General features: G+C 72.9%; 103 protein-coding genes and 1 pseudogene (1 of these 104 running past the window's edge). 40 read left to right on the top strand and 64 right to left on the bottom strand.

Annotated elements, in window-relative coordinates:
* The 13 genes from K7787_RS08980 to K7787_RS08920 all read right to left on the bottom strand — a co-directional run.
* Positions 1–1,408, bottom strand: partial view of a thiamine pyrophosphate-binding protein gene (locus tag K7787_RS08980; RefSeq protein WP_223001047.1) — the 5' portion only. The gene continues 251 nt to the left of window position 1, outside the view; 1,408 of the gene's 1,659 nt are visible here — the first part of the coding sequence; it begins with the start codon at positions 1,406–1,408; its stop codon lies off the left edge, out of view.
* Positions 1,405–2,460, bottom strand: a complete 1,056-nt coding sequence (locus K7787_RS08975) for an amidohydrolase family protein (RefSeq protein ID WP_223001046.1) — start codon at positions 2,458–2,460, stop codon at positions 1,405–1,407. The genes K7787_RS08980 and K7787_RS08975 overlap by 4 nt, the downstream gene beginning before the upstream one ends.
* Before the next feature lie 301 nt (positions 2,461–2,761).
* Positions 2,762–3,619, bottom strand: coding sequence for an HpcH/HpaI aldolase family protein (locus tag K7787_RS08970; RefSeq protein WP_308036314.1), 858 nt, complete (start codon positions 3,617–3,619; stop codon positions 2,762–2,764).
* Positions 3,616–4,398 carry an SRPBCC domain-containing protein gene (locus K7787_RS08965; RefSeq protein WP_223001045.1) on the bottom strand — a complete coding sequence of 261 codons (783 nt, stop codon included), beginning with the start codon at positions 4,396–4,398 and terminating at the stop codon, positions 3,616–3,618. The genes K7787_RS08970 and K7787_RS08965 overlap by 4 nt, the downstream gene beginning before the upstream one ends.
* A 24-nt stretch (positions 4,399–4,422) precedes the next feature.
* The gene (locus K7787_RS08960) at positions 4,423–5,268 is read right to left on the bottom strand and encodes an ABC transporter ATP-binding protein (protein ID WP_247720692.1); all 846 of its coding nucleotides are present in this window, start codon (positions 5,266–5,268) and stop codon (positions 4,423–4,425) included.
* A 572-nt stretch (positions 5,269–5,840) separates the two neighbouring features.
* Positions 5,841–7,484 (bottom strand): MFS transporter, encoded by a 1,644-nt coding sequence (locus tag K7787_RS08955; RefSeq protein WP_223001044.1) that lies wholly within the window; start codon positions 7,482–7,484, stop codon positions 5,841–5,843.
* A gap of 577 nt (positions 7,485–8,061) precedes the next feature.
* Positions 8,062–8,772, bottom strand: a complete 711-nt coding sequence (locus tag K7787_RS32250) for a GntR family transcriptional regulator (RefSeq protein WP_043262473.1) — start codon at positions 8,770–8,772, stop codon at positions 8,062–8,064.
* Between the two features lie 194 nt (positions 8,773–8,966).
* On the bottom strand, positions 8,967–9,986 hold the full coding sequence (locus K7787_RS08945; RefSeq protein ID WP_050790944.1) for an ABC transporter substrate-binding protein: 1,020 nt from the start codon (positions 9,984–9,986) through the stop codon (positions 8,967–8,969).
* A gap of 593 nt (positions 9,987–10,579) precedes the next feature.
* Positions 10,580–11,653 carry an Ldh family oxidoreductase gene (locus K7787_RS08940; protein ID WP_164388960.1) on the bottom strand — a complete coding sequence of 358 codons (1,074 nt, stop codon included), beginning with the start codon at positions 11,651–11,653 and terminating at the stop codon, positions 10,580–10,582.
* 20 nt (positions 11,654–11,673) lie between these two features.
* Positions 11,674–13,386 (bottom strand): thiamine pyrophosphate-dependent enzyme, encoded by a 1,713-nt coding sequence (locus tag K7787_RS08935; RefSeq protein WP_223001043.1) that lies wholly within the window; start codon positions 13,384–13,386, stop codon positions 11,674–11,676.
* A gap of 13 nt (positions 13,387–13,399) precedes the next feature.
* Complete coding sequence (locus K7787_RS08930; protein ID WP_009193133.1) at positions 13,400–14,260, bottom strand: amidohydrolase family protein; 861 nt, start codon at positions 14,258–14,260, stop codon at positions 13,400–13,402.
* Positions 14,261–14,400: 140 nt separating this feature from the next.
* Positions 14,401–15,600: an L-2-hydroxyglutarate dehydrogenase gene (lhgD, locus tag K7787_RS08925; protein WP_009193132.1), complete on the bottom strand. Its 1,200-nt coding sequence runs from the start codon at positions 15,598–15,600 to the stop codon at positions 14,401–14,403.
* Between the two features lie 36 nt (positions 15,601–15,636).
* Positions 15,637–17,085, bottom strand: a complete 1,449-nt coding sequence (locus K7787_RS08920) for an aldehyde dehydrogenase family protein (protein ID WP_223001042.1) — start codon at positions 17,083–17,085, stop codon at positions 15,637–15,639.
* A 297-nt stretch (positions 17,086–17,382) separates the two neighbouring features.
* Here K7787_RS08920 and K7787_RS08915 point away from each other — a divergent pair, with 297 nt between their 5' ends.
* Complete coding sequence (locus K7787_RS08915) at positions 17,383–17,670, top strand: putative quinol monooxygenase (RefSeq protein WP_043262472.1); 288 nt, start codon at positions 17,383–17,385, stop codon at positions 17,668–17,670.
* A gap of 148 nt (positions 17,671–17,818) precedes the next feature.
* Here the strand turns inward: K7787_RS08915 and K7787_RS08910 are convergent, their stop codons facing one another.
* The 12 genes from K7787_RS08910 to K7787_RS08855 all read right to left on the bottom strand — a co-directional run bounded on the left by K7787_RS08910 (position 17,819) and on the right by K7787_RS08855 (position 29,347).
* The gene (locus K7787_RS08910; protein ID WP_223001041.1) at positions 17,819–18,859 is read right to left on the bottom strand and encodes a uroporphyrinogen decarboxylase/cobalamine-independent methonine synthase family protein; all 1,041 of its coding nucleotides are present in this window, start codon (positions 18,857–18,859) and stop codon (positions 17,819–17,821) included.
* Positions 18,860–18,862: 3 nt separating this feature from the next.
* Entirely contained in the window at positions 18,863–19,342 is a 480-nt protein-coding gene (locus K7787_RS08905; protein ID WP_223001040.1) for a GlcG/HbpS family heme-binding protein, read from the bottom strand.
* A gap of 9 nt (positions 19,343–19,351) precedes the next feature.
* Entirely contained in the window at positions 19,352–20,143 is a 792-nt protein-coding gene (locus K7787_RS08900) for an alpha/beta fold hydrolase (protein ID WP_009193129.1), read from the bottom strand.
* A gap of 25 nt (positions 20,144–20,168) precedes the next feature.
* Positions 20,169–20,540, bottom strand: coding sequence for a VOC family protein (locus tag K7787_RS08895; protein ID WP_043262470.1), 372 nt, complete (start codon positions 20,538–20,540; stop codon positions 20,169–20,171).
* Entirely contained in the window at positions 20,537–21,325 is a 789-nt protein-coding gene (locus K7787_RS08890) for a fumarylacetoacetate hydrolase family protein (protein ID WP_009193127.1), read from the bottom strand. The genes K7787_RS08895 and K7787_RS08890 overlap by 4 nt, the downstream gene beginning before the upstream one ends.
* An 8-nt stretch (positions 21,326–21,333) precedes the next feature.
* Complete coding sequence (locus K7787_RS08885; RefSeq protein WP_223001039.1) at positions 21,334–22,782, bottom strand: NAD-dependent succinate-semialdehyde dehydrogenase; 1,449 nt, start codon at positions 22,780–22,782, stop codon at positions 21,334–21,336.
* A gap of 151 nt (positions 22,783–22,933) precedes the next feature.
* A complete protein-coding gene (locus K7787_RS08880; protein ID WP_223001038.1) occupies positions 22,934–23,851 on the bottom strand; it encodes a VOC family protein in 918 nt (305 codons plus the stop codon).
* A 135-nt stretch (positions 23,852–23,986) separates the two neighbouring features.
* Positions 23,987–24,898, bottom strand: coding sequence for a LysR family transcriptional regulator (locus tag K7787_RS08875; RefSeq protein WP_223001037.1), 912 nt, complete (start codon positions 24,896–24,898; stop codon positions 23,987–23,989).
* A 199-nt stretch (positions 24,899–25,097) separates the two neighbouring features.
* The gene (locus tag K7787_RS08870) at positions 25,098–26,048 is read right to left on the bottom strand and encodes a sugar ABC transporter substrate-binding protein (protein WP_164388952.1); all 951 of its coding nucleotides are present in this window, start codon (positions 26,046–26,048) and stop codon (positions 25,098–25,100) included.
* 157 nt (positions 26,049–26,205) lie between these two features.
* Positions 26,206–27,228, bottom strand: a complete 1,023-nt coding sequence (locus tag K7787_RS08865; protein WP_223001036.1) for an ABC transporter permease — start codon at positions 27,226–27,228, stop codon at positions 26,206–26,208.
* Positions 27,225–28,694 (bottom strand): sugar ABC transporter ATP-binding protein, encoded by a 1,470-nt coding sequence (locus K7787_RS32245; RefSeq protein WP_308036313.1) that lies wholly within the window; start codon positions 28,692–28,694, stop codon positions 27,225–27,227. The genes K7787_RS08865 and K7787_RS32245 overlap by 4 nt, the downstream gene beginning before the upstream one ends.
* Before the next feature lie 83 nt (positions 28,695–28,777).
* Positions 28,778–29,347: a carboxymuconolactone decarboxylase family protein gene (locus K7787_RS08855; RefSeq protein WP_009193120.1), complete on the bottom strand. Its 570-nt coding sequence runs from the start codon at positions 29,345–29,347 to the stop codon at positions 28,778–28,780.
* A 256-nt stretch (positions 29,348–29,603) separates the two neighbouring features.
* Between K7787_RS08855 and K7787_RS08850 the strand changes: the two genes are divergently transcribed.
* A complete protein-coding gene (locus K7787_RS08850) occupies positions 29,604–30,008 on the top strand; it encodes a cupin domain-containing protein (protein WP_164388950.1) in 405 nt (134 codons plus the stop codon).
* A gap of 168 nt (positions 30,009–30,176) precedes the next feature.
* Positions 30,177–30,659: a MarR family winged helix-turn-helix transcriptional regulator gene (locus tag K7787_RS08845; protein WP_009193118.1), complete on the top strand. Its 483-nt coding sequence runs from the start codon at positions 30,177–30,179 to the stop codon at positions 30,657–30,659.
* 51 nt (positions 30,660–30,710) lie between these two features.
* Here the strand turns inward: K7787_RS08845 and K7787_RS08840 are convergent, their stop codons facing one another.
* The 7 genes from K7787_RS08840 to K7787_RS08810 all read right to left on the bottom strand — a co-directional run bounded on the left by K7787_RS08840 (position 30,711) and on the right by K7787_RS08810 (position 38,726).
* On the bottom strand, positions 30,711–31,538 hold the full coding sequence (locus tag K7787_RS08840; RefSeq protein WP_231574265.1) for a sugar ABC transporter substrate-binding protein: 828 nt from the start codon (positions 31,536–31,538) through the stop codon (positions 30,711–30,713).
* Between the two features lie 406 nt (positions 31,539–31,944).
* Positions 31,945–33,696 (bottom strand): CocE/NonD family hydrolase, encoded by a 1,752-nt coding sequence (locus K7787_RS08835; protein WP_223001035.1) that lies wholly within the window; start codon positions 33,694–33,696, stop codon positions 31,945–31,947.
* Positions 33,693–34,652, bottom strand: a complete 960-nt coding sequence (locus K7787_RS08830) for an MBL fold metallo-hydrolase (protein WP_223001034.1) — start codon at positions 34,650–34,652, stop codon at positions 33,693–33,695. The genes K7787_RS08835 and K7787_RS08830 overlap by 4 nt, the downstream gene beginning before the upstream one ends.
* A 37-nt stretch (positions 34,653–34,689) precedes the next feature.
* A complete protein-coding gene (locus K7787_RS08825; RefSeq protein ID WP_223001033.1) occupies positions 34,690–35,613 on the bottom strand; it encodes an alpha/beta hydrolase in 924 nt (307 codons plus the stop codon).
* A 5-nt stretch (positions 35,614–35,618) separates the two neighbouring features.
* Positions 35,619–36,734 carry an FAD-dependent oxidoreductase gene (locus K7787_RS08820; RefSeq protein WP_009193113.1) on the bottom strand — a complete coding sequence of 372 codons (1,116 nt, stop codon included), beginning with the start codon at positions 36,732–36,734 and terminating at the stop codon, positions 35,619–35,621.
* 12 nt (positions 36,735–36,746) lie between these two features.
* A complete protein-coding gene (locus K7787_RS08815; RefSeq protein WP_223001032.1) occupies positions 36,747–37,703 on the bottom strand; it encodes a phosphotriesterase family protein in 957 nt (318 codons plus the stop codon).
* A gap of 48 nt (positions 37,704–37,751) precedes the next feature.
* The gene (locus K7787_RS08810; protein ID WP_223001031.1) at positions 37,752–38,726 is read right to left on the bottom strand and encodes a phosphotriesterase family protein; all 975 of its coding nucleotides are present in this window, start codon (positions 38,724–38,726) and stop codon (positions 37,752–37,754) included.
* A gap of 281 nt (positions 38,727–39,007) precedes the next feature.
* On the opposite strand from K7787_RS08810, the gene K7787_RS08805 reads away from it, so the two are divergent.
* Together K7787_RS08805 and K7787_RS08800 are read left to right on the top strand one after the other, a co-directional pair.
* A complete protein-coding gene (locus tag K7787_RS08805; RefSeq protein WP_223001070.1) occupies positions 39,008–39,169 on the top strand; it encodes a hypothetical protein in 162 nt (53 codons plus the stop codon).
* Between the two features lie 55 nt (positions 39,170–39,224).
* A complete protein-coding gene (locus tag K7787_RS08800; RefSeq protein ID WP_247720691.1) occupies positions 39,225–39,596 on the top strand; it encodes a type 2 periplasmic-binding domain-containing protein in 372 nt (123 codons plus the stop codon).
* A gap of 24 nt (positions 39,597–39,620) precedes the next feature.
* Here the strand turns inward: K7787_RS08800 and K7787_RS08795 are convergent, their stop codons facing one another.
* From K7787_RS08795 to K7787_RS08760, 8 genes are all read right to left on the bottom strand, one after another.
* Positions 39,621–40,229, bottom strand: a complete 609-nt coding sequence (locus tag K7787_RS08795; protein ID WP_009193109.1) for a TetR/AcrR family transcriptional regulator — start codon at positions 40,227–40,229, stop codon at positions 39,621–39,623.
* Between the two features lie 114 nt (positions 40,230–40,343).
* Positions 40,344–41,006, bottom strand: coding sequence for a 3-oxoacid CoA-transferase subunit B (locus K7787_RS08790; RefSeq protein WP_223001030.1), 663 nt, complete (start codon positions 41,004–41,006; stop codon positions 40,344–40,346).
* Complete coding sequence (locus tag K7787_RS08785) at positions 41,006–41,701, bottom strand: 3-oxoacid CoA-transferase subunit A (RefSeq protein ID WP_043262463.1); 696 nt, start codon at positions 41,699–41,701, stop codon at positions 41,006–41,008. The genes K7787_RS08790 and K7787_RS08785 overlap by 1 nt, the downstream gene beginning before the upstream one ends.
* A complete protein-coding gene (locus tag K7787_RS08780; protein WP_223001029.1) occupies positions 41,698–42,891 on the bottom strand; it encodes a thiolase family protein in 1,194 nt (397 codons plus the stop codon). Before K7787_RS08780 ends, K7787_RS08785 begins: the two co-directional genes overlap by 4 nt.
* Entirely contained in the window at positions 42,888–44,141 is a 1,254-nt protein-coding gene (locus tag K7787_RS08775) for an FAD-dependent oxidoreductase (protein ID WP_223001066.1), read from the bottom strand. The genes K7787_RS08780 and K7787_RS08775 overlap by 4 nt, the downstream gene beginning before the upstream one ends.
* Positions 44,142–44,180: 39 nt before the next feature.
* Positions 44,181–44,816: a maleylpyruvate isomerase N-terminal domain-containing protein gene (locus tag K7787_RS08770; protein WP_223001028.1), complete on the bottom strand. Its 636-nt coding sequence runs from the start codon at positions 44,814–44,816 to the stop codon at positions 44,181–44,183.
* On the bottom strand, positions 44,813–45,640 hold the full coding sequence (locus K7787_RS08765; RefSeq protein WP_043262462.1) for a fumarylacetoacetate hydrolase family protein: 828 nt from the start codon (positions 45,638–45,640) through the stop codon (positions 44,813–44,815). The genes K7787_RS08770 and K7787_RS08765 overlap by 4 nt, the downstream gene beginning before the upstream one ends.
* A gap of 2 nt (positions 45,641–45,642) precedes the next feature.
* Complete coding sequence (locus K7787_RS08760; protein WP_223001027.1) at positions 45,643–46,803, bottom strand: cupin domain-containing protein; 1,161 nt, start codon at positions 46,801–46,803, stop codon at positions 45,643–45,645.
* Positions 46,804–46,873: 70 nt separating this feature from the next.
* Between K7787_RS08760 and K7787_RS08755 the strand changes: the two genes are divergently transcribed.
* From K7787_RS08755 to K7787_RS08740, 4 genes are all read left to right on the top strand, one after another.
* The gene (locus tag K7787_RS08755) at positions 46,874–47,650 is read left to right on the top strand and encodes an IclR family transcriptional regulator (protein ID WP_164387727.1); all 777 of its coding nucleotides are present in this window, start codon (positions 46,874–46,876) and stop codon (positions 47,648–47,650) included.
* A 206-nt stretch (positions 47,651–47,856) separates the two neighbouring features.
* Positions 47,857–49,503, top strand: coding sequence for an MFS transporter (locus tag K7787_RS08750; RefSeq protein WP_223001026.1), 1,647 nt, complete (start codon positions 47,857–47,859; stop codon positions 49,501–49,503).
* Positions 49,504–49,633: 130 nt separating this feature from the next.
* Positions 49,634–50,179: a GNAT family N-acetyltransferase gene (locus K7787_RS08745; RefSeq protein WP_223001025.1), complete on the top strand. Its 546-nt coding sequence runs from the start codon at positions 49,634–49,636 to the stop codon at positions 50,177–50,179.
* Between the two features lie 167 nt (positions 50,180–50,346).
* Positions 50,347–50,955, top strand: coding sequence for a hypothetical protein (locus K7787_RS08740; protein WP_223001024.1), 609 nt, complete (start codon positions 50,347–50,349; stop codon positions 50,953–50,955).
* A gap of 137 nt (positions 50,956–51,092) precedes the next feature.
* On the opposite strand, the gene K7787_RS08735 is transcribed toward K7787_RS08740, so the two are convergent.
* A complete protein-coding gene (locus tag K7787_RS08735; protein WP_223001023.1) occupies positions 51,093–52,010 on the bottom strand; it encodes an NAD-dependent epimerase/dehydratase family protein in 918 nt (305 codons plus the stop codon).
* Between the two features lie 243 nt (positions 52,011–52,253).
* On the bottom strand, positions 52,254–52,589 hold the full coding sequence (locus K7787_RS08730; RefSeq protein WP_223001022.1) for a hypothetical protein: 336 nt from the start codon (positions 52,587–52,589) through the stop codon (positions 52,254–52,256).
* A gap of 421 nt (positions 52,590–53,010) precedes the next feature.
* Between K7787_RS08730 and K7787_RS08725 the strand changes: the two genes are divergently transcribed.
* Positions 53,011–53,769, top strand: coding sequence for a PIG-L family deacetylase (locus K7787_RS08725; protein WP_223001065.1), 759 nt, complete (start codon positions 53,011–53,013; stop codon positions 53,767–53,769).
* Between the two features lie 68 nt (positions 53,770–53,837).
* On the opposite strand, the gene K7787_RS08720 is transcribed toward K7787_RS08725, so the two are convergent.
* The 4 genes from K7787_RS08720 to K7787_RS08705 form a co-directional block, all read right to left on the bottom strand.
* Entirely contained in the window at positions 53,838–54,374 is a 537-nt protein-coding gene (locus tag K7787_RS08720; protein ID WP_223001021.1) for a hypothetical protein, read from the bottom strand.
* A 153-nt stretch (positions 54,375–54,527) separates the two neighbouring features.
* A complete protein-coding gene (locus K7787_RS08715) occupies positions 54,528–55,784 on the bottom strand; it encodes an MFS transporter (RefSeq protein WP_223001020.1) in 1,257 nt (418 codons plus the stop codon).
* A gap of 43 nt (positions 55,785–55,827) precedes the next feature.
* Positions 55,828–57,147, bottom strand: coding sequence for a globin domain-containing protein (locus K7787_RS08710; RefSeq protein WP_223001019.1), 1,320 nt, complete (start codon positions 57,145–57,147; stop codon positions 55,828–55,830).
* A gap of 195 nt (positions 57,148–57,342) precedes the next feature.
* Positions 57,343–57,726, bottom strand: coding sequence for a VOC family protein (locus tag K7787_RS08705; protein WP_223001018.1), 384 nt, complete (start codon positions 57,724–57,726; stop codon positions 57,343–57,345).
* 897 nt (positions 57,727–58,623) lie between these two features.
* Here K7787_RS08705 and K7787_RS08700 point away from each other — a divergent pair.
* The 3 genes from K7787_RS08700 (at position 58,624) to K7787_RS08690 (ending at position 60,359) form a co-directional block, all read left to right on the top strand.
* Complete coding sequence (locus tag K7787_RS08700) at positions 58,624–59,265, top strand: hypothetical protein (protein ID WP_223001017.1); 642 nt, start codon at positions 58,624–58,626, stop codon at positions 59,263–59,265.
* Positions 59,266–59,418: 153 nt separating this feature from the next.
* Entirely contained in the window at positions 59,419–60,117 is a 699-nt protein-coding gene (locus K7787_RS08695; protein WP_169438697.1) for a class F sortase, read from the top strand.
* A 26-nt stretch (positions 60,118–60,143) separates the two neighbouring features.
* Entirely contained in the window at positions 60,144–60,359 is a 216-nt protein-coding gene (locus K7787_RS08690; protein ID WP_027758369.1) for a hypothetical protein, read from the top strand.
* Positions 60,360–60,456: 97 nt separating this feature from the next.
* On the opposite strand, the gene K7787_RS08685 is transcribed toward K7787_RS08690, so the two are convergent.
* Entirely contained in the window at positions 60,457–61,455 is a 999-nt protein-coding gene (locus K7787_RS08685; RefSeq protein ID WP_223001016.1) for an Lrp/AsnC family transcriptional regulator, read from the bottom strand.
* A 127-nt stretch (positions 61,456–61,582) separates the two neighbouring features.
* On the opposite strand from K7787_RS08685, the gene K7787_RS08680 reads away from it, so the two are divergent.
* From K7787_RS08680 to K7787_RS08655, 7 genes are all read left to right on the top strand, one after another.
* A complete protein-coding gene (locus tag K7787_RS08680; RefSeq protein WP_223001015.1) occupies positions 61,583–63,130 on the top strand; it encodes an MFS transporter in 1,548 nt (515 codons plus the stop codon).
* A gap of 230 nt (positions 63,131–63,360) precedes the next feature.
* Positions 63,361–64,281: an LLM class F420-dependent oxidoreductase gene (locus K7787_RS08675; RefSeq protein ID WP_223001014.1), complete on the top strand. Its 921-nt coding sequence runs from the start codon at positions 63,361–63,363 to the stop codon at positions 64,279–64,281.
* Between the two features lie 97 nt (positions 64,282–64,378).
* Entirely contained in the window at positions 64,379–66,223 is a 1,845-nt protein-coding gene (locus K7787_RS08670; RefSeq protein WP_223001064.1) for a helix-turn-helix domain-containing protein, read from the top strand.
* 189 nt (positions 66,224–66,412) lie between these two features.
* The gene (locus K7787_RS08665; RefSeq protein ID WP_223001013.1) at positions 66,413–67,864 is read left to right on the top strand and encodes a type III PLP-dependent enzyme domain-containing protein; all 1,452 of its coding nucleotides are present in this window, start codon (positions 66,413–66,415) and stop codon (positions 67,862–67,864) included.
* 122 nt (positions 67,865–67,986) lie between these two features.
* Positions 67,987–68,115: a hypothetical protein gene (locus K7787_RS32065; RefSeq protein ID WP_282107236.1), complete on the top strand. Its 129-nt coding sequence runs from the start codon at positions 67,987–67,989 to the stop codon at positions 68,113–68,115.
* Between the two features lie 109 nt (positions 68,116–68,224).
* Positions 68,225–69,559 (top strand): dicarboxylate/amino acid:cation symporter, encoded by a 1,335-nt coding sequence (locus tag K7787_RS08660; RefSeq protein WP_019983666.1) that lies wholly within the window; start codon positions 68,225–68,227, stop codon positions 69,557–69,559.
* Positions 69,560–69,757: 198 nt separating this feature from the next.
* Positions 69,758–70,609 carry an NAD-dependent protein deacetylase gene (locus K7787_RS08655; RefSeq protein WP_372456630.1) on the top strand — a complete coding sequence of 284 codons (852 nt, stop codon included), beginning with the start codon at positions 69,758–69,760 and terminating at the stop codon, positions 70,607–70,609.
* A 66-nt stretch (positions 70,610–70,675) separates the two neighbouring features.
* Here the strand turns inward: K7787_RS08655 and K7787_RS08650 are convergent, their stop codons facing one another.
* The 5 genes from K7787_RS08650 to K7787_RS08630 all read right to left on the bottom strand — a co-directional run bounded on the left by K7787_RS08650 (position 70,676) and on the right by K7787_RS08630 (position 77,083).
* The gene (locus tag K7787_RS08650; protein WP_372456626.1) at positions 70,676–72,208 is read right to left on the bottom strand and encodes an MFS transporter; all 1,533 of its coding nucleotides are present in this window, start codon (positions 72,206–72,208) and stop codon (positions 70,676–70,678) included.
* Between the two features lie 54 nt (positions 72,209–72,262).
* The gene (locus tag K7787_RS08645; protein WP_037725458.1) at positions 72,263–72,889 is read right to left on the bottom strand and encodes a TetR/AcrR family transcriptional regulator; all 627 of its coding nucleotides are present in this window, start codon (positions 72,887–72,889) and stop codon (positions 72,263–72,265) included.
* Positions 72,890–73,002: 113 nt separating this feature from the next.
* Positions 73,003–74,205, bottom strand: a complete 1,203-nt coding sequence (locus tag K7787_RS08640) for a cytochrome P450 (RefSeq protein WP_223001010.1) — start codon at positions 74,203–74,205, stop codon at positions 73,003–73,005.
* Between the two features lie 300 nt (positions 74,206–74,505).
* On the bottom strand, positions 74,506–75,645 hold the full coding sequence (locus tag K7787_RS08635) for a lytic polysaccharide monooxygenase auxiliary activity family 9 protein (RefSeq protein ID WP_223001009.1): 1,140 nt from the start codon (positions 75,643–75,645) through the stop codon (positions 74,506–74,508).
* 415 nt (positions 75,646–76,060) lie between these two features.
* A complete protein-coding gene (locus K7787_RS08630; protein WP_223001008.1) occupies positions 76,061–77,083 on the bottom strand; it encodes a LacI family DNA-binding transcriptional regulator in 1,023 nt (340 codons plus the stop codon).
* Between the two features lie 208 nt (positions 77,084–77,291).
* On the opposite strand from K7787_RS08630, the gene K7787_RS08625 reads away from it, so the two are divergent.
* Entirely contained in the window at positions 77,292–77,648 is a 357-nt protein-coding gene (locus tag K7787_RS08625) for a PRC-barrel domain-containing protein (RefSeq protein WP_043262453.1), read from the top strand.
* Positions 77,649–77,750: 102 nt separating this feature from the next.
* Positions 77,751–77,924, top strand: coding sequence for a hypothetical protein (locus tag K7787_RS08620; RefSeq protein WP_019983658.1), 174 nt, complete (start codon positions 77,751–77,753; stop codon positions 77,922–77,924).
* A gap of 62 nt (positions 77,925–77,986) precedes the next feature.
* Here the strand turns inward: K7787_RS08620 and proP are convergent, their stop codons facing one another.
* Positions 77,987–79,495 (bottom strand): glycine betaine/L-proline transporter ProP, encoded by a 1,509-nt coding sequence (gene proP / locus K7787_RS08615; RefSeq protein ID WP_223001007.1) that lies wholly within the window; start codon positions 79,493–79,495, stop codon positions 77,987–77,989.
* A 214-nt stretch (positions 79,496–79,709) separates the two neighbouring features.
* On the opposite strand from proP, the gene K7787_RS08610 reads away from it, so the two are divergent.
* Positions 79,710–82,109 (top strand): GH92 family glycosyl hydrolase, encoded by a 2,400-nt coding sequence (locus K7787_RS08610; RefSeq protein WP_372456625.1) that lies wholly within the window; start codon positions 79,710–79,712, stop codon positions 82,107–82,109.
* Between the two features lie 51 nt (positions 82,110–82,160).
* On the opposite strand, the gene K7787_RS08605 is transcribed toward K7787_RS08610, so the two are convergent.
* Complete coding sequence (locus K7787_RS08605; RefSeq protein WP_223001006.1) at positions 82,161–82,862, bottom strand: class I SAM-dependent DNA methyltransferase; 702 nt, start codon at positions 82,860–82,862, stop codon at positions 82,161–82,163.
* A 191-nt stretch (positions 82,863–83,053) separates the two neighbouring features.
* Here K7787_RS08605 and K7787_RS08600 point away from each other — a divergent pair, with 191 nt between their 5' ends.
* On the top strand, positions 83,054–83,638 hold the full coding sequence (locus K7787_RS08600) for a TerD family protein (protein ID WP_019983654.1): 585 nt from the start codon (positions 83,054–83,056) through the stop codon (positions 83,636–83,638).
* 195 nt (positions 83,639–83,833) lie between these two features.
* Here K7787_RS08600 and snpA read toward each other — a convergent pair whose 3' ends face one another.
* Positions 83,834–84,532: a snapalysin gene (snpA, locus tag K7787_RS08595; protein ID WP_164387379.1), complete on the bottom strand. Its 699-nt coding sequence runs from the start codon at positions 84,530–84,532 to the stop codon at positions 83,834–83,836.
* Positions 84,533–84,717: 185 nt separating this feature from the next.
* On the opposite strand from snpA, the pseudogene K7787_RS08590 reads away from it, so the two are divergent.
* A pseudogene (locus K7787_RS08590) lies at positions 84,718–85,650 on the top strand (LysR family transcriptional regulator); the annotation flags it as partial.
* A 490-nt stretch (positions 85,651–86,140) separates the two neighbouring features.
* A complete protein-coding gene (locus tag K7787_RS08585; RefSeq protein WP_223001004.1) occupies positions 86,141–87,838 on the top strand; it encodes an eCIS core domain-containing protein in 1,698 nt (565 codons plus the stop codon).
* A gap of 46 nt (positions 87,839–87,884) precedes the next feature.
* Here the strand turns inward: K7787_RS08585 and K7787_RS08580 are convergent, their stop codons facing one another.
* Entirely contained in the window at positions 87,885–88,232 is a 348-nt protein-coding gene (locus tag K7787_RS08580; protein ID WP_223001003.1) for a DUF1330 domain-containing protein, read from the bottom strand.
* 197 nt (positions 88,233–88,429) lie between these two features.
* The gene (locus K7787_RS08575; RefSeq protein ID WP_197073974.1) at positions 88,430–89,491 is read right to left on the bottom strand and encodes an ABC transporter permease; all 1,062 of its coding nucleotides are present in this window, start codon (positions 89,489–89,491) and stop codon (positions 88,430–88,432) included.
* Between the two features lie 367 nt (positions 89,492–89,858).
* Between K7787_RS08575 and K7787_RS08570 the strand changes: the two genes are divergently transcribed.
* Positions 89,859–91,295, top strand: coding sequence for an amino acid permease (locus K7787_RS08570; RefSeq protein WP_223001002.1), 1,437 nt, complete (start codon positions 89,859–89,861; stop codon positions 91,293–91,295).
* 158 nt (positions 91,296–91,453) lie between these two features.
* The gene (locus tag K7787_RS08565; protein WP_223001001.1) at positions 91,454–92,719 is read left to right on the top strand and encodes an amidohydrolase; all 1,266 of its coding nucleotides are present in this window, start codon (positions 91,454–91,456) and stop codon (positions 92,717–92,719) included.
* A 16-nt stretch (positions 92,720–92,735) separates the two neighbouring features.
* On the opposite strand, the gene K7787_RS08560 is transcribed toward K7787_RS08565, so the two are convergent.
* Entirely contained in the window at positions 92,736–94,160 is a 1,425-nt protein-coding gene (locus K7787_RS08560) for an FAD-dependent monooxygenase (protein WP_223001061.1), read from the bottom strand.
* 82 nt (positions 94,161–94,242) lie between these two features.
* Here K7787_RS08560 and K7787_RS08555 point away from each other — a divergent pair, with 82 nt between their 5' ends.
* The gene (locus K7787_RS08555; RefSeq protein ID WP_223001000.1) at positions 94,243–94,830 is read left to right on the top strand and encodes a TetR/AcrR family transcriptional regulator; all 588 of its coding nucleotides are present in this window, start codon (positions 94,243–94,245) and stop codon (positions 94,828–94,830) included.
* Between the two features lie 196 nt (positions 94,831–95,026).
* On the opposite strand, the gene K7787_RS08550 is transcribed toward K7787_RS08555, so the two are convergent.
* The gene (locus K7787_RS08550; protein WP_223000999.1) at positions 95,027–98,401 is read right to left on the bottom strand and encodes a pyruvate carboxylase; all 3,375 of its coding nucleotides are present in this window, start codon (positions 98,399–98,401) and stop codon (positions 95,027–95,029) included.
* 323 nt (positions 98,402–98,724) lie between these two features.
* Here K7787_RS08550 and K7787_RS08545 point away from each other — a divergent pair, with 323 nt between their 5' ends.
* Positions 98,725–99,525: a polysaccharide deacetylase family protein gene (locus tag K7787_RS08545; RefSeq protein ID WP_223000998.1), complete on the top strand. Its 801-nt coding sequence runs from the start codon at positions 98,725–98,727 to the stop codon at positions 99,523–99,525.
* Between the two features lie 64 nt (positions 99,526–99,589).
* Here the strand turns inward: K7787_RS08545 and K7787_RS08540 are convergent, their stop codons facing one another.
* Entirely contained in the window at positions 99,590–99,988 is a 399-nt protein-coding gene (locus tag K7787_RS08540; RefSeq protein ID WP_223000997.1) for a hypothetical protein, read from the bottom strand.
* 201 nt (positions 99,989–100,189) lie between these two features.
* Here K7787_RS08540 and K7787_RS08535 point away from each other — a divergent pair, with 201 nt between their 5' ends.
* Positions 100,190–100,345 carry a DUF6131 family protein gene (locus tag K7787_RS08535; protein WP_019983642.1) on the top strand — a complete coding sequence of 52 codons (156 nt, stop codon included), beginning with the start codon at positions 100,190–100,192 and terminating at the stop codon, positions 100,343–100,345.
* A gap of 218 nt (positions 100,346–100,563) precedes the next feature.
* Positions 100,564–101,043 carry an ATP-binding protein gene (locus K7787_RS08530; protein ID WP_223000996.1) on the top strand — a complete coding sequence of 160 codons (480 nt, stop codon included), beginning with the start codon at positions 100,564–100,566 and terminating at the stop codon, positions 101,041–101,043.
* A gap of 258 nt (positions 101,044–101,301) precedes the next feature.
* Here K7787_RS08530 and K7787_RS08525 read toward each other — a convergent pair whose 3' ends face one another.
* Positions 101,302–101,730: a hypothetical protein gene (locus tag K7787_RS08525; protein ID WP_223000995.1), complete on the bottom strand. Its 429-nt coding sequence runs from the start codon at positions 101,728–101,730 to the stop codon at positions 101,302–101,304.
* Positions 101,731–101,959: 229 nt separating this feature from the next.
* Here K7787_RS08525 and K7787_RS08520 point away from each other — a divergent pair, with 229 nt between their 5' ends.
* Positions 101,960–102,154, top strand: coding sequence for an antitoxin (locus tag K7787_RS08520; RefSeq protein ID WP_223000994.1), 195 nt, complete (start codon positions 101,960–101,962; stop codon positions 102,152–102,154).
* Between the two features lie 166 nt (positions 102,155–102,320).
* Here the strand turns inward: K7787_RS08520 and K7787_RS08515 are convergent, their stop codons facing one another.
* The gene (locus tag K7787_RS08515) at positions 102,321–102,536 is read right to left on the bottom strand and encodes a BBE domain-containing protein (RefSeq protein WP_223000993.1); all 216 of its coding nucleotides are present in this window, start codon (positions 102,534–102,536) and stop codon (positions 102,321–102,323) included.
* 314 nt (positions 102,537–102,850) lie between these two features.
* The gene (locus K7787_RS08510) at positions 102,851–103,987 is read right to left on the bottom strand and encodes an enolase C-terminal domain-like protein (RefSeq protein WP_223000992.1); all 1,137 of its coding nucleotides are present in this window, start codon (positions 103,985–103,987) and stop codon (positions 102,851–102,853) included.
* Positions 103,988–104,230: 243 nt separating this feature from the next.
* Between K7787_RS08510 and hpnR the strand changes: the two genes are divergently transcribed.
* From hpnR to K7787_RS08490, 4 genes are all read left to right on the top strand, one after another.
* Entirely contained in the window at positions 104,231–105,751 is a 1,521-nt protein-coding gene (gene hpnR, locus K7787_RS08505) for a hopanoid C-3 methylase HpnR (RefSeq protein ID WP_043262449.1), read from the top strand.
* A 52-nt stretch (positions 105,752–105,803) separates the two neighbouring features.
* Complete coding sequence (gene ctaD, locus K7787_RS08500; RefSeq protein ID WP_164388787.1) at positions 105,804–107,522, top strand: aa3-type cytochrome oxidase subunit I; 1,719 nt, start codon at positions 105,804–105,806, stop codon at positions 107,520–107,522.
* On the top strand, positions 107,519–107,911 hold the full coding sequence (gene ctaF, locus K7787_RS08495) for an aa3-type cytochrome oxidase subunit IV (protein WP_009193055.1): 393 nt from the start codon (positions 107,519–107,521) through the stop codon (positions 107,909–107,911). The genes ctaD and ctaF overlap by 4 nt, the downstream gene beginning before the upstream one ends.
* A gap of 141 nt (positions 107,912–108,052) precedes the next feature.
* Complete coding sequence (locus K7787_RS08490) at positions 108,053–108,541, top strand: SPW repeat protein (RefSeq protein ID WP_197073972.1); 489 nt, start codon at positions 108,053–108,055, stop codon at positions 108,539–108,541.
* A gap of 108 nt (positions 108,542–108,649) precedes the next feature.
* On the opposite strand, the gene qcrB is transcribed toward K7787_RS08490, so the two are convergent.
* The gene (gene qcrB / locus K7787_RS08485) at positions 108,650–110,293 is read right to left on the bottom strand and encodes a cytochrome bc1 complex cytochrome b subunit (protein ID WP_223000991.1); all 1,644 of its coding nucleotides are present in this window, start codon (positions 110,291–110,293) and stop codon (positions 108,650–108,652) included.
* Between the two features lie 148 nt (positions 110,294–110,441).
* Here qcrB and K7787_RS08480 point away from each other — a divergent pair, with 148 nt between their 5' ends.
* The 3 genes from K7787_RS08480 (at position 110,442) to K7787_RS08470 (ending at position 112,536) form a co-directional block, all read left to right on the top strand.
* Positions 110,442–111,002 (top strand): hemerythrin domain-containing protein, encoded by a 561-nt coding sequence (locus K7787_RS08480; protein ID WP_223000990.1) that lies wholly within the window; start codon positions 110,442–110,444, stop codon positions 111,000–111,002.
* 262 nt (positions 111,003–111,264) lie between these two features.
* Entirely contained in the window at positions 111,265–111,522 is a 258-nt protein-coding gene (locus K7787_RS32060) for a DUF3040 domain-containing protein (RefSeq protein ID WP_019983631.1), read from the top strand.
* 144 nt (positions 111,523–111,666) lie between these two features.
* Positions 111,667–112,536, top strand: a complete 870-nt coding sequence (locus K7787_RS08470; protein WP_247720686.1) for a YhjD/YihY/BrkB family envelope integrity protein — start codon at positions 111,667–111,669, stop codon at positions 112,534–112,536.
* Positions 112,537–112,613 lie beyond the last annotated feature (77 nt).

The raw sequence follows: 112,613 nt of genomic DNA, 5'->3' as shown, positions 1-112,613 counted from the left end.
GTCCCTCGTCGTTCATGACGACGGCGAGCAGCGGCAGTCCGTACCGGCAGGCGGTCTCGAACTCCGGGAGGTGCATGAGGAAGCTGGCGTCGCCCTCGACCACGAACGAGGGGCGTCCCCCGTCGGCGACGATCTTGCCGATGGTCAGCATGGGCGCCTGCCCGATCGCGCCGAACATGCCGTAGTTGGAGACGATCTCGCGGGAGCGCTGGAAGAGCATGGTCCCGAAGTCGGTCTGGTGGCCGCTGCCGAGCACGAGGTCGATCTCGCCGGGGAGTTCCTCGTCCAGCACGGTGATCGCCTCGCGCGGGTCGATCCGGCCCGGTTCCCGTACGAAGTCGGCGGGGTCGACCAGCGGGGCGGACAGCCGGCGGCGGACCTCCGCGGTGTGGAAGCCCTCGTTGCGCACGTTGCGGCGGGCGAGTTCGCGCTCCAGCGCGTCCAGTGCGGTGACCGCGTCGGCGCGGACGTAGACGTCGGCGGCGGCGCCGTTGCCCATGACGAGGTGCTCGGCGGTGTCGATCTGGACGTACTTGGCCTCGGGGAAGAGGTAACCGGCCTCGGTGGTGTAGTGGTTGAGGCTGGCGCCGACCGCGATGACGCAGTCGGCCTCCTGCAGCAGCTCCATCGCCACGCGGTTGCCGAACAGGCCGGAGATGCCCACATGGTGCTCGGTGCGCCCGCGCAGCCAGTTCTTCGCCTGGAGTGTGGTGGCGAGCAGGGCGCCGGTACGTTCCTGGAGCCGCAGGACGCCCTCGCCGGCGTCGGCCTGGCGGGCGCCGCGCCCCGCGATGATCACCACCCGCTTGCCGGCCCCGACGATGTCGGCGGCGCGCGTGATCCGCTCGGGGTCGGGCAACGGCCGCTGCCGGTCGATCAGTTGGGTCGAGGGCACGTACGGCATGTCGAGGGCGTCGTCGAACTCGTGCGTCTGGATGTCCATGGGCGCGCTGATCATGACCGGCCGGGACTCGGTCCTCGCCAGGTGGAAGGCGCGCTGTACGACCTCCTGCGCCTGGTCGGCCCGGTCGAGGTGCAGGTAGGCGCACTCGATGGCGGCGGCGAAGCGCCCCTGGTCGAGGTACTGGGCGGCGGCCTTGTCGCCCCAGGCGGTCTCGCCGCAGAAGGCGACGAGCGGGGTGCGGGCCCGGGCCGCGACGATCATCGAGGTGGCGAGCTGGGAGACGCCGGGGCCGCTGGTCGTGGTGATGACGCCGGGCTGTCCGGCCGCCCGGGCCCAGCCGTCGGCCATGCCGAGACCGGAGCCCTCGTGGCGTACCTCGAACAGCCGCACGCCGCGCTGGGCGAGGGCGTTCATCCAGTGCATGTTGGCGTCGCCCATCATGCCGAAGACGTCTCGGGTGCCTTCCCGGACGAACGCCTCGGCCATCGCTTCGTAGACCTTCATCGGTTCGTGGCCTCCGGGTTCGCGAGGTTCTTGTGGTTCTTCAGGCGGGGGAACACCCGCAGCGCGTTGCCGTGCTCGATGAGCCGGCGGTCCTCGTCGGTCAGGCCGGTGACGGAGTCGAGGATGCTCTTGGTGTCGTCGAAGGGACTTCCGGTCTCCGGGTCGATGCCGCGGACGGCGCCGATCATCTCGGAGGCGAACAGGATGTTCCGGGCCGGGATGACGTCCGTCAGCAGCTGCATGCCGCGCCGGTGGTACACGCAGGTGTCGAAGTGGACGTTGTTCAGGACGAGTTCCTCCAGCGGCGGGCGTCCCTGGTCCTGCATGACGCCCCGGTAGCGGCCCCAGTGGTAGGGGACGGCGCCGCCGCCGTGCGGGATGACGACCCGCAGCCCGGGGAAGTCGCGGAACAGGTCCGACTGGCACAGCTGCATGAACACGGCGGTGTCGCCGGCCAGGTAGTGGGCGCAGGTGCCCTGGAGGGCGGGGTTGCGGGACATCGCCACGTGCAGCATGGCGGGGACGTCCAGCTCCACCATCTTCTCGTACAGCGGGTAGTACACCTTGTCGGTGACCGGCGGGGCCTGCCAGTTGCCGTCGGAGGGGTCCGGGTTCAGCAGCGCGCCGACGAAGCCGAACTCCGTGACGCAGCGCTCCAGTTCGGCGACGCTGTGCCGCACGGACGTCTCCAGGTCCGCGCCGGGCGACTGGGGGAGCTGGCAGACGCCGACGAACCTGCCGGGGAACAGGGCGCACACCCGGGCGATCAGGTCGTTGGCGACGTGGGACCAGTCCAGGCTGGTCCGGGCGTCGCCGTAGTGGTGGGCCATCTTCCCGGCGCCGGGCGAGAACAGCGTGACGTCGGTGCCGCGTTCGTTCTGGAGCCTCAGCTGGCCCTGTTCGACGGCGGTCCTGATCTCGTCGTCGCCGATGGTCAGCTCGTCGGGCGACACACGTGTGCCCGAGTCCTCGAAGGCGCGTATCTGTTTCTCCCGCCATCGGCCGAGTGCGGGAGGGGCGGTGGTGAAGTGACCGTGACAGTCGATGAGCATGGGGGCTCCTTGCTGGGAGGGTGCGGGCGGCGGCGGTCCGGGGCGCACGCTCGGCGGGGCGGGGCCGGGTCCGCGGCGGGGGCGCTGGGGGGCGCTCGGCGGGGTGGGGCCGGCGGTCGTGCGGGCGGGTCGGGGCCGTGACGGGGGCGGCGTGAGGCGCGCGGCCGGTGGTGGGCGGCCGATGGTCAGGCGCGTCGCCGGTGGTCGGGCGGCCGGTCGGGCGTGAGGCGCGCGGTGGGCGGCCGGTGGGGCGCCGGTCGTGCGGACGGGGACCCGGTCCGGAAGGCCGCGCGGCCGGCGGTCAGGCGCGGGCGGTGAGGGAGCGGCCCAGGTCCAGGCCGGGGTAGGTGCGCACGGGAGCGGTCATCAGGAAGCGGTAGCCGTCGTCGAGGACCTGCTTGACGTTGTCGGCGGTGACGTGCGGGTGCCCCACGGGGACCGCGCGCTCGGCGCAGACGTCCAGCACGCGTCGCTTGCACTCCAGCATCCGCGGATGGTCGTACTGACGCGGGATGCCCAGTTCCTGGCTCATGTCGCCCTCGCCGACGATGACGAGCCCGATGCCGGGCACCTCGTCGAGCATGCGCGGCAGGTTCTCGATGCCCTGCTGGTCCTCGATCATGAGGGCCACGAGGATCTCTCCGTCGGGGTCGAGCGGCCAGACGCCGGCGCGCCGGTAGTACTCCTGGTTGGAGACGCCCCAGAAGCGGGCGGCGGCGCCCGGGCTGTCGCCGCGCAGACCGGCCGGCTCGTGGCGGGGCTCCCCCGGCAGCGTCGGGTAGCGGCAGGCGGCGACGGCGTTGCGGGCCTCGTCGACGGTGGAGATGTGCGGCCAGACGACGCCGAACGCGCCGAGGTCGAGGGCCTGCTTGGCGTGCCACTGCGCCTTCTCCGCCCCGTTGACGGGGATCCGCACGAGGGGGGTGAGGGCGGGTCCGGGCTCGTCCGAGGTCCGGATCTGGCGGCGGTCGAGCAGGTACTGGAAGCTGTCGCGCAGCGCGACGGCGTCCCACGGCTTGTGCTCCGTCTCGAACACGAGGGCGTCGTAGGAGGTGGTGGCGAAGTCGAGGGCGGCAGCCGGGTCGGCCGGGGAGAAGGACGCGAACACGTGGCGGCCTGCGGCGAGATGGGCGATGACCTTGTTGAGCCGGGCTGTCACGGACGGTCTCCTCGGGAAGAGGTGGATAGGGGGTTGTCCACGGTGGTGTCCGCGGACGGGGTGCCGGCCGACGGGACGGGGCCTTCGCCGCGCCCGGCGGGGTCTCCGCCGCGCCGGGCCGGGTCCTCGCCGCGCCGGGCCGGGTCCTCGCCGCGCCGGCCACGGCCGAACAGGCGGGCCAGCCGGGCGCGGACGCGCTGCCACAGGCCGGGACGCGGTGCCGGGGCGGTGGCGCCGGCGGGCTCGGCGGTGGCGTCGGCGGTCCGGTGGGCGGTGGCCGGGGACGTCGAGGGGGCCGACGTGGCGGACCCGGACGCGTCGGCGGCCGGAAGGGCGCAGCGTTCGACGAGGGCCGCGGAGAACTCCCGCGTCATCCTGGACACGACGACGCCGGCGCCCGACTCGATGAGCGGGGCGAGCTTGCCGGAGAGGTTCATCTCGCCGGTCATCGCCACCTGGGTGCCGCCGGCGGCCCGGTCCTCGGTCACCTGGAAGACGGCCTCGCCGCTGAACCGGGTGGCGCCCTGGCCGTCCCTGCCGCGTGCGGTGAGGCGGCCTTCGCGCTGGTCCTGGTCCAGTTCGAGGGTGATGCGGGCGGCGAACCTGACCCGGATGCCGCCGAACCTGACGACGAGGAGACCGTCGAAGGAGCCGTCGGGGTGTGACTCGCCCAGTTCGGCGCCGCCGATGCAGGACACGACGGCGGCGGGGTCGGAGATGATCTCCCAGACCCGTGCCGGCGGGCTCGGCACGTCTATCTTCTCAGCGATGGATATCAAGGGGTGGACCTCGCTTCGTGAACCCTAGGCTGCGTCGGCCGTCTTCGTGTCGGACTTGAACAGGCTCCACAGGTCGTTGTAGAGCTCGGAGAACTCGTGCGACTCGATGAGGGAGCCGATGGTGCGGGGGCGCCCGAAGGGGACGGGGAGGATGCGGCGGACGGTGCCCGGGCCCTCGGACATCACGACCACCTCGTCGGCGAGGTAGAGGGCCTCGCTGAGGTCGTGGGTGACGAAGACGAGGGTGCCCTCCTGCTCCTGCCACAGGTTGAGCAGTTCCTGCTGGAGCTTGAGCCGGGTGATGGCGTCCAGCGGCCCGAAGGGCTCGTCCATGAGCACGATGGACGGCTCGTAGATCAGTGCCCTGGCGATCGCGCAGCGTTTGCGCATGCCGCCGGACAGCTCACGGGGGTAGTGGTTCTCGAATCCCCTGAGCCCGACGACGTCGATCCAGTGCGCGATGCGTTCCTCGCGTTCCGCCTTCGGGACCTTGCGGAACTTCAGGGCGAGGCCGATGTTGGCCTTCACGCTGAGCCAGGGAAGCAGGTCCGTCTGCTGCGTCACGTACGCGGCTTCCGAGTTGACGGCCTTGACCTCCTCGCCCCCGAAGCGCACCGTGCCCCGGGTCGGTGAGAGAAGGCCGGCGGCCAGATTGAGCAGGGTGCTCTTCCCGCAGCCGCTGGGGCCGATCACGGCGACGCACTTGCCGCGGCCGATCCGGAACGACACGTCCGTGATGGCCGGTCGGTGGCTGCCCGGGAACTCCAGGGTCACGTTCTCGAAGCGGAGGGCTTCGGGGTGCGGGGCGCGCTGTTTGGTCGACATCTTCGTCTCCTCGGCCTGCCCCGTGAGCAGGGCGGCCTGACCCATCGTTCGTGCGGTGGATGGATGTACCGGCGCGGTGTCCCCCGCTGTCCCACAGGGGTGAGGCGGCGCGCACGGATGAGACCGCCTGCCGGCGGCTCAGTTCAGCAAGTTCCGGATCTGGATTGTCCGACAAGAACTGCAGGGAACATAACGCGAACGAATCACCCCGGCAAGGAGTCCGTACGAAAAACCTGACGCGCGGAAGCTTTGTCCGTTCGGCGCTCCGCAGCGCGGGACGCTCCCCGGCGGCCGAGGGGCGACTCGTCCGGCGGGGGCGCAAGCCCCTGTAATAAGGCCACACGGCCTGCGATCGGCCGGTCAGACAGCCCCTGCCGGCCGGAGCGCGCGGCCACCCCCGGGACCCGACTCACCCTGACGCCGCCCCCGGCCGGCACACCGCGGGCAGCGCGACGCCCCGCTCTCCTCAAGGCGGTCGGATGGCGCGATGGACACAGATCGTCTGACAAAGTGAGTCCGAGTTCTGGGCGGCCACAAGAGCGGCGAGTGACCTCCTCGGCGGCGCGAAGGCCTCGGCGGCGCCGCCCCACAGGGGGTGGCGCCGCCGAGGGTCCCGGTCAGCCCGCGCGGCCGGACAGCGGCGTGGCCGCGCCGGTGGAAGCGGTGGCCTCGGTCGGGCGCCGGCTCTCCTGGGTCCGCTTGACGCCGATGGTGAGGAGCGAGATCATCGCGGCGATCAGCATGCCGATGCCGCCGATCCAGGCGCACTCGTGCAGGGCGTCGGTGAAACTCGCGGCGAACGCCCCGAGGGCCTGTTCGGTCGACTGCTCGCCGGACAGCCGCAGGAACGCCCCCGCCTGGATGCCCGCGCCGTGGACCATGCCGTCGACCTGGCCCTGGTCGGCCTGGCCCAGCCCCGACGCGCTGAGGTGGCCCGCGAGGGACGACAGGGTCCTGTGGGTGAGGACGACACCGAAGACCGCCGGAGCGAGCGCGCTGCCGATCTGCCGGAGGGCGCTGTTGGACGAGCCGGCCACCGGGGCCAGGTGCCGCGGCAGGCTGTTCATGGCCACCGTGGTGATCGGAGCCACGGCCAGCGCCAGGCCGACGCCCATGACCGCGATGAGCAGGACGGTCTCGCCCGTGCCGGTGTCGGCCTCGACGAGGGTCACCAGGAGAGCGCCGACGCCCGAGACGACCAGGCCGGCCAGCATCACCAGGCTCGGGGTGAACCGGTTCATCAGCCGGCCGACCACGGGAGCCAGGACGACGGTCAGCCCGTTGACGGCGATGAGCCGCACACCGATGTTCCAGGCGGAGGCGTGGTGGACCAGCGAGAAGTACTCGCTGAGCGCGAAGACCAGGCCGACCTGGGCGAACAGCGTGATGGTCATGACCAGCGCGGCGCCGGAGAACGCGGAGGAACGGAACAGGCGCAGGTCCAGCATCGGGCTGCTGGAACGCAGTTCGGCCAGGACGAAGCCGACCAGCCCCAGCCCCGCGAGCACGAAGGCGACGACCACCTCGGCGTCGCCCCAGCCGGCCGTGCCGCCGCCCTCGATCACGCCGTAGACCACGCCGGTGATGCCGACGATCGCGAGGATCTGGCCGGGGACGTCCAGATGCCTGATGTGCTCGGACCTCGAGTCGCGCAGCAGGAAGAAGCCCGCGACGGCGACCACGGCCCCCAGGATCGCCGAGGGCAGGAAGATCCAGCGCCAGGCGGCATGGTTCAGGATCAGGCCGTTGACCAGCGGGCCGAGGGTCAGTCCCAGGCCCAGGAAGGCCGTCCAGACCGCGATGGCCCTGGCCCGCCGGGCACGGTCGGGGTGGACGTGCGCGACCAGCCCCAGCGTCGAGGGCAGCAGGGCCGCCGAGCCCGCGCCGGTGACGGCCTGGCCGACGCAGACCTGCACGGCGCCCGAGGCGGTCAGGGCGATCAGACAGCCGGCAACGGTCAGCAGGAGGCCGGTGAGGAAGACCTTCTTGCGCCCGAACCGGTCGCCGATGACGCCGAAGGACAGCAGCAGCGCCGCCGTCGGTAGGACGAAGGCGTCCAGGATCCACTGGAGTTGGGCCGTGGACGCGTCCAGCGCCTGCTGTATCACCCCGATGGAGGTCGACACACCGACCACCGGCAGATACGAGATGAAGACACCGGCACAGGCGAGAACCAGCGTCGCCGTCCGGTGCGAAACGCCGCTCTCGCCACTGGAATCGACCGGAACCGGCCCGGATGAAGCTTTCGACAACGAAGACATGACACCTCAATGCGGGGAACGGGGCGGGGTGACGTGCTGGACGGCAGGGCCGGAGACGTCCTGCGCTCGGCGGCGGCCGGAACGGCCCGGCTGCCCTGATCGCGTGCCCGCGGCTCGCTCGCTCACCTCCGGCCCCTCTCACGGAGTGTCTGGTCCGTGTCGTCCACGCGGCTGCCGGGCGCAGGGTCCGTCGGACGGGGCGTCGGGGGCGCAGGACGCGGCTGATCACTGTCGGTACGAGCCGGCCCGGCGAACCGCTGGGGGGAACGTATACCCGCGGCTCGCGCGGCCGGGTTTCCCCGGCGTGCATGCTTAGCTGAACCCCGCGGAGGGACGAAGTGCCGCAGGAGTATTGATCGGACTCCCCCGCCGCCGGTATGGGGCCGCGCCACGGGACCGGCGGCGTCGGCCCCGCCCGCGCGCGGATCGCACCGCAGTGCGCGTCGGCGGGCGGAGCCCCGGGGTGTCGCCCTGCCGGGGCCGGCCTCGGCTCCTTCGCTCCCCCGGCCGGGCGGCGGAGCCGGTGCGGAGCCGTCCGGTCACCGTGGTCGCCTCCGCGGCGCGGCCCCTGGCGAGGTCACCGTCCGCCGTGCTGCGCGGACTCGTCCTTCCCGCCCGATCGCAGCAGCAGGTTCCTGCGCGCGGAGCCGACATGGTGGCGCATCGCGGCGGCGGCCGCATCGGGGTTGCGCGTCAGGATGGCGAAGAAGACGGCCTGGTGCTCCTCGAGGGACCCGGTCCGCGGATGCGGGGCGGACAGGTCGCGGTACTGCCGCATCACGAGCGGGTAGAGCAGCGCCTCGTGGGCGCGCGCCAGTGTCCGCTGGTGCGCGGCGCGTCTCACCTGCTCGTGGAAGGCACGGTTGCCCTGCGAGTAGCCCTGTTCGTCGCCCCGCGCCTGGCAGTCCGCCATGCGCTCCAGCGTGCGGCGCAGTTCGCCGATCTCCGCCTCGGACGCCCGCTCGGCGGCCTTGCCGGCCAGGGCGGACTCCAGCGTTTCCCGCGCCTCCAGGATGTCCAGCGCTTCCTCGACCGAGAAGTCCCGGGTGCGGACGCCCCGGTTGACCTCACTGGTGACGTACCCCTCGTGGGCCAGCTGGACCAGGACGGCCCGCATGGTGCTCCGCGAGACGCCGAACCGCTGCGTCAGCTCCGCCTCGGTCAGCCGGGTGCCCGGCCGGAAGCTCCCCGACAGCAGCAGCGCGCGCAGGCCTTCGTACGCCTGGTGGTGCCGGGTCGACGCCGCCCTGTCCGGGTCGACCGTCTTGTCGTGGGGCTCGGTGTTCACTTGATCACCCGTGGTCTTCTGGAGGTAGGGAACCGACTTCCGAGCAGTATCTACGGTCCCGGGGGATTCCGTGGAGCGAGCAGTTCCCGTCGTGCCTGGCCGCGAGTGTTTTGGTGATCAGCGCGGGAACGGCCTGCGCCCGCCCGGCCCGATCGCCGGGCGGGCGGACGGGAGGACGGATCGCGCGTGCCGTGTCATCGCACGTACTCGTTGGTCCAGTCGTCCGTGGTGATCGTGGCCCCTGCGGGGAGGACGCCCAGTTCGCTGACGAAGTCGGAGGTCTTCCTCCAGGCCTCCACGTTCATGTCGGCGAACCACGGCCACTCGACCTCCTCGACGCCGGCCCGCACCGCCGCGTCGGGGACGCCGGGCAGCGCCTTCTTCGCCGCCGGCACCACGGACGGGTCGTTCACGTGCTTGTACAGGTAGGCCGTTCCCTCCCGCACCGCGGCCATGAACTTCCGCACCGTGGCGGCGTGCTGTGCGGCATAGCGCTTGCGGGTCACGACGACCTGGCCGTACCCGGCGTATCCGCCGGCCCACTGCGAGACCGTCCTGGAGTCGGCGACCACGACGCCCTTCCCGGACTGCTGGATCTGCAACGGGAGCGGTTCCGAGGTGATGAACCAGTCGATCCGGCCGTCGTCGAGAGCGGCCTGGTCCGCGCTCGGGCTGGGCAGGGACACCCACTCGACCTTCCCGGGGTCGACTCCGTTGCTCTTGAGAAAGATTCCCGCCTCGGCCTTCGTGTTGGCCGAACTGGTGCCGCCCGTCGAGCCCGCCAGGGCCTTGGCGACCTCCCTGGCCGGGGACTTGGCGGTCAGTCCGTTGCGCCGGGCGAACTCCTTGCTCACGACGAGACCGAGCGGGTTGCCGAGCCCGTCCACCCCGATGGCGGTCTCCGGAAGTCCCCTGGCCAGGGCGCTCAGGAACGCGGTGGGGCTGGAGTTGAGGAACTGCAGGGAACCCGATTCGAGAGCCGGCGTACCCGTGGCGGCGGTCACCGTCACGAATCTGACCCTCAGGCCGCGCTGGGTGAAGTAGCCCTCGGCGTCGGCCAGCCGGAGGGGGACGTCGAAGATGTTGCCCGCGACGCCGACCGTCACCGTCTCCGGAGTGCTCGCTCCTGCGGCGGACTTCCCGCACGCCGTCAGCACGGCCGAGCCGAGCACGAGGGCCGTCGCGGCGGCCGCCGCCCGCCGGCCGCCGCTCATCGGCACGGAGCCACCCGCGCGCGCTCGGGGTCGTCCGAGGTGAAACCTCATTGTCTCTCCTGTCTCCCTGTGCCGGAGATCGCGCGCTCGCGCCCCGGGGCAGCGCGATGAACAAGCGTGAACTGCGGGTCGGGAAGCGGTCGTCGCGGAGCCCGGTCGGTCCGACGACTCCACGCCCAGGGACCGGCGACGGTCCAGGTGGAGACGGAAGGGGTTCTCCGGGGCCACGGACGATCGGCCCTCATGAGGCCATCCGCGAGGAAGATTGTCGGACAACTAATGAGGCTGGAACGTATCAGCCTCCATCACGGCCGACAAGGTACGCGCACAGAACGATTCCGTCTCGCGCCGAACCGTGATCACGGTCGACACCTCCGCAGTTCGTCGGACAATCACAGCCGTTGGTGAGGACGCCCCCCGTGGTCGTCCGCCCGATCCGGCGAGCCGCGACGGGCACGGGGCGCCGACGGCGGGGACGGTGGCGGCGACGGTGACGCCCAGCCGGGTCCGCGGTGTCCGGACACACGAACACCGGGTGCCGGGGCGGCGCATACCCGCCCCAACACCCGGTGGCCGTGGAGAAGACCCGTCGGCTACCTCGCGGCGGCCGGTGGTGTGACGCCGAGCTGCTCGGCTCGCTCGTTCAGTTCCCGCCACACCTTCGGTGCCACCGGGACACCCTTGGCGCCACGCTCCCGGGCGACCGAGGCGCTGCGTTCACCGGGGTAGTACACGCCGTCCGCGCCGTCGGCGACCGGCAGCCCCTTCAGGGTGTCCAGGGTGTCGCCGACGGCGGCGGTGAAGGCGTCGCCGTCTCCGAACGCGGCCGGGTCGACGGCGATCAGCAGGGCGTTCTGGCGGTGCTTGCGGCCGGCCGGGTCGTCCGAGTGGAACGCGGAGAGGATCGGCGCCCCGACGAGGACGCTGGTGAGCAGTTCGAAGGCCAGGGACATCCCGGAGCCTTTGGCGCCGCCGAGCGGCAGCGGCATGACCGCCTTCTCCGGGTCGGTGGTCGGGGTGCCGTCCTCGGTGGCGGCGGCCCCCTCCGGCAGCGGGGTGCCGGAGGCCTTCGCCTGGCGGATCCTGCCGAGCGCGATCGTGGCCGTCGCCATGTCGAGCAGCAGCGGCGCGTGGTCGCCGGCGGGTACCGCGACGGCGAGCGGGCTGGTGGCCACGGCGGCGCCCCTGACGCCGGTGTAGCCCATGTTCGGCATGCCGGCGACGAAGCCGAGGCCGACCAGGCCCTGTTCGGCGATCTTGGAGACGTAGTAGCCGATGGCGCCGGTGTGCACGGTGCGGCGGACGCCCACCGCGGCGATGCCGGTCTGCCGGGCCCGCCGCACGGCCTCGTCGGCGGCGGCGCTCAGCGCGACCGGGCCGGGCGCGCGGTCGGCGTCGAGGACGGCGGCGGCCGGCGTGGTCGACTCGATGGTGATTGCGGGGTCGGCGTTGGCGACGCCCTTGGCGAGCAGGTCGAGATAGGCGGGGACGCGGGCGGTGCCGTGCGAGTCGACGCCGCGCAGCGCGGCCCACACGAACACGTCTGCGGTGGTGCGCGCGTGCTCGGCGGTCAGGCCGCCCTTCTCCAGGAGGGCCGCGGCGAAGGCGCGCAGTTCCTCGGCGGGGACCAGGACCTTGCCCGGCTGGGGCGTCGGTGTGTCGTTCATGGTGGCGGGTGCCTCCTGGGTCAGCGGGTGACGAGGACGTCGACGACGGCGGTGGTGCCCTCCGCCACGGACTTCAGCGCGCGCTCCAGCGCGGGCGCGAGCGCGTCCGGGGTGTCGACGGTCTCGGTGTGCATGCCGAACGGTTCGGCGAACCGGGCGAGTCGGGGCAGCCGGTGCAGGTCGGTGCCCAGCCATTGCCCGGTCTCGGCGGCCGCGCCGTCGGGGTAGAACCTGCGGTGGTTCAGGTTCATCGACTTGTAGACACGGTTGTTGAAGACCACGACCAGCAGCGGCAGGTCGTACGCCTTCGAGGCGTCGTACGACGGGATCACCGGGTTGTAGACGAAGGCGCCGTCGCCGACGGTGAGGACCACGGGGCGGTCGCCGGCGGCGAGTTTGACGCCGAGCGCGACCGCCATGCCCTGGCCGAGCCCGCCCTGCACGTAGAAGTACGAGTCGGGCGCGGCGGTCTTCAGATGCCGTCTAACCGTCCGGCTGTGGGTGATGGTCTCGTCGACGACGATCCCGTCCCGGCCCTCCAGCAGGGTGCGCAGGGTGGCGGCGACGAGCACCGGGTCGATGCCCCGCGCCTTTGCCGCCCCGCGCTCGGCGGCGGCGATCGCCTCCTGCTCGGCGGCGTGCCGCTCCTCCTGGGCGGCGCGGCGCGCGGCGACGGCGGCCGCGTCGAGGTCCTTCGCCCGCTTGGCCAGCTGGCGCAGGGTGTTGGCGACGTCGCCCTCCAGGTACACGTCGGCGTAGAGCACTTGGTAGACGATGTGCGGGCGCTGCGGGACCTGGTCGATGACGACGATCTTCGCCTTCGAGGGCCGGCGGCTCGGCGGGTAGAACGGGGCGCGGCAGTTGACGAGCAGGATCAGGTCCGCCTCGTCCATCCACGGGCCGATGTCGCTGCCGGCGTGGAGGGGGTGGGTGCGCGGGAAGTTGCCGCACACCGTCGCCGAGTCGGACTCGACGACCGGGATGCTCCAGGCCTCGGCGAAGGCCACGAGCGCTTCAAAGCCGCCCGCCTCGCGGCCGGCCGACTCGGTGACGATCACGGGGTTGTTCGCCTCGCGGATCATCCGGGCGACGGGATCGACCTCTTCGGGCGAGCTGTGCGTGGATCCCGGTCGCACGACGGGCTTGGCCTCGCGGCCGTCCCACTCCGCCAGCAGGGTCTCCACCGGGATGTTCAGGTAGGCGGGGCCCGCCGGCGCCCGCCACGCCAGCTCGGCGGCCCGTGTGATCATCGTGGGCAGGGTGTGCACCCCGGCGGCCTCGTTGGCCCACTTGGTGAACGGTTGCGCCACCTGGTGCGGGCCGCCCACGACGGACAGGTTGCGGTACCACTGGCCGCCCGGGTCGTGTCCCGGGGCGTCGCCGTACGTGGTCGACTCGGAGGAAGCGACCACCATGGGCACGCCGGCCAGCAGTGCGCCGTGCACCGCCATGGAGCCCTGGAGCAGGCCGGGGGCGGCGTGCAGCAGGACGCCCTGCGGGCGGCGTTCGAGAAGCCCGTAGCCGGTGGCCATGCCGACGGCGACGGTCTCGTGGGTCAGGTCCAGGTACTTGGGCGCGGGCTCGCCGTCGCGGTGGCGCCGGGCCAGCGACTCCCACACCGGGGCCCATTCGGACCCCGATGAGCAGAAGAGGTAGTCGGCGCCGACGGCGTTGAAGGCGGAGACGACGGCGTCACCGCCGTCGGCGCCCGGCTTGTTCCGGTTGTCCGTCATCTCTGGTGTTCCCTCAGCCCTCGATCGGCCAGTCCAGGACCTCGGAGATCCCGCGGCCCATGATCCATTCGAGTTCCTCGGGCGTGAAGTCCCAGTGCTTGGTGAACTGCTCGATCGTGTCGGTGTAGGTGATGCCGTGCCCGAGCAGGCGGGTGATGTCGGTGCCGTAGAAGCAGCGCTGCGGCCCCATCTTGTCGACCATCTCGCGCACGTACTTCTGGATGTTGTCGTTCGGGAAGGGCTGCGTGGAGTAGCCGGGCAGCGCCGAGACCTTCACGTAGATGTTCGGGTGGACGTGCAGGTCGGCGGTCTCCTGGACCCAGTAGCCGATGGCGTCGTCGACGCAGCGGGCCATGATGCCCATGTGGTCGATGATGATCTTCAGCTCGGGGTGCCGGGCGGCGATCTCGCCCAGCTCGCGCTTCCAGATCGGGGCGTGCACCATCGTGGGGATGCGCAGCTCCTCGGCGAGCGGCCAGTACCAGTCGTTGGTGCCGTCGATCATCCAGTTGCGGTCGATCGGGCGGTGGAAGGTGAGCCGGGTGCCCTTCACATGCGGGTTCTGGGCGAAGTCCGTCAGCATGGCCTTGCCCTCTTCGGGCTTGTTCTGCGGGATGCGGGCCATGATGCCGAACCGGTCGGGGTGCGCCTCGCAGGCCTCCAGGGCGTAGTCGATGCGGTCGCCCTCCCAGGACGGGGGCAGGATCAGCGCGCGGTTGACGCCGGCCTCGTCCATCAGCTCCAGGGCCTCCTCGTAGGAGAAGGGGTCCTCGCGGTGGCCGTTGAGGCGGATCCGCTCGCGAGCGCCCGGGACCCAGGGGCGGTCCGGGGTCTCTTCCTTCCAGATGTGGATCTGCGTGTCGACGACGAACATGACGTGAACTCTTTCTCGAAGAGGGGCGGTGAGGCGGTGCGAGAGGAACGCTAGGCGGGGAAGAGGCCGTTGCTAAGGCTCTGGGGCGCAAGCACTTGTTGCGCGTGAAGGTGCTGTTCGCGGGGCATTTTCAGGTTGCGTCAGGCGTCGTCGAAGACGGCGGCGACGATGTGTTCGGCGATGGCCATGGAGGCGGTGGCGGCCGGTGAGGGCGCGTTGCGCACCGCGGTGATCCGGCCGACCCGGTGGATGCGGAAGTCGTCCACCAGGGTGCCGTCGGGGTCGAGCGCCTGGGCTCGTACGCCGGCTCCGCCGCGCACCACGTCCGCGGCGCTCACACCCGGCACATAGGCGTCGGCGTCCTTCATGAAGGCCTTCACGGACAGCGAGCTGCGGTACTCCTTGATCCCGGTCCGCCAGTGCTGTGCGGCCATCCGCCAGGCGCCGGGGTAGACCGCGAGCCGCGCCAGGTCCGGCAGGGAGATCCGGGAGAGGCTGTAGCCCTCTCTGGCGAGGGCGAGGACCGCGTTCGGGCCGACCTCGACCGAGCCGTCCACCCGGGGTGTGAAGTGCACTCCGAGGAAGGGGTAGCGGGGGTCGGGCACCGGGTAGACGAGGCCGTTCACCAGGTGTGCCCGCTCGGGCCTGAGGAGCATGTACTCGCCCCGGAACGGGATGATCCGCGGCTCCTTACCGTCCTCGGCGAGCTTCGCCACCGAGTCGGAGTGGAGACCGGCGCACAGCACGAGCCGGTCGACCCTGACGCGGTCCTGTCCGGCGGCGACCTCGACGCCGCCGGGCACGTCCGCGATCCCGGTGACCCGGCAGCCGAGCCTGACCTCGCCGCCGGATGCCTCGATGTCCCGGGCGAACTCCCGGGCGATCGCCGGGTAGTCGGTGATCGCGGTGCGCGGCGAGTGCAGTGCGGCGATACCGCCCGCGTGGGGCTCGATCTCCTTGATCTCCTCCTTGGAGACCTTGCGCAGATCGGGCACGTGGTTGTTCCTCGCCCGTTCGTACAGGTTCTCCATCCGGCCCAGTTCGTCCGCGCGCACGGCCATGACGAGCTTGCCGATCTCCCGGTAGGGCAGGCCGCGGTCCTGGCAGTACTCGCGCAGCAGAGCCACGCCCCGCACGGTCAGCTCGGCCTTCAGGCTGCCCGGCGCGTAGTAGATGCCGGCGTGCACCACGCCCGAGTTGTGCCCGGTCTGGTGGGCGGCGACCCGGTCCTCCTTCTCCAGGACGACGACGCGGGTGCCGGGGCGGTTCAGGGCGATCTCCCGGCCCGTGGCCAGGCCCACGATGCCGGCGCCGACGATGCCGATCGTCTCGTCTGCCATCGGCGGCCTCCTTTCTGTCGTGCTGTTCCGTGCCGGTCAGGAGCCGAAGTGGACGGCCACCGTCTTGACCCGGGTGGAGAACCGCAGGACTTCCTCGCCCTGCTCCTTGTAGCCGGTGCCGGAGTCGTGGAATCCGCCGAAGGGCAGGTGGACGTCCCAGCCGGGGGTGGTCGCGTTGACGGCGACCTGTCCGCACTCGACCTCGTCGGCGAAGCGGTGGGCGGCGCCGAGGTCGCGGGTGAAGACGGCGGCGGCGAGGCCGTACGCGGAGTCGTTGGCCGCCTCGACCGCCTCGGTGAAGCCCTCCACGGCGCGTACGGCGAGCACCGGGCCGAAGACCTCGTCCCGCCAGATCGCCATGTCCGGGGTGACGCCGTCGAGGACGGTCGGCCGGACGTAGCAGCCGTGCGCGCGCTCCCCCTCGGTGTCGGCCCGGCCGCCGGTGAGCACGGTGGCCCCCTCCTGGACCGCCCTGTCCACATCGGCCAGCACGCTGTCGCGCCGGCGGGGGCTGGACAGCGGGCACAGGGTGGTGGCCGGGTCGCCGCCCGGGCCGACCCTGAGCTTCTCGGCCTCGGCGACCAGCAGCCGTACGAACTCCTCGTGCACGGGCGCCTCGACGATCACCCGGCTGGTGGCGGTGCAGCGCTGGCCGGCCTGGCCGAAGGCGGCGGCGGCGACCGTGCGGGCGGCGAACGGGAGATCGGCGTCGCGCAGCACGACGGAGGCGTTCTTGCCGCCCAGTTCGCCCTGGAAGCGGATGTTGCGGTCGCCGAGGCGGCGGCGGATGCGGCCGGCGACCTCGTTGGAGCCGGTGAAGGTGACGGCGACGATCCTGCGGTCGTCGAGCAGCGCCTCCTCCAGTTCGGCGGTGCGGCCGGTGACCACGTTGAGCACGCCGGCGGGCAGGCCCGCGTCGTGCAGGGCGCGGGCCAGGTGCAGTCCGGACAGCGGGGTCTCGGTGGCCGGCTTGAAGACGGCCGCGTTGCCGGCGGCCAGCAGCGGGGCGAGCTTGCGGGCCGGGGTGATCAGCGGGTCGTTCCAGGGGGCGATCACGAGGATCACCCCGATCGGCTCGCGCCGGGTGTGGGTCTGGGTGTCCGGCCGGGCGTCGTGCAGCAGGGTGCCGTAGCCCTGGCGGGCGAGCCCGGAGTAGTACTCCAGGAAGTCGGCCGCCTTGAGGGTCTCGCCGCGGGCCTCGGCCAGCGTCTTGCCGTTCTCGGCGGTGACGTCGGCGGCGATCTCGTCCGCCCGCTCGCGGATCAGCCGGGCCGCCCCGGTCATGATCCGGGCCCGCTCGAAGGGGCTCGTGCGCTTCCACACGGCGAAGCCGCGCTCGGCGTGGTCGTAGGCGCGGGTGACGTCCTTCGGGGCCAGTGCCGGAATGCGCGCGATCGGCGTCCGGACGTCGGCCGGGTCGTGGACGTCGATCCACTCACCGGTCGTCACCCACTCCCCGCCGGAGAGGGTTTCCTGCATGCGCATGAGATCACTTCCTTCGTCCGCCGCGGCGCGGCGTCCGCGGGCTGTGCAAGGGGGCGGCCGGCCGGCTTCGCGCCGGTGGGCCGATGTGACGACACACCATGCCGGGGCAGGTTCACCAGCCCCGTCGCGGCAGGCATTGGTTGCGCCGCGCGCAGGTCGGCGGCCGGGTGGTCCGTGGTGGAATCGGCGGGCCGGGCGGTGCGCGGGCGCCGGTTCGTCGGCGGCGAGGCGCCCCGGCCCGGCCGACGAGACGGCCGCGGACACCCGCGGCCCGGGCAAGCCGTAAGGAGTACTCCCATGGCCTACGCAGTGGTCGCCCACTACCGGTGCGCCGCCGAGGACGAGGCGACGGTGCGCGCCGCGCTGCTGGAGATGCGCGAGCACACCCTGAAGGAGCCGGCGAATCTCGGCTACGAGGTGCACGCCGAGGCGGACCGGCCGGGCGGGTTCCTGCTGTACGAGCGGTACACGGACCGGGCCGGTTTCGACGCGCACACGGCGACGGCGCACTTCGCCGAGCTGATCGCCGGCACGGTGCGGCCGCTGCTCACCGAGCGCACGGTGACCTTCGCCGAGGTGCTGTGACGCCGAGGGCTCCGCGAGGGCGGACGCGGGGGTGCCGGGAAGCGGCTGAGCCGCTTCCCGGCACCTCGCTTCCCGGCACCTCGCTTCCCGGCACCTCGCTTCCCGGCGCCCCGCTTCCCGGCGCCCCGGCTTTCTCCGGTGGTCCGGATCAGAACTCGTTGCCCCAGACGTAGCGGGCCAGGGTCTCCACTAGAACGATCTTCTTACGCTGGGTCTCCGCGTCGGTCAGCGGCCGGTCGGCCACGTCGGCGAAGCCGCGGGACGGCGCGAGCGCCGCGTCCTCCAGGTCCTTGACCTCGCCGGCCGCGTCGAGGCGGTCCAGCACGGTGTCGATGTCCTCCAGTTCGGCCGCGGCCGGATCGACCACCCCCAGGCACACGTCCCGGTCCTCGGGCAGCGCCCGCACCAGGTCCAGCTCGGCGTCCGTGCCCCGGTCGAAGGGCAGGACCCAGCGGTCGGCGGCCACCGTGCCGTACAGCCGTTCGGCGCGGGCCCGGTCCACCGCGGCCGGGGCGGCGTGGCCGGGGGCGACGGCGATCCGCACCCCCTCCGGGCGCTCGTCCAGCCGTACCGCGAGGGCCTCGACGGCGAGCGTGTCCTCGAAGGAGAGCGCGCCGCCCCCGGCCGGCTCGGTGGCGAGCCGGGCGAGCAGCAGCGGGTTGTTCAGCTGGATCAGCCGGACGCCCGCGGCGACGAGCCGCCCGATCTCCGCCTGGACGATCTCGGCGAGGGCCTCGCCCAGTTCGCGGGCGGAGGCCGGGCCGCCGTTCCCGGCGAGCGACGGGTCGAAGGTGGTGGCGGCCAGGTAGGCGGGCGAGGGCAGGGCGACCTTGGGCGCGATCACCGTCAGCTCGGCGAGCCGGGCGCCCCGGTCCGCGGCCAGCGGGCCGTCTGCCTTGGGCAGGGACTCCGCGACCCAGCGGACGAGGCCGTCGGCGTCGCGCTCGCCGGTGCGGCGAAAGCCCGAGACGCCGTCCAGGACGGCGCTGCGGAAGTCCTCGCGCGGGAAGTCGCCGTCGGTGACGACGGTGGAGCGCAGTCTGCGCTGGAGGACGACCGCCTCCTCGACCGCCCGGACCTCGGCCGCGTTCAGGGCCTCCGGATCGCCGGCGGCGCGGGCGGCGAGCAGTTCGGCGGGCCGTACCAGGCTGCCCTGGTGGTCGATGCGGTAGTTGAACGTGTCCGCCATGGCTCAGGCGTCCTTTCCGGATTCCGCGGCGGGCTCGCCCGCGACGCCCCAGGCGGCGAACTCCAGCTCGTAACCGAGCTGGGCGAGGACCTCCTCGGCGATCTGCTGGTCCTCGTCGGCGGTGCCGCCGGCGATGCCGAGGCCGCCGATGATCTCGCCGTCCTTCTTGATGGTGACGCTGCCGTCGGCGGCCATGATCGGCAGGGCGGCGCCGGGCAGCTGGGAGAGCTGGGAGAAGAAGACGGGCTGGCTCTCCTGCCACTTCTTCAGCATCCTGCCGGGGCGCTGCATCACGGCGGCGGTGTAGGCCTTGGCGCGGGCGATGTCGGGGGTGAGAGGGCGGGCGCCGTCCGGGCGGCGGATGGCGATCGGGAAGCCGCCCGCGTCCACGACGGCGACGCTGACGGCCTTGCCGATGGCCTGGGCCCGCTTGTGGGCGGCCGCGATGATCTCCTCGGCGGCGTCGAGGGTGAGGTTGCTCATGCTGCTTCCTTACTTGGCGGTGAGGGTGCGGCGCAGCTCGGCGACGGCCGCGTTGTACTGCTCGGGCGTCTCCCAGTACATGGAGTGCGGGGCGCCGGGGACGATCTCCAGGTGTGAGCCGGCCAGCAGTTCGTGGGCGCGGGTGACGGTCTTGACGCTGAGCACGGCGTCCTTCTCGCCCGCGAGGAAGGCGACCTTGAGGCCCGAGGCCTGGATGTCCTCGATGCCGGGGCCGTCGGTGTCGAGGTTGCGCAGGTCCTGCATCCTGGCGACGTTGAACGTGCCCATCTGCTGGAACAGGAAGGTGAGGTCGGCGCGCTCCCGCTGGAACGCCTTGGTGAGCAGGCGGTCGACGACCGGAAGTTTGACGGCCTCGGCGCGGTCGGCGGCGGCCAGTTCCCTCAGCTCGGGATGGCTGATGCCGCCCAGGGAGTGGCCGAGGACCACCGAGGAGACGCGTTCGGGGCGCAGCAGGCCGGCGCGCAGGGCGGCGACGGAGCCGATGGACTGACCGACCAGCATGACGTCGGTCAGGTCCTCGGCGTCCAGGACGGCGGCGACGTCGCCGGGGAAGTCCTGGCCGTCGAACTCGGGCTTCGACGCGTGCGCAGGGATGGGAGCCTCGGACTTCCCGAAGCCGCGCAGGTCGACCGTGACGACGGTGAACTCGTCGCGCAGTGCGGCCACTTGCTGCCACCAGGCGGCGTGGTGGCCGCCGCTGCCGTGCACGAACAGGATCGCCGGTCCGCTGCCGTGGCGCTCGTAGTAGATCTCGGTGCCGTCGGAGTCGGCAATGGGCATGGGGTGAACTCCCGTATGTGCGTGCTCAGTTGGGGCGCTTGGCGTGGTGGACCAGCTCGATCATGGTGTGGTCGGGGTCGTGGATGTAGCAGAACTTCGACTGGTTCTCGGGGCGCTGGATCGGGCGGGTGTGCCGGATTCCCAGTTCCTTGAGGTGCTCCAGGAAGTCGTCCCAGTCGTCGACCTCGACGGCGAAGTGGTAGGGCGCCATGCGCTCCATCTCCTCGACCGGGGTGAAGTGGAGGTCGAAGTTGCCCCGGGTCATCAGCACCACGCGGGTGTTGGACTTGGGCTGGATGCGCTTCATCCCGAAGACCTTGGCGTACCAGGCCGCGGTGCGGTCGGGGTCGGTGGTGGGGAAGTTGACGTGGTGGATGTAGCGGGGTTCCCTGCTCATGCCGGTGTTCCTTCCAGGTGTACGGGGTTGGAGAGCACGCCGATGCCGCTGATCTCGACGTCCACGGTGTCGCCCGGCTCCAGCCGGCACGTGGACTCGGCGCCCATCCACAGCACGTCACCCGGCTGGAGGGTGTTGTGCCGGGTGATCTCGACGATGTAGTCGTACGGGTCGAAGACCATGTCGCCGGTGGCGAACGAGGCGCGGACCTCGCCGTTCACCCGGAGCGTGGTGGTCTGGGCGAGCGCGTCGACGTCGGTCTCGATCCAGGGGCCCATGGGTTTGAAGGTGTCGGCGTTCTTGCTGCGCCAGAATGTGCGGTCCTGGTGCTGCCAGGTGCGGGCGCTGACGTCGTTGCCGATGGTCCAGCCGAACACCGCCTCGCGGGCCTGGTCGTGGGTGGCGTGCCGGAGGGTGCGGCCGATGACGGCGACGAGTTCGGGTTCCGCCTCGAAACGGCCTTCGACCTCGGCGGGTCTGACGATGGGCGAACGGTGGCCGGTGAGGGCGTTGTTGGCGCGGTAGCCGACCTCGGGCCGCTCGGGCACGACGGCCGCGGGGTTGCCGAGTTTCGCGGCGTGCTCGATGTGCCGCGGGTAGTTCATGCCGACCGCGTAGAACACGGGCGGCACGACGGGCGGCAGCCACCGCGCGGTGGCGACGGGCACGGTGCCGATGACGGTGGGGTCGCCCTCCAGCGGTGAGCCGGACAGCAGTTCGACGTCCGTCTCCCCCACGCGGCCCCACACCGCCCGTCCGCCGACGGAGACACGTGTGTATCGCATGAGGCGCCTCAGCCCGCCAGCAGGTGTGAGACGCGCTTGGTGATCAGATACGCGTCCAGGGCCTCGGGGCCGCCCTCGCGGCCGTAGCCGCTGTCCTTGACGCCGCCGGAGGGCGCCTCGTGGACGGAGCCGCCGCAGTGGTTGATCGACAGGATGCCGGCCTCCAGGGCGGCCGAGAGCTTCTCGGCGGTGGCGGCGGACCTGGTGAAGCCGTAGGCGGCGAGGCCGTACGGCAGGGCGTTGGCGACGCGCAGGGCCTCGTCCAGGTCGGTGAACGGCATGATCGGGGCGAGCGGTCCGAACGGCTCCTCCTGCAGCAGCTCGGCGTCGTCCGGTACGTCGGTGAGCACGGTGGGCTCGAAGAAGTACCCGGGGCGGTCGAGGCGCTCGCCGCCGGTGAGGATCTTGGCGCCGCGGGCGACGGCGTCCTCGGTGAGCCGCTGGATTGACCGGAGGCGGCGTTCGTTGGCGAGCGGCCCCATCCGGGTGCCCTGGTCCAGGCCGTCGCCGACGGTGATCGCCTCGGCGGCCCTGACGAACTCGGCGGTGAACTCCTCGATCACGCTCTCGTGGACGAGGAAGCGGCTGGGCGAGGTGCAGACCTGGCCGGCGTTGAAGAACTTGGCCTGGGCGGCGCGGCGGGCGGCCTGCGCGGGGTCGGCGTCCTCGCACACGACGACGGGGGCGTGACCGCCGAGTTCCATCAGGGAGGGCTTCATGACCCGGCCGGCCTCGGCGGCCAGCAGCTTGCCGACGGGCACCGAGCCGGTGAAGGCGATCAGCCGGGTGACCGGGGAGGCGATGAGATGGGCGGAGACCTCGGCGGGCTCGCCGAAGACCAGGTTCAGCACACCGGCGGGCAGGCCCGCGTCGGCGTAGCAGGCGACGAGGGCGGCGGCGGTGGCCGGGGTCTCCTCGGAGGCCTTGATGATCAGCGAGCAGCCGGCCGCCAGCGCGGAGGAGATCTTGCGGTTGGGGCCGCCGACCGGGAAGTTCCACGGGGTGAAGGCGGCGACCGGGCCGATGGGTTCGCGGCGGACGGTGAGGACGGTGCCGGGGGCGGAGGGGATGATCCGGCCGTAGGCGCGGCGGGCGTCGTCGGCGTGCCAGCGCAGGGTGTCGGCGGTGCGGCGGGCCTCGCCGGTGGACTCGGCGAGCGGCTTGCCCTGTTCGAGGGTCATGACGCGGCCGATCTCGGCGGCGCGCTCCTCGATGAGGTCGGCGGCGGCGTGCAGGATCGCGGTGCGCTCGGCGATCGACGTCTCGCGCCAGACCTCGGCGCCCTTCTCGGCGGCGGCGAGCGCCCGGTCCAGGTCGTCGGCGGTGGCGAGGGCCACGGTGCCGATGGTCTCCTGGGTGGCCGGGTTCTCCACGGGGGCGGTCTCTGCGCTGCCGCCCTGGCACCACTCGCCCGCGATGTGCATGCGGACGGCGGGGTAGCCGTGGTCGATGGTCATGGCTGGGGTGCCTTTCCAGGCTGCGGGTGGCCGGCGGTGCGGGCCGGCCTGCGGGTGGGTGGTGTCCAGACGGACGCGTGGGTCGGGCGGACGCGTGGGTCGGGCGGACGTGTGGGTCGGGCGAACGCGTGGGTCGGGCGGACGCGTGGGGTCAGGCCGGCGCGTCGGCGGCGTCGCGGTGGGTGCGCAGCGTCCAGATGTGGTGCGGCGGGGTGGTCTCGTGCACCCGGGTCTCGTAGGCGTCGTCGACGCGGTCCATGTCGGCGGCGTACTCGACCCGGCCGCCGCAGGGGGCGTGCAGGAACCGGAAGACGTTGGAGCCGATGGTGTGGCGGCCGAGCTTGCGGGCTTCGCGCCAGCCCCGTTCGATCATGTGGTTGCCGCCCTCGATCACGTCGTCGAAGCCGGGCACCTCGTAGGCGATGTGGTTGACGCCGGCCTTGTCGGGGCGGTGGCACAGCAGCATGGTGTGCTGGTCGTCGTCGCCGGGGGCCTGCATGAAGACGCCCATGGGCTTGACGACGTCGACGGCGCGGAAGCCGAGCCGGCCGGTGTAGAAGGCGACGGCCTCGTCCTTGCCGGCCTTCGGGATGTTCAGCGCGACGTGGCACATGCGCAGCGGGTACGCCCGGGTCAGGGCGTCGAGCGGCTTGTTCCAGCGGGCGACGCTGCCGGGGGCGTTGGCGGGCCGCGGGGTGACGTCGGCGTTCTTGACGCGGGCCAGGGTCAGGCCGACGCCGAAGCCGGTCTCGTCGACGGTGTGGAAGACGCCGGCGGCGTCCTCTCGGACCGCGCGGTCGCGGCGTATCTCGGCGACGAGCCGCTCCAGTTCCTCGCGGGTGTCGACGCCCCAGACGATCTCGCGCAGCGTGGGGCCGGGCTCGACCGGCCCGGGCAGCAGCGGGCCCGGCTCGGTGTCGAGGTGGAGGCTCTGGCCGGTGAGCGTCTCGAAGACGGCGTGCTCCTCGGTCCGCTCCACCTGGAACAGCCCGAAGTCGTCGAAGAACCGCACACATGCGTCGAGGTCGTCGATGCTGTAGGTGGCCGATTCGATTCTCTGGATTCCCATGACTCCTCGTTTCCTGCTCGCCTCGCGAGCGTAGGTTTCCGCAGGCGAGGCGCTCAATGGCCTGAGCTCTACGGAATGCGCAATCCTTAGTTGCCGGCCGGGACCGGCCGCGAAGCCGAGGGGTGTGCCGGGCCGCTACGGGCGCAGCGCGGGAATCGGGTTCTGGGAGAACCACTCGGCGAGGAAGTCCAGGAACACGCTGACCTTGCGCGGGGTGTCCTGTCCGGGGCCGTAGATGGCGTACAGCGGGCGGTCGGGCACCGCGAGGTCGGGCAGCAGCACCTGGAGGGCGCCGGAGACCAGGTCGTCGTAGGCGGGACGCTGGGGCAGCAGGGCGATGCCGCGGCCGTGCACGGCGGCCTTCTGGAGGGCGATGTAGGAGTTCGACGAGAACGCGATGTTACGGATCTTGTGGAGGGTGCTCGCGTGCCCGTGGCCGATCCGCCACACGGGGTCGTTGACGTGCACGAGGCAGTCGTGGGCGGCGAGGTCGTTGGGGTGTGCGAGGGCGCCGCACCGCGCGACGTAGTCCTCGGAGGCGCACAGCACGAACGGCAGGGAGGAGATCTTCTTCAGCCGGACGCTGGAGTCCCTGAGGTCGCGGGTGTGGAAGGCGACGTCGAATCCGCTGTCCAGGAAGTCGTAGGTGCGGTCGGACATGCCGCCCAGTTCGAACCTGACCTGGATCTTGGGATGGGCCGCGGAGAACGCGGCTATCGCGTCGCCGAGGTCGAGGCTGCCGATCCACTTGGGGCAGATGACGCTGAGCGTGCCCTCGGGCCGGTCGTGGAGCTGGGCGATGCCCGCGTCCTCGGCCTCGATCTCGTCCAGGATCCGGGCGGCGAACTCGGCGTAGCGCTGTCCGGGCTGGGTGAGGCTCACCGAGCGGGCGGTGCGGTTGACCAGGCGTACCCCCACCTGCCGTTCCAGTTCCGCCACGTGCCGCGACACGAGCGAGCCCGAGGAGCCGAGTTTCTTCGCGGCCCCGCTGAAGCTGCCCACCTGCGCGACGGTGACGAAGCTGTGCATGAGGAGCAAGCGATCCATTTTTCCTCCGAGAAGGTGCTCCCGCCCGGCGGCCTCCGGGGCGGGAGCGAAGGGTCCGCCCGGCGCCTTCGCGTCCTGGTGCGGCTCCCCCGCCCGGGTGGGGGCCGGAGCGAGGGGGCCGGCCGAGGACGTGTCGGCGGCGCGGCGGAACGTGCGGCTCGAAGCAATCCGGGACGGGCGCCGGTTCCCGGTGGGGGCCCTACTCGGGGCAGTACTGGGGAGCCTCGCTCAGATTGTCCTTGGTGACCAACACAAGAGGAATATCGGCGATCTTGTCAACCTTCTTGTCGTTCAACAGATCGACCGAGTTCTTCACTGCGGTCTCGCCGATGGTCTTGGCGGAGTTCGCGACGGTGGCGGAGAACTCACCGCTCTTGACGGCCGCCAGCCCCTCGTCGGTGCCGTTCACGGTGACGATCTTGACGTCCTTGTGGCCGGCGGCGTCGAACGCCTTGCGGACGCCGAAGGCCATCTCCTCGTTGGCGACGAAGGCGTAGTCCAGGTCCGGGTGCGCCTGGATCATGTTCTGCGCCACGTCCTGGGCCTTGGTGGGGCTGAACATGCCGGGCTGGTTCGCGACCACCTCGGCGTTGGCCGGCAGGGCCTTCTTGAATCCGTTGACCAGCAGGTCGGAGGCGGCGCCCGGCGCGCCCGCGACGATGCCCACCTCGACCTTCTTCGCACCCGCGTCCCGGGCGACCCAGCCGGCGTCCAGGGCGCCCACCTTGCCCAGGTCGACGACGGCGGCGCCGAGGATGTCGTCGACGTCGCCGGTGGACACCGAGGTCAGGTAGATCGGCACGCCGGCGGCCTTGGCCTTGGCTATGTCGCCCTTGAGGGAGTCGACGTTGACCGTCTGCACGATCAGCGCGCTCACGTTGCGGGAGATCATGTCCTCGATGTTGGACAGCTCGGTGCCGGCGTTCTGATGCGAGTTCGCGCTGTAGACCTTGGCGTCCTGGGTCTTGGCGGTCTGCTCGACGGCCTTCTGCAGACAGGTGTGGAAGCTGGTGTCGCCGCCGTTGACGAAGCCGAGGGCGATGCCGTCGGAGCCGGCCCCGCCGTCGCCGCCGCAGCCGGTCAGGGCCAGCGAGCCGGTGACGGCGGCGGTGAACAGGGCGGTGCGGGAGCGGGCGGAGGATCTTCTCATGGCGGGACGGCCTTTCTTTCGTGACGTGCGTGACCTGCGAGAATTGCGTGACATGCGTGACATGCGCGACGGGACGTCGGGGGAATGACGGTGTGCTCAAGGGCCTCGCGGCCCCCTGGGAGGGCGCGGGGCAGTGTCGATCCGGGCGGGGCGAGGGTCAGTGCGGGGCGCGCGCCTTGTGCATCTCGTTGGCGACGGCCGCGACCAGCAGGACGGCGCCGACGGAGACGGACTGGTAGTTGCTGGAGAAGTCCAGCAGGTTCAGCGCGTTGGCGACCACGCCGAGCAGGACCAGGCCGAGCGCGGTGCCGACCACGGTGCCGTGGCCGCCGGCGAGCGAGGTGCCGCCGATGACGACCGCCGCGACGACCGCCAGCTGGAGCGAGAGCCCGGCGGTGCTGCCGGGGCTGCTGGAGCCGAGCCGGGCCAGCAGCATCACGCCGCCGAGGCCGGAGAGCAGGCCCGTGAGGCCGTAGAGGGTGAGCTTGCGGGCGGTGACGTCGATGCCGCTGAGCCGGGCCACGTGCTCGTTGCCGCCGATGGCGAAGGCGTCGCGGCCGAACACCGTGAACCGCATGACCAGCGCCGTGGCGACCAGGATCAGGACGGCCACCACGAGCAGCCAGGGCACGCCGAGCACCTTCTCGTTGCCGAAGGCGAACATGTGCCGGCCGACGGAGAGGGTGTTCCCGTCGTGCACCAGCAGCGCCACGCCGTCCAGCAGGGTCGCCGTGGCGAGGGTGACGACGAACGGCGCCACGTCGGTGAACGTCACCACCAGCCCGTTGACCAGGCCGAGGGCGGTGCCGAGCAGCAGGGCGACGACGACCGCGAGCGGCGTGGGATGGCCGCCGGCGATCAGCTTGGCGGCGACCGCGGCGGTGACGGCGACGTTGCTGCCCATGGAGAAGTCCATGCCGCCCGCGGTCATCAGCAGGGTCAGGCCGGCCGCGAGGACGGCGTTGACGCTGATCTGGCCGAGGACGTTGAGGATGTTGCGGTCGGTGGCGAAGGTGTCGCTCTGCACCGCGGTGAACACCACGACCAGGACCAGCACGGTGATCAGTCCGACGTGCGGGACGGAGCGCAGCCGGCCCGGGGAGAGCCTGGCCGCGGGCCCGGCGGGCCGGTCCGGCGGCTCGCAGACGCCGGGGGTGTCGGGAACTGTCTTGACGCTCACTGCGGTTGTCCTCCGAGGGCGGTGGCGACGAGTTCGTCGCGGGTGATGTCGGTGACGGCGTGCTCGGCGACCGTGCGGCCGGCGCTGACGACCACCACCCGGTCGGCCAGGCGCATGACCTCCTCGGCGGAGGAGGAGGCCAGCAGTACGGCCACGCCGCGCGAGGCCAGTTCGTCGACCAGGGCGTGGATGTCGGCCATGGCCGCGATGTCGACCCCGTTGGTGGGGTCCTCCAGGAAGCAGGCGACCGGCTCGGTCTGGAGCCACTTGGCGAGCAGCACCTTCTGCTGGTTGCCGCCCGACAGGGAGCCGACCGGCGGGTTCCCGGCGAGGGTGACCACGCCGTAGCTCTCCCGCAGCGGCGCGGCGCGGCGGGCGAGTTCGGCCACGCGGTGCAGGCGCCGCCGGGCGAAGCGGTCGCCGGCCAGCATCAGGTTCTCGTCCACGGACAGCGCCGGGACCAGGCCGAGGGCGCGGCGGTCGCCGGTGACGCAGCGCAGTCCGCTGGTCAGCGAGGCGCGGACCCGGCCGAACGGGACGGGCCTGCCGTCGACGCGCAGCGTGCCGGAGTCGGGGCGGCGCCGGCCGGAGAGCAGGTCGAACAGGCGGGACTGGGCGTCGCCGGCCGGGCCGAGGACGGCGACGATCTCGCCCTTGCGGACCTCGACCGAGAAGTCCCGTACGGCCCGTCCGTCGTTCAGGCCCTGTACGGCGAGCCCGTGCTCGTCCTCGGGGGCGGGGCGGTCGGCGCGGCGGGAGACGATGTCCCGTCCGACCATGGCGCGGACCAGGCCGGCCGGGTCCAGTTCGCGGGCGGGCGCGGTGCGTACGACGGCCCCGTCCCGCAGCACCGTGAGGCGGTCGGCGACGGCCATGACCTCGTCGATGTAGTGCGAGATGTAGACGACGGCGACACCCTCGTCCCGGAGGGTGCGCACCAGGGCCCTGATCTGGTCGGCGGCCTCGGCGCCGAGGCAGGCGGTCGGCTCGTCCAGGATCAGGATGCGGCCGCCTCGGCGGACCTCCCGGGCCACCTCGACCATGGTCTGCTCGGCGACGGTCAGCGAGCCCGCGACGCGGTCCACGTCGATGTCGATGCCGAGCGCGGTGAGCGCTTCGCGGGCCCCGTCCCTGACGGTCCGCCAGCGCACGATGCGGCCCTTGGCGGGCAGGTCGCCGAGCATGACGTTCTCCGCGACGGTGAGTCCCATGGCCAGCTCGCGGCGCTGCGGCACGCAGGAGATGCCGAGGCGGCGGGCCTTGCGCACGGTCATGCCGTGCTGCGGCCGTCCGCCGACCTCGATGGTGCCGCCGTCGGCCTGGTGCACACCGGAGACGATCTGCACCAGGGTGGACTTGCCGGCGCCGTTCATGCCCATCAGGGCGTGGATCTCGCCGGGGCGGAGGTCGAGGTCCACCCCTTTGAGCGCGGCGGCCCCGCCGAAGCTCTTGGTGACGCCCCGCACACGGAGCACGGCGGCGCGGGGGGCGTCGCCCGCTGACGGTTCTCGCGGCCCCGCGGTGTCCTGCCGCGGGTCTTCGAGGGAGGTCACGGACGTGGCCCGTCGTCGTCGCGGTCCGCGGTGACCCGGCCGTAGCCGCGGATGTCGGGGAAGGGCGGCTCCTTGTCCGCCTGGAGGTCCACCTGGAAGGTGTTCAGGCACATGCCGAGCATGGTGAAGTTGCCGAGCGCGCCGATGGTGTCGACCAGTGCCTTGGCGCCGAAGTGTTCCAGGGCGCGGGCGAAGGTCTCGTCGGCGACGAAGTGCTCTTCGAGGATCTCCCGGCAGAACCGGTAGAAGGCCTGGTCCGCGGCGTCCTCGAAGACCGCCTCGCGCTTCTCGGCGATCGCCTTGACGGCGGCCTCGGGGATGCCGGCCTCGACGGCCTGGTGGACGTGGGCGTTCCAGGAGTACTGGGCGTCCCAGTTGCGGGCGGCCATGAGCAGCGTCAGCTCGCGCAGGTGCTTCGGCAGGGAGCAGTCGAAGCGGGCGAAGGCCCCGAGGGACTCGGCGCGCTCGCACATCTCCGGGCTGTGCAGCCAGACCCGGAAGGGGCCGCGGACCGCGCCGCGCCTGCCCGCGATCCGGGCGGCGAGTTCCCGCTGCCGCGGATCCATTTCCTCTTCGGTGAGAACGGGGAGCCTCATCTGGCTGATACCTGCCTTTTCTTTCCGGCATGTTTCCCGCACGGGTCGCATCGCCGTGCGATGCCAGGTGACGGTACAGCCGCCCTCGGCGAGCACACCCCTCCCGGAGCGCAAGGTAAACCTGCACGCCACAGGGCAGCGTTTCGCGCTCGCGCGACCTAACGTCGTCCGACGCGGCACGGGGGAAATCCGCCGGGAACGAACGGGAACGAAGAGGAATCAGAAGATGCCCACCATCATCAAGGTCGCGTCGGTCCCCCTGCTGGACCGTGGCGGAGCCGTCGTGACGACACCGCTGATCACCACGTCCTCCGCGGGCGGGGAGAACAGGATCACCAGCGGGATGAGCGTGTATCCGGTCGGTTCCGGAGCCCCGCTGCACTCGCACAACTGCGACGAGCACGTGACGGTCCTGGAGGGCGAGGCGGAGGTGGTCGTCGACGGCGAGGTGACACGGCTCCAGCGGTACGACACCACCTATGTGCCCTCCCCGATCCCGCACCTGTTCCGCAATGTCGGCGACACCCCGCTGCGGATCCTGTGGGTCTACTCCTCCGGGCACGTCACGCGAACGTTCACCGAGACCGGCAGGACGGTGGAACACCTGTCGGCGGAGGACCAGATGGGCTGAGTTGCCCCGGCCGGGCGTCCGCCCGCGCCTGCCCCGGCCGGCCCCCGCGCGAACGGGGCCGGGCCCTGCGGCGCGTCCCGCTCACGCGTCGTATAGTCGAGCTTCCCGCGGACCACCGGGCCGTCTTCGAGCAGGTGGTCCGGGAGCGAGGCCGAGGGGAGGCGGGCGATGGCCGCGAGTCCGGACGACAAGGCGATCCTGGCGAGGCTGCGCGCGGTCACGATGTGGCTGTCGCGGCAGATGCGCGAGCCGTCGGCGGCCGAGACGTCGATCACGCCGTCGCGTTATTCCACCCTGTGGACGGTCGACATGTTCGGTCCCCTGCGGATGACCGACCTCGCCCGCCTGGAGAAGGTCAGCAAGTCCTCGGTCACCCGCATCGTGAGCAATCTTTCCGCGGACGGACTGGTCTGCGTCACACCCGACGCGCACGACGGCCGCTCGCTCCTGGTGGCCCTGACGCCCCAGGGCAAGAAGGTCCTCGCCGCCACCTCGGAGCGCACGGACGCGTTCTTCCTGACGCGTCTGGCCGACTTCTCGGACGCCGAGAAGGTGATGCTCGGGGCCGCCGTGATGCTGCTCGAACGTCTGGTTCCGCCCGCCGAGGGGAAAGCCGCCGACGGCCGGGACGCGCACGGCACCGCTCCGTGACGACTCGCGGCCGGCGGCCGCGGACCGTCCCCGGAAGCCGTGGTCGAACACCTACCTCCGCGACGGGCAGTACAACGGCGCCGTGTCGGCGTTCTCCTTGGTGATGAGGCGGATCGGGGTGTGGTCGATCTGTTCGGTCTTCTCGTGGCGCATGAGCGAGATGACGTTCTTCACCGCCAACGCACCGGTGTCCGCCGCGGAGTTGGAGACCGTCGCCGCGAAACGCCCGTCCTTGAGAGCGGCCAGGGCTTCGTCGGTGCCGTTCACCGTGACGATGCGCACGTGTGCGCCGGCGGCGTCGAAGGCCTTGCGTGCGGCGAAGGCCATCTCCTCGTTGGCGACGAAGGCGTAGTCCAGGCCGGGGTGGGCCCGGATCATGGCCGCCGCGGCGCGCTGTGCCGTGGCGGCGTCGAACATGCCGGGCCGGTTGTCGACCACCCGCGCCGTGGGCGGAAGGGCCTCGGTGAAGCCGTCGACGAGGAGGTCGGAGGCGGGGCCGGGGGCTCCGGCTATCACGCCGACCTCGGCGTCGCGGCCCGACGCGTCGTCGCCGATCCAGTCGGCGTCGAGCTTGCCGACGGCTTTCAGGTCGACCACGACGGCTCCCAGTATGTCGTCCGGGTCCGCCTCGACCGAGGTCAGGAAGACCGGAACGCCGGCGCTCTTGGCCTCGGCGATATCGCGTTGGAGGGCCTGGGTGTTCACGGTCTGCAGGATGATCACGTCGACGCCGCGCTTGATCATGTCCTGGACGTTGGACCGTTCCCGGGCAGCGTCCTGGTGAGAGTCGGCGGTGAGGATCCGGGCCAGGTTGTTTCTGGCCGCGTCCTCCACGGCCTCCCGCAGACACGTGTGGAACTTGGTCGAGCCTCCGTTCACGAAACCGATCGTCAGGGGCCCGTCATGGCTCTTCCCGGAACTCGACGCCAGCGAGCAGCCGGCGAGTCCGAGGGCGGGGACGAGGAATGACGCGGCCAGGGTTCTTCGAACGCGAAAAGGACCGGACATGGGTCGGCGGCCTTCCAGGAGATGCGCGGTGCGCGACGTACGTGAAGACCGGCCGAAGCTATCGCCGCGGCGAGGCGTGTGATCCACTCGGGCACGCAAGCTAAGGATGCGCGCCGTGCGCCCCTGCCCGTGCGCGGGACGTGATCGCGCACCGTGCCGGACGCGGGGTCCGGCGGGTGGCGCCCGAGGCGCCGGATCGTCCACGCGACGGCGCCCACGACGGCCGGTGCGCCCCCTGGGGCGCGCCGGCCGTCGTCCTGCTCCGTGTCCCGCGCCTCTACCGTGTCGTGTCCCCTGTCGCGTCCCCTGCCCGTGTCGTCGCGAACGGCAGCACCAGGCGGGAGGGGTGCGCGGCGTCCCGGTAGATCTTGTGGGTGACGGGCCGGCCCACCGGCAGGTGGAAGGCGTCCGGCGGCAGCAGCGCGTTGTGCTCGTCGGCGAGCGGCTCGTCGTTGGACAGCTCCACCACCAGCCGGTGCCCCGGCAGGAACGTCGCCGCGAAGGGGTAGATCCGCAGCACGTATTCCTCGATCGTCCCCGGCTCGACCGGCACCGCGCGGGTGTGCGGGTGGTGCGGGTCGCCCTCGGTGGTGCGTTCCTCGTCCAGTTCGCGGTGCGAGGCCTTGAGGTAGGCGGTGGTGACGAGCTGCCGCCTTCCGGTCGGGGCCTCGTCCCACAGGCGCAGGATGAAGTTGGTGTCCGGCTGGTCGATCTCGGCGAACAGGTGTGCCGCGCCCTGTCCGATCATCTCGGTCGGCTCGGTGAAGGGGGCGGTGGACCAGCTGAGGATCTCCACCTTGTCGGTGACCGTCAGCGGCGCCTGGTAGAAGCCGTCGGGGGCGGCGTGTTCGGCGCCCATCAGCTCGGGTTCGAAGCTGAGCCCGCGGCGCGGCCGGAAGTACAGCGAGCGGAACTCGACGTCCTTCGGGGGCCACTGCGCGCCGGTGACGGTCGCGCGGGAGCCCTCGACGTGGACGGTGACGGGCGGCTCGTCCATGACGCCGTTGTCGATGCCCTTGAGCCAGTACTCGTACCAGCGGAACATCTTGTCGTGCTCCTCGACGAAGGGGCGCGACTGCATGGGCGGGTAGGGGCCGATGTCGAGCTTCTTCGGGCCCTTCAGCGCCTTGTACAGCTCGATGGTGCCGTCCATGGTCCAGCCGCGGCCCTGGTCGATCTGGAGCCAGACGGGGATGTCGATGGCCGGCGCGAGGGTGATCGGGTTGCGCTCCTCGTACCAGTCGCCGTCGACCTCGTTCATGACGATGTCGAACCAGGCCTCGTGGTTCTTCGGGTAGGTGAGCACATGGACGAGGTTGGGCCAGGCGGCCACGTCCGGGTCCGTCAGCCGCTCGGCGACCCGCTTGCCGATCTCCTCGGGCGAGTACGTCTGCAGCATGCGGGACTTGACGCCGTCGGTGAACGCCCAGCCGGAGTCGCCGCCGCGGCCCTCGCGGGCGGCGCGCGGCATGAACCACATGACGCCGCCGTGGTACGTCGTCTCGTAGAAGTCGTAGTGGCCGCCGCTGACGAAGATCGCCTTCAGGCTCGGCGGGCGTTCGGCCGCCGCCAGGACCTGCATCGAGCCGAAGTAGGAGATGCCGATCATGCCGACGTTGCCGTCGCACCACGGCTGCGCGGCGACCCATTCGATGAAGTCGTAGGCGTCCTGCCCGAGCGGCACCCCGCCGGCGTTGTAGTTGCCGATGTGCTCGCCCTCGGAGGCGCCGGAGCCGCGCAGGTCGCCGATGACGTGGACGTAGCCCTCCTGGACGACGCGCGCGATGTCGCCCGCCTCGATGCAGCCGTCCCACATGGGGCTCGGCCGGCGCTGCGGGGGCGTGGTGAGGGCGAGGGCCTGGAGTTCCTTGCCGTAGGGGCTCAGGGCGACGAGCGCCGGGCGCGGGGTGTCGTCCACGGGGCTGTAGGTGTCGGCGGCCAGGGTGACGCCGTCGCGCATCGGGACGCGGAGGTCCTTGCGGACGGCGATGGTCTGCTCGCCCGCCCGGATCGTGTGAAGGTCGGTCATGTCTGCGCAGCTCCTGTGTGACGCGTTCGGGCACGCGTGCGGTAGGCGTGCATCGAGGTGAAGAACGGCGACGGCTCCAGCGTGGGGTCGCCGGTGTAGCCGAGAGCCTCGGCGGCCGGGGCGAAGGGCGAGTACGGGGAGTCCGTCTCCGTCAGGCCGGCCTCGAGGCAGCGGCAGGCCGCGGCGGCGACGCGGTCCTCGGCGGCGAGGCTCTGGTCGATGGCCTCCCGGGCCTGCGCCTCGTCGAGTTCGACGCCGTACGGGGTGCCGTCGGCCCGCCGGTAGGGGTGCCCGAGGTAGAGGCGGCGCGGGCGGACCCGGTCGCGCAGGTGCTCCAGTCCGGCCCGGTAGGCGGCCGGATCGGTGTAGCCGGGGAAGCCGTTGGCCGCGCCGTGCACCTGTACGGCGTCGCCGACGAAGGCCGCGCGCTGTCCGTCGAGCACGTAGGCGACCGATCCCGGGGTGTGCCCGGCAATCGCGTGCACCGACACGGTGACGTCGCCACCGAGGGACAGGGTCTCCCCGCCCCGGACGAGCAGGGTGGGTTCCATCTCCCCGGAGATGACGGCGTCCGCCGCACGCGCCACCTTGGCCTCGCCCTCGGGGTCGCGCAGGTACGGGCCGCGTCCGGCGCGGTACTCCTCGACGTGTGCCCGCCGGGAGCGGAGCATCGGCGCGTCGGCCTCGTGGATCACCACGCGCGCCCGTCGGCCGGTGCGTTCCCACAGGGCGTACGCCCCGCCGACGTGGTCGATGTGGCCGTGCGTCAGCAGGATCCAGCGCACGTCCTCGATACGGCGCCCGAGCGCCTTGAGCGCGGGGGCCATGCCCTCGGCGGGCGAGGTGGCGATCCCGGTGTCGACGATCGCCGGCTGGGGTGCGTCGATGTAGAAGCTGTACAGACCGAACCGGCCCCAGGGCGAGACCAGGGGGTGGACGGCGACGTCGTGAGTCATGGTCGTCTCTCCGAACTCGTGCTCGGCCGGGGCCGGTTCAGCTCCGGGCGAGGAAGTCGCGGGTCTCGGCGAAGACCCGGTGGTAGGCGGGGATCCAGGAGAAGTGCTGGACGAACCCGTGGCCGGCCCCGGCGTACCGGCTCACCGTCGCCGGCACACCGGCCTCCCGCAGGCGGCGGCCGTACAGTTCGCCCTCGTCGCGCAGCGGGTCGAACTCGGCGGTGACGATCAGGGCCGGCGGCAGCCCGCCGAGGTCCTCGCGCTTGACCGGGGAGACCAGCGGGTCGGCCGGGTCGGCGCCGCTGTCGAGGTAGAAGGCGTTGAACGGCTTGAGACCGGCGGTCTCCAGGCCGTAGCCGACCGCGTTCTCCCGCAGCGAGGCGTAGCGGTCCTCGTCGAAGTCCAGGTCGAGGGAGGGGTAGTAGAGGATCTGGTGGGTGATCCGGTCGAAGCCCTCGTCGTGCGCCCGGGCGGCGACCGCGGCGGCGAACGTGCCGCCGGAGCTGTCGCCGGCGAGGGCGAGGGTCGTGCCGTCCCAGCCCAGGTCCTCGCCCCGCTCGGCGGCCCACCGGGTCACGGCGCAGCAGTCGTCGAGCCCGGCCGGGAAGGCGGCCTCGGGCGCCCGGCGGTAGCCGACGGAGACGACCTTGAGCCCGGTCTCCTTCGCCAGCGAGCGGGCGACGTGGTCGTGGGTCTCCAGGCTGCCGAGGAAGAACGCGCCGCCGTGGAAGTAGAGGAGCAGGCCGTGGCGGTCCGCGGCGGTGGGCGTGTACACCCGTACCGGTACGTCGCCGGAGGCGGTGTGCGCGGTCAGGTCCTCCACCGCGTGCAGCGGCAGCCGGTCCTCGACGGGCGGTACGTGCGCCTCTTCCGCGGCGCGCATCGCGACCGGGTCGAGCGGCCCCTCGGGCGCGGGCGGGAGGGTGGTGAGGAACGTGGCGATCTCGGGGTGCAGCGGCATGGTCCTCACTCCCCCGCCGTGGCGGCCGCGGACTTCTGGCCGGGGAAGACGTCGTTGATCTCGTCCTCGGTCCAGCCCTGCCGCGAGATGGCCTGGAGCCTGTCGGTCACCGGCTTGCGGGTGGCCTGGTACAGGGCGAGGCCCTGCCGCACGGAGTCCGCCTCGCGCAGGGCGTCGGCCAGGGCGCCGGCGTCCTCGATGGCGGAGTTGGCGCCCTGGCCCTGGTGGTGGAGCATCGAGTGCGCGGCGTCGCCGACGAGGACGACGGAGTCGGAGTGCCAGGTGTCGACCGGGTCGATGTCGTAGACGGCCCGGATGTTGACGGTGTCCATGTCGAGGCCGCGGGTGATGTCCACCAGGCGCTCGTCGAAGCCCTCGACCGTGCGCAGCATGTCCTCCTTGGTGACCTGCGGCGTCCAGGCGCCGTCCGGGCACAGGGCGGTGATGTCGAAGGACACCTGGTCACGGTGGCGCAGCGGCAGCAGGTAGATCTTCGTGCCGCGGCCGATGTACATGCGCAGGTTGTCGTCGGTGACCATGCCGTGGGCGTCGGCCACGGAGATGACGGCGCGGTAGGCGTGCTCGCCGGAGAACACCGGGCCCTTGTCGCTGAACAGCTGCCGGCGCACGACCGACTTGATGCCGTCGGCGCCGACGACGAGGTCCGCCTCGGCGGTCGTGCCGCCCGCGAAGGTCAGCACGGAGCTGTCGCCCTTGTCCTCGACGGACTCCAGCCGGTGGCCGAGGCGCACCATGCCCTCGGGCAGCACGCCGAGCAGGGCCTCGATGAAGTCGCCGCGGTGGATCAGGTGCGTGTGGGTCTGCTCGCCGTCGGCCGGCCATGTCTCCTTCATGATCGGGTCGCCGGTGGCGGTGAGGATCTCGAAGTACTCGCTGGGCGAGCTGACCCGGGCGATCGCGTCGGAGATCCCCCACTGGCGGAAGCGGTTCATGGTGGCCGGCCGCAGGCCGATGCCCGCGCCCACCTCCCGGATCGCGTTCGCCTGCTCGTAGACGGTGACGTCCGCACCGAGCAGGCTGAGGGCCTTGGCCGCGGCCGCGCCGCCGTACCCCGCTCCGACGATCGCGATCTTCAGGTCTTTCAGGTCCGAGGACTGCATGGTGGGTCTCGCTTACTTCTGGAGGGTCAGGAATTCGGCGGGGTTCGTGACGAAGATCGTCCGGATGGCCGCCTCGTCGAGGCCGGCGGCGCGCAGGTCGGGGACGAGCTGGTCGAAGAGGTAGTTGACGGTGTGGCCCTTGACTCCGGGCCAGCCCAGCGGGGAGCAGTTGGCGTCGGCGGAGGCGAGCACCTGCCGGATGCGGCGGCCGCCGTCGACGAAGCGCAGGAAGTGGTCGAGGCGCTCCTGGCGGGGGCGGGCCCAGAACGGCGGGTCGGGCAGCTCGGTCTCGTAGCCGAAGGTGTCGAAGCCGATGCGCCCGCCCTGCTCGGCGATCCAGACGTCACGGGTCTTGTCCGCGTTCACGCCGTCGTCGACGTGCCCGAACAGGACGCGGTCCAGGGGCAGTCCCTCTTCGTCGAAGATCGCGACGGCGTTCTCGGCGTCGATCGCGAGGTGGGTCAGGATCGGCACGCCCGTGGCGAGGGCTGCGCGGGCGGCGGCGCGGTAGATGCGCTTGTCCAGGTCGGTCATGCGGCCGCCCCGGCTCACGCCGACCTTGATCACGCCGGCGAGGCTGCCGGTGCCGCCGATGCCGACGGTGATCTCGTGGACGAACTGCCGGGTCAGGTAGTCGACGTCGGCCCGGGCGAAGTGCGGCAGGGCGGTGTCGCCGCCGACGAAGCCGGTGCAGGCGACGATGTGGACGCCGGTCTTCGCCGACAGCGACTTGTAGTGGTCGACGTCACGGCCGTTGCAGATGCCGGTCGCGTCGACGAAGGCGCCGCCGCCCAGCTCGTGGAAGCGGCGCAGCTTCGGGACGGTCTCCTCGTAGCGCTGCTCGGGGGTCTTCCACCACCGCGTGTCCAGCTCGGAGCCGGGCATGCCGTAGCCGATGTGCTCGTGGATCGCCACGAAGCCCAGTTCCTCGGCGGGGATCGGCCCCAGGACGGTGTTCACTCGCGACACAACATTCACCTTCGGAAGAGTTCTTGACGGACGGTTCGAGCCGCGTGGTCAGCGCACCGCGAGCAGGTCGCGCGGGTTGGCCTCGAGCATGCGCCGCACCTCGCCGTCGCCGACGCCGTGCGCCCTCAGCAGCGGCACGAAGGCGGTGAGCACATGGCTGTACGGCAGGTCGTTCGCGGGGTGCCCCTTGGCCACGCCGGTCGCGCCGACGGAGAGCAGGATCCGGTCGGTGTGCCCGGCGCGCACGAGGCCGGCGACCAGGGCGGCGCGCTCGGCGTCGGTGAGGTGCGCGTCGTCCTCGGCGCCGACGTGGTCGAGGACGACGCGGGCGCCGCGGCCGGCGATCTTCTCGGGAACGCCGGCGGCGACGGCGTCCTTGCGGTCCAGGCCGCCGACGGCCACGCGGTCGGCCGGCAGCTTCTCGTCCAGGACGACGTCGAGTTCGCCCGCGGCGTCGGCGCCGTACCGGAAGGAGAGGGCCGTGCCGGTGGCGAGGGCGGCGCGGGCCGCGCCGCGCAGCAGGCTCTCGTCGGTGGCGGTCATGCCCGCGCGGGTGACCGCGGTGGTGACCAGTCCGGCCGGGCCGCGGCGCTCCACGCGCGGGACCACCATGCCCTCGGTGATCTCCCGGGTGAACAGGTCGGCGAACTTCTCGGCCGGCCACGGGGTCGGCGGGTTGGTCTGCGGGGTGAGGAAGTAGCCGCCGAGGAGTTCCTCGGGTCCCTGGCCGGTCGAGGCGACGATGTGCACGCCGGTCGTGCGGGACAGGGCCTCGTACAGCCGGACGTCGCGGCCGTGGAACATGCCGGTGCCGTCGACGATCGTGCCGCCGCCGTGTGCGCGGAAGTCGCGCAGCTTCGCGGCGAGCGTCTCGAAGATCTCGGCGCGGTCGAGAGCGATGTCGAAGGCGTGCTCGGCGCCCGGGAACACCGACAGCAGCGCCTCGTGGACGGAGACGACGCCCAGCTCATCGGCCGGCACCGGGCCCAGGACGGTGTTCACGGTGGTGCTCTTCACGCTCATGCCTGCCTCACGTGTCCGGTTGGGGTGCCGCGGTGCACCCTGTGGCTCCCGTCACGGTAGCCATTCGGTTTACATGACGTCAATGAAACGAACACCACGAAAAAACAATGGACCAGTAGTTGCGCGAGGGGCGGGAATCGGAGCAACGCGGAACGAGCGGCCGGGGCGGCGGGGGCAGCGTGCGGACAGCCGTCGGGGCGGCGGGGGGCCACGTGCGGGCAGCGGCGGATGTGGCAGGGGACGGCGTGCGGGCAGCGGCCGGGACGACATGCACACCGCGCATGTCGCGGCATGTGCCCGCGCACACCCGGCTGCGCGCCGCCCTCACCGCGAACCTCTCGCCCCGCGCCCTGCGCGGGCTGAAGGGCCGGATCGCCGCGGAGGCGGACGCCCTGGTCGCCGGCGAGCCGTACGCCTGGTGCTCCGCGTCGACGCCGGGCTGATCTCCGAGGGGCACTCCTCGCCGTATCCGCGCGAACGGCTGTACGACGACGTTGTGTGGTGGCCTCACCGGACACGCCGCCGCGGGCGAGCGCGCTCGACCTGCTCACCACCGAGCCGCACGTCGTGGTCGACACCGACCGGCGGGTCTTCCCGGTGCCGGAGGACGAGGGCGTCCCCCACCGCGTCGGGCTGCGGATCTCCGACTTCCCGCTGGTGCCCTTCCACGTGGCCCGCGCCGGCGGCGTCGCTCTGCTGCGCTACCGGGTCGCGGCCACCCTGCGCACCCTCGCCGACCCGCCGATCGAGGAGTTCCCGTTCCCGCTGCCCGGACTCGGAGTCGACGTGGTGCGGAACCCCCGGCAGGCCGACCGGCACGTCGTGGCCTGGCTGCGGGAGGTGCTGCGCGAGGCCGCGGCCGAGCGGTGAGACGGCCGCGCCGCGCGCCCCGGATCAGGTCAACAGCCGGACCCAGCCGGCGCTCAGCTCGTCGAGCATCTGCTCACGGTCGAGCTTCCAGTCGGCGTCGCCCCAGTGCTGGGCGACGTAGTCCAGCTCCGCCATCGCCAGCACGCCCCGGAAGCGGCGCTGATGGGGCGCGAGACGGCCGGCCCGGGTCAGACCGTCCTCGATGTCGCTGACGGCCTCCTCCAGCCACCGCTCCACCAGGTCGCGCAGCTCCGGATCGACGGCCGCCGCGTCCCGGCCGGCCCGGATGATCGGCCGGATCTCGGGCCAGCTGTCGGCGGTGCGCCGCAGCCAGGCGCCGATCGCCTCCGGCGTCCCGTCGGCCACGGTGGCGACCAGGTCCCGGGCCGTGGACCCGTGCTCCGGTGAACGGACGCGCTGGAGCGCCTCGTTGAGCCGCTCGTCGATCAGCGTCTTCATCAGATCGCTGCGGGAGGGGAAGTAGGCGTAGAAGGTCACCCGGGTCGTGCCCGCGGCTGTGGCGATGTCGTCGACCGTGGTGGCGGCGTACCCCTTCGTGGTGAACAGTTCGAGGCCGGATTCCAGCAGGAGGCGGCGCGTCATCTGCTTCTGCGCCTGTCGAAGGTTCGCCATGCGGGAGATCCTAGTGCCCCGCCGCGCACCCGCTGTACGGACCGGATCTCCCGCGAACGCCGTGTAAAGCGCCGGACGGGCCGGCGCCGTGGACCGCCACGGCGCCGGCCCGGTTCAGACGACCAGCGTGACGGCGAGCCGTTCGCGCAGCTCGGCCACCGTGATGCCGTACGTCTCGCGCACGCGCACCCCGTCGCGACCGGGCTCGAAGACGCCGTGGTCGGTGTAGAGGAGGTGCACACAGGCCGCGCCGGTCAGCGGGTACGTGCACGCGGGCACCAGCTTGGGGGTCCCGTCGCGGGCGAACAGCTTCATCATCACCAGCACCCGCCGCGCCCCGACGGCCAGGTCCATCGCGCCGCCCACGGCGGGGACGGCGTCCGGGTCGCCGGTGTGCCAGTTCGCCAGGTCGCCGTGGTGCGAGACCTGGAACGCCCCGAGCACGCACACGTCGAGGTGGCCGCCGCGCATCATGGCGAAGGAGTCGGCGTGGTGGAAGTACGCCGCCCCGGGCAGCTCGGTGACCGGGACCTTCCCGGCGTTGGTGAGGTCGGGGTCCACCTCGTCGCCCCGCGCGGCCGGCCCCATGCCGAGCATGCCGTTCTCGGTGTGCAGCACGATCCCGGCGTCGGCCGCAAGGTGCTCGGCGATCCGGGTCGGCTGCCCGATGCCGAGGTTGACGTAGGAGCCGACGGGGATGTCGCGGGCGATGCGGGCCGCGAGTTCGTCGGTGGTGAGCGGGCCGCGGTCGGTCCGCTCCGGTACGCGGGTCGTCATCAGCGGGCTCCTTGCACGGTGAGCCGGCGGGCCTCGGCCCGTACGAGCCGGTCCACGAAGATGCCGGGCGTCACCACGGTCTCCGGGTCGATGTGCCCGACGGGCACGATGTCGGTGACCTGGGCGACGACCGTGGTGGCGGCCGTGGCCATCACCGGGCCGAAGTTGCGGGCGGTCTTGCGGTAGACCAGGTTGCCCAGGGGGTCCGCCCGGTGCGCGGAGATCAGGGCCACGTCGCCCTTGATCGGCTGCTCCAGGACGTAGGTCCGTCCGTCGATCTCCCGGGTCTCCTTGCCCTCGGCCAGCGCGGTGCCGACGCCGACGGGACTGTAGAAGCCGCCGATGCCCGCGCCCGCGGCCCGCATCCGCTCGGCGAGGGTGCCCTGCGGCACCACCTCCAGCTCGACCCGGCCGGCCCGGTACAGCTCGTCGAAGACGTAGGAGTCGCTCTGCCGGGGGAAGGAGCAGATCACCTTGCGCACCCGGCCGGCCCGGAGCAGCGCGGCGAGGCCCACGTCGCCGTTTCCGGCGTTGTTGGACACGACGGTCAGGTCGCGGGCCCCCTGCCGGATCAGCGCGTCGATCAGGTCGAACGGCATGCCCGCCAGCCCGAAGCCGCCCACCAGGACGGTGGAGCCGTCCTCGACGCCGGACACCGCCTCGTCGGTCGTCGCGGCGACGACGGTCCTGCTCATGCCCGGCCCTCCTCGTCGCTCACGTTCTCCAGGACCACGGCGAGGGCCTGGCCCACGCCGATGCAGACGGCCGCGACGCCCCAGCGCTCGCGCCGCTCCCGGAGCACCTTCGCCAGGGTCCCGAGGAGCCGGCCGCCGGAGGCGCCCAGCGGGTGCCCCAGGGCGATGGCGCCGCCGCGGGTGTTGACGATCCCCGGGTCCACGCCCCAGGCGTCCACGCAGGCCAGCGCCTGCACGGCGAACGCCTCGTTCAGCTCCACCGCGCCGACGTCGCCCCAGCCGACGCCGGCCCGGCGCAGCGCCTTCTCGGCGGCCTCCACGGGGGCGTGGCCGAACATCCGCGGCTCGACGGCGTGCACCGCGCGCCCGGCGATCCGGGCCACGGGGCCCCGCCCGATCCGGCCGGCCGCCGCGGCGGTGCCCAGCAGCAGGGCCGAAGCCCCGTCGCTCAGCGGCGAGGCGTTGCCGGCCGTGATCGTGCCGTCCGGGCGGAACGACGGAGCGAGGGCCGCCAGCTTCGCGGCGGAGGTGTCGGGGCGGATGCCCTCGTCGCGGGTCAGCCCCGCCACGGGCACGACCAGGTCGTCGTAGAAGCCCTCGTCCCAGGCACGGGCCGCGAGCCGGTGGGAGCGCACGGCGAACGCGTCCTGCCGCTCCCGGGAGATGGAGGACTTCTCCTGGAGGAGTTCGTTGCACTCCCCCAGCGACACCGTCCACTCCTCGGGCATCGCGGGGTTGACCAGCCGCCAGCCCAGCGTCGTGGAGACGGCCGTGACGTCGCGGGCGGGGAAGGCGCGGTCCGGCTTGGGCAGCACCCAGGGCGCGCGGGTCATGGACTCCACGCCCCCGGCGACGACGATGTCCGCGTCGCCGGACTCCAGGGTGCGCGAGGCGATGATCGCGGCGTCCAGACCGGAGCCGCACAGCCGGTTCACGGTGGTGGCGGGGACGCTGACCGGCAGCCCGGCGAGCAGGACGGCCATGCGGCCGACGTTGCGGTTGTCCTCGCCGGCGCCGTTGGCGTCGCCCCACACCACGTCGCCGATCGCGGCGGGGTCCAGTTCCGGCGTCCTGTCGAGCAGGCCGGTCAGCGCGGTGGCGGCGAGGTCGTCGGGGCGCACCCCGGCCAGGCCGCCGCCGAACCGGCCGAACGGGGTGCGGGCGGCGGTGTAGAGGTAGGCGTCGCTCATGCCGTGCCACCCGCCGTCACCGCTCGGGCGACCGCCGCCGAGGCCAGTGGGAGCGGGGTGAACATCTCGGGCTCCTCGTCCGGCGTGAGCGCGGTCGGGCCGTACAGCCAGTCGGTGAAGGAGTAGTCGTAGGTGTCGCGGGCGCGCAGCAGTGCGTTGCGCTGCTCGCGGGCGGGACCGTCCAGGTGCCACAGCTCGCCCCACTTGCGGGAGGTGGTCAGCACCCTGCGGCAGTGCTCGGGGCGCACGGCCTCGTAGGCGGCGAGCGCGGCGCTCCAGTCGACCGCGCCGTCCGCGGCGCGGTGGCGAGCGACATGCTCGCCCAGCACCCAGCCGTCCTCGATGGCCATGATCGCGCCCTGTGCGATGTACTGCAGCGGCGGGTGCGCGGCGTCGCCGAGCAGCGCGATCCGGCCGTGGACCCAGTTCATGACCGGGTCGCGGTCGAACATCCGCCACCACTTGTCGCGCCACATGAACGGCAGGCCGTCCCTGACGAAGTCGCAGGTCTGCGCGAAGGCGGCGTCCAGCTCGTCGGGCGTCCCCCAGTCCTCCCGGCCGGCCAGCGCCTTCGGCGACTCGAAGACGGCGACCTGGTTGAGCAGTTCGCCGCCGCGCAGGCCGTAGTGGACGAAGTGGCAGCGGGGGCCGACGTGCACCACGACCTCGCTGAGGTCGACGGACCTCACCCGCGGCTGCCCGGCGGGGACGGTGCCGCGGTAGGCGACGTACGCCGAGGAGACGGGCCGGTCGTCGACGAACAGCTTGCGGGCCACCGAGTGCAGGCCGTCGGCCGCGATCACGACCCCGGCCTCGTGGGCGGCGCCGGAGGCGAGGGTCACGCGGGCGCCGCCGTCGGTGTTCTCGTACGAGGTCACCTGTGCGTCGTTGACCAGCTCGACGCCGGCGCGCTCGCAGGCGCGCAGCAGCAGGCCGTGCAGGTCGCTGCGGTGGATGACGAGGTACGGGTAGCCGTAGCGCTTCGCCAGGTCGCGCAGGTCGAGCCGGGTCAGCTCGTCGCCGTCGACGGCGTCGCGCATCACCATCGCGTCCGGGACGACGCCGAGGCTCTTGGCCTCGTCCAGGAGGCCGTAGTCGTCGAGGATGCGGGTGCAGTTGGGTGCGAGCTGGATGCCGGCGCCGACCTCGCCGAAGGCGGGGGCGCTCTCCAGCAGGCGCACGGCGAGGCCCTGGCGGGTCAGCGAGAACGCGGCGCCGAGACCGCCGATGCCGCCGCCGACGACGATCACGTCAGGGGTCACATCAGATCGGGACATGTCACTCATCTCTCAGAGCCACGGGCCGAGTTCGGGGGCGGCGGCGAGCGCGTGGGGGCGGCCGGCCAGCCAGGCGGCGACCTCGGGCAGCGGCCCGTCGGGCAGTTCGGTCAGGGCGCGCTTGGCGCGGATCTCCTCGACGAGGGCGGCCAGGAAGCCCTTCGGCAGGTCGGCGAAGGCGACGACGCCGGTGCCGAGGTCGACGGCGTGGACGCACACCTCGCGGGCGCGCATCCACGGCAGCTCGGTGGCGGGGACGGTGCGGCCCTGGGCGGTGACGACCTCGCGCTGCCACTGCTCGTCGGTGAGCCGGTCCAGGCCCGCCGCCAGCCGGTGCGCGGAGTCCGTCAGCCAGGAGCGCAGCTCGTCGGCCGACAGGGCGGGGCCCTTGGCGATGCCGGCGGCGCGCTCCTCGGCGGAGGCGTACATCGGTCGCTCCTCGCCGGTGGCCGCCCAGTGCACCAGGTTGCCCAGGGCGTCGGCGTTGGCGGCGACATGGGCCACGAGGTGTTTGCGCGTCCAGTCCGGCAGCGCGCTGGGGGCGGTGAAGGCGGCCTCGTCGAGGCCCGCGACGGCGTCGAGCATCAGCTCGGTGCCGGTGCGGGCCCAGGCGCGCGCGTCGGTGAAGGTCCGTGTGGCGGTGCTCATGCCTGGACCACCTTGTTGGCGCAGGCGCCCAGCCCGGTGATCTCGGTGACCACGCTCTGGCCGGGGCGCAGGAAGACCTTGGGGTCGCGGGCGTTGCCCACGCCGGCCGGGGTGCCGGTGGCGATGATGTCGCCGGGCCGCAGGGTGATGACGGTGGAGATGTAGCGCACCAGGAACACCGGGTCGAACAGGAGTGTGCCGGTGTCGTCCTGCTGCATGACCTCGCCGTCGACGACCGTCCGCACCTTCAGGGCGGGGCGGACGCCGCCGACCTCGTCGGGGGTGACGACGTAGGGGCCGACCGGGGTGGAGGCCTCCCAGATCTTGCCCTGGGTCCACTCGACGGTGCGGAACTGCCAGTCGCGCAGCGAGATGTCGTTCATGACGGTGAAGCCGGCGATGGCGTCGGCGGCCTGCTGCTCGTCGGCGCGCCGCACCCGCTCGCCGATGACGACGGCCAGCTCGACCTCCCAGTCGAGCGCGTCGGTCTCGGCGGGCTTGACGATGTCGTCGTAGGCGCCGATCAGGGTCTCGGCGAACTTCGGGAAGAGCGTCGGGTGGCTCGGCAGGTCCCGGCCCATCTCCTTGATGTGGTCGGTGTAGTTGTGGCCGACGCAGACGATCTTGGAGGGGTTCGGGACGACCGGCGCGAAGTCGGCGCCCTCGGCCGGGTAGGCGGTGCCGGAGGCCGCGGCGGCCTTGTCCCGCCAGCCGTCCTCGGCGAGCAGCGCGCCCAGGTCGGCGTGTCCGAGGTCGACGAGGACGTCGCCGTCGAGGCGGACCGCCCGGGTGCCGTCGGCGGTGCGGAGGGTGGCGAGCTTCATGGTCAGGCGTCCTTCTGGGTGCGGTCGATGCGGAGCGCCTCGAAGACGGGCGCGTCGGAGAAGCGGAACAGGTCGAGGCCGCCGGAGTCGGAGTCGGTGCCGCCGGCCTCGGACCTGGCGGAGAACGGCTCCCAGGACGGGACGACGAACAGGTCGCCGCGGGTCACCGTCCAGGACTTCGCGCCGACGGTGACGGTGCCGGAGCCGTCGAAGACCTGGTAGACGGAGGATCCCGTCGCGCGCACCGGCGCGGTCTCGGCGCCCCGGGCCACGCGGTGGAACTCGGCGCGGATCGTCGGCAGGACGTCCGAGCCGTCGTGCGGGTTGGCGTAGCGCACCGCCGCGTGGCCGGGCTCGACGGTGCCGCCGAAGCCTTCCCTCTCCAGGAGGAGCTGGTCGCGCAGGGCGGCGTCGGTGTGCTCCCACTTGTACGACAGCAGGGGGCTGCCCGGCGTGGCGGGCGCGGCGGACAGCGGACGCAGGCCGGGGTGGCCCCACAGCCGCTCGGAGCGCGACCGCTCGGGGGTGATCCGCTCGGCGTCGCCGATCTCGTCGCGGCCGAACTCGAAGAACTGGGCCTCGGTGAGGTACTGGAAGGGGATGTCCAGGCCGTCGATCCAGGCCATCGGCCGGGAGGTGGCGTTGTGGTGGGCGTGCCAGTTCCAGCCGGCCTGCGGGAGGAAGTCGCCGCGGTTCATGGGCACCGGGTCGCCGCCGACGACCGTCCACACGCCCGAGCCCTCGACGACGAACCGGAAGGCGTGCTGGGTGTGGCGGTGCTCGGGGGCGTCCTCGCCGGGCATGAGGTACTGGATGGCCGCCCACAGGGTCGGGGTGGCGAAGGGCCTGCCGCCGAGGGAGGGGTTGGCCAGCGCGATGGCCCGGCGTTCGCCGCCGCGGCCGACGGGGACCAGGTCCCCGGCCTGCGCGGCCAGCTCCCGCAGCCTCTCCCAGCGCCACAGGTGCGGCACGGCGCGTGAGCGCGGGTGGGCGGGCATCAGGTCGCCGATCTCGGTCCACAGCGGGACGAGGAGTTCCTGTTCGAAGCCCCGGTACAGCTCCTCGAGCGCCGGGGTGACCTCGGGCTGTCCCTCCGCGGCGACGGCCTGGAGCCGGACCGGGGAGCCCGCAGCGATGTCTTGGGTGAGGGGGGAGTCAGTCACGGGGTCAGCGTGCAGCGTGTCTGCTGGCCGGACATGTAGATTCTGCACAGCAGAATTTGAAGGAGCCGTCGTGGACAAGCCGCTGAAGACGCCGCCGCCCTATCCCATCGCCAGCGTGGACCACGCGCTGCGAGCGGCGACCATCCTGCAGCTGGAGGGCGGCGCGACCGTGGCGCAGCTCGCGGAGCGCCTGGGCGTCGCCCGGTCGACGGCCCACCGGATCCTCGCGATGCTCGTCTACCGGGACTTCGCCGTGCGGGGCGAGGACCGCGTCTATCGCGCGGGCCCGGTGCTGGAGCTGGCCGCCCATTCCCAGTCGCTCGTGTCACGACTGCGCACGGCGGCCCTTCCCCATCTGCACCGGGTCGTCGCTCTCCTCGACGAGACGACGAACCTGATCGTGCGCACCGGGGACACGGTGCGGTTCGTCGCCAGCGTCGAGTGCCGGCAGGCGCTGCGGGTCGGGTCGCGGGAGGGGATGGTCTTCCCGGCCCACCGCACCACGGCGGGGCTCCTGCTGCTGGCCGACCTGGCCGACGAGGAGCTGGAGGAGGTCTACGCCCCGGAGCGCTACCGCGACCGTCCGGCCGACCGCCCGGACCTCGCGCGGCTGCGGACGGAGCTGCGCCGCATGCGCCGCAACGGCTTCGCCGTCAACAGGGAGCGGTCCGAACGCGGTCTCGTCGCGGTCGGCGTCCCGGTGCGCGGCCGGGACGGGGCCGCGCTGGCCGGCCTCAGCGTCTCGATGCCCAGCGTGCGCTACGACCCGCAGCGGCTGCGCTCCCTGGTCGCCGCGCTGGAGGCCGCGGCGCACGCCGTCGAGACGGACTTGGCCGGACAGCCGTAGCCCGTCGCTCGCCTTACACGCGGAACGGTCTGATTATTTTCTGTCCAGTTCGTTGACGCGACGTAAAGCCAAGTGTCATTCTCCACGGCATCACGCCGGACGCGCGACGTGCCCTCTCCCCACCGCGTGCGCGGAGCCGAGCGCTTCCACACTTCGGAGATCCCCGCTTCCAGGGCCCCGAAGTCCCCAGTCAGGGAGAATCAGCAATGACGCTCAACAACGGGACGACGACGTCCCCTGGCCCAACCGCGGGGGCCGCCCGGATGCCGGGCTACGCGGGAACACTGGCTGCCGCCTGCGGCGCGGTCTTCGTGGCCCAGGTCGCGAACGCGCTGCCGGCCTCGCTGAACGGACTGTTCCAGCAGGACCTGAACACCCACGGCTCGCAACTCACCTGGATCACGGCCGCGTTCATGATCGCGGTGGTGTGCTTCGAGTTCACTTTCGGTGTCCTCGGCGACCTGTGCGGACGCCGCAGGCTCGTCCTCGCGGGCACCGCTCTGGTCGCCGTCGGCAGCACCGTCGCCGCGCTCGCCCCGACCGTCCAGGTGCTCTGGCTCGGCGCGGCCCTGAACGGACTGGGCGCCGGGGCCATGTTCCCCGGCTCGCTCACCGCCCTGACCGCCGTCACTCGCGACGCACGGCAGCGGGCGCACGCCGTCGCGGTCTGGAGCGGGTTCCTGTCCGCCGGCGCCGCCGTGTCGCCCCTGCTCGGCGGCGTGTTCGCCAGGATCGGGTCATGGCGCGGCTCCTTCTGGGTGCTCGTCGGACTCACCCTGATCAGCATGGTGCTCACCATGACGCTGGCCACGGAATCGAAGGCGCCCGAGGGCCGCACGCTGGACGTGGCCGGTCAGGTCACCTTCGCGCTCGGCCTCGTCCTGGTGCTGTACGGCGCCGTCGAGGGCCCCGAGTCGGGCTGGACGACCCTGCCCGTCATCCTCTCCCTCGTCCTCGGCGCGATGTTCCTCGCGGCCTTCGTCGTGGTGGAACTGGGGGCCGAGTCCCCCATCTTCGACCTGCGGCTGTTTCGCAATCGCGCCTTCGCCGTGACGTCCGCCGCCGCGGTCGTCGGCATGCTCGCCTTCCTCGGCGCCTGCTTCGCGACCAGCATGTGGCTGGGCCCGTTGCAGCACCAGGACCCGATCCGGGTGGCCCTGCCCTTCCTGCTCCTGCAGGGGCCGGCCTTCCTCCTCATCCCCGTCGTCTCCCGGCTGCTCCACCGAGTCGCCCCGTCCTGGCTGCTGACCTCGGGGTTCGCGCTGATGGCGGTCGGCTGCCTGCTGTGCGCCCGACTGGACGTCACCGACCCGCGGCTCGGCGCGATCGTGGCGCCCGCCCTGCTGATCGGCGTCGGGTTCGCCCTGACCGTCAGCTCCGTCACGGCCGTGGCGCTGGGCAGCGTGCCGCCGCGTCTGGCGGGCATGGCCAGCGCCACCACCAACATGCTGCGCGACCTCGGGTTCGCCCTCGGTCCGGTGGTCGTCGGCGCGGTCGCCCTCAGCGGCGCGGGGTCGGCGTTCACGACGAACCTCTCCGGCACGGTCCTGCCGGCCGCCGAGGCCTCGGCAGCACGGGAGATCGCCGCGGCGGGCGGCCCCATCGCCGTGAACAGCCTGCCGCCGGGCGCCCCGGGGTCCGCGGCTCACAGCCTGGCCCTGGACGCCCTGGGCAGCGGCTTCAGCACCGCGTTCCTGGTGTGCGCCGCGGCGGCCGCCGTCGCCGCCGCGCTCACCGCCTTCGGCATGATCGGCGTCCGCGCCGGCGATCCCGCCGGGGACGGGGCGCCCTCGCCCGTGCCGCCCGGCCACGGCGACCGCCCGGAAACCGCGGCCGGCGCCGCGCGCCTCTGATCCCCGCGCCCGCCGCCGGCGCCGTCGCATGAACGGGCAACCCGGCGAGCCCTTCGCGTCACGGCGCCGGCCGGCGGCGCGTGCCGAAAGCGGCTGGCTGTGACTCTGCGGCTTGTGCTTCCCTGCCGGAATGAACATCGAGAATTCCGGGGTGGCCGTGGAGGGGCCGGGCCGCCGGGTCCGGCGGAGGACCGACGGCGACGTCGCGACGTGCGTGCGGGTCCTCGCGGACGTCCATCGACGTGACGGTTACCCGGTGAACTGGCCTGACCGGCCCGACGCGTGGTTGTCGCAGGCCTGCGCGTGGGGCGCCTGGGTCGCCGAACTCGGCGGCCGTGTCGTCGGCCATGTCGGCTTGTCCCGCGGCGGCGAAGGGGATCTGGCCCCCGGCGTGTGGAGCGACCGCAACGGGACGAGCAAGGACCGGACCGCGGTGGTCAGCCGGCTGTTCGTCGCTCCGCAAGCCAGGGGGCATGGAATCGGTGCGCTGCTGATCGGCCGTGCCGTGGCGGAAGCACGAGGCCGCGGCCTGCATCCGGTGCTCGACGTCGTGGCGTCCGATACCGCCGCGGCGGCCCTGTACGAGCGGCTGGGCTGGGAACTGATGGCCACGGTCGAGCAACGCTGGAGCCCTTCCCAGCTGGTGGCCGTCCACTGCTACGCGGCGGCATCGTGACGCGGCGGCTGACGCTGCCGGTCCGCCCCGGGCACGCGGTGTGCGGCCCGGGGTCCGTCCGTCCCCGGCCAGATGCGGCCGGGTGGGCGAACCTGAGTAGGTGCGCCTCCGGCACTGAGTAGCTCGTCGCTGCCGGCGGCCACCGCCGGACGGCTTTGATCGGCCTCATGCCCACTACGACGGCCTCCGCGCCCACAGGTGCCGCCCCGGCGCCCCGCTGCCCCTTCATGTACGGCTACCGCGCCATGACGCTGATCGGCGCGTCCCTCGTCGGGCTCCTCGCCTACGGCGCGGCGGCCTGCCAGTCGATGGAGGGCGGGCCGGTCAGGTCGGCCGCCGAGTACGCCGAGCGCGCCGCGCAGACCGAGCGCGCGGGAGACGGGACGCTGAACGCCCTCGCCCCGGCCCCGGTCCGAAAGGGCATCGCCGAGAAGCAGGGCGACGCGTCCTGCGTCGACGACTTCGGCTTCGACGGCCCCGGAGTCACCCGTGACGAAGCGGCCTACGAGTGGAGCATGGACTTCGCGAGCCGGGCGGCCTACCGCTCGGCCGTCGACCACCTCCGCGCGACCTGGACCGCCCGCGGCCTGAAAGTGAAGGACATAGCCGGCCGGCCCGGCGCCGGCATGCCCGGCATCACCACCACCGACGAACACGGCGTCAGGCTGTCCCTCGTCCCCGACTCCTACTCGGGCGAGCCGGTGATGCGGGCGGACGGCGGATGCGTGCGGCACGAGTACGCCCCCGCGTACGAGGAGGAGGACAGCGGGTACTGAGTACGTCGCCGCCGCACGACGGAGGCGGCACGCGGGTCCTTCGCGCAACAGGTGGGCGTCGCGACTGTGCAGGCGCCGATCGGCAAGGGGCGGGCCCCGGTCACTCGGTGGACGGGGCCCGGCCCGTTGCGCTCAGCTCAGCTCAGGATCTCCGCGATGCCCGCACGGTAGGAAGTGACGGTGAAGTCGGGAAAGCGCGCGGTGAACTTCGAGGCGTCGAAGATGTTGTCGCCGCGGTAGCGCGGCAGCAGTTCCTTGACCTCGCCGAGCGGCCCGACGAAGCGGCCGCCGATCTTGAAAAGGGCCAGGGGCAGTACGGTGTACCCGGTCCGGCGACCGGTGATCTGCCCGGCCGCTTCGATCATCTCGGCGTAGGTGAGGCGGTGCGGGTCGACGGGCAGGTGCCAGGTCTGGCCGTAGGCGTCCGGGGTGTTGCCGATCAGCGCCATGGCCCGGCCGGCGTCCGGCGTCCAGATGAGGGACCGGACGGTCTTCGCGCTGACGGGGACGAACGGCCGCTTGCCCGCTTTGATCCGGTCGAAGACGAGGGAGTTGGTCAGGCTCTTGGTCTTTCCCGGACCGTAGAACTCCGGCGCCCGGCAGATGACGGCGTCGATCGTTCCCGCGCTCATCGCGTCCAGCAGCGTCGTCGCGATCTGCGCGCGCACCCGGCCCTTGCGGCCGTTCGGCTCGAAGCCGGTCGACTCGGTCTGCGGAGTGGTCGTCCCCGGGTACATGTACGTGTTGTCGAAGAACACGAGCTTGGTGCCGTACTTCGCGCAGGCGTCGATCACGTTGCGCATCATGGCGGGGAACTGCCGTTCCCACAGCTGCGCATCCATGGGCAGGCCCACGGTGAGGTAGGCGATCTCGCTGCCCTCGACGGCCCGGGCCGTGGCCTCGGGGTCCGTCAGATCGGCCTTGACGAGCTGATCGGTGTCGTGGACCTTCTTGGGGTTGCGACTGACCAGCCGGATGTCGCGCGTGAAGGTGCGGTACAGCTCGCGGGTGAGCTCTTCGCCGATCGGCCCGTTGGCGCCCAGAACTGTGTGCATGGGTTTCATCACTCTCTCGTGTCTGCTTGATGCCGGGAAGGCGCTTGAGGATCTTCAGGCCTGGTGCGCGGGTGCGTAGGCGACCACCCCGCGGATCGCTCCAAGGGGGGTGTGGTCGACGCAGGCGTCGCCGATCGTCAGTTGTCGGGGAACAACCCCGGCGCGAACGTCACGGGCTGCCCGCACCGTCCCGCCTGCACGGCGACGTGTGGCCCCTGCCGTGCGGAGCGGGAATGCGGGCGGTCAGCCGATCGAGATGGCCGTGGGCATGTGCAGGGTGAGCTGTCCGGAGGTCATGACGTCCGGACGCAGGTTGCGCGTCAGGCGCAGGGGCCGGATGTCGTCCGAGAGGCGTCCTTCGCCGAGCGTGAGCTCGACGTCGCGGGGGAACATCCGCGTGCCCCTGAGGAACTCGACCCCGGCCACGCGAGGATCCTGCGCCACCTCGCCGAGACCGGCCTGCGTCCGGTGGCGGTCGAAGAGACCCTCCGCCGGGACGCGTGCCGTGCGCTCGCCCAGAGCGACCTCGACCGTTTCCCGGGACATCTCCTGGGACCGTGCGGCCTGTGTGTCGACCATGGCTGCTGCTCCAATCCTCGTCCCGGGCCTCGGCGACTGCACGACAACCGTACACCCAAATGTTTACGCCGCTCACTTCGAGAGGGGGGCGGCTCTGGCCGGCCTCGGGGCTCTGCCCCCTTCGTACGCCCATCATGGCGGCGAGGACGGTACCGGTGGGGCGGTGAGGTCCTCGCGCGCCCCCGGTGCCGTCGCGGCTCCCGCAGTCCGCTCCCGCGCCGCGTGACCGCGCGTTCCGTCAGCGCCCCGGCGGTCGTGACGCACCTCGGCTCGCGCGGACAGGACCAAGAACCGCTGGGCGGGGAGTGCTGAGGGTGCGCCAGTCCGGGAGGCGTCCGCGGTCCGGCGCGCCGGGGCCGGCAGTGCGCTGCCCCGGGTGACGTACGATCAGGCTTCCTTCGCTTCGGAAGGCGGTTGGCCCATGCCCGTGCCGAGCCTGCTCGCGGTCTTCGCTCATCCGGACGACGAGTCGTTGTCGGCAGGCGGAGTGCTGGCCCGTCACGCGGCCGCGGGAGCGCGTACCGCGGTCGTCACGGCGACCTGGGCCTCGGACACCCCGCGGGCGGCCGAGTTGGCCGAGGCGCTGCGGATCCTCGGCGCCGGCGAACCGCGTCTGCTGGGCTACGCCGACGCGCGCGTACCGCAGTCGGCCCCGGGCCGCGCACGGTTGTGCGAGGCGCCGCTCGACGAGGCGGTACAGCGGTTGGTGAGGCACATCCGCGCATTCCGCCCGGACATCATGGTCACCCACGACGCCTATGGCGGCCTGCCCGGCCATCCGGATCACGTGCATACCCATCGGGTGACCCTGCTGGCCGCCCACGCGGCCGGGTTCGGGCGGCTCTACCCGGATGCCGGTGAGCCCTGGCAGCCGCGTGCCCTCTACCTGGCCACACACCCGCACTCGGCCGTCCCGGCGCTGAGAGACGTGATCGGCGCGCGCAAGGCGACGTACAGCGTTCCGGACGAACAGGTCACCGCGACTGTCGATGTCTCGCCCTGGCTGGAGCAGAAGATCGCCGCGGTGCTGGCGCATCGCTCCGAGGTGGAGCGGGGAGCCCTGCCGGGGGTGATCGCCGGCCTTCCGCCGGACGCACGGGAGCGGCTGTTCGCCACCGAGTGGTACATCCGCCACACCCCCGTTTCTCCGGCGCCGGCACAGACGGAACTGACCGCCTGACCGCGCGGTCACGTCGGAACGGACAGGGACATCCGCCACCGGGATTCCCGCTCATACGATGCGGGCCGTCAGTCTCCGCTCCACTTGTCCAGGGCCTCGGTGATCAGGCGGGTGGCGAAGTCGCGGTCGTCGGTGATCCGGTTGATGCGTTCCGCGAGGAGGAAGACCGTGGCCTCCAGGGCCGTCATCTCCTCGTCCGTCCAGTAGCCGTACTGCCGGCGCCACAGGCTCGGGCTCAGATCGGTCGCCGCCGCGATGACCAGGCCGGTCATGGTGGGGATGACCTCGGGCGGGAAGCTCTTGGGCATCACGCGCATCGTGGCCACCAGGCTCGGCACGACGTACTCGATGGTGTCCTTGCCGTGGCTCTCGTGAGCTTTGTGCAGCCACTTCATGAACATGTAGATGAGCGTGCAGGCGCCGTCCAGCAGGTCGTCGAGTGCCACCGAGTCCAAGGACGCGGCGAACTGCTCGGTCAGCGCCTGTTGTTCGGCTCCCGTCTCGCTCCTGCCGTCGTAGACGGCCTTGAGGTGCGAGTCGATCATCATGAGCACCGCGCCGACGTCACCGGCGGGAGCGTACTGGGGGTCGCAGGGCGATGACACGGAAATCCTCCTCGTTCGACCAGGGCACGTGGTCACGGGAGCACTATGGCGCGTACGGCGGACCTTCCGGGGATTGATCACGAATGTCCGGCGGGCAGGACGCCGGCACGGCATACTCCTCCCTTCCGCCCGCGCATCCGTGCATCCGTGCCGTCAGGGTTCGTCGGCCGTCGCGGTGGTGCGTTCCGGGTGCTCCGGGTGCGGGGACCTCCGCGTGAGGTGGACCAGGGCGGCGGCCAGGACGAGTGCCGTGGCGGCCGACGCCAGGTAGACGGACCGGTAGCCGATGTGGGCGATGAGCAGGGAGCCGAGTGCCTGGGCCGGTGCCTGGGGGCCGAACAGGAGCAGGGTGGTGGCGGCCGCCACGCGGCCCTGGAGGTGGTCCGGGGTCAGTTGCTGGCCGGCGTTGAGCGCGGCGAGGAAGACCCAGGGAAGCGCGAAGCCGAGGACGAAGGAACCCAGCCACACCGCGGGCAGCCACGGGACGGCACGCAGGGCCGAGCCGGCGGCGAACGCGGCCAGCCCGAGGAGCGCGAGGCGGGTCGGACCGGTCCGGGCGAGGACGCGGGAGCTGGCCAGGCTCGCCACCACGGATGCGCCGCCGAGGAGCGCCGCGAGCACGCCGAGGTAACCGGGGGGCTGATGGAGGGCGGCGACCATGCTGTACTGGGCCGCCACGCCCACCCCCGACACCGCCATGATCAGCGCGGCGACGACGAGGATCCGGGCGAGGGCCGGGGTGGCGCGGATGTGGGCGGCTCCGGCGAGGATCTCGGTACGCCATCGGGTCCGCGCCGGCCGGGCCCGTTCGGGCGGCGGCTTGAGCAGTGACGTCGCGGCGGCCGCGGCGACGAACGTGGCGGCGTCGAGCAGGGCCACGGCTCCGCCGCCGAGCCAGGTGAACAGGCCCGCGCCGACCAACGGCGAGACCAGGCGGCCGGTTTCCTGCATGCCCAGACGCAGGCCGTTGATCCGCCGGCGCGTCGACGGGCGGAACATGTGGGCGAACAGCGCGCTCTCGGCGGGGTCGATCAGGACCAGCGAGGCGCCGTAGGCGGCCATCACCGCGCAGATCAGCCATACGTCCTCCTCGCCGTCGACGAGGAGGAGGCAGGCGACCGCGATCGCCGTGCACAGGTTCACGAGGATCAGGAAGCGCTGCCGCGGGACGCGGTCGGCGACGAGGCCCGCCAGGGGGCCGAACAGCGAAGGGAGGTAGATACAGGTCTGGGTCAGGCCGGCGAGCGCGCTGCTGCCCGTGAGCGACTTGACCCAGATGCCGGCCACCAGGCTGAGCGCGGTGTCGCCGACCATGGAGAGACCGAGCCCGGCGAGATACAGGCGGGCGTTGCGGCGCTCCACCGGTGTGGGCCGTGCTTCCCCGGCTGCGCTCTTCGGCTCAGGCGTCATGTCCCTGCCCCGTGTGGTCCTTCCGGTGCGTCCGGTGTTCCGGTCAGCCGTGCCGGCTGGTGGCCGACACCGTAACAGCGGGAGGCCTCGGGGCGTCAGGGTTGTTCGGCGGCAGGTCGTGGCGGAGGTGTTCGGCCGGCGTCCCGGCGTGGGTGAGGGCGGCGGTCAGCGTGTGGACGAGAGCCGGTGGTCCGGCCATCAGGGTGCGCACGGCGGTATGGGAGGGGTGCCGGGTCAGTTCGTGGACCAGCCGGTCGCAGGCGCGGGCCTGCGACGTGTCGATGACCGGTACGACGGTGAGCCAGGGGTGGCGCCGTTCGAGTTCGGTGAGGCAGTCGGTGTCGTACAGGCCGGCGAGCGTCTCGGCGCCGATGTGGAGCCGCACGGCGCCGACACGGTGTGCGGGGGCGGACCGGGTACGGCGGTCCAGTTCCTGGATCAGGGCTTTCATCGCGGACCAGCCCGTGTCCCAGGCCACCAGGTGGAGTCGGTCCTGCGGGCCGTCGTGGAGGGTCAGGTCGCCCCGGGGCGGGCCGATGCGTATCTCGTCGCCGACCGCGGTGCCGTTCACCAGGGCGTCGCTGACTCCCCCGGCTCCGGTGCGGCGGACGTGGAGTTCGAGGTCGCCCTCCGTGCCGTACGCCCCGGCCGGGTAGAACGGGCGCCAGGTGTGCGGAAGTCGGGGCACTTCCAGCGTGACGTACTGTCCGGGCCGGTGGGGGAAGGTCTCGTGCGGGCGCAGCCGGAGCAGTGCCAGGTCCGGTGCGAGCAGTTGATGGTCCGTCACCGTCGCCCGCCAGAAGGGCGGTTCGCGCAGGGCTGCCTCCGCGCCTCGCACCATGGCCGTGATGCCGAAGCGCAGCATCCGCAGCCAGGCCTGCTCCAGTTCCACGGTCCAGTCCGCTCCGGCCCGGACGCGCAGCGCTTCGCGCAGTGCCGTCTCGAACGCCGTGTACTGGGCCGGGAGCAGGCCGAGTTTGCGGTGGTCGCGGCCCAGCCGCATGAAGGTGCGGGCGACGTCGTCGGGGCGGTGCAGGTGCTCGATCAGATACCACAACGCCCTTGCGAGGTGGGCCTGCTGGAATTCCATCGAGGCGGGGAAGAGCGAGCGCAGCGAGGGGTGCCGGGCGAAGAGGGCCTGGTAGAGGTGGATGATCAGCTCGTCGAAGGGGGTCACCTTGTCGAGGTGGCGCAGGATGGTCTGCTGGTCGGCGGGTCCGTCGTAGGCGGTGCCGGCCGGGGCGTACGGGGTGTCGCGGTCGGTGGCGGGCGCGGTGGGGCCGGGGCTGAGCAGTTGTCTGCGCAGGCGCATGGCCTCGTGCCGGGCGAGCAGGGTGTGGTACGTCCCGTTCTTCGCGTTCATCGGTGAACTCCTGCGCGAGGGGTGGCGGGCGGTGGGCGGCCGCGCCTGGGCGCGGGTGGGCCACCTCCGTGGAAACGCAGGTCAGTATGGCATTACGGGCATATGCCCCAACGTCCCGCCTGAGCAGGGACTTTGGGCCCTGGACAGCGGGCCGGGGGGAGGTACGGGCGCCCGTCGCCGGGGCGGGTCACCGGCTCACGCGGGCCGGATGCGGGCGCGCAGGAGGCAGAACTCGTTGCCTTCGGGGTCGGCCAGCACGTGCCAGCTCTCGGTGCCGGACTGGCCGACGTCGGCGGGCGTGGCGCCGAGGGCGAGCAGGCGCTCCAGTTCGGCGTCCTGGTCGCGGTCGGTGGCGTTGACGTCGATGTGCAGGGGCAGCTTGCCGGCCCGTGCGTCGGCGCCGGGGCTGAGGACCAGGGTGGGCTGGGGGCCGCCGAACCCCGCGCCGGGCGGGCCGATCTCGATGCTTCCGTCGTCTTCCCGGCCCAGCTCGACATAGCCGAGAACCTCGCTCCAGAACGCGGCGAGCCGCTCCGGGTCGGCGCAGTCGAGGACCAGCTCACTGATGCGGCATGCCATGGGCGTCAGTGTAGGCGGGCAGCCGGATGCCCGCGGGGTGACTGGCCTTCCGGGGCCCGCCGCGCGTCGGGCCGTCCCGCTGGCCGTCCCACTGGCCGTGGCGCTGCCGGTCCGGATCGGTTGTCATCGGTACGTCCTCTGGTCGGGAAGATGCGGAGGCGAAGGGCGGGGCGTGGTCGCCGGGCGGTCGGGGTGTGTCGGGCCCGGCTCTGCGGTGGCCTCTGAGGCGTACCAGGCTGCGCTGATGGCCCGTCAAATGTCCTGTGCGGCAGGAGACTTCGGTTCAGGGCGGACCGTGCGGTTACGGCTGCCGCACGAGGTCGGCGCGCGGCGCGCGGGACGCCGGAGCCCGGGGCCTGGGGCCTGGGCGCCGCTGCTCGTCGGTCGGCGTCCGTGAGGCGCCCCCGCCGGATGCGCCGCCGCCAGGTGCGCTGCCACCAGGTGTGCCGCGTTCGACACGTGTGACCGGGACTCCTCGACACGTGTGTCCGGCGTCGGCGGTCGGCGTCGTGATGCGGACGCGGAGTGCTTCTGACGGCCCGTCCCCCGGTCCGGCGCCGGCCGCGGCGGATGCCGGCGGGGCGGCTTTCGGGCCGTCATCCGGGTGTGAGAGGCGCGCGTTCAAGCTCATGATCATGACACGTCCATACGTGTCTGACGGCGTGTAGGCGGCCCGGTGTGTCGCGCCGCGGGACATGTGCGCAGGTAGGGGCGTTGCGGGGGCGGTCGGACCGTCCCCCCGGTGGCGCAGGAGAGCGGCCGTCAGATGTCGTGCCGTGCTCCGAATGCGGCGCTCAAGTGGTGCGGGGCCGCGAGCCCGCACAAGGTGATCACGTCACGACTGTGATCCCGAAGAGCGGGAGTCGTGATGACTCACGAATGGCGAAGGGAACACCCATGCGTATCACTCGTACCCTGTTCACCTCTGCTGCGGTCGCCACCGCCGTGGCCCTCTCCGCTCCGGGAGCGGGTGCCGTGACTGCGGCCACCCTCTCCGGCGCCGTCTCCCACACGGCCGGTGTCGCGGCCAAGGGTGACTCCGACGACCACGGCTCGGACGACGACAGCGACGACCACGGCTCGGACCGCGGCGGTCGCGGCGGCGACGACCACGGCTCCGACGAAGGCGGCCGCGGCGGCAAGGACCACGGCGGCGACAAGGGCGACCACGGCGGCAAGGACAAGCCCCGTGGCGGCGTCCACGCCGGCGGCGGCTTCCTCGCCATGGCTCCCACCGGCGACAACGGCGACGACCACGGCTCCGACGACGACAGCGACGACCACGGCTCCGACCGCGGCGGTCGCGGCGGCGACGACCACGGCTCCGACGAAGGCGGCCGCGGCGGCAAGGACCACGGCGGCTCCGACGAGGGCGGTCACGGCAAGGACAAGCCTCGCGGCGGCGTCCACGCCGGTGGCGGCTTCCTCGCCCAGGACTCCAACAGCATGGGCGCGGGTGCCGCGCTGGTGCTCGGCGGTCTGGGAGTCGGCGCCTACATGCTGCGTCGCCGGCGTACCGCGGACGGCTCCGCTGCCTGACCGGTCTCCGGTCGGCCACGCACCGCTGTCGCGGGTTCCGTAGCCCCGCGCGCTCCGGGCGACACGCCCGGAGCGTGGCAGGGGCCGAGGCGACGAAGTGTCCGCCGGCCCGCAGCCATCCCCATCACCACCGGTTCATGAAAGGCACCGAGCATGTCCGTGCAGCAGCCGTCCCAGAACGAGCAGTCCGGGACCAGGCACAGGGGTCCTCACCGACGTCGGCTGCTGTGGCCCGCGGCGGCGGTCGGACTGGGGCTCGTGCTCATCCACAACTCACTCGGCACCACCACGCAGGCGAGTCTGCCGTATCCGGCCCGCCCCAAGACGGTCGCCTCGGCGGCCCCGCGGCCGAAGGCCTCCGCGAGTCCCGACGGCCCGGCGCTGCCCCGGTCGGAGCCCAAGCGGATCTCGATCCCGGACATCGGCGTGGACGCGCCGTTCACCAATCTGTCGATCGGCACCTCGGGACAGCTCAACGCGCCGCCGGCCGACGACACCAATCTGGTCGGCTGGTTCCAGGGCGGTGTGTCGCCGGGTGAACGCGGCGCGTCGATCGTCGTGGGCCATGTCGACACGAAGACCGGCCCCGCGGTCTTCGCCGGCCTGTCGACGCTGGAGCCCGGCAGCGACATCGACATCACGCGGGCGGACGGCACCGTCGCCAACTTCAAGGTCGACGCCCTGGACACCTTCAGCAAGGCCGACTTCCCCGACGACGAGGTCTACGCCGACACCCCCGACGCGGAACTGCGTCTGATCACCTGCGGTGGGCCCTACGACCGCACCGCGCAGGACTACGAGGCCAACCTGGTGGTGTTCGCTCACCTCGACTCCACGGAGCCGGCCGAGTGACCCTTCCCGGCGACAAGGAGCACAGCATGCCGACGGACCCGGTCGGACGATTCCTGGCGGCCCTCGACCCGGAGCACCGGGACACCGTCGCCGCCGGGCCGCGTGAGGAGCAGGAGCGGCTCGCGGCGGCCTGGGAGCGCGAACTCGAGGCGGACGACGAGCTGGACACCCTCGACGAGCTGTCCCCGTCGGCGGCGGAGGCCGAGGCGGCGCGGCGCGTCATGGAGCGGGAAGCCGGTTAGCGCGCCGTCGGCGCGTCGCGGTACGGCCCTTCGACGGCCCGGCGGTGTCCGCCGGGCCGTCGGCCGTGCCGAGGTCAGAGCATCGGCCGTGCGGCCGTCAGGGGCTGCGCAGGGTGACCGCCGCCTTGTACGTCCGCAGCACCGGGGCCGTCTCGAGACGTGCCACCGATTCCCAGGCCACACGCCGGGTCAGATAGGCGTGCAGGGCCTCCGCGTCCCGGCACAGCGCGTGTGCGACCAGGTTGGCCGGTCCGGTGGTCGCCGCGACCAGGGCCAGTTCCTCGTGACCGGTCAGCGCGGTCGCGACGGTCTCCAGGTGGGCCGGCGCCACCTGCATCCACAGCAGTGCCGACACCGTGATGCCGAGCAGCGCGGGTTCGATGTCCACGTCGAAGAACAGCGCGTCGCGGGAGCGCAGTTCGGCGAGCCGGCGCGCCACCGTGGCCGGTGACGTCCCGGTCGCGGCGGCCAGGTCGGCGTAGCCGGCCCGCGCGTCCTCGCGGAGAGCCGCGAGCAGCGTCCGGTCCGCGTCGGTGAGCAGGTACGGCTCCCCCTCAGCGCGAGCCGGGTCGCGGCCCGTCGCGGCCGTTCCGTCGCGTTCGGTACGCAGCCGGGCCTGCTGGTCCTCGTCCAGGACGTTCACCCTCCCCCGCCATGCGGTCGGCCCGCCGAGATACGTGTGCAGCAGGTGGTGCGCCGAGACGGAGGTGATCCCGGCGGTGCGGGGGATGTCGCGCAGCAGCAGCGCGTGCTCGTCCGGTCCGGTGGGCGCGGTGTGGATGATCGCGACGATCTCGGTGCCGCCGGAGGTCAGCCGTACCCAGGAGGTGTCCGGGCGGCGGGCGAGCGCCACGGCGATGTCGTGGGCGCTGCGCGTCGCGGCCGTCAGCCGTACGAACCACTGGTGGGTGCCCGCGCTGCGCGGTGTCGGGAGGGTCACCACCCGCAGGCCGGCCTGGGCGCGCAGGCGTCGGTAGCGGCGGACGACGGTCTGCGTCGAGGAGCCGAGCACCTCGGCGACGAGGGTGAAGGGGGCGCGGGCGTCCACTTGGAGGGCGTGGATGATGCCTCGGTCCAGATCGTCCAGTGCGAGCATATCCGGCACAGTAGCGCGCCTTGATGGAAGTTATCGACTGTTCGGCGCGCGGAAATGGAACGCCGTCGGGGCGGGCGGGCACGGTGTGGCTCCGGCTTGTCCACCATCCGATTCCCAGGGGGACCGCATGTCTCGCACCGACCGGATCCACCGAACCGTACGGCCCGACGGGGCGGCCCGCACCGACCGCGCATCCGCCGACGCCGACGTCGGTATCGGTGTCGGAGCCGGAGCCGGAGCCGGTGTCGGTGTCGGAGCCGGTACGCCGGGTGCGGCGGAGGTCTCCGGTGGCGCGTCCGCGCCGTACCCGTGGCGCTGGATCGCGCTCGCCGCGCTCCTCGCGGCCGAGGCCATGAATCTGCTCGACGCCACGATCGTCCAGGTGGCCGCACCCGTCGTCCACATAGGTCTCGGCGGGGCGGAGACCACCATTCCGTGGTTCAGCGCCTCGTACACCCTCACGTTCGCGCTCGGGCTGCTGACATGCGCCCGGCTCGGCGACATCCACGGCCGCAAACGCGTGTTCCGCGTCGGGGTCGCCGCGTTCGCCGTGGCCTCGCTGGCGTGCGCGCTCGCGCCGACCGCCGCGGTGCTCATCGCGCTGCGCGCCGTGCAGGGAGCCGCCGCCGCGGCCATCGTCCCGCAGACGTTCGGGCTGATCCGCGCCATGTTCACGGGTGCGGAGACGTCGAAGGCGCTGGGCATGATCGGTCCGGTCATGGGGCTGTCCGCCGTCGCGGGGCCCGCGCTCGGCGGCGTCCTCACCCACGCCGACCCGTTCGGCCTGTCCTGGCGCGCCGTCTTCCTCGTCAACCTGCCCCTCGCGGTCGCCGTCCTGGCCGCCGCGCCCCGGCTGCGCGAGGACCGCGCTCCCGTGCGTCCGCGGCTGGACCCGGCGGGCACCGCGCCGGCCGTGCTCGGCACCGCGCTGGTCGTGTGTCCGCTGGCCACCGGCCGTCCCGGGCCCATCGCGTGGGCGACCGCGGCCGTGGGCGCCGCCGTGCTGGGGGTGTTCGTCGTCCAGCAGCGGCGTGCCGCCCGCCGTGGCGGGGCCCCGCTGATCGAACCCGCGCTGCTGCGCGGCCGCGTCTTCCCGGCGGCCCTGGTCACGTCCACGCTGTTCTTCACGGTCATGAACGGGGTGATGACCGCGGTCGTGCTCCATCTCGAACTCGGCCTGCGCCACGGTCCGCTGGCCGCCGGACTCACCCTGCTGCCCTGGTCCACGGGGCTGGCCGTCGCCTCCTGGGCCGCCGGTTCGCACCTGGTCCCCCGCTACGGCGCCCGGGTCCTGCACGCCGGTGTCGCCGCCTTCGCCTGCGGACTGGCCGGCGCCGCGCTCGCCTACGCGGCCGCCGCTCCCGGCGCCTACCCGCGCGGCCTGCCGTTCGCCCTGGCGCTGACGGGGCTGGGCGCCGGGCTGTTCACGCCGCCGTTCTTCACCGCCGCGCTGGGCGCCGTCGGGCCGCAGGAGACCGGTTCCGCGGCCGGGTTGCTCAACGCCGTCCAGCAGCTCGGCGGAACCCTCGGCGTCGCCCTCGTCGGCGGGGTCTACCTCGGCGCGGCCGGCACTCCGCGCGCCGCGGCCGAGCACGCCCTCGGCGTCGCGGCCGTGCTGCTGGCGGCCACCGCGGTGGCCGCCGGTGTGATGACGGCGCGCCGCCGCCCGGCCTGAACACGCGCGCCGCCCGGACGCGCGCCGCCCGGTGGCGCGCTGTCCGGTGGCGCGCTGTCCGGTGGCGTGTGCCGTCCGTGACGCGTTCCACGGGTCGCGGCGCCCACGGGAACGGGCCGCTCCCCTCCGCCCCCGGGGCGGCCCGTTCCGCGCGTCCGGTGCCGTGCGCCGACACACACTGTTCATGTTGGCGGTGGAATCCCGCTGTCGCGCGAGGGCGTTGTACCGGCATGACTGTGGGAGCGACCATCGACACGACCGGATCCCCCTTGCTCGTCGAGGAGGTGGTGCGCCAGGCGCGTGAAGCGCGGGCGTCCGGACTCACATCCCTCTGGTTCGGCCAGACCTTCGGCTACGACTCGCCGACGATCGCCGCGATCGTCGGCCGCGAGGTGCCCGACATCCACCTCGGCACGTCCGCGCTCCCGGTGTTCGGCCGGCATCCGCTGCTCGTCAACAGCCAGGCGCAGACCGTGCAGGCCGCCACCGGGGGCCGCTACCATCTCGGGCTCGCCCTCGGCACCAAACTGTTCACGGAGGGCGCCTTCGGGCTGCCCTTCGAGCGACCGGTCGCCCGGCTGCGCGAATTCCTCACCGCGCTGCGCCAGTTGACCGAGACCGGCCGCGCCGGGTTCGAGGGCGAACTGCTCACCGCGCGCACTCCGCTGCCCGCGTCCGTGCCCGGCGCCGAACCCCCCGTGCCGCTGCTGGTGGCCGCGATGGGCCCGCAGGCGCTGCGGGTCAGCGGGCGCCTCGCCGACGGCATCCTGCCCTACCTCGCCGGCCCGCGCGCCCTGGAGGAGCACATCGTCCCGGCCGTCGCCCGGGCCGCCGAGGAGGCCGGGCGGCCCGCGCCGCGCGTGGTCGCCTTCGTGCCCGGCGTCGTCACCTCCGACCCCGACCGGGTCCGCGCCGCCGCCCACGAGGCGCTCGGCTTCTACCAGCAGATCCCCTCCTACGCCCGGGTGATCGAGCAGTCCGGCGTCTCCCACCCCGTGGACCTCGCGGCCATCGGCGACGAGAAGCACCTCGCCGACACGGTCCGCCGCTACCGCGACGCCGGCGCGACCCAGGTCGTCGTCTCCGCGAGCGAACTCGGCGGGCCGGAGGACCGGTTGCGCACCTGGGAGGCGCTGGGCGGCCTGGCCTGACCGCTCCGCCGGGCGCGCCCCGTCTGCGACGATGGCGGCGATGGCGACGAAGGTCGCCGCGGACTCGGGGCGAGGGCGGGCGCGGGGAGGACGGCTGATGGACGGCGGGGCGCGGGGCGCCGGGCCCCTCGGCGGGGGCGCGGGGACCGCGAGTCTGCGCGCCCTGCTGTCCTTCGACGACGGGGAGGCCGTACGGCTGCTGTGCGCGCCGGCCGGAGCGGACGCCGCCGTCGGTCATGTCGCCGTGGGCTTCGACGACTTGGGGCCGGGGCGGGGGCATGCGCTGCTGCTGGCCGTCGGCGCGCCCGCCGTGCCCGCGACCGTCCGGCGGGCGGCACGGCGCGGGGCCCGTGCCGTCGTCCTGGGCGGCGTGCCTGCCCACGAGCCCGGTGTGCGGGCGGAGTTGGTCGCGGCGGCCGAGGAGACCGGCGTCGCCCTGCTCGCCCGCGCCGAGGGCGCCGACTGGGGCCAGGTGGCCGCGTTGCTGCGCAGCGCCCTGGCCTACGCCGTCGCCGGGCGGCCCGGCCCGGACGGCGGGGTCGCCGAGGTGAGCGAGGAGGTCTTCTCGCTCGCCTCGCTCGCCGCTCAGGTGGCCGCCCGGGTGGGTGGCTCCATCACCATCGAGGACACCCGGCTGCGGGTCCTGGCCCACTCCGCGACGGGTGAGGAGGCCGATCCGCTGCGCCGCACCACGATCCTGGGCGGCCGGGTGCCCGCGTGGCGGGTCGCCGAGCTGCGGCACAGCGGTCTGCTGCGCGCGCTGTGGACCTCGCCGGAGGTGATCCACCGGCCGGCTGACGCGGACGGGCCCGAACGGCTGGTGGTCGCGGTGCGCGGCGGGCGGGAGGTGCTGGGCTCGATCTGGGCGGCGGCGGACGGCGGCGCGCTGGCTTCCGACGCCGCCGCCCATCTGCGGGCGGCGGCGGGCCTGGCGGCTCCGCTGCTGGTCGGCGAGCGGCTGCGGGAGAGCGGGACGGCACGGCGCCGGGAGTCGGCGCTGCGGGGGCTGCTGGAGGGCTCCGGTCACCGGCGTACGCACGCCTGGTCGCTGGGTCTGTCGCCGGACACGGCGTGCGCGGTCGTCGTGGCCGAGCGCCGGGCCGGCGCGGCGGTCGCCGACCGGGCGCTGGACGTGCTGGCGCTGCAGGCCGCGGCGCTGCGTCCGGGCACCGGGGTGCTGCGGGACGGGGACCGGCTGGTGCTGCTGGTCGTCTGCGACCCGCCATCACCCGGCGGGAACGGCTCGCCACCGCCGGGGCGGAACGGGCAGGGCGGCCGAGCCGGGCGGGACGGGCGGTCTCGCCGGCGGACACCGGAAGGGCGCGGGCGCGGCGACAAGGGGCGGACCGGCGCGGCGGGCGCGCAGACGGAGAACGGCGAAGGCGAGGAGGACGGGACGGGCGGGGAAGCCGGGGAAGTGCTCGCTCTCGTCCGCGAGTTGGACCTGTCGGCCGCGGCGGTGACCGGGGCCGCCCCGGTGTGGGTGGGGGCCGGGCCCGTACTGCCCTCGGTGCGGGCCGCGGAATCCCGCGAGCGGGCCGAACTCGTCGTGCGGGCGCTGCGGGAGCGGGAGGCGCGTGCCGTGGCCGCCGGGCGGCCCCGGCCGCCGCGTCACTCCGGGCCAGCCGGGGTGGACACGACGCTGGAGGTCCTGCGTGTGCTGGACGCTGCGCGGCCGGTGTGGGAGTCGGGGGCGGGACCGGTGCACACGTTCGTGCGGGCGGACGCCGCAGCGGGCGGTGAGCTGCTGCGGACGCTGGCCGCGTTCCTCGACGCCGGGTGCGATGTGCCGGCGGCCGCGCGGCGGCTCGTCGTCCACCCCAACACCCTGCGCTACCGGCTCGGGCGCGTCCGCGAACGGTACGGCATCGACCTGGCCGATCCGGACACCCGGCTGCTGGTCGCGCTGGCCGCCCGGCTCACCGCTCCCCCGCCCGTGTGACCGGCCCGGCCGGAGCCGTGCCGGGTCCGCCGGGTGTGTTGTGCGGGTGTACGAAGGACTGGTCCGGCTTTGTGGCGCGGTCCGAAGACGTCCGGGCCGGCCGGGCGCGACGCTGGTGCCCGGTCCGCCGGCCGCGTGACGGTGCGCGGCCGGGACCGCACTGCCGCCGCCGAGCGAGGAGACCCCCAGATGCCCGCCTCCGCCGACCGCACACCCGGCCCGACACCCGGCCTACCGGCCGTCGAGAACGCACTCGGCCCACTGCCCGCCGACGGCACACCCGGTCCGCCGTCCGCAGAGCGTGAGCCCGTAAAGCATGTGTCCGTGGAGCGTGTCCTGCGGCAGGCCGTGGCCGAGGACATCCTCGGCCCCGGACAGCCGGTGGCCGGGTTCATCGACGTGCGGGGTGTGCGCGAGAGCGTCGCCGGACTGCACGCGGCGTTCACACGTGTGCCGGACGTCCTGCACACCTTCGCGGTGAAGGCCTGCTCCCTGGTGCCGGTGCTGCGGCTGCTGCGCGAGACCGGCATGGGCTGCGAGGTCGCCAGTCCCGGCGAACTGCGGCTCGCCCTGGACGCGGGTTTCCCGCCGGAGCGCATCGTGCTCGACGCGCCCGCCAAGACGCGTCAGGAGATCGCACAGGCGCTGGCGCTCGGGGTGGCGCTGAACGCCGACAACCTCGACGAACTGGACCGGATCGACGCGCTGCGCCCGCCCGGCTGCGCCTCCGTGCTGGGGCTGCGGGTCAATCCGCAGGTCGGCGGCGGGGCGATCGAGGCCATGAGCACCGCGACACGGCACTCGAAGTTCGGTGTGGCGCTGGGCGACCCGGGCGCCCGGGAGCGGGTCGTCGAGGCCTTCGTACGGCGGCCCTGGCTGACCCGGCTGCACGCGCATGTCGGCTCGCAGGGGTGTCCGCTGCCGCTGATCGCCGAGGGGCTGGCCGCGGCCTACCGGCTGGCCGAGGAGATCAACGAGCGGGCCGGGCGGCGGCAGGTCGGCAGTCTCGATCTCGGCGGCGGGCTGCCGGTGAACTTCGCCGACGACAGGACCCTGCCCACCTACGCCGACTATGTCGCCGCGCTGGACGCCGCCGAGCCGGGGCTGCTGGGCGGGCGGTACCGGATCGTCACCGAGTTCGGCCGTTCCCTTCTCGCCAAGAACGGTTTCGTGGCGGCGGTCGTGGAGTACGTCAAGGACGCGGGCGGGCGGCGGGTCGCGCTCACCCACGCCGGGGCGCACATCGCCACCCGCACGGTGTTCATGCCCGAGGCGTGGCCGCTGCGGGCGTCGGCGTACGGGCCGGACGGCGGCCCGAAGCGGGCGCCCGTGCTGCGGCAGGACGTGGCCGGTCCCTGCTGCTTCGCCGGTGACGTGGTCGCGCACGACCGGGCGCTGCCCGAGCTGGCCGAGGGCGATCTGGTGGTGCTGCACGACACGGGGGCCTACTACTTCTCGACGCCGTGGGCGTACAACAGCCTGCCGCGGCCCGCGGTGTACGGCTGCGCGGAGGCCGGCGGCCGCATCGTGTTCGCGACGGTCCGGCGCGCGCAGACGCTGCGGGAGATCTCCGAGGAGAGCGGGCTGGCCCATGCCGACGCCCTGGTGGGGCCGCTGACGGGGGCGCGGCCGCCGTGCTGAGGCGCGGGCGGCGGCGTCCCGGGGGGAGGCCGGCGGGGAGCGGCGCGGAAGAACGGCCGACGTATGCCGTTCCCAAAGAACAGCTTTGATGTTCTCAAAGTACAAGTGTTAACGTTTCTGCCATGAAGTCAGCAGCCGCGCACCGCGCCGACGCCTCTTACGGCGCCGGCCGCGTCGTCATGGGCGTCCCGCTCGTGGCGCGCCTGCACGTCGATCTCTGCCGCTGCATGTCCGCGGTCTGTCGCGCCTGACCGCGTTCCTTCCCGCAGCGGCGCCGTCGACGCTTCACTCACGGTCGCCGCTTCCTTGTTGCCCGTTCCTCCCGTCCCCTTCCGTGCGTCCCCCAGCTGGAGTGTGTCCGTGTCCGACGCCACCGATCCCAAGCCCGCGAAGAGCGGCTTCCGGATACCCGTACCGTTCTGGGCCCAGGTCCTGCTCGGCCTCGCCGTCGGACTGGTCCTCGGGTTCGTCGCCCGCACCTACGACGTGTCGTGGCTGGCCACCACCCTCGACAAGGTGGGCGGCATCTTCGTGCAGCTGCTGAAGCTGGCCGTGGCCCCGCTGGTCTTCTTCGCGATCATGGTGTCCATCACCAATCTGCGGAAGGTCAACAACGCGGCCCGGCTGGCCGGCCGGACCCTGCTCTGGTTCATGATCACCTCGCTGATCGCGGTGGTCATCGGTCTGGCCATCGGCCTGATCTCCAACCCGGGCTCCGGTTCCGACCTCACCGCGGCCGACGGCGCCAAGCCGGACCACGCCGGCAGCTGGCTGGACTTCCTCACCGGCATCATCCCGACGGACGTCGTCACCCCGTTCACCGAGCTGAACGTGCTGCAGATCGTCTTCATGGCGGTCGTCGCCGGCATCGCGATCCTGAAGATCGGCGCGAAGGCCCAGCCGATCCTGAGCCTGTCCGAGTCGGTCCTGGAGCTGCTGCAGAAGGCCCTGTGGTGGGTGATCCTGCTCGCCCCGATCGGCTCCGCCGGTCTGATCGGCCGCGCGATCGTGGAGTACGGCTGGGACCTGCTCGGCGACTACGCCACCTTCACCGCCGACATCTACATCGGCTGCGCGCTGGTCCTGTTCGGCGTCTACCCGCTGCTGCTCGGCACCGTGGCCAAGCTGAACCCGCTGCAGTTCTTCAAGGGCGCCTGGCCCGCGATCCAGCTGGCGTTCGTCTCCCGCTCCTCGGTCGGCACCATGCCGGTCACCCAGCAGTCGGCGATCCGCCTCGGCGTCCCGAAGGACTACGCCTCCTTCGCCGTGCCGTTCGGCGCGACGACCAAGATGGACGGCTGCGCGGCGATCTACCCGGCGATCTCCGCGATCTTCGTGGCGCAGATCTTCGACGTGTCGCTGGGCATCAAGGAGTACCTGCTCATCGCGTTCGTCTCGGTGATCGGCTCGGCGGCCACCGCCGGTCTGACCGGTGCGACGGTCATGCTGACGCTCACCCTGTCCACCCTCGGCCTGCCGATGGAGGGCGTGGGTCTGCTGCTGGCCATCGACCCGATCCTGGACATGATGCGCACCGCCACCAACGTGGCCGGTCAGGCCCTCGTCCCGGTCCTCGTCTCCGCCCGCGAGAACATCCTGGACCGCACGAAGTACGACACGGCCTCGGCCTCCGCGGTCGACGACCTGGAGAGCGTCTACAGCGAGCCGCAGCCCGCGGCGGCGTCGGCCGCCTGACCCCGACGACCGGCCCGCGCCCGGCCGCCCCTTCGCTCCGCCCCCTGCCGACACCCGTCGGCAGGGGGCGGAGCGCTGTGGGCGGCCAGGGCGCGAAGAGGCCGGCCGGCGGGCGACGGTCGGAAACCGGTGACCGGTGAGGCGTACCCTGCCCGCATGGACGCTCGTGTGCTGCCCGACCCGCCGATACGCGGCGCGATGTCGCCGCCGTCCGCGCCGCTCCGGGGCCGCGCCTTCGAGGCGGTCTCACGGCTGCTGGAGGCGGGGCGCGTCCTCGTGCTCAGCGGCGCCGGCATCTCCACCGAGTCCGGCATCCCCGACTACCGCGGGCCCACGGGCAGCCGCCGACGGCACACGCCGATGACGTACCAGGAGTTCACCGGCAGCGAGGAGAGCCGCCGCCGTTACTGGGCCCGCAGCCATCTGGGGTGGGAGGCGATCACCGCCGCGCGGCCGAACGCCGGGCACCGGGCGGTCGCCCGTCTGGCCGCGGCCGGCGCCGTCTCGGACGTCATCACGCAGAACGTGGACGGCCTGCACGCGGCGGCGGGCACCCGCGAGGCGGTCGAACTCCATGGCAGCCTGCACCGGGTCATCTGCCTGACCTGCGGCAACACCGTCTCGCGTGCCCATCTCGACCAGCGGCTGCGGGAGGCCAACCCGGGCTTCCGTGACATCGCCGCCCGGGTCAACCCCGACGGCGACGCGGAGCTGGCGCCCGAGCAGGAGGCCCATTTCCACACGGTGCCCTGCCAGGTGTGCGGCACCGGGACGCTCAAGCCGGACGTGGTCTTCTTCGGCGAGAACGTGCCCAAGCCGCGGGTGGCGCAGTGCTACGAGCTGGTCGACGCGGCGTCCGCGCTGCTGGTGGCCGGGTCCTCGCTGACCGTCATGTCCGGCCTGCGGTTCGTGCGCCGGGCGGCGAAGCAGGGCAAGCCGGTCGCCATCGTCAACCAGGGGGCGACGCGCGGCGACGACCTGGCCGCCGTACGGCTCGGCCTGCCCCTCGGCGCCACCCTCACCCGGCTCGCCGACCGGCTCGGCGCATAAGCACGGGGGCAGGCGCAGGCGCAGACGCCAGGGCGCAAGGGCAGACCGCCCGCCCGGCTGGCCGGCTCAGGCCGTCTTGCGGGCGGCCCGGTACAGCGCCTCGGAGGTGGACAGCAGCTCGCGCTGCTCCTCCTCGGAGCCGACCATCGGCTGGGAGCCGTGCAGCGGCACCTGCGCGCTCTCGGGCAGGAACTTCACGGTGACCAGGCCGATGACGCCGGCCGCCATCAGGTAGTAGGCGGGCATCAGGTCGTTGCCGGTGGCGCCGACCAGGGCGGCGGTGACCAGCGGGGTGGTGCCGCCGAACGCGGCGACGGCGAAGTTGAAGCCGATGCCCATGGCGGCGTAGCGGACGGCGGTCGGGAAGAGGGCGGGCAGGGTGGCGGCGCTCGGCGCGGCGAAACCGGCCAGCAGGGTGGACAGGATCAGCACGCCGAGGATCGGCGGCCAGGTGCCGTGCGCCTTGATCAGCAGGAAGGCGGGGACGGCGAGGACGATCATCGCGGCCGCCGCGACCGCGTACACCGGGCGGCGGCCGACGTGGTCGCTGAGCCGGCCGATGAAGGTGATGAGCAGCACGATCCACACCATGCCGATCAGCACCAGGAGGTCGGCGGAGCCGCTGGAGCGGTGCAGGGTCTCGGTCTGGTAGGTGGGCAGATAGCCGGTCACCATGTAGTTGGTGACGTTGTAGAGCAGCACGATGCCCATGCAGACCAGCAGGGCCTTCCAGTGCTTCCTGACGATGGTCCTGAACTCGCTGCCCGCCGACTTCTGCGCGAGGGACTTCTCGTGCTCGTCCAGCTGCTGCTGGAAGGCCGGCGACTCCTCCAGCTTGAGCCGCATGTACAGGCCGATGGCGCCGAGCGGTCCGGCGATGAGGAACGGCACCCGCCAGCCCCAGGCCAGCATCTGGGCGTCGGTGAGGGCGAGGTTCAGGACCGTGACCAGGGCGGAGCCGAGCGCGTAGCCGACGAAGGTGCCGAAGTCGAGCCAGCTGGAGAGGAAGCCGCGGCGGCGGTCGGGCGAGTACTCGGCCACGAAGGTGGTCGCGCCGCCGTACTCGCCGCCGGTGGAGAAACCTTGCACCATACGGGCGAGCAGCAGCAGGACGGGGGCGGCGATGCCGATGGTGGCGTAGCTCGGGATCAGGCCGATGGCGAACGTTCCGATCGCCATCATGATCATGGTGGTGGCGAGCACCTTCTGCCGGCCGAGCCGGTCGCCGAGGGGCCCGAAGACCAGACCGCCGAGCGGCCGTACGACGAACGCGGCCGCGAAGGTCGCGAAGGAGGAGATCACCTGGGCGCCCGGGGAGGCGCCGGGGAAGAACACCTTGCCGATGGTGGCGGCGAGGTAGCTGTAGACGCCGAAGTCGAACCACTCCATGCAGTTGCCGAGGGCGGAGGCGCCGACCGCCCGCTTGAGCAGGGGCGGTTCCACGACCTGCACGTCCTCCTCGCGCAGGGCTCGTCTGCTGCGCCGGAGTCTGCGGGTCAGCTCCTCGCGGACCTGTCGCGGCATCGTCGCGAGAGCGTCCCGCAGCCGCTCCGTGCCGAGGGGGTCGGTCTGTCCTTCAGGTGTCACATCGGCCACCACACCACCTTGCCCCCGAATTCGCATGTGTAACGCGGCGATGTGCGAAGAAGATCGTCAGGTGGTGTGCGGGTCCGCCGGATGCGCGGGGGCGCCCTGCCGGGCGGTGTCGACGAGGGCGCGCAGGCAGGCCATGAAGAGGGGGTGGTGCGCGGGGGCGTCGTCGTGCCGCAGGACGGCGCCGAAGTACTGGCTCAGGGCGCCGCCCACGGCGGAGCCGATGACGGCGTGCATCGGGTGGGTCTCGGGGAGTCCGGTCGCGGCGGCGAGCGCGGGGCCGGTGAGGCGTACCGCTTCGGCCAGTTGGCTGCTGCCGTGCGCCTTGAGCGCGGGGTTGGCCTCGAACATCGCGGTGAGCAGGGCCAGCAGTTCCGGGTCCAGGGCGTCGGCCTCGCCGGTGAGCCAGGTGTCGACGACGTCGAGGAAGCCGGCGCCGGGGCGGGCCTTGAAGACGGCGGAGAGCCGGGCCGCGATCTCGTTCGGCACGGACAGGGCGATCTCGTGCTTGGAGGGGAAGTACAGCGAGACGGTGCGGGGGGCGACCTCGGCCGCCTCGGCGATGTCGGCGATGGTGGTGCCGTCGTAGCCCCGCTCGGCGAACAGGCGCATGCCCGAGCGCCTGATCGCCTCCCGGCGCCGGGCCTTGCTCCGCTGTCGGTGGGAGGTTCCGGTCTCGCCAGTCATGGCCCGTAGCGTAGCCGGGGCGGGCGGCGGGCGGACGGGGCCGCAGCGCATGGGCGGGCCCCGTCCGGGCTCTCGGGCCGCGCCGCCTCAGGTGCATGTGGCGGCCGGGTCGGTCACGTCTCGTCCCAGGTGACGAGCATCTTCGAGAAGCCCTTCACTCCGGAGCCGGTCTTGCGTTCGAGGTCGGCGCCGGTGCCGGCCAGGCGCAGGCCGGGCAGCCGGGTGAGCAGGGTGCGCAGGGTCACCTGGAGTTCCATCCGGGCCAGTTGTGCGCCCAGGCAGTGGTGCGGGCCGTGGCCGAATCCGACGTGCGAGGCCTCCTGCCGGGCCAGGTCCAGTTCCTCGGGGCGGGTGAAGACGGCGGCGTCGCGGTTGGCCGCCACGTTGGAGGTGACGACGGGTTCGCCGGCGCGCACCACGCCGCCGCTCAGCTCCACGTCCTCCAGGGCGTAGCGGGCGATCCCGGCGTCGCCGAGCGGCACGAACCGCATCAGCTCCTCCACCGCCTGGGGCACGAGGTCCAGGTCGGCGCGGAGGCGGGCCAGCTGGTCGGGGTGGTCGAGCAGCGTGTGCACGAAGTTCGGGATCTGGCTGGCGGTGGTCTCGTGGCCCGCGACCAGTACGCCGACGCCCATGGCCACGAGTTCGTCCTCCGAGAGCCGTTCCTCCTCGTCGCGGGCGGCGACCATCACGCCGAGCAGGTCGTCCGTGGGCTCCTTGCGCCGTTCGGCGATCAGGGCGGCCATGTAGGCGGACAGTTCGCCGGCGTACCGCTCCACCTCCTCGGGGGTGAAGCGGGTGGTGGACAGCAGGGCGTCCGACCAGAGCCTGAAGCGGGTACGGTCCTCCAGCGGCACGCCGAGCAGTTCGCAGATCACCGTGACGGGCAGCGGCAGGGCGAAGCCTGCCACCAGGTCGGCGGGCGGCCCCTGGGCGATCATGGCGTCGACGAGTCCGTCGGCGATCGCCTGGGCGCGCACCCGCAGTTCCTCCACCCGGCGGACGGTGAAGGCCTTGGCGACCACACGCCTGAGCCGGGTGTGCTCGGGCGGGTCGAACTCCAGGATGTTGCCGGGCAGGCCGCGGTAGGGGCGGGTGCGGGGCTCGTCCTCGGTGACCGCGCGGGCCCGGCTGAAGCGGGGGTCGCCCAGTACGGTCTTCACGTCCTCGTAGCGGGTCACCAGCCAGGCCGCCTCGCCGTGCGGCAGCCGTACCGGGCACAGCGGCTCGTTCTCGCGGAGCTGTTCGAAGCGCGGTTCGACGTAGAGCTCGTCGGTCGCCTTGAACGGGTAGGGCCGAGGATTGCTGATGGTCATGAGGGGTGCCGCCTCTCGTGGGGGGAGAGCCGTCCGCACCGGACCGCGCGCGCCGGTCTTACCGCCTCGCAGGCGGCCGGTGCCCGCGTCCGGTGCCCGGACCGTCGCATTTCTCCAGTATTCGGCACCCTAGGCAATCGTGCAGGAGGCTGCAATATTGCTTTCGGACGCACGGTTCCTGGCCGAGACCGTCGTCTCGCGCAGGTACGGATCAGGGCTTCGCGGGACGGCCGCACGGACGCGGCGAGGTGGGGGCCGGTGTCGCCGGCCCCCACCTCCGGACTGCGGGCTATCCGGTCGTCACGGATTGACGCAGCCGATCGAGCCGATCGGGTAGTCGTTGCCCGTGGACGTGGCGGTGAAGCCGAAGGTGACGCTGCCGTCGGGCGGCACGACCCGGTTGTAGTCCGCGTTCGTCACCGTGACCGTGCCGTCGGCGGCCGTCGTCAGGGTGCCGTTCCAGGCGGTGCCGATCCGGGTGCCGGCGCCCGGCTTCCACGCCACCGACCAGCCGTTCAGCGGCGTGGTGCCGTGGTTCATCACCTCCACCGAGCCCTGGAACCCGCCGCTCCAGGAGTTGGTCACGGAGTACACGGCCATGCAGGAGCCGGTGTGCGGGTCGCTCGGGGTGGGGGTCGGCGTGGGGGTGGGGGTCGGCGTGGGGGTCGGGGTCGGCGTGGGGGTCGGGGTGGGCGTGGGAGTGGGAGTGGGCGTCGAGGAGCCCTGGCCGCGGATGCCGGTCACCTCGCCGTGGCCGCCGTCGAAGACGACGTCCGAGCAGGAGAAGAAGTTCTCCTGGCTGTCCGAACGCACCCACTGGATGAACACCAGCGCGTCGCCGGAACGGCCGGAGGGCAGCTTCAGGTCCCAGTAGTAGTGGCCGCCGTTGGTGCCGGGCGAGCCCACCTGCGGCGGGTTGGTGATCGTCTGGATCAACTCCAGGTCGGACCAGCGCAGTTGGGCGGTCGGCGACCAGCCCGCCTTGGTCACGTAGACCCGGAAGTCGCCCGGGTGCGCGGCCCAGTTGCTGTACTGCGCCTGGATCGTCGCCCCGGAGGTCAGGTGCGTCCTCGGCCAGTCGGCGCGGGCGGCGTTGTAGGCCGAGAAGTCGTACGGCGACCGGTCGCCCGCGCTGCACAGGGTGCCGTCCGGCACGTAACCGGCGCCCCGGCCGCCGGCATTGGAGTCGAGCACGGCGAACCAGTTGTACAGCGCCGTCGCGCCGCTCTTGGCCAGCGCGTCCTTGCAGGCGGGGTTCGTCGGGTCGAGGGCGCCGGTGCTGGTCTGGGCGTCCAGGTAGCACAGGTAGGTGCGCGATCCGGGGAGCATCGCCACGCCGTGCGCTTCGGCGCGGCCCTGCCCGAGGAGAGTCAGCCCCAGGGCCGCGAGGAGGGTGGCGAAGGCCGCCGCCACCGACAGGAGTCTGCTGCGTCGAGCCACGTTCGGTCCTTCCGTCGGACGAGGATGATCCGTTGCGTTGTCGTCGTGATCCGTTCGCGTTCTCGTCGTGCGGTGTCCGGTGAGTGCTGGAGCCCCCGCCCGCCTGGGGAGCGCGCCGCCGGACGGACGAGGGAGTGCGGGACCGGCGGCAGGGGAGCGCTCCCCCTCCACCCCACGGAAGTGGGAGCGCTCCCAGCACCGGTTGCACGGGACTGTAGGAGCAACGCATGTCCCTGACAAGATTGTGGACGCGAGGAGCTGGGAGACGGTGGACGAAGGCCTGGTCAGAGGGCTTTCGGTCGGCGCGCGGACCATGGTCCGCGGCCCGGTGCGCCTCCGAAAAGTTTCGGTGTGCAAGGCCTTCCACGAGACGCGGGTCCCGGCAGGGGGCGCCGGACGAGTCCCCGCGCCGTGCTCAGGCCGACTCGCGGATCACCAGCTCGGTGGGGAGCACCACGTGCCGGGAGCCCGCCCGGTGCTCATCCGTCTCCGCCAGCAGCAGGCGGACCATCGCGCGGCCCATCTCCGCCATCGGCTGGCGGACGGTGGTGAGCTGCGGGACGGTGTCCCGGGCCAGCGGGAAGTCGTCGAAACCGATGACGGCGACGTCCTCGGGCACCCGGCGGCCCGCCTCGCGCAGGGCGGTGAGCGCCCCGGCGGCGGTGGTGTCGGAGGCGGCCAGCACCGCGTCGACGTCCGGGTGCCGCGCGAGGAGTTCGGCCATCGCGCGGCGGCCGCTCGCCTCGGTGAAGTCGCCCTCGGCCGTCCAGGACGGTCCGCCGCCCAGGCCCGCCCGTTCCAGGGCCTCCCGGTAGCCGTTCAGCCGGCACTGGGCGACGTACATGTCCAGCGGCCCGGTGATGGCGGCGATCGCGGTACGGCCCCGGCCGAGGAGGTGGGCGACGGCGTCGCGGGCTCCGCCGGTGTTGTCGGCGTCGACGTAGGCGACGCGTTCGGCGCCCGAGCGCCGGCCGAGCAGGACCGTGGGCAGCCGGGCCTCGGCGAGCATGTCGGGCAGCGGGTCGTCGGCGCGTACCGACACCAGCAGCACTCCGTCGACCCGGCCGCCGCGCGCGTACTCCACGAACCGCTTGCGCTCGTCGTCGGTGCGGATGAGGGTGAGCAGGAGCTGGACGCCGGTCTCGGCGAGGGCGTCGCCGACGCTGTGCACGGTCTCGGCGAAGAACGGCTCGCCGAACAGCCGCCAGTCCCGCTCCGTCATGGCGAGGGCGACCGCGTCCGCGCGCCGTCCCGCCAGGGAGCGGGCCGCCAGATTGGGGACGTACCCCAGTTCCGCGATGGCCTCGCGCACGGCGCGCCGGGTCGACTCCTTCACACCCGCCGCGTTGTTGACGACGCGCGAGACGGTGCCCCGCCCCACACCCGCGCGGGCGGCCACCTCCTCCAGCGTCGGCGTGTCCGGGCGCCGCCTGCCCATGGCCACCTCCCCCAGGGAAGCTTCGATCCTACGGCCCCGGCGCGCCGCGCGCCCCCGTAACCGATCTCCCCGTGCCCGCCGCCGCCCCGACGCGGGCGGGCGAAGAGGTGACCGATGGCTTCCGGCGGCCCGCGGCACCGTGAAATTCCCGGGGGGTGGGGTAGGTGATGTTCCAGCCAGTGAATCGCGCACACCAGTGGAGGACTCCATGTTCGAGGCCCAGGACATCCGCGAGTGGCGGGGACACCCCGTGCACGGGGGCGACGGCAGCAAGATCGGCGAGCTGGAGGCCGTCTACGTCGACACGGTCACGGACGAGCCGTTCTTCGCCACCGTGAAGACGGGCATGCTCGGCCGGCAGCGGCTGGTGTTCGTGCCGCTCGCCGGGGCGACCGTGAGCCCCGGCCATCTGAACGTCGCCTACGACAAGAAGTACGTCAAGGACGCCCCGTCCATCGACACCGACGGGGAGCTTCCCGTGGGGGACGAGCCGGCGGTCTTCGAGCACTACGGGCTGCCGTACGAGACCGGGGCGGCCGGGCAGCGGCGGCTCGCCCGCCGGTGAGGCGCCGGCCGTCCGCGGCCCCGGCCCCGCCCGGGCCCACGAGTCCCTGACCACCGCCGCTTCGGCAGCGCTCTGCCGGCGGCCCGAGAAAGCGATCGGAAAATGCTGGCCCTCTTCCTGTTCCTCGTCCTGGTGGCCGTCGTCCTCGGAGTGATCGGCGTCGCCGCTTCCGGTCTGATGTACCTGCTGATCATCGGCATCGTGGTGTTCGTCGCCGATGTGCTGCTGCTGGGTCTCAGGCTCGGCGGGCGGCGCGGCAGGCGTCCGGCGCGCTGAGCGCGGCATGGCGGAGCCCGCCGGTGATCCGGCGGGCTCCCGTTCGTGTCCGCGCCCCCGGGTCAGAACCGGGGGGTCGCCGCCTGGCTCTCCACCAGGCGCGCGGCCTCCTCGGGCGTCGCCACCGACGGCGGGGAGCCGGCCAGCGGGCGGCGCGCCGTCTCCTTCATGCAGGCCACCGCGATCGCCCCGACCAGGGCCGCCGCCATCGCGTAGTAGGCGGGCATCAGCTCGCTGCCGGTGGCGGAGATCAGGGCGGTGATCACCAGCGGTGTGGTGCCGCCGAAGACGGACGTGGAGACGTTGTAGCCGATGGACAGGGAGCCGTAGCGCACCTGGGTGGGGAAGAGGGCCGGCAGCGCGGCGGACATGGTCCCGAGCAGGCACACCAGGGACAGGCCGAGCATCAGCATCCCGGCGGACACCGCCACCAGGCCGCCTTGCTGGACCAGCAGGAAGGCCGGGACCGACAGCACGAAGAAGCCGAGCATGCCGGCCATGAGGACCGGCTTGCGGCCGACCCGGTCGGAGAGCCGGCCCACCTGGTTGACCAGCAGCATCAGCACCACCATGGTGGCGATCAGGATGAGCAGGCCGTGGGTCTCGGAGTAGCCCATCTCGTCCGACAGATAGGTCGGCATGTACGACAGCAGCATGTAGTCGGTGATGTTGTAGCCGCCGACCAGGCAGATGCACAGGACGAGGGTCGGCCAGTGGTCGCGGAAGATCTTCGCCAGGTCGCCCTTGCCGGTGGTCTCGACGGCGGACGCCGCCTCGGAGGCCCGGTGCAGGGAGGCGTCCTCCAGTTTCCGGAAGGCCGGGGTCTCGTCGAGCTTCAGCCGCAGGTACAGGCCGATCAGGCCGATGGGCCCGGCCACCAGGAACGGCACCCGCCAGCCCCAGGACTCCATTCCGTCGCTGCCGAGCAGCGAGGTCAGGATCGTCACCAGGCCGGCCGCGCCGACGTAGCCGGCCAGCGTGCCCAGTTCCAGGAAGCTGCCGAAGAAGCCGCGCCGCCGGTCGGGGGCGTACTCGGCGATGAAGGTGGAGGCGCCGCCGTACTCGCCGCCCGTGGAGAAGCCCTGGACCAGCCGGAACAGGATCAGCAGCACGGGCGCCCAGAAGCCGATGAGGGCGTAGGGCGGGATCAGGCCGATGGCGAAGGTGCCGACCGCCATCATGATCATGGTCAGGGCGAGGACCTTCTTGCGGCCGATCTTGTCGCCCATCGGGCCGAACACCATGCCGCCGAGCGGGCGCACCAGGAAGGACACGGCGAAGGTCGCGAACGACGACAGCAGCTGGACGGTGTCGTTCCCGGACGGGAAGAACACATGGCCGATGGTGACCGCGAGATAGCTGTAGATGCCGAAGTCGAACCACTCCATGGCGTTGCCGAGCGAGGCGGCCTTGACCGCCCGTTTCACGGCGGCCTCGTCGGTGACCGTGATGTCGGTGCGCCGCAGCGGGGGGTTTCTGCGCCGCTGGACGGCCCGGAACAGCGTGCGATGGCGTTTGAGGGCCGCCGGGTCGGCGTCGATGTCGTGGAGACCGTCTTCGTTGTCCGCCATGGTGGTTCCTCTCTGCCTGCGCGCGGTCGTGCTCAGACCGCTTGCTCACTCGTGGCAGTGGCAAACGGGGCGGCCGGCGAGAGCGAGATCCGTCACGTCCGGTTGCGGGTGTGACGGGCGGAATTGTGGTGACCGGCACTCCCCCGGTCGGCGCGGGTCGGGCCTCCGCCGGCTGTGTCGCGCCCCTTGCCCCGCCCGTCCCGGCCGTGCTGTCATGCCCCTGACCCATCGCTTGACAACGTTGTCCGAGACAGGAGGTCCTGTGCGCGCCGGATCCTTCACAGACACCCGTGCCGGCCGGCTGCGCGGTCTGCGCCTGTGCGTGGCGGGGGTGGTGGCGGCGTCCGCGCTGCTGACCGCGCCCGTCACCGCACAGGCCGCCGAGCAGCGCGGCGGGCCGCTCACCGACCTGGTCGATCCGTTCATCGGCACCCAGAACGAGGGCAACACCTATCCGGGGGCCGCCGTGCCGTTCGGCATGGTGCAGCTGTCGCCCGACACCGGGCACAACACCGGCTACGACTACTCCCAGGACCACATCCGCGGCTTCTCCCTGGTCCATCTCTCGGGCGTCGGCTGCGGGCTCGGCGGCGACCTGCCGGTGCTGCCGACCACCGGGGACGTGACACAGACCGACTACGCGAAGTACGCGGCCGGTTTCTCCCACGACGACGAGAGCGCGAGTCCCGGCTACTACCGGGTCGGCCTGGACTCCGGCATCGAGGCCGAGCTCACCGCGTCCACCCGCACCGGCGTGCAGCGCTACACCTTCCCGGCCACCGACAAGGCCAACGTCCTGCTCGACGCCGGGCAGGCGCTGCACCAGATGGTCTCCACCAAGGTGGAGGTCCTCGACAACCGCACCGTGCGCACGGCGATCACCGGCCGCGGCTTCTGCCAGGACACGCTGCCGTACACGGTCTACACGATCACCCGGTTCGACCGGCCCTTCGCCTCCTACGGCACCTGGGACGGCTCGACGGTGACGCCGGGCTCGGCCACCGGCAGCGGCGGCGCCTACGTCCGGTTCGACACGACGAAGGACCGTACCGTCGAGGCGACCACCGCGCTGTCGTACGTGGACGCGGCCGGCGCGGCGGGCAACCTGCGGGCGGAGGGCGGCCGTTCGTTCGACGCCGTGCGCTCCGCCGCGCAACGCGCGTGGGAGAGGCGGCTGGAGGACGTACGGGTGTCCGGGGGCAGCGACACCTCGCGGCGCACCTTCTACTCGGCGCTGTACCGATCGTTCCTGGCGCCCGACGTGGGCAGCGACGCCGACGGCCGCTACACCGGCTGGGACCGGCGCGTGCACCGCGCCGACGGGTACACGTACTACCAGAACTGGTCGCTGTGGGACACCTACCGCACCCAGTCGCAGCTGCTGTCCCTGCTCGCGCCGCGCGAGGCACGGGACATGGCGGTCTCGGTGATCCGGATCGCCGAGGAGAGCGGCTGGCTGCCCAAGTGGGGCTACGGCACGGTCGAGACGAACATCATGACCGGCGACCCGGTGACGCCGTTCCTCACCAACGCCTACCAGCAGGGCCTGCTCAAGGGGTACGAGGAGCGGGCGTACCGGGTGCTGAAGAAGAACGCCGACGGGGTGCCGCCGGCCGCCTCGCCCGCGGTGGGCCGCGAGGGCAACAAGGAGTACCTGGCGAACGGGTTCGTGCCGTACCTGAAGGGCCGCCCGCACGCCAAGCCCGGTGACTCGGACTACGACCACGGCGCCTCGGCCACGCTGGAGTACGCCCTGTCGGACGCGATGCTCGCGCAGATGGCCCGCGATCTCGGCCACCGGCAGGACGCCGAGCGCTACGCCGCCCGGTCGCGGAACTACCGCACGGTCTTCGACTCCTCGACCGGCTTCTTCCGGGCGCGCGACGCCTCCGGCGCCTTCACCGGGCCGGCCGACCCCGCGCAGAGCGAGGGCTTCCACGAGGGGACGTCCTGGCAGTACCAGTGGCTGGTGCCGCAGGACCTGCCGGGGATGGTCGGCCTCATCGGGGGCACGCGGGCGGCGAACGACCGGCTCGACTCCTTCTTCGCCTACGACCAGTTGCTGGCGGACCCGGCGAAGACGGCGCGCGAGGTGTGGGTCAACGGGCCGTACGACTACTACAACGCCGACAAGTACAACCCGCAGAACGAGCCCGACCTCATCGCCCCGTACACGTATCTGTCGACCGGGCAGCCGTGGAAGACCACCGACGTGGTGCACGCCGCGCTGACCCTGTTCACCGACGCCCCGACGGGCATGACCGGCAACGACGACCTCGGCACCATGTCCGCCTGGGTGGTGCTGTCGTCCATCGGGCTGTTCCCGGTGCAGCCGGGATACGACACCTGGGGTCTGTCCACACCGGTCTTCGACCGGGTCGACCTGTCCCTGGACCGCCGCTACCACCCGCACGGCCGGCTGACGATCACGGCGCCCGGGACGTCGGACGCCGACCGGTACGTGCAGGGGCTGCGGGCCGACGGCTCGCGCTACGACCGGACCTACCTCACCACCGGTGCGCTGCGCTCGCTGCGGACCCTCGACTACACCGTCGGCCCGCGGCCGTCGGAGTGGGCGACGGGGCCGCAGGCCGCCCCGCCCGCGCTGCGCTGACCGCCCTCTCCCCCGGCCCGTGACCGCAACCGGTCGCGGGCCGGGGCCCGTTCAGTCGCCGCGGCGGCAGCGCAGGAAGAGGTGTTCCTCGGGCGGTACGTCCGCTCCGGCCGGGGCGTAGCCGTGGGAGGTCTCCTCGACGACGTCGAAACCGGCCTCCTCGACCACCTGGCGCAGGGCGGCGCGCGGGTAGCCGGAGACGCGGATGCGCCGGCCGAGGAAGGGGATCGGGACGTCGTCCGCGTCGGCCTCCACCATCGACAGCGCGAACAGCCCCCCGGGCGCGAGCAGTCGGCGGACCGTCCGGAGCGCGGTGGGGATCTCGGCGCGGGGCAGCATCAGCAGGGAGAAGAAGGCCGCGACCGCGTCGAAGCGGCCGAGGTCGTACGGCCCGCCGAGGTCGTACGGCCCGCCGGGGCCGAGGTCGGCGATGTCGGCCTGGTGGAACCGCGCGCCGGGCGCCTGGGCGCGGGCCCGTGCGACCATCCCGGCCGACAGGTCCACGCCGACCACCTCGAACCCGGCCTCCGTCAGCCGGCGGGCGGTCGGCACTCCCGTGCCGCAGCCGAGGTCCAGCACCCGGGACCCGGCGGGCAGGGACGCCACGAGCCACTCGGTGGCCGAGATCTGCCCCTCCTTGTGCGGGAAGGCCTCGTCGTAGCGGTCGCCGATGGCGTCGAACGCCTCGGCCTGGCCCGTGCGGTCGCGCGGCGGGCTCGCGCCGTCGCGTCCGCCGAAGACGTTGCTGCTCATCGGGTCGTCTCCCCCTCGCCTCGTCGCCGCTGCGCGACCGACCCTACCGGGCGGGCGGGGGTCCGGGCAGGCCGTGGAACGCGACGGCATTTACGGAGGAAACGGTCAACCGTGGACCACTTGTGGGCGGCAGCGCGCCTTCCGTGCAGACTTTGCGGTGACGCGATCTCACCACGGAGGATGATCCACGCATGATTACGCTGACGAAGGAAGACGGCCCGGCGGACCTGGACGGTGTCACCCATCTGTCCATCGGGGTGTCCTGGGACCCGACCGCGGGGTCCAGCGGCGGGGTCATCGGGATGCTCCGCCGCAAGACCGGCACCGATCTGGACCTCATCGCCATCGCCATGCAGGGCTCGGACCCGGTCCGCCTGGCGGGCCTGGACTCGCTGGACCCGATGGGCAACGGCTCCCTGGTGCACAGCGGCGACAACCAGACCGGCCGCGGGGACGGCGACGACGAGACCGTGACCGTCGAGTTCGCCCGGATACCGCCGAACATCACCTCGATCGTCTTCGTCGCGGCCGCGTTCAAGAAGGGCAGTTCCTTCCAGAAGGCGCGCAACATCAGCTTCAAGGTGTACGACGCGACCGGCGGCAGCTCCCAGCAGGTCGCCGACATCTGGCCGAGCCTGCTCACCCAGGACAACGGCTGCGCGGTGGCCAAGGCCGTGCGGGTCGGCGGCGCCTGGAAGCTGGAAGTGATCAACGTGACCGGGAAGATCAAGCAGGGCGACGAGCACGCCCTGATGCGTTTCGCCGTCAGCAAGTGACCGACGGCGCCCGCCCGCGGGGGCGGGCGTGGCGCCGGTCCTTCCCGGCCGCGTGCGGTGGGGGCGCCGCCGCACGGGGTGGGGCGGCGCCCGGCCGGTGGGGGGATCGGCCGGGAAGGACCGGGGAACAGGGGTGCGGACCGGGGCGGGCCCCGGTCCGCTCCTGGGCGCCGGCGCGGGGGCCGGCGCGGGAGGTCAGCGCGCCTGGGCGAGCTTGGCCACGGCCTGGGCCAGGCCGTTGGCCCACAGCTGGTTGACGCGGGAGCGCTCGGTGGCGTTCGGGTAGCGGTTGGTGCAGGACGGGCCGGGGCCGCCGCCCGACATCAGCTCGCTGCACGGGCCGCTGTAGTGGTCCGGCAGACCCAGCACGTGGCCGGTCTCGTGCGCGGCGACGCGGATGGAGTCGTACTGCTGGTTCTGCGCGTAGTCCAGGAAGATGTAGCCGCTGCCGTGGCCGTTGGTGGAGGCGTAGGAGCCCCGCGAGTCGTTGCCCTCGTAGTAGGCGAAGTCCGCGCTGCCCGAGGTGGCCTGGAGCTTGACGTTGGAGACCGAGCTGTTCCAGATGGAGGCGGCGCTCGATATCTGCGAGCGGAAGCTCGGCGCCTGGGAGGCGTTGTAGTAGACGGTCACCGACTTCAGGTTCGGCTGGGCGGCCTGGCGCTTGGCGACCGACTGCACCACGGCGTCGAAGAACGCCTTGTCGGCGGCGCTGTCCTGGGCCGAGCCGGCGTAGGGGGAGTAGCCGGCGACGGCGGTGGTGGAGGGAGCGGCGGCCGGCTGCGCGGTGGCGGGGACCGCGGTGCCGAGCGCGGCGGAGGCCAGACCGAGGCCGAGCGCGAGGGCGACCAGTCTGCGGCCGGACTTCGGGGAGTCGCTCCGGGTGCGGTGTGACATGTGGGGGCTCCTACTCGTTCCTGTGGGGTGTGAACGATCGGTTGCGTAGGAGTCTCGGGCAGACCAACGCCCCCGCGGATGATGGCAACTGGGGATAGCGCGGAGCTATCGGGGGCCGACTCGTGCACTTCCGTTGGGATTTGAACATCTGGCGGGCTCTCCCGGCGCCGCCCTACGCTGCGCCCATGGAGCTCGAGGTCAGACATCTGCGCGTCCTCTGCGCCATCGCGGACTCCGGCAGCCTGCACCGAGCCGCACGTGAACTCGGCATGGCGCAGCCCTCGTTGAGCACCCAGTTGCGGCGTATCGAGCAGACGCTGGGCGGGCAGCTCTTCGTGCGGGCGCGCACCGGGTGCCGGGCCACCCCGCTGGGGCACGAAGTGCTCAGCCGCGCCCGGCCGTTGGTCGCCGAACTGGCGGCGCTCGTCACCGAGACGAGGGCGGCGGCGGCGCGGGCCGCCGGCGGGCGCCGGCTGCGCATCGGCGCGACCGCGAGCCGGGCCATCCCGGGCTGGCTGCGCCGGCTGCGGGGCCGGGCGCCGCGGACCGAACCGACGCTGCAGATGGACGTGTCGGCGAACTCCCTGCTGGGCATGGTGGCTTCGGGCCGGCTCGACCTGGCCTTCGTGCACGAGGTCGAGGGCAGTCCGCTGCGGGTGCCGCCGCAGTTGTGCCTGCGGGTGCTGGTGGAGCGCGAGCCGCAGTTCGTGACGCTGGCCGTGGACCATCCGGCGGCGGCGCGGCGCGAGGTGGCGCTGCCCGATCTCGCCGGGGACCGGTGGATGGTCGACTCCACCGTGGACGGCGAATGGAACGCGCTGTGCCGGGTGTTGCGGGCGGCGGGGCAGGAGCCCGACATCCTGCACGGCGACTACCTCACGGCGTACTCGCTGGCCGCGACCGGGGAGGTGGTCACGGTGAGCCAGCCCACCGCGCATCCGCGCTCCGACCTCGCCCTGCGGCCGCTGCGGGGCGACCCGATCGGGGTGCGGCTCCTGCTCGCGGCCCGTACGGAGGCCGAGATCGACGGCGTCTTCGCCGAGCTGGCGGACGCCTATCGGGAGGTGGCGCGGGAGTCGCCGGTGTACCGGGAGTGGCTGGAGCGGGCCGCCGCGGGCGGCGCGGTCTGGGCCGCGGAGCTGTGCGGGGCCGCCGGGGCCGCGAACGCGGGCGGGGCGGCCCGAGGGACGTCCGGGGCGGCCCGCGTCTCCGCCTCGGGCGGGGCCGGCAAGTCCGCCTCGGGTGCGTCCCGGGCGGCGGACGTCTCCCGGGCGCCGGGCGCGGGCGGGGACCTCGCCGGCCGTGGCGGGACCGTCCGGGCCGCGACCGCCGGCCTGCTCGCGCCCGGCGGCCGGATGCGGTGACGACGCTCACCGTATTCCGGCGCCGTGAGCGGCGTTCGCGGCGACGGCCCGGAGGCTCTCGGTGTCCGCCTCGGCCCGGCGTCCTCGCCTGCCGTGCCCGCCCCACCGGCCGGCCGGCTGGGGCCGGGTGCGCCGGGGCAGCCCGGCGTTCCCCCCGGACTGCCCCCTTCGCCCTTCCTCCCCGGCGACCGGCCCGGCAGCATGGGGACTTGACCTGTGCGTGCCCACACGAGAGGAAGCGGACATGCGTGCCGACAGGCAGCGACGCCTCGCGGAGTCAGAGCAGCAGCGGGCGCTTCTTCGACGGGCCGACCGGGCCCCGGCCGTCCTCGGCCCCGGGCAGGCCGCCGCGGGGCGCGCCGGGCGGCTGTCCGCTGCGGCCGCGCAGTCCCTCCAGCGGACGATCGGCAACGCCGCGGTGGCCCGGATGGTCGCGGAGGAACGCCATCAGCACGGCGCGGACTGCGGCCACGGCGCCGCCGTGCAGCGCAGCGCCGACGAGGAGGGGCCGCAGTTCGACGCCATGGACCGGGTGGACGCGGTGACCCGGGGCTCGGGCAGCCCGATGCGCACGGACGTCCAGCGCCGGATGGAGAGCGAGTTCGGCGGCGAGGACTTCAGCGACGTCCGCGTCCACGTCGACCGGGACTCGGCGGACGCGCTCGGGGCCAAGGCGTACACCACGCAGACCAACCGCATCGTCTTCCGCAGCGCGGCCGACATGGACGACCACACCCTGCGCCACGAGTTGCAGCATGTGCGCCAGCAGCGCGTCGGAGGCGTGCCCTCGGGCGTCAGTCATCCCGCCGACGCCCTGGAGCGCGACGCGGAGAGCACGGCGGCCAGGCTGGGGCGGGGAACGACGGACGTGCAGCGGGCCACGCCCCCGGAGGCCGGCCGCACACCCGCGCCGACGCCGGCCCGGGGCGGCGCCGTCCAGCGGGTGCTGTCCAAGACCTCGCGCGACTTCTTCAGGCAGTGGGCCGGTGACGGCCCGGCACTGACCACGGACCAGCGCAACTGGGTGTGGGACCAGCTCATCCAGCTCAACGGCGGCCACGAGGTGCGGGTGAAGAGGCTGACGCCCGCGGTGGCCTTGAAACAGCTGGCCGACAACGGGGTGACCCGGGCGGCGATGGACGCGCAGCTGGGTACCGGCGCCTCCTCCGCGCAGCAGGCCGCCGCCCCGGAGACCATGGAGCAGTACGAGGAGCGGGCCAGGACCATGGTCGCGGGCGCCGATCAGCTCTGGCGGGAGCGGCAGGCGCGGATGCCGCGGCTGGAGACGGCGACCTTCGACATCCAGGGGCTCGGCCGGGGAACGGTCGCGATGCTCAAGAGCCCCTCCGGCCCCGAGCACTCCCACATGCTGTCGTGGTTCTCCCACGGTTACGAGGACAAGCACCGCATCGCCATCGACACCGAGCGGCAGTACGCCTTCGCCGTCGAGGAGGAGCAGAGCCTGAACCGTATCGGGGCCGGGGCGGACGTCTTCGCGTCGCTGCCCGGCGCGTTCGCGAACGCCGGGGTGGAGCCCACCGGCAGCGCGCCGGGCCAGTACGTGCAGCCGCACCACGCGAGCGAACTCACCCTGGAGATCGACCGGGTGACCGGGCTGGTGGAGCACTGCGACGTGGCGGTGCTGCTGGACTTCCAGTGGTCGGACACGGTCGCCGAGGAGTTCGCCGAGGCGCGCAAGGCCGACACCCCGCCGCTGCCCGTCATCATCGAGAACGCGCCGGCGTTCCGGAAGTACGGGGCGCTGCTCATCTACGCCTGCCGCACGCCGTGGTCCGTGAACGCCGCGGCCCAGGGCAGCAAGCCGCTGAAGGAGGCCCTGCAGAAGGAACTCATGGCGCAGGGGGTCGCCGCCGACGAGGCGAGGCGGCGGGCGGAGGAGAAGTACGTGGGCGCTCCCCAGAGGGGCCGCATCCACCAGTGAGCCGTCACCGGTCCACCGTCGGGCGCCCGCTGTCCGCGGGCGGCGGTCATCCGGCGGACAGCGCCTCCCGCATCGCCCGCGCGGTGGCCGTGGGGTCGTAGCCCTCGGGGACGCCGGGGACCAGGATGATGTCGCCCTCGATGTGGCGGGAGCGCAGCGGGGCGATCTCCCGGTAGGCGGGCGAGTCCCACCAGGTGCGCGCCTCGGTCATGCCGGGGAAGGCGATGACGACGACGTGGCCGGGCCAGGCGCCCTCCGTCACCTCGTGCCGTGCGCCGTGCACGAGGAAGCGTCCGCCGTACGGCTCGAAGGTGCCGGAGATCCGCTCGATGTACTCGGCGATCTCCGGGTGCGGGGCGGCCTCGCGCAGGTGGGCGATGGCGTACGCGGTCATGGCGTCCTCCGGTCGGTCGGCTCGGTGGCGGCCGCGGAGTGCCGCGGCCGGGTTCGTACGGCCGGTCCGGGCCGTCGCTCCGTACGGGGACGAGCCTGGCACGCGCCGGGGAACGGGTCGATGACCTCTCGGGTAAGGGCGCGGGATCTCCCGGGCGAGCGTGCGGAAGCCTCGCGGGCGAGCGGGCGAGCGCGGGTTCAGGGTGCGGCGTGGGCGGGGGCGGCGGCGCGGCCGCCGGGGTGGCGGTGGCGCCAGAACCAGAAGACCGCGCAGGAGACGACGGCCCAGGCCGCCAGCACCAGGAAGGGGAAGGCGTGCTGGTGGCCGGCGAAGTACACGGCGGTGTGCTGCGCGTTCACCGAGGCCCCCGGCGGCAGCCACTGGCCGATGACGCCGAGCGGGGAGGGCAGCAGCGGCCAGGACACCGCGCCGCCCGAGGAGGGGTTGCCGAGCAGCACCATCAGTCCCCAGGTCGGCAGCATGGCCCACCGGCCGAAGAGGGTGTTGAACATGGTGAAGACCATGCCGGAGGCGAACATCGTCAGTGCGAGGATCATCCACGACTCGACGAACGGCAGGTTCACCGCGCCCAGCATCCAGTCCACCACCGCGGCGATCACGAACCCGCCGAGCAGGGCGTAGGCCACCGTGAAGAGGATGCGCTCGAAGGGGTTGAGCGCGCGGGCGTGCACGCTGAGCTGGATGGCGCCGACGAAGCCGATGATCACGGCGGCGAGCGAGATGTAGAAGATCGCCAGGCCGCGCGGGTCGCCCTTCTGGAGCGGTTTGAGGTCGCGGATCGTGACGGGTGTGCCGGTGGCCTTGCCGACCTGTTGCGCCGCCTCCTCCAGCACCTGGGCGACCGTGGCCCCCGAGGCCCCGGAGACGTCGAGGACGACGGTGTCGCCGGCCGTGGGGATCTCCAGCACGGCGAACACCCGCTGGTCGTCCACGTCGGTCTCGGCGGCGGCCCGGTCGTCGTAGGCGTGCAGTTGCAGGGAGGCGGCCAGTGCCTTCTCCATCCCGGCGATGAAGCGCCGCCCCTGCGGCTGGTCGTAGGCGCCGACGACGGCGGTGGGGATGGTGTGCGGGGTGGGGTTGGCCATGGCGTAGGTGTAGGAGCCGGCGAAGAGGCCGGCCGCGGCGGCCAGGATGAGCGTCAGGACGGTCGCGGGCAGGAACGGCGAGGCGCGGAAGGCGGCCCACCGCTGGGCCGGGGTGGGCGGGCGGCCGTGTTCGCCGTGCGGCAACTCTGACATAGCGCCCACGCTAGATCATTCCGCCTGCACTCCACCTGCCGGGGACACTCCCGCCGCGCCCGAAGAGGGACGCTCCCGCCGCGCTCCCGCCCCGCCGCGAGCCGTCGATCGCGCCCGGCCGCCGACGGCTCCCCGGCCCGGACGCCGACAGCTCTCCGGCCAGGACGCCGACGGCTTCCCGCCCTGGTCGACGCCTCCCCCGCCCGAAGGATTCCCGGCCCGCCGGGCCCGGCGGCGCACTTTTTCCCGTACCGCACCAGACCTCGCGGAAGAAAAATGTCCGATTTGGCACCACTGCGGCAGATGCCGGACCATGGGGTCCGTCCGGCGATCCTGGACACCAGTTCGATGAGAGGCGCACCACCCCATGCACGTCACCGGGACCGCCGCGCAGCAGGCTCCGGCCCCGCAGGACCCCTCTGCGGCCCCCGCCCCCGGCCCCCGTGGCCAGGACTCCCCCGGCATCCCTGGCCAGGACGCTTCCGGCGCCGGCCGGCACGCCCGCCGGTTCGGACTGCCCGTCGCCACCGCCCTGGTCATGGGCAACATCATCGGCGGCGGCATCTTCCTGCTGCCCGCCTCCGTCGCCCCGTACGGCACGGTCAGCCTGGTCGCCTTCGGCGTCCTGACCGCCGGCGCCATCGCGCTGGCCCTGGTCTTCGGCCGGCTCGCGCAGCGCGATCCGCGCACCGGCGGCCCCTACGTCTACGCCCGCGAGGCCTTCGGCGACTTCGCCGGCTTCCTCGCCGCGTGGGCGTACTGGATCACCACCTGGGTGTCGAACGCCGCGCTCGCCGTCGCCGCCGTCGGCTACCTCGACGTGCTGATCCCGGTCGGCGGCCACCGCTGGTCGGCGTGTCTGGCGGCCCTGGCGATCCAGTGGCTGCCCGCGCTCGCCAACTTCGCCGGCACCCGTTACGTGGGCGCGGTGCAGCTGGTCTCGACGGTGCTGAAGTTCGTGCCGCTGCTGCTCGTCGCGGTGGGCGGGCTGTTCTTCTTCGACCCGGACAACCTCGGGCCGTTCAACGCGAGCGGGCAGGGCCCGATCGGCGCCGTCTCCGCCTCCGCCGCGCTGCTGCTGTTCTCCTACCTCGGGGTGGAGTCGGCCGCGGTGAGCGCGGGCGAGGTCAAGAACCCGCGGCGCAACGTGGGGCGCGCCACCGTGATCGGCACCGCGGGCGCGGCCCTGGTCTATCTGCTGGGCACGCTGTCCGTCTTCGGCACGGTGGCCCACGACCGGCTGGTGACCTCCGCGGCGCCCTTCTCGGACGCGGTGAACGCGATGTTCGGCGGCAGCTGGGGCGGCTGGGCCGTCGCGGCGGCCGCGCTGGTGTCGATGACCGGCTGCCTCAACGGCTGGACGCTGCTGAGCGCGCAGACCCCGTACGCCGCGGCCCGCGACGGGCTGTTCCCGGCCGTGTTCGCGCGCCGGCGGCGGGGCGTGCCGACGGTCGGCGTGGGCGTGACCGTGGTGCTGGCCTCGCTGCTCACCGTCTACAACTACACGTCGGGCTCGGCCCGGGTCTTCCAGGTCCTGGTGCTGGTGACGACGTTCACGGCGACCGTGCCGTATCTGCTGGCCTCGGCCGCGCAGCTCATGCACCTGGTCTCCGGGCGGCGCGAGCTGGTGAACCCGGCGCGGCTGGCGCGGGACCTGGTGGTGGCCGCGGTCGCGGCGGCGTTCTCGCTGTGGCTGGTGGCGGGCGCCGGGTACGCGGCGGTGTACCAGGGCGTGCTGTTCCTGTTCGTCGGCGTCGTGGTCTACGCCGTGCTGGCGGGCCGCAAGCGGCGCACCGCGGGCTGACCGACCGGCCGACCGGCTGACCGGCCGACCCGGCCACGGGGCTCGGCCGGCGGGCGGGAGCCGGAGCGGACCGGAAGATCGTCCACTGGTTATCTTGGGCACCTGGCGGCGCGTCCGCACGGCGGCGCCGCCGGCCCCGAGCACCGGAAGGTGGCACGATGCCCCGCACCGCATCCCCGCACGGCGACCTCGCCGACCTCTACCGCGATCTGCACGCCCATCCCGAGCTGGCCTTCGCCGAGCACCGCACCGCGCGGATCGTGGCCGAGCGGCTGCGCGCCGCCGGGTACGAGACCGCCGAGGGGGTCGGCGGCACGGGCGTGGTGGGGGTGCTGCGCAACGGCGACGGGCCCGTGGTCGCGCTGCGCGCCGACATGGACGCCCTGCCGGTGGAGGAGCAGACCGCCCTGCCCTACGCCAGCACCGCGCGGACCACGGACGGCGAGGGCCGCCCGGTGCCCCTCATGCACGCCTGCGGCCACGACATGCACGTCACGTGCCTGCTCGGCGCGGCGGCCGCGCTCGCGGCGGACCGGGCCTCCTGGCGGGGCACTGTGCTGCTGGTGTTCCAGCCCGCCGAGGAGATGGGCCAGGGCGCCCGGGCGATGATCGACGACGGGCTGTTCGAGCGGTTCGGGCGGCCCGAGGCGGTGCTCGGCCAGCATGTGGCGCCGCTGCCGGCCGGCTATCTCGGGCTGCACCCCGGTCCGGCGTTCGCCGCCTCCGACTCGCTGCGCGTCGTGCTGCACGGCCGCGGCGGCCACGGCTCGCGGCCGGAGGCCTGCGTCGACCCGGTGGTCATGGCCGCGGCGACGGTGATGCGGCTGCAGGGCGTCGTCTCCCGGGAGGTGGCCGGGACCTCCACCGCCGTCGTCACCGTGGGGGCGCTGCACGCCGGGACCAAGCCCAACATCATCCCGGACCGGGCGGAGCTGCTGCTGAGCATCCGCACCTTCGAGCCCGGGGTGCGCGAGGGCGTGCTGGCGGCCGTGGAGCGGATCGTCCGGGCCGAGGCGGTCTCCTCGGGCGCGCCGCGCGAGCCGGAGATCGTGCGCACCGAGTCGTTCCCGGCGGTCGTCAACGACCCCGCGGCCTGCGAGCGCACGAGCGCGGCGCTGACCGGGGCGCTCGGCGCCGGGCGTCTGGTGGACCCGGGTCCCGCCACCGGCAGCGAGGACGTCGGGGTGCTGGCCGAGGCGGCCGGTGCGCCCTGCGTCTACTGGCTGCTGGGCGGCGCGGACCCGGTCGCCTTCGCCTCGGCGCGGACCTTCGAGGAGCTGGCCGACGTGGCGCGCCGGCAGCCCTCCAACCACTCCCCCCACTTCGCCCCGGTGGTCGAGCCGACCCTGACCACCGGGATCACCGCGCTGACCGCGGCCGCCCGGGAGTGGCTGGGGCAGGGCGACGCCCCGGCCGCCGGGTGAGGGCGCGCCCCGAGGGTCAGGCCAGGTAGCCGTCGGGGCGGACCAGGACGACGTCGCCCGGGGCGGCGGCGTAGGCGGCGTACGCGTGCCCGTCGGCGTCCACGACGACGCGGGCGCCGTCGGCGCCGGCCGGGGCCTCTTCGCCGGGGCGCAGCACGATCCAGGTGTGCGGTGTGCCGGACGCGGCCGGGACACGTGGGTCCGGCGTGGCCGCGTCGGGTGTGCCGCCGCCGAAGACCAGGCGGGTGAAGTGCGGCCCGCGGAAGAGGTCGAAGAGGCGGACGGGGGCGCCGGACGCGTCGCGCAGCGGGGCGTCGGGGGCGCGGTCGCCGGTGACGAGGGCGCCGGTGGCGTCGGGGGCGCGGTAGGTGATGTCGAGGCCGAAGCCCTCCTCGCCGCGCCGGTAGGCGTCCTCGTGGCCCTCGGCGTAGCGGTCGAGCAGTGCGGTGCTGATGCCGAGGACGCGGGCGGCGACGGCGCGCCGCTCGGTCTCGTAGCGGTCGAGGCCGGTCTCGGCGGCCAGTCGCCAGCCGAGGTTGTAGGCGTCCTGGACGCCGGTGTTCATGCCCTGGCCGCCGGTGGGCGGGTGGACGTGCGCGGCGTCGCCGGCGAGGAAGACCCGGCCGGCCCGGTAGCGCTCGGCGAGCCGTACGTTGGGCCGCCAGACCGTCGCCCAGCCGTGCCCGGTCAGGCGCACACCGGAGGAGACCCGGTCCAGGGCGGCCTGCATGGTGGCCAGGGAGGCGTCGTCGCCCGCGCCGAGCACGGTGGCGTACTGGAACATGCCGGTGCCGGGCAGCGGGGTCATGACGATGCCGGACATGGGGTCGCCGGCCGCCGCGAACCAGTGGCCGAAGGCGGGGTCGAGGTCCGGGGCGGTCACGTCGCCGACCAGGACCCGGAAGGTCTCGTCGGTGGTGCCCGGGAAGGGCACGCCGATCGCCTTGCGGACGAGGCTCGCGCCGCCGTCCGCGCCGACCAGGTAGTCGAAGCGGGCGCTCTCGCCGGTGGACAGGCGGGCGGTGACCTGCTCGTCGTCCTGCTCCAGCCCGACGAGCGCGACGCCCGGCTCCACCTGTACGCCGAACTCGGCGAGCCGGGCGCGCAGGATGCCCTCCAGCTGGGACTGGCCGAGCACCCAGGCGTTCGGGTACGGCACGTCCGGGCGGGGCTCGCGCGGCTCGAACATCCAGCGCACGCCCGCCGGGCGGCCGTCGAGGTGGACGCGGATCGGGGCGGGCGGCGCGCCCTCCTTCAGGACGGCGTCCAGGACGCCGAGGTCGTCGAAGACCTCCAGGGTGCGCGGCTGGATCCCGTCGCCGCGCGAGCCGTCGAAGAACCTCTCCGCCTTATCCACGATCCGCACCTTCACGCCCCGGCGGGCCAGGTCGATGCCGAGGGTGAGACCGGTGGGTCCGGCGCCGGCGACCAGCACTCGCAACATATTGAATCTCCATTCACTGAATTTAGATTCATCGTGGGGGCTGCTAGCGTGCGCTGTCAAGAAGGGCGAGGAGGATCATGTGAAACGGGCGGCGCAGGCGGCCGACACCAGGGCCGCGTTGCTGGCGGCGGCCAGGCACCTGTTCGCCACGCGCGGGTATCTGAACACCAAGATCACCGACATCACGGCGGAGGCCGGCCGGTCGGCGGGGTCGTTCTACACCCACTTCGCGGGCAAGGAAGAGCTGCTGGAGGCGCTGCTCGCGGAGGTCTCCGAGGCGGGCGACCGCCAGGCGGCCCGCCCCGAGCACAAGGCCGACTTCACCGACCCGCAGGCGATCCGCGACCACGTCGCCGGTTACGCGCGGGTGTACCGGGAGCACGCGGCGACCATGCTCGCGCTCCAGCAGGCGGCGCTGGTCGACGAGAACTTCGCCCGCACCCTGCGGCACTGGCGGCGCACCCAGTTCGAGGATCTGCGCGGCCATCTGAGCCACATCCCGGACCTGCCGGCCTCCCCCGACGTCGCCCTGACCCTGCTGGCCTCGATGTTCGACAGCCTCGGCCAGCTGTGGCCGGACATCCCCGAGGACGAGGCCGTCGAGGTGATCACCCGGTTCGCCTACCGGGCGCTGAACGGCCGGGACATCCCGGCCGGCGACTCCTGACGGCGGGCGGCTCCTGACGGCGGGCGGCTTCTGACGGCGGGCGGCTTCTGACGGCGAACCGCCCTTGACGGCAGGCGGCTCCTGACGAGGGCCACTCCTGATGGCGTGCGGCTCCCGGCGGCGGGCGCGCGAAGGGGCGCCCGCCGCCGTTTCCGGTGGCCGGCGCCCCTGGGCCGGGTCGTGCGGGAGGGTCGGGTCAGGCGATCTCGATCAGCAGGTCGCCGCCCTCCACCTGCTGGATGCGGTTGATGGCGAGGCGGCCCACCCGGCCGTCCTTGGTGGCGGTGATGGCGGCCTCCATCTTCATCGCCTCGATGCTGGCGACCGTCGCCCCGGCCGTCACCTCGTCGCCCTCGGCGACCGCGAGCGTCACCACACCGGCGAACGGCGCCGCCACATGGCCCGGGTTCGTCCGGTCGGCCTTCTCCGTCACGGGGACGTCGGAGGCGGCCGCCCTGTCGCGCACCTGGATCGGCCGCAACTGGCCGTTGAGGGTGGCCATCACGGTCCGCATGCCGCGCTCGTCGGCCTCGCCCACGGCCTGCAGCTCGATCAGCAGCCGTACGCCCGGCTCCAGATCGACGGCGTACTCCTTGGCGGGGCGCAGGCCGTAGAAGAAGTCCTTGCTGTCCAGGACGCCGGTGTCGCCGTAGGTCTGGCGGTGGGTCTCGAACTCCCGCGTGGGGCCGGGGAACAGGAGCCGGTTCAGCGTGGTGCGGCGGGTCTTCTCCAGGCCGTCGCGGTCCTCGTCGGTCAGCTCCCGCACGGGCTTGGCCGGTGCGCGGCCCTTGAGCGCCCTGGTGCGGAACGGCTCGGGCCAGCCGCCGGGCGGGGTGCCCAGCTCGCCGCGCAGGAAGCCGATGACGGAGTCGGGGATGTCGAACCGGTCGGGCGAGCGCTCGAAGTCCTCCGGGGCGACCCCGGCGCCGACCAGGTGCAGGGCGAGGTCGCCGACCACCTTGGAGGAGGGGGTGACCTTGACCAGGCGGCCGAGGATGCGGTCGGCGGCGGCGTACATCGCCTCGATCTCCTCGAAGCGGTCGCCGAGGCCGAGCGCGACCGCCTGGGTGCGCAGGTTGGACAGCTGGCCGCCGGGGATCTCGTGGTGGTAGACGCGGCCGGTCGGGGAGGCGAGGCCCGCCTCGAAGGGCGCGTAGATCCTGCGGACGCCCTCCCAGTACGGCTCCAGGTCGCCGACCGCCTTCAGGTCCAGGCCGGTGGGCCGTTCGGAGTGGTCGGTGGCGGCGACCAGCGCGGACAGCGAGGGCTGCGAGGTGGTGCCGGCCATCGAGGCGACCGCGCCGTCCACCGCGTCGGCGCCGGCCTGGATCGCGGCGAGGTAGGTGGCGAGCTGGCCGCCCGCGGTGTCGTGGGTGTGCAGATGGACGGGGAGGTCGAACTCGCGGCGCAGCGCCGAGACCAGCGTGGCCGCGGCGGGCGCGCGCAGCAGCCCGGCCATGTCCTTGACGGCCAGCACGTGTGCGCCGGCCTCGACGATCTGCTCGGCCAGGCGCAGGTAGTAGTCCAGGGTGTAGAGGCGCTCGGCGGGGTCGGACAGGTCGGCGGTGTAGCACAGGGCGACCTCGGCGACGGCGGTGCCGGTCGCCCGTACGGCGTCGATGGCGGGCCGCATCTGGCCCACGTCGTTGAGGGCGTCGAAGACGCGGAAGACGTCGATGCCGGTGGCGGCGGCCTCCTGGACGAAGGCGTCGGTGACCTCGGTCGGGTAGGGCGTGTAGCCCACGGTGTTGCGGCCGCGCAGCAGCATCTGGAGGCAGATGTTGGGCACCGCCTCGCGCAGCGCCGCCAGCCGCTCCCAGGGGTCCTCGGCGAGGAAGCGCAGGGCGACGTCGTAGGTGGCGCCGCCCCAGCACTCCAGGGAGAGCAGTCCGGGCAGGGTGCGGGCGACGACGGGCGCGACGGCGAGGAGGTCCTTGGTGCGCACCCGGGTGGCGAGCAGGGACTGGTGGGCGTCGCGGAAGGTGGTGTCGGTGACGCCGAGGGCGGGCGACTCGCGCAGCGCGCGGGCGAACCCCTCGGGGCCGAGTTCGATCAGGCGCTGCCGGGAGCCGGCGGGCGGCTCGCCCGCGGGCAGCGGCGGCAGCTTGGTGACCGGGTCGACGGTCTCGGGGCGTTCGCCGTGCGGCTTGTTGACGGTGACGTCGGCGAGGTAGGTGAGCAGTTTGGTGCCGCGGTCGGCGGAGGTGCGGGCGGTGAGCAGGTGCGGGCGCTGCTCGATGAACGAGGTGGTGACCCGCCCGGCCTGGAAGTCGGGGTCGTCCAGGACGGCCTGGAGGAAGGGGATGTTGGTGGCGACGCCGCGGATGCGGAACTCGGCGACCGCGCGCCGGGCCCGGCCGATGGCGGCCTTGAAGTCCCTTCCGCGACAGGTGAGTTTGACCAGCATGGAGTCGAAGTGGGCGCTGATCTCGGTGCCGGCGTGGGTGGTTCCGCCGTCCAGGCGGATGCCGGAGCCGCCCGGTGAGCGGTAGGCGCTGATCCGGCCGGTGTCCGGGCGGAAGCCGTTGGCGGGGTCCTCGGTGGTGATACGGCACTGCAGGGCCGCGCCGCGCAGCCGCACGGTGTCCTGGGACAGACCCAGGTCGGCCAGGGTCTCGCCGGCGGCGATGCGCAGCTGGGCCTGGACCAGGTCGACGTCGGTGACCTCCTCGGTCACGGTGTGCTCGACCTGGATGCGCGGGTTCATCTCGATGAAGACGTGGTTGCCGTCGCGGTCGAGGAGGAACTCCACGGTGCCGGCGTTGCGGTAGCCGATCTCGCGGGCGAAGCGGACGGCGTCGGCGCAGATCCGGTCGCGCAGGGCGGGGTCGAGGTTGGGGGCGGGGGCGAGTTCGATGACCTTCTGGTGGCGGCGCTGCACGGAGCAGTCGCGCTCGAAGAGGTGGATGACGTCGCCCTCGCCGTCGGCGAGGATCTGCACCTCGATGTGGCGGGGTTCGACGACGGCCTTCTCCAGGAAGACGGTCGGGTCGCCGAAGGCGGACGCCGCCTCGCGGGAGGCGGCCTCGATGGACTCGCGCAGCACGGCCGGGTCCTCGACCCGCCGCATGCCGCGTCCGCCGCCGCCGGCGACGGCCTTGACGAAGACGGGGAAGCCGATCTCGTCGGCGGCGCGGACCAGTTCGTCCACGTCGGTGGAGGGCGCGGAGGAGCCGAGCACCGGGACCCCGGCCGCGCGGGCCGCCGCCACCGCGCGGGCCTTGTTGCCCGTCAGCTCCAGGATGTCGGCGTCCGGCCCGACGAAGGTGATGCCGGCCTCGGCGCAGGCGCGCGCCAGCTCGGGGTTCTCCGACAGGAAGCCGTAGCCGGGGTAGACGGCGTCGGCGTCCGCCCGGCGGGCCGCGCGGACGATCTCGTCCACCGACAGGTAGGCGCGCACCGGGTGGCCGGGCTCGCCGATCTCGTAGGCCTCGTCGGCCTTGAGCCGGTGCAGCGAGTTGCGGTCCTCGTGGGGGAAGACGGCGACGGTGCGCGCTCCCAGCTCGTAGCCGGCGCGGAACGCGCGAATCGCGATCTCGCCGCGGTTGGCGACCAGTACCTTGCGGAACATCCTGGATCCCTTCGGCCTGCCGGTGACGAGGACCATGGTGTCGGCGACACCCCCGTGACGCCATGTGAGCCGGGCCACTCACGCCGGTGTCTCCCCCGTGCGGTGGTGCGCCGGGGGTCCGTACTCGGTGCGAACCGGTGCGAACGGCGCGGATCGCGACGGTGTGTCAGGCGGTGGCGGGCCGTTCGGCGCCCGGTCGTCCGCGGAATTGTCAGTGATCGGTAACAGCGGGATCCCCGAGGGGGTTTCCGCCGTCCTCAGAAGTGCGCGTGCCCGCAAGGCGCGCGCTACGGACACGGACTGGCGAGAAGCGGGGCGGGGACATGGCACGGCACAACGGACGGGGATGGCACGGTCGGGTGCTCGCGGCGGCGCTCGGGGTGACCGCGGTGGCCACCGCCGCGTCGGTGTGGACCGCGCAGGCCGACCCCTCCGGGGGCGGTGACGCGGCGGGCGCGGCGGGACGTCCGGCCGCGTCGGCCGCGGGGACGCCGGGCGCGCAGGGGGGCGGGGCGGCCAAGGTGGCGGTGACCATCGCGCACGCCTCCGACCGGGGCGAGCGGGGCGTCAACATCACCATCGACGACGGCCCGGACCCCACCTGGACCCCGCAGGTGCTCCAGGTGCTGCGGGAGTACGGGGTGAAGGCGACGTTCTGCATGGTGGGCCCGCAGGCGAAGGCGCACCCCGATCTGGTGAAGGCGGTCGTGGCGGCCGGGCACCGGCTGTGCGACCACACGGTGTCGCACGACACCGCCATGGACCACAAGTCCGAGGCGTACCAGTCGCAGCAGATCCTCGACGCCGAGGGCATGATCACCGAGGCGTCGGGGGGCGTCCGGCCGATGTACTACCGGGCTCCGGGCGGCGCGTTCACCCCGTACAGCCGCTCGCTGGCCGCCTCCCACGGGATGCGGCCGCTGGGCTGGAACGTCGACTCCAAGGACTTCGAGCGGCCGGGCGCGGCGGCCATCGTCGCCACCGTGAAGCAGGAGATCGCCAACGGTCCGACCGTGCTGTTCCACGACGCGGGCGGGGACCGCTCGCAGACCGTGGCCGCGCTGCGCGAGGTGCTGCCGTGGCTGAAGCAGCAGGGGTACTCCTTCGGTTTCCCGGTGCGCTGAAGCTCCGGGTTCCCGGTGCGCTGAGCGGGGGCGGCCGGTCCGGCGGGGCGGTGGTGAGGGGGCCTCAGGCCGGACGGGCCGCCGCCGTCGTCGTATCGGGACGGCCGCCGGCCAGGGCCGCGGCCGTCAGGGCGGCCCACCCGAGGGCGCTGGCGACCGCGCCGGCCCGGCGGACCCGGCCGGTGACGGTACGGCCGAACAGCACGGCGTCGCCGACGTCCGAGGCGATGCGCACGGCCGCCGCGGTGACCAGGGCCGGTCCCGCCGGGGCGAGGAGCATCGCCAGGCCACCGGCCGCGTCGCGCCAGGCCAGCGGACGCAGAGCCATGGCGGTGTACGGGTGGGTCCCGCCCTGTTCGCCGGCCATCCCCACCGGGCGGGCCAGCCAGTCCGGCCGGCGGACGGCCGTCACTCCGTAGACGGTCGTCGCCGCCCCGACCACGCGCAGCAGTCCTGTCCGCACCGAAGGCACCTCCGCGGGAGACGACCGCCGGGCCGTGTCCGGCGGCTTTTTCCGTTTCATCCGGCTCATCCGGCTCGTCCGGCTTCGTTCCGAGAGGCGCGTACCCGTGGCCGGGCGATTGTCACGTACACCGAGAGAGGATTTGTGGCCGATTTGGGTGCACAGTGGAAGGAGCACCAACCCCCTCATACGGAGGCGGTCATGATCGTCCTCGGTGTCATTCTGCTGGTGGTCGGATTCGTCACCGGCATTTCCATCCTCTGGACCATCGGCATCATCCTGGCCGTGGTCGGCGCGGTCCTGTGGCTGCTGGGCAGCACGGGGCATGCGGTGGCCGGCCATCGCCACTATTGGTGACCGACCGGACGGCACTCGTTTCCGGCCCGGCACCGGGCACCGTACCCGACCGACAGCGAACGGCTCCGCGCCCCGGCGCGGGGCCGTTCGCCCTGCTCGCACCCCCGATCCGGAATTCGGGCGCCGTGAATGGATCGTGAACGGTCTATTCCGCGCGGGGCGGGGTAGCCGCACAGGCGGAAGAGCAGTAACACACTGTGACACTTTGAGGCAACCACATGGCCGTCCCGCTTAGGCAGAAGGCGTCGGATGGGCCGGACCGGAACAGGAACACGGGTGTCGCGCTGCGCTGGCACGCCCACTGGGACAGTGGGGCGATCAGTGCGGCCGAGGCTCGTGCGGCAGTCGGCAGCTTCCTGGACCGTGTCTGCGCCACCGGCGGCATCACCGTCCCCCGTCGCGTGGCTCAGGACGCGCAACTGGTGGTCAGCGAGCTGATCACCAATGTCATACGACACGCTCCCGGAGCCTGCGGCTTGCGCCTGGAGGTGTGGCCCGACAGCGGGCTGGTGCAGATCAGCGTGTGGGACACCTCGCCCCGGCCGCCCCGGCCCCGGCCGCACGACGGCCGCCGGGTGGGCGGTCACGGCCTGGAGATCGTCAAGGCGGTCAGCCACTGCCTGACCGTCACCGACCGTGCGCTCGGCAAGCAGGTCACCGCTCAGTTGCTCATGTCTCCCGTCTCGCCGACGGGGTGACTTCGGCATGTCCCGACCCGGTGCGTCCCGGCCGTGATGACAGCGCGGCGGGCGTACCGGGTCTTCGGTGCCGAGGGCCGCGGTGACCGGGCTTCGGCATTCCGGCTCCTCGGTCTCCGGGTCTTCGGTGACCTGGTCCTCGGCTCTCGGGTCTCGGCGTGGGCCGGTCGACCCGGTACACGGCACGGGACGGCGGACCGCTTCTCGCGGTCCGCCGTCCCGTGTCGCCCGGCCCGTGCGCCCGGTGGCCGGGCGTGGTCAGATCCGTCCGCCGGTGAGCCGGGTGAGGGGGCCCTGGGTGCGGCGGCCCGCCCGGCGGCCCAGCGCGTACGAGGCCGCGCTGAGGGCGGCGACGCCGCCGCCGAGGCCCGCGGCGACGATCTTGCGCTGGGCGATCAGCGTCCACGCCGTGCGGGCGGTGGCCGCGACCTGCCCGGAGGCCGCGACGACGGCCTGGCGGCCCGCAGCGACGCCCTTGGCGGCGCTCTGCGCGACGCCGCTGGTCGCCTCGGCGGCCTTCGCCGCGCCCGCCTTGGCGGCCGAGGCCGCGGTGTCCGTCTTCGCCGTCGCCGCGTCGGCGGCCCGGGCGGCCGGCACGGTCGCCTTGTCCGCGGCCCGCCGGGCCTTCGCGGCGGTGTTCTTCTGGTCGGTACTGCCGTTGGATGTGCTGCCGTTGGATTCCGTCATGTAGCACCGCCTTGCCCCTCGTTCCGTCGGCAAACTCCGCTCTCCGGCGCTGTCAAGTCCGCCCGCCCGCCGCCGGGTTCCCGGGCCGGCCCGCAGGCGGGCCGCGGCCACCGCCGGCCGGCGGTGCGACCGGTCCCGCAGGGGGCCGGGGCGGCCGTACGGTCTGCGGGTGCGGGGGGTCGCGCGGTCGGCCATTCTGGGAGGGAACGACGCCGCGAAGGAGTGCACGATGAGCATGATGGACAAGCTCAAGGGCCTGCTGAAGGGGCACGAGGAGCAGGCCGGCAAGGGCATCGACAAGGGCGGTGACTACGTCGACGAACGCACCCAGGGCAAGTACCGCAGCCAGGTCGACACGGCTCAGGACAGGATGAAGCAGCAACTGGGCGACCAGGACCGGGGCCCGGACCAGCCGACGCGGTGACGCGCCACGCGCCCGGCCGCTGAGAACCGGCCCCGCGTCCCGGGCCCGGTGCGGACGCCCGGCGCCCTGCCGCGCCCGGTCCGGGTGAGCCGTCGGCGCCCGTGTCGTGCCCGGTCCGCTTCCGTGCGGGCCGGGCACGACGCGTGGGCGCGTCCGGCGGGCGGGGTCACCGGCCCGTCGCCGTCAGGCCCGCCGACGGGCGGATGTTCTGGTTGAGGCGGAACATGTTCGCCGGGTCGTAGGCGTCCTTGACCTCGACGAGCCGCCGGTGGACGGCGTCCGGGTAGGCGGCGCGCACCTTGTCCTCGCCGGCGTCGCCGGTGAAGTCGACGTACAGGCCGCCGTCGCCGTGGGCGGTGATCTCCCGGCGGGCCGCGCGCACCCACGCCGCGTGGCCCTCGAAGCCCGCCGCCCTCGAAGCCCGCCGCCGTCGGGGACCGCGCGATCACGTCGCACAGCACGCTCGCGTCGCGTCTGCCGAACGCGGTGGCGTCGGCGGGCACCCGGGCGAAGGCGCCGCCGAGCTGGTGCAGATGCGGTTCGCTGAACGGGGTCGGGGTGGTCGGGTGCAGCCGCAGCAGCGGGTCGAGCACGGCGTCGGACACGTGGCTGCCCCTCAGCGGCAGGCTGTCGCCGGACCGTCGGCGCCACGCGTCGAGCGGGGGCGCCGACGCCCTGCGGGCCCGTGCGCCGCCGTCAGGCGGGGCGCTCGCCGTACACGCGGTGGGGTTCGGCGTCCGCCCACCGGACGTCGAGGCCGAGGCCGGGCCGGCCGGTGTCGGGCCGCAGTGCGCCGTCGGCCGGGGACAGGACGCCGTCGAACACCAGGCGCTCGAACCGGACGTGGTCGTGGAAGTACTCCAGGTGCCGCAGCCGGCGCACGGCGCAGAAGGCGTGGGCGGAGACCGCGGGCGCGCAGTGCGCGGACAGGTCCAGGTGGTGGGCCGACGCCAGTCCCGCGACCTCCAGCAGAGCGCTGATCCCGCCGCAGCGGGTGACGTCCGCCTGGAGGCAGTCCACCGCGCCAGCGGCGACCAGGTTGACGAAGTCGCGTGTGGTGTAGGCGTACTCCCCCGCGGCGATCTCCAGGCGCGCCGGTCCCCGCTCGCTCAGCATGCGCAGGCCCTCGATGTCGGCCGAGCTGACCGGCTCCTCGAACCAGCGCACGTCCCACTCGTCGTGGAAGCGGTGCGCCCAGTACAGCGCCTCCTTGCGGCCGAGCGCCCCGTTGGCGTCGGTGAGGATCTCGGTGGCGTCGCCGACCGCCGCGCGGACCGCGGTGAGCCGCTCGGGGTCGCGCCGCGGATCGCGCGAGGTCTTCAGCTTCACCCGGCCGATGCCCTGTTCCGTCCAGCCGGCGAGCTGGCCGGCGAGGCGGTCGAGGGAGTAGTTGGTGAAGCCGCCGCTGCCGTAGACGGGGACCCGGTCGTGGTGGGCGGGCAGCACGTGGACCAGCGGCAGGTCCAGCAGCCTGGCCTTGAGGTCCCACAGGGCGATGTCCGCGGCGGAGGCTGCCATGGCCCCGACGCCGGGCCGGCCGGCGTTGCGGATCCGGCGGCCCGTCAGTTCCCGCAGGGCGGGCGGGGCGACGGCGCTGCGCCCCCGGAGCAGCGGGGCGACGGCGCCGGAGAGGAAGGCGGCGACCGAGACGTCTCCGTAGGTGTAGCCGAGGCCGGTCCGTCCGCCGGCGTGCACCCGCACCAGGATCATGGTGGTGGAGTCCCACTCCAGGGTGCCGTCCTGCTCGGCGCCGTCCGGTCCGTCGGTGGGCAGGGTGAAGGCGTGGACGTCCACGGCGTCGATCGGGCGGTCGGGACCGGGCACCCGTGCCATGCGTACTCCTTCGCCGTCACCGCTGTCACCGCCGACAGCCTCGGTCGTCACCTTGGGTGACCCGTGCGGGGGTCCGTAAACCGGGTGGGCGTCGGGCCGCTGTGCCGCCGCGGGTCACTCGTGAGACGGAAGGTGCGGCGCAGGCGGCCGAACGTCCGCATGGGGCGGCGCGCAGAGCGGGACCCCATTGGTCAGCACCGGGGGCCGCTTCCCCGTTTCCGCCGCGGAACCCGAGGTGAAACCATGCGCGTCCTGTTCGTCCATCCCAGCCCCCTGATGTACTCGGAGATCTTCCTCAGGCTGGAGCCGCTCGGTCTGGAGCGGGTGGCCGCCGCGGCCCGTGCCGCCGGGCACCAGGTGCGGGTGGTCGATCTGCAGGTCCTCGGGCACAAGGAGCTGCGCCGGATCGTGCACGCGTTCCGGCCGCAGGCGGTCGGCTTCGGGCTGAACTACCTGGCCAACATCCCCGAGGCCATCGACCTGGCCCGGGCGATCAAGCGCGCGGTGCCCGGGTGTTTCGTGTTCTTCGGCGGGCACAGCGTCTCCTTCGTGGCCGACGACGTGCTGCGCCAGGCCGAGGGCGCCGTGGACGCGGTGGTGCGCGGCGAGGGCGAGCCGGCCATGGCGCCGCTGCTGGCGGCGGTGACGGACGGCGGCCTCGGCCAGGTGCCGGGCGTGGTGACCGCCGACGGGCACGGGCCGCCCCCGCGCATGCTGCACGGCATCGACGAGCCGCGCCCGGCGCGCGACCTGATGCGCCACCGGCGCCGCTACTTCATCGGCGAACTCGACCCGTGCGCCTCCATCGAGTTCACCCGCGGCTGCCCCTGGGACTGCTCGTTCTGCTCCGCGTGGACGTTCTACGGCCGCAGCTACCGCAAGGCGAGCCCCGAGGCCGCCGCCGCGGAGCTGGCGTCCATCGCCGAGCCCAACGTGTTCGTCGTGGACGACGTGGCCTTCATCCGGCCCGAGCACGGCGACGCCATCGCCGCCGAGCTGGAGCGGCGCCGTATCCGCAAGCAGTACTACCTGGAGACCCGCGCCGACGTGCTGCTGCGCAACACCGAGGTGTTCGAGCGCTGGACCCGGCTGGGGCTGCGCTACATGTTCCTCGGGATGGAGGCGCTGGACGCCGAGGGGCTCGACCGGTTCCGCAAGCGGGTCGACCCCGACGACAATCTGCGCGCGCTGGAGACGGCGCGGCGGCTCGGGATCAACGTGGCGGTCAATCTGATCGTGGACCCGGCGTGGGACGCCGAACGCTTCCGGCTGGTGCGGGAGTTCGCGCTGTCCGTGCCGGAGATCGTGCACCTGACGGTGATGACGCCGTATCCGGGCACGGAGATCTGGCGCACCGAGTCGCGCCGGCTGACGACGCGGGACTACCGGCTGTTCGACATCCAGCACGCGGTGGTGCCCACCACGCTGCCCCTGGCGCGGTTCTACGAGGAGCTGGTGCGCACCCAGTCCGTCATCCACCGCAAACACCTCGGTCTGCGCACGGCGTTCGGCGCGGCCCGCATCCTGGCGGACCGGCTGGCGCACGGCCAGACCAACTTCGCCCGGATGCTGTGGAAGTTCCACCGCGTCTACAACCCGCGGCGGCAGCTCGCCGACCACGGCCGTCCCGTCCGCTACCGGCTCCCGCTGCCGCCCGCGGCGCCCGTCGGCGACCGCCGGGAGCTGTACATCCACACCGGTCCGGCGCCCCGTTCCGGGCCTGCCGCGCGCCCGGCCGGCGGCGCGGCCGACCGGACGCAGTGAGCCGACCGGACGCAGTGAGACGAGTCGCGGATTCAGCACGTGGAGGGCGCTCATGTCGCAGACACACCCCGGCCTGGCCGCCCCGCAGCGGACCGCACGGCCGCCGCGGGGCCGTACCGGGGAGACGATCCGGGACTATCTGACCACGACCGACCACAAGAAGATCGGTCATCTGTACCTGGTCACGTCGTTCGCCTTCTTCCTGGCGGCCGGTGTGATGGCGCTGCTGATGCGGGCCGAACTGGCGCGTCCCGGGCTGCAGATCATGGACCAGGAGCAGTACAACCAGCTGTTCACCATCCACGGCACGATCATGATGCTGCTGTTCGCGACGCCGACGTTCGCCGGGTTCGCCAACGCGGTGATGCCGCTGCAGATCGGCGCCCCGGACGTCGCCTTCCCCCGGCTGAACGCGCTCACCTACTGGTTCTTCCTGTTCGGCGGGGTGACGGTGGTGTCCGGGTTCGCGGTGGACGAGGGGGCGGCGCCGTTCGGCTGGTTCGCCTACACGCCGCTGAGCCGGGCCGAGCACAGTCCCGGCCACGGCGGCGACCTGTGGGCGATGGGGCTGGTCGTCGCGGGCCTGAGCACCACGCTCGGCGCCGTGAACTTCATCGCCACGATCCTGTGCCTGCGCGCCCCCGGGATGACGATGTTCCGGATGCCGATCTTCACCTGGAACGTGCTGTTCACCTCGATCCTGGTGCTGCTGGCCTTCCCGGTGCTGACGGCGGCGCTGCTGGCCCTGGAGGCGGACCGCAAGCTCGGCGCCCACATCTACGACCCGGCCAACGGCGGCGCGCTGCTGTGGCAGCACCTGTTCTGGTTCTTCGGCCATCCGGAGGTCTACATCGTGGCGCTGCCGTTCTTCGGCGTCGTCACGGAGATCATCCCGGTCTTCAGCCGCAAGCCGATCTTCGGCTACGCGGGCATGGTGGGGGCGACCATCGCGATCACCATGCTGTCGGCCACCGTCTGGGCGCACCACATGTTCGCCACCGGCGGGGTGCTGCTGCCGTTCTTCTCGGTGATGTCGTTCCTGATCGCGGTGCCCACCGGGGTGAAGTTCTTCAACTGGATCGGCACCATGTGGAAGGGGTCGCTGTCCTTCGAGACGCCGATGCTGTGGTGCATGGGCTTCCTGGTGACCTTCCTGCTCGGCGGGCTCAGCGGCGTCCTGATCGCCTCGCCGCCGCTGGACTTCCATCTGACCGACAGCTACTTCATCGTGGCCCATCTGCACTACGTGCTCTTCGGGACGATCGTGTTCGCCACCTTCGGCGGGTTCTACTTCTGGTGGCCGAAGATGACGGGCAAGCTGCTGGACGAGCGGCTGGGGAAGATCCACTTCTGGTCGCTGTTCGTCGGCTTCCAGACGACGTTCCTGGTGCAGCACTGGCTGGGCGAGATGGGCATGCCGCGCCGCTACGCCGACTATCTGGCCGCCGACGGGTTCACCGCGCTCAACATGGTGTCCTCGATCGGCGCGTTCCTGATCGGCCTGTCCACCCTGCCGTTCCTGTACAACCTGTGGAAGACCGCCCGGCACGCGCCGAGGGTGGAGGTGGACGACCCCTGGGGGTACGGCAGATCGCTGGAGTGGGCGACCTCCTGTCCCCCGCCGCGGCACAACTTCACCGCGCTGCCGCGCGTACGGTCCGACTCGCCGGCCTTCGACCTGCACCATCCGGCGGTCCTGCGGGAGCTGCCGGGGGCCGAGCACGGGACGGTCGAGCCCACTCCCGACACCCTGGGGAAGCAGAGCGAATGAAATCCGAGGCGTACCTCTTCGCCGGTGTGGCCGTGTTCTTCCTGCTCACCGACGTGGCCTACATCTGGTTCGCGCGGGAGCCGGCCGGCATCGCCGCGCTGACCGTGTCGTGCTTCATGGCGTCGGTGATCGCGTTCTTCTGCCTGGTCAACCACCGGCGCAAGGGGCCGCGTCCGGAGGACCGGCAGGACGGGGAGGTCCACGAGCGCAGCGGCCGGCTCGACTTCTTCCCGCCGCACAGCCGCAACCCGGTGGTGACCGCGGCCGGCGTGACGCTCTGCGCCGTCGGCGTCGTCTACGGCTTCTGGCTGTTCATGATCGGGATCGGCGTCCTGGCGATCGGACTGCTCGGCATGGTGCTGGAGTTCGCGGACCGCGACGACCGCTGACGCGGGGTGCGCCGGGAGGGCTACGGATGCCGCGAGCCCTGAAACTCAACCCCAAAATCTACATAAAAGGGGCATAAATCACCCGCACGGGGGAACCCTTGCACAAGGCAAAGGAACCCTTTTGGAGAGGAGACGACAGCAATGTCGTATCCACATCGCTCCAGCTCCAGTGACGTGGGCAGCACCACCCATCCGGAGATGATGCACTCGCATCCCGAGATGGCCGAGATGCGCGAGCGGCTCGAACGCACCGCGTCGAGCGGCCCGGCGATCGCCATCGAAGGTCTCATCCTCCTGACCGGTCTGTACGCGGCGATCTCCCCCTGGGTCGTGCACTTCGCGATCCAGCCGGCCATCACCGTCAACAACCTGATCGTGGGCATCACCATCGGCCTGATCGGGCTCGGTCTGGCCCTCGCCCCGGAGCGCATGTTCCGGCTGTCGTGGGCGCTGGTGCCGCTCGGCGTGTGGCTGTTCATCTCCCCGTGGGTGGTGACCCTCACGCACAGCGCCCGGGCGGGCATCATCTGGAACAACTGCTGGGTGGGCGCGATCACCGCCGCGCTGGGCCTGGCGGCCATGGGGCTGACCATCGGCGTGGCGCGTCAAGGCCACCGGGGCCGCCGATGACACAGAGGGAGAGCCCGCCGTGCCGGTGCCCCGGGCACGGGCACGGCGCTCCGCCGGGCCGGCCGTCCGCCGCAGGCGGCGTCCGCGACCCGGCGGGCGGCCGTCCGCTCACTCCCGCGGGGCGGTGCTCCCGCCCGCCACGGGGTCGGCGGTGCGGCCGGCGATCTGCAGCCGTTCCTCGGCGGTGGTGGGCGCGTCGACGCGTTCGCCGTAGTACCAGGCGCTGAGCGCGGCCCGCAGCCGGTGCCGCAAGGGGGCCCCGGGGCCCGGATGTTCCAGGGGCAGTGGGATGTCCCGGACGAGGAACCTGTACCGGTCCCGCGCATCGACGTCCGTGTGGCGTTCGGACATGCCGCCGGGCAGGTCCTGGTACACCTGGCCGGTCTCCTCGCCCTCCTCCAGCAGCCGCCGCTCGTGCCTCTGGAGCGCCAGGCACACCCGCTTGGTGATCAGGAAGGCGAGGACCGGGCCGAGGAAGAACAGCACCCGGAGGATCCAGGTCAGGCCGTTGACGGAGACACGGAAGACGTAGGCGATGACGTCGTTGCCGCCGGCCAGCAGCAGGACGGCGTACCAGACGAGCGCGGCGACGCCGAGCCCGGTGCGCACCGGGCGGTCGCGCGGCCGGTCGCACAGATGGTGCTCGACGAGGTCGCCGGTGATCCAGCGCTCGAAGGAGGGATAGGCGTAGAGGACCAGGAACAGCAGCGCCGGCAGGACCACGGCCGGCAGCAGCACGTTCCACATGAAGGTGTGTCCGGCGACGTTCCACTCGACGCCGGGCATCAGGCGCAGCGCGCCTTCCAGGAAGCCGACGTACCAGTCCGGCTGCGCGTCGGTGGACACCTGGTCGGGGACGTACGGGCCGAACGCCCAGATGGGATTGATCTGCGCGATCGCGCCCGCGACGGCGAGGACGCCGAAGACCATCAGGGACAGTCCGGTGGACTTCGCGGTGAACGCCGGGAACATGGGCGGCCCCACCACATTGCGGTTGGTCCTTCCCGGCCCCGACCACTGGGTGTGCTTGAGGTACACCACCAGGATCAGGTGGACGGCGATCAGCGCGATGATCAGGCCCGGCACGAACAGCACGTGCACGATGTACAGCCGGCTGATGATCCGGTGGCCCGGGAAGGGGCCGCCCCAGGCGAAGTAGGCGAGATACGTGCCGACGACCGGGACGGACTGCACGATGGAGTTCGCGGTGCGCAGACCGGTGCCGGAGAGCAGGTCGTCGGGCAGGGAGTAGCCGCAGAAGCCCTCCAGGAGCGCCAGCAGGAACAGGGTGACGCCCACGAACCAGTTGGTCTCGCGCGGCCTGCGGAAGGCGCCCGTGAAGAAGATCCGCAGCATGTGCGCCCCGATGGCCGCCACGAACACCAGTGCGGCCCAGTGGTGCATCTGCCGCATCAGCAGCCCGCCGCGCACCTCGAAGCTGAGGTACAGGGTGGAGTCGTAGGCCTGGGAGACCAGCAGGCCGCGCAGGGGGCCGTACGCGCCGCGGTAGGGCGTCTCGGCCAGGCTCGGGTCGAAGAAGAGCGTGAGGAACGAGCCGGTCAGCACCAGGGCGGCGAAGCTGTAGAGGGCGATCTCGCCGAGCAGGAAGGACCAGTGGTCGGGGAAGGCCTTGCGCAGCAGTTGCCCGGCCATTTCGGAGACGGGCGCGCGCCGGTCGGCGACGACGTACGCCCGGAAGGCGGCCTGCCGGGTCCGGGCCTGGAATCTCGCCTTGCGGCGCCGCGTCAGCACGGCCGCATCACGCTCCTCGGGTGTCGTCTCCGGCGTCCACCGGGTGTGCCGGACCGCCGGGTGTTTCAATCTTGGGTGTGCGGCCCGCGCGCACGGCGCAGGCGTGCCGGGGGCACCCCCATTGCCACGGCGACGGTGAGGACGCGGTGTGGACGGTCGAAGCGGTGTCGTGGCGGAACTGACGGCGGAGCACGCCCGCGTCCGGTCGCTGTTCGACCGCATCCGCGCCGCGCGCCCGGGCGGCGCGGAGCGCACCGCCCTGGTGGAGCGGGCGGCCGCCGCGCTGGTGCGCCACGCGGTGGCCGAGAAGGCCTGGCTGTACCCGGCGGTGCGCCGGTATGTGCCGGACGGCGACGCCCGGGCCGAGCGCGAGCTGCGCGCGCACCGGGAGGTCGAGGAGCTGCTCGCGTCGCTGACGGCGGCGGACCCGGCGGGCGAGGAGTTCACGGAACTCCTGGTGGCGGTGGTCGCCCGGGTGACGCGGCAGTTCGTGGAGCAGGAGCAGACGCTGTTCCCGCGGCTGGAGGCCGGGTGTCCGCAGGAGGTCCTGCGCGACCTCGGCGACCGGGTCCGCGCGACCGAGGCGGCCGCGCCGACCCGGCCCCGTCCCGCCGCCCCCGACGCGGCCCCGCTGGTACGGCTCACCGCGCAGGTGTGGGGACCGCTGGACCGGCTGCGGGACCGGTCGGCGCGGCGCGGGCGCGGGTGAGGAACGGCGTACGGGTGCCCGGCGGGCGGGAACGCCGCGCCGCGGGGCCCGACGGCCCGGTGGGCGCGAGCAGCCGTCGGGGACCGACGGCCCGGTGCGCGATATTCCGCGTCGGCCGGCGTCGTCGGGGGTACTGCGGAGCTACGGACCGCATCGGCCCCGGCCGGGCGGCGGCCTCCCCCGCGTGCGCCGGGCGTCGCCCGGCCCGAGCGCCGGGAGGCACCGCCGTATCCGCCCTGTCGCCGGATCCGAAGGAGCCCTCGTGAACTACGAACGCGAACTCGCTCAGATCGAGAAGCAGTTGGTGACGCAGGACCCCCTGCTGGCGGAGAAGCTGGAGACGTTCGAGCAGATCACCGCCCCCCGGCCGCCCCGCGCCGGACCGCGCCGCCGCGTCTACCTCCTGGCCGCCATCGTCTTCGTGCTGCTCGCCCTCACCTCCGCCCTGGCCTCCGGCGCGGCCACCGAGCATCCCAGGCCACCGCAGGTGGTCCCCGAGCAGCCGGCCGGGTCCGGATAGGCACGCCGCCCGCGTCCGGGCACGTCACCGGCGTCCGGATGACTTACGGTTTGTGCGGGAACGCGGTGCCGCCGGACCGCGGGCGCGCCCGACCGGACGATCCGCCGCACGGCCGCGGCCCCGAGGAGCCCGAGGAGCGGCGGGATGACCGGTGACAGCAGACACCAGGAGCCCGGGCACGACGGCGGGCCCACGGCCTCGCGCGCGGACATCGGGGGGCACCGCTTCCCGCGGCTGCGGCGCACCGTGCTCGCCGTGGAGGACCGCCTCGGCGCGTTCGCGCTGGTCCGGCGGGGCCGCGACCTGGAGCTGATGCACCGCGCGATGGGGTTCGCCACCCTCTCGCTGGTCACGCTGGCGCCGCTGCTGATCGTGGTGGCCGCCGCCGATCCGCTGGGCGAGGGCGGTTTCGCGTACTGGCTGGTGGACGGCATGGGGCTGTCCGGCCGGTCCGCGCGGGTGCTGACCGACATCATCAGTCCCCCGGTCAAGGTGATCAGCACCACCAGCGTCTGGGGCGGTGTCCTGCTCGCCGTGTTCGGCGTGTCCTTCGCGGGCAGCGTGCAGAACGGCTACGAACGGATCTGGGGCCTGCCGCCCGGCCCCTGGCACCGGGTGTGGCGGCAGCTGACGTGGCTGGCCGTGATGACGGCGTACCTCTACCAGGAGGTGCTGAACCGGCAGCAGTTCGAGGGCCTCGAGCGGGTGGCGGTGTCCACGAGCACCGGCGCGCTGTTCTTCTGGTGGAGCCAGCGGTTCCTGCTGGGCGGGCAGGTCCCCTGGCGGCGTCTGCTGCCGGGCGCGATCGCGACCATGGTGGGGCTCGGCGGGCTGCGCGTCTTCTCCAACCTGGTCTTCACCCCGCTCATCGTCGACAACGCGGTCAGCTACGGCACGGTCGGGATCGTCCTCGTCGTGGAGTCGTGGCTCACCGGCGTCGGCTTCGTCGTCTTCGGCGGCGCGATGTTCGGCCGCTGGTTCTGCGAGCACCACTGGCTGCCCCGCCTGCGGTGACGACGGGGCGGGACGCGCAGGGGGCCGGAGGGGTGTCGAAGACGTAGTCCGCGAGCGGGGCGGGCGTGCCGGACAGC

It is taken from the genome of Streptomyces sennicomposti, assembly GCF_019890635.1.
GTDB classification, from domain to species: Bacteria; Actinomycetota; Actinomycetes; order Streptomycetales; family Streptomycetaceae; genus Streptomyces; species Streptomyces sennicomposti.
This window is presented reverse-complemented; position numbering and strand designations above follow the sequence as displayed.

Bases quoted from the DNA above. Each gene is read 5' to 3' on its own strand.
- K7787_RS08975 (WP_223001046.1), bottom strand. From the start codon at position 2,460: ATGCTCATCGACTGTCACGGTCACTTCACCACCGCCCCTCCCGCACTC.
- K7787_RS08960 (WP_247720692.1), bottom strand. From the start codon at position 5,268: ATGGGTCAGGCCGCCCTGCTCACGGGGCAGGCCGAGGAGACGAAGATG.
- K7787_RS08955 (WP_223001044.1), bottom strand. From the start codon at position 7,484: ATGTCTTCGTTGTCGAAAGCTTCATCCGGGCCGGTTCCGGTCGATTCC.
- K7787_RS08945 (WP_050790944.1), bottom strand. From the start codon at position 9,986: ATGAGCGGCGGCCGGCGGGCGGCGGCCGCCGCGACGGCCCTCGTGCTC.
- K7787_RS08940 (WP_164388960.1), bottom strand. From the start codon at position 11,653: ATGAACGACACACCGACGCCCCAGCCGGGCAAGGTCCTGGTCCCCGCC.
- K7787_RS08935 (WP_223001043.1), bottom strand. From the start codon at position 13,386: ATGACGGACAACCGGAACAAGCCGGGCGCCGACGGCGGTGACGCCGTC.
- K7787_RS08930 (WP_009193133.1), bottom strand. From the start codon at position 14,260: ATGTTCGTCGTCGACACGCAGATCCACATCTGGAAGGAAGAGACCCCG.
- lhgD (WP_009193132.1), bottom strand. From the start codon at position 15,600: ATGGCAGACGAGACGATCGGCATCGTCGGCGCCGGCATCGTGGGCCTG.
- K7787_RS08920 (WP_223001042.1), bottom strand. From the start codon at position 17,085: ATGCGCATGCAGGAAACCCTCTCCGGCGGGGAGTGGGTGACGACCGGT.
- K7787_RS08915 (WP_043262472.1), top strand. From the start codon at position 17,383: ATGGCCTACGCAGTGGTCGCCCACTACCGGTGCGCCGCCGAGGACGAG.
- K7787_RS08910 (WP_223001041.1), bottom strand. From the start codon at position 18,859: ATGGCGGACACGTTCAACTACCGCATCGACCACCAGGGCAGCCTGGTA.
- K7787_RS08905 (WP_223001040.1), bottom strand. From the start codon at position 19,342: ATGAGCAACCTCACCCTCGACGCCGCCGAGGAGATCATCGCGGCCGCC.
- K7787_RS08900 (WP_009193129.1), bottom strand. From the start codon at position 20,143: ATGCCCATTGCCGACTCCGACGGCACCGAGATCTACTACGAGCGCCAC.
- K7787_RS08895 (WP_043262470.1), bottom strand. From the start codon at position 20,540: ATGAGCAGGGAACCCCGCTACATCCACCACGTCAACTTCCCCACCACC.
- K7787_RS08890 (WP_009193127.1), bottom strand. From the start codon at position 21,325: ATGCGATACACACGTGTCTCCGTCGGCGGACGGGCGGTGTGGGGCCGC.
- K7787_RS08885 (WP_223001039.1), bottom strand. From the start codon at position 22,782: ATGACCATCGACCACGGCTACCCCGCCGTCCGCATGCACATCGCGGGC.
- K7787_RS08880 (WP_223001038.1), bottom strand. From the start codon at position 23,851: ATGGGAATCCAGAGAATCGAATCGGCCACCTACAGCATCGACGACCTC.
- K7787_RS08875 (WP_223001037.1), bottom strand. From the start codon at position 24,898: ATGGATCGCTTGCTCCTCATGCACAGCTTCGTCACCGTCGCGCAGGTG.
- K7787_RS08870 (WP_164388952.1), bottom strand. From the start codon at position 26,048: ATGAGAAGATCCTCCGCCCGCTCCCGCACCGCCCTGTTCACCGCCGCC.
- K7787_RS08855 (WP_009193120.1), bottom strand. From the start codon at position 29,347: ATGGATCCGCGGCAGCGGGAACTCGCCGCCCGGATCGCGGGCAGGCGC.
- K7787_RS08850 (WP_164388950.1), top strand. From the start codon at position 29,604: ATGCCCACCATCATCAAGGTCGCGTCGGTCCCCCTGCTGGACCGTGGC.
- K7787_RS08845 (WP_009193118.1), top strand. From the start codon at position 30,177: ATGGCCGCGAGTCCGGACGACAAGGCGATCCTGGCGAGGCTGCGCGCG.
- K7787_RS08835 (WP_223001035.1), bottom strand. From the start codon at position 33,696: ATGACCGACCTTCACACGATCCGGGCGGGCGAGCAGACCATCGCCGTC.
- K7787_RS08830 (WP_223001034.1), bottom strand. From the start codon at position 34,652: ATGACTCACGACGTCGCCGTCCACCCCCTGGTCTCGCCCTGGGGCCGG.
- K7787_RS08825 (WP_223001033.1), bottom strand. From the start codon at position 35,613: ATGCCGCTGCACCCCGAGATCGCCACGTTCCTCACCACCCTCCCGCCC.
- K7787_RS08820 (WP_009193113.1), bottom strand. From the start codon at position 36,734: ATGCAGTCCTCGGACCTGAAAGACCTGAAGATCGCGATCGTCGGAGCG.
- K7787_RS08810 (WP_223001031.1), bottom strand. From the start codon at position 38,726: ATGAGCGTGAAGAGCACCACCGTGAACACCGTCCTGGGCCCGGTGCCG.
- K7787_RS08805 (WP_223001070.1), top strand. From the start codon at position 39,008: ATGTCGCGGCATGTGCCCGCGCACACCCGGCTGCGCGCCGCCCTCACC.
- K7787_RS08795 (WP_009193109.1), bottom strand. From the start codon at position 40,229: ATGGCGAACCTTCGACAGGCGCAGAAGCAGATGACGCGCCGCCTCCTG.
- K7787_RS08790 (WP_223001030.1), bottom strand. From the start codon at position 41,006: ATGACGACCCGCGTACCGGAGCGGACCGACCGCGGCCCGCTCACCACC.
- K7787_RS08785 (WP_043262463.1), bottom strand. From the start codon at position 41,701: ATGAGCAGGACCGTCGTCGCCGCGACGACCGACGAGGCGGTGTCCGGC.
- K7787_RS08780 (WP_223001029.1), bottom strand. From the start codon at position 42,891: ATGAGCGACGCCTACCTCTACACCGCCGCCCGCACCCCGTTCGGCCGG.
- K7787_RS08770 (WP_223001028.1), bottom strand. From the start codon at position 44,816: ATGAGCACCGCCACACGGACCTTCACCGACGCGCGCGCCTGGGCCCGC.
- K7787_RS08765 (WP_043262462.1), bottom strand. From the start codon at position 45,640: ATGAAGCTCGCCACCCTCCGCACCGCCGACGGCACCCGGGCGGTCCGC.
- K7787_RS08750 (WP_223001026.1), top strand. From the start codon at position 47,857: ATGACGCTCAACAACGGGACGACGACGTCCCCTGGCCCAACCGCGGGG.
- K7787_RS08745 (WP_223001025.1), top strand. From the start codon at position 49,634: ATGAACATCGAGAATTCCGGGGTGGCCGTGGAGGGGCCGGGCCGCCGG.
- K7787_RS08740 (WP_223001024.1), top strand. From the start codon at position 50,347: ATGCCCACTACGACGGCCTCCGCGCCCACAGGTGCCGCCCCGGCGCCC.
- K7787_RS08735 (WP_223001023.1), bottom strand. From the start codon at position 52,010: ATGCACACAGTTCTGGGCGCCAACGGGCCGATCGGCGAAGAGCTCACC.
- K7787_RS08730 (WP_223001022.1), bottom strand. From the start codon at position 52,589: ATGGTCGACACACAGGCCGCACGGTCCCAGGAGATGTCCCGGGAAACG.
- K7787_RS08725 (WP_223001065.1), top strand. From the start codon at position 53,011: ATGCCCGTGCCGAGCCTGCTCGCGGTCTTCGCTCATCCGGACGACGAG.
- K7787_RS08715 (WP_223001020.1), bottom strand. From the start codon at position 55,784: ATGACGCCTGAGCCGAAGAGCGCAGCCGGGGAAGCACGGCCCACACCG.
- K7787_RS08710 (WP_223001019.1), bottom strand. From the start codon at position 57,147: ATGAACGCGAAGAACGGGACGTACCACACCCTGCTCGCCCGGCACGAG.
- K7787_RS08705 (WP_223001018.1), bottom strand. From the start codon at position 57,726: ATGGCATGCCGCATCAGTGAGCTGGTCCTCGACTGCGCCGACCCGGAG.
- K7787_RS08700 (WP_223001017.1), top strand. From the start codon at position 58,624: ATGCGTATCACTCGTACCCTGTTCACCTCTGCTGCGGTCGCCACCGCC.
- K7787_RS08695 (WP_169438697.1), top strand. From the start codon at position 59,419: ATGTCCGTGCAGCAGCCGTCCCAGAACGAGCAGTCCGGGACCAGGCAC.
- K7787_RS08690 (WP_027758369.1), top strand. From the start codon at position 60,144: ATGCCGACGGACCCGGTCGGACGATTCCTGGCGGCCCTCGACCCGGAG.
- K7787_RS08685 (WP_223001016.1), bottom strand. From the start codon at position 61,455: ATGCTCGCACTGGACGATCTGGACCGAGGCATCATCCACGCCCTCCAA.
- K7787_RS08680 (WP_223001015.1), top strand. From the start codon at position 61,583: ATGTCTCGCACCGACCGGATCCACCGAACCGTACGGCCCGACGGGGCG.
- K7787_RS08675 (WP_223001014.1), top strand. From the start codon at position 63,361: ATGACTGTGGGAGCGACCATCGACACGACCGGATCCCCCTTGCTCGTC.
- K7787_RS08670 (WP_223001064.1), top strand. From the start codon at position 64,379: ATGGACGGCGGGGCGCGGGGCGCCGGGCCCCTCGGCGGGGGCGCGGGG.
- K7787_RS08665 (WP_223001013.1), top strand. From the start codon at position 66,413: ATGCCCGCCTCCGCCGACCGCACACCCGGCCCGACACCCGGCCTACCG.
- K7787_RS32065 (WP_282107236.1), top strand. From the start codon at position 67,987: ATGAAGTCAGCAGCCGCGCACCGCGCCGACGCCTCTTACGGCGCCGGC.
- K7787_RS08655 (WP_372456630.1), top strand. From the start codon at position 69,758: ATGTCGCCGCCGTCCGCGCCGCTCCGGGGCCGCGCCTTCGAGGCGGTC.
- K7787_RS08645 (WP_037725458.1), bottom strand. From the start codon at position 72,889: ATGACTGGCGAGACCGGAACCTCCCACCGACAGCGGAGCAAGGCCCGG.
- K7787_RS08640 (WP_223001010.1), bottom strand. From the start codon at position 74,205: ATGACCATCAGCAATCCTCGGCCCTACCCGTTCAAGGCGACCGACGAG.
- K7787_RS08630 (WP_223001008.1), bottom strand. From the start codon at position 77,083: ATGGGCAGGCGGCGCCCGGACACGCCGACGCTGGAGGAGGTGGCCGCC.
- K7787_RS08625 (WP_043262453.1), top strand. From the start codon at position 77,292: ATGTTCGAGGCCCAGGACATCCGCGAGTGGCGGGGACACCCCGTGCAC.
- K7787_RS08620 (WP_019983658.1), top strand. From the start codon at position 77,751: ATGCTGGCCCTCTTCCTGTTCCTCGTCCTGGTGGCCGTCGTCCTCGGA.
- proP (WP_223001007.1), bottom strand. From the start codon at position 79,495: ATGGCGGACAACGAAGACGGTCTCCACGACATCGACGCCGACCCGGCG.
- K7787_RS08610 (WP_372456625.1), top strand. From the start codon at position 79,710: ATGCCCCTGACCCATCGCTTGACAACGTTGTCCGAGACAGGAGGTCCT.
- K7787_RS08605 (WP_223001006.1), bottom strand. From the start codon at position 82,862: ATGAGCAGCAACGTCTTCGGCGGACGCGACGGCGCGAGCCCGCCGCGC.
- K7787_RS08600 (WP_019983654.1), top strand. From the start codon at position 83,054: ATGATTACGCTGACGAAGGAAGACGGCCCGGCGGACCTGGACGGTGTC.
- snpA (WP_164387379.1), bottom strand. From the start codon at position 84,532: ATGTCACACCGCACCCGGAGCGACTCCCCGAAGTCCGGCCGCAGACTG.
- K7787_RS08585 (WP_223001004.1), top strand. From the start codon at position 86,141: ATGCGTGCCGACAGGCAGCGACGCCTCGCGGAGTCAGAGCAGCAGCGG.
- K7787_RS08580 (WP_223001003.1), bottom strand. From the start codon at position 88,232: ATGACCGCGTACGCCATCGCCCACCTGCGCGAGGCCGCCCCGCACCCG.
- K7787_RS08575 (WP_197073974.1), bottom strand. From the start codon at position 89,491: ATGTCAGAGTTGCCGCACGGCGAACACGGCCGCCCGCCCACCCCGGCC.
- K7787_RS08570 (WP_223001002.1), top strand. From the start codon at position 89,859: ATGCACGTCACCGGGACCGCCGCGCAGCAGGCTCCGGCCCCGCAGGAC.
- K7787_RS08565 (WP_223001001.1), top strand. From the start codon at position 91,454: ATGCCCCGCACCGCATCCCCGCACGGCGACCTCGCCGACCTCTACCGC.
- K7787_RS08550 (WP_223000999.1), bottom strand. From the start codon at position 98,401: ATGTTCCGCAAGGTACTGGTCGCCAACCGCGGCGAGATCGCGATTCGC.
- K7787_RS08545 (WP_223000998.1), top strand. From the start codon at position 98,725: ATGGCACGGCACAACGGACGGGGATGGCACGGTCGGGTGCTCGCGGCG.
- K7787_RS08535 (WP_019983642.1), top strand. From the start codon at position 100,190: ATGATCGTCCTCGGTGTCATTCTGCTGGTGGTCGGATTCGTCACCGGC.
- K7787_RS08530 (WP_223000996.1), top strand. From the start codon at position 100,564: ATGGCCGTCCCGCTTAGGCAGAAGGCGTCGGATGGGCCGGACCGGAAC.
- K7787_RS08525 (WP_223000995.1), bottom strand. From the start codon at position 101,730: ATGACGGAATCCAACGGCAGCACATCCAACGGCAGTACCGACCAGAAG.
- K7787_RS08520 (WP_223000994.1), top strand. From the start codon at position 101,960: ATGAGCATGATGGACAAGCTCAAGGGCCTGCTGAAGGGGCACGAGGAG.
- K7787_RS08510 (WP_223000992.1), bottom strand. From the start codon at position 103,987: ATGGCACGGGTGCCCGGTCCCGACCGCCCGATCGACGCCGTGGACGTC.
- hpnR (WP_043262449.1), top strand. From the start codon at position 104,231: ATGCGCGTCCTGTTCGTCCATCCCAGCCCCCTGATGTACTCGGAGATC.
- ctaD (WP_164388787.1), top strand. From the start codon at position 105,804: ATGTCGCAGACACACCCCGGCCTGGCCGCCCCGCAGCGGACCGCACGG.
- ctaF (WP_009193055.1), top strand. From the start codon at position 107,519: ATGAAATCCGAGGCGTACCTCTTCGCCGGTGTGGCCGTGTTCTTCCTG.
- K7787_RS08490 (WP_197073972.1), top strand. From the start codon at position 108,053: ATGTCGTATCCACATCGCTCCAGCTCCAGTGACGTGGGCAGCACCACC.
- K7787_RS08470 (WP_247720686.1), top strand. From the start codon at position 111,667: ATGACCGGTGACAGCAGACACCAGGAGCCCGGGCACGACGGCGGGCCC.